At 45.0% G+C, this 115,343-nt stretch carries 112 protein-coding genes, 1 tRNA gene, 1 other RNA gene and 1 riboswitch (1 of these 115 running past the window's edge); of the genes, 81 read left to right on the plus strand and 33 right to left on the minus strand.

The features are described from left to right. Positions 1-53: 53 nt before the first annotated feature. Positions 54-473 (plus strand): hypothetical protein, encoded by a 420-nt coding sequence (locus tag MHH60_RS21300; protein ID WP_076133676.1) that lies wholly within the window; start codon positions 54-56, stop codon positions 471-473. Between the two features lie 293 nt (positions 474-766). Continuing rightward, on the plus strand, positions 767-3,082 hold the full coding sequence (locus tag MHH60_RS21305) for an endo-1,4-beta-xylanase (protein ID WP_076133675.1): 2,316 nt from the start codon (positions 767-769) through the stop codon (positions 3,080-3,082). Between the two features lie 338 nt (positions 3,083-3,420). Here the strand turns inward: MHH60_RS21305 and MHH60_RS21310 are convergent, their stop codons facing one another. Beyond that, positions 3,421-5,136, minus strand: a complete 1,716-nt coding sequence (locus tag MHH60_RS21310) for an ABC transporter ATP-binding protein (RefSeq protein ID WP_076133674.1) — start codon at positions 5,134-5,136, stop codon at positions 3,421-3,423. Positions 5,137-5,422: 286 nt separating this feature from the next. Between MHH60_RS21310 and MHH60_RS21315 the strand changes: the two genes are divergently transcribed. Continuing rightward, positions 5,423-6,601: a CynX/NimT family MFS transporter gene (locus tag MHH60_RS21315; protein ID WP_232061515.1), complete on the plus strand. Its 1,179-nt coding sequence runs from the start codon at positions 5,423-5,425 to the stop codon at positions 6,599-6,601. A gap of 91 nt (positions 6,602-6,692) precedes the next feature. Here the strand turns inward: MHH60_RS21315 and MHH60_RS21320 are convergent, their stop codons facing one another. Both MHH60_RS21320 and MHH60_RS21325 read right to left on the minus strand, forming a co-directional pair. Next, positions 6,693-7,454 (minus strand): methyltransferase domain-containing protein, encoded by a 762-nt coding sequence (locus tag MHH60_RS21320; protein ID WP_076133672.1) that lies wholly within the window; start codon positions 7,452-7,454, stop codon positions 6,693-6,695. A gap of 171 nt (positions 7,455-7,625) precedes the next feature. After that, entirely contained in the window at positions 7,626-8,840 is a 1,215-nt protein-coding gene (locus tag MHH60_RS21325) for an MFS transporter (RefSeq protein ID WP_076133671.1), read from the minus strand. Positions 8,841-8,961: 121 nt separating this feature from the next. Here MHH60_RS21325 and MHH60_RS21330 point away from each other — a divergent pair, with 121 nt between their 5' ends. From MHH60_RS21330 to MHH60_RS21370, 9 genes are all read left to right on the plus strand, one after another. After that, on the plus strand, positions 8,962-9,777 hold the full coding sequence (locus tag MHH60_RS21330; protein ID WP_076133670.1) for an AraC family transcriptional regulator: 816 nt from the start codon (positions 8,962-8,964) through the stop codon (positions 9,775-9,777). A 123-nt stretch (positions 9,778-9,900) separates the two neighbouring features. Beyond that, positions 9,901-9,984, plus strand: a tRNA-Leu gene (locus MHH60_RS21335). Positions 9,985-10,155: 171 nt separating this feature from the next. After that, complete coding sequence (locus tag MHH60_RS21340; protein WP_076133669.1) at positions 10,156-10,596, plus strand: OsmC family protein; 441 nt, start codon at positions 10,156-10,158, stop codon at positions 10,594-10,596. A 57-nt stretch (positions 10,597-10,653) separates the two neighbouring features. Beyond that, a complete protein-coding gene (lpdA, locus tag MHH60_RS21345) occupies positions 10,654-12,342 on the plus strand; it encodes a dihydrolipoyl dehydrogenase (protein WP_076133668.1) in 1,689 nt (562 codons plus the stop codon). Between the two features lie 188 nt (positions 12,343-12,530). Continuing rightward, a complete protein-coding gene (locus MHH60_RS21350; RefSeq protein ID WP_248549275.1) occupies positions 12,531-12,944 on the plus strand; it encodes a MarR family winged helix-turn-helix transcriptional regulator in 414 nt (137 codons plus the stop codon). An 816-nt stretch (positions 12,945-13,760) separates the two neighbouring features. Beyond that, complete coding sequence (locus MHH60_RS21355; protein ID WP_076133666.1) at positions 13,761-14,090, plus strand: PadR family transcriptional regulator; 330 nt, start codon at positions 13,761-13,763, stop codon at positions 14,088-14,090. Further along, positions 14,087-14,644 (plus strand): DUF2812 domain-containing protein, encoded by a 558-nt coding sequence (locus MHH60_RS21360; protein WP_076133665.1) that lies wholly within the window; start codon positions 14,087-14,089, stop codon positions 14,642-14,644. The genes MHH60_RS21355 and MHH60_RS21360 overlap by 4 nt, the downstream gene beginning before the upstream one ends. Positions 14,645-14,849: 205 nt before the next feature. Beyond that, positions 14,850-17,954, plus strand: a complete 3,105-nt coding sequence (locus MHH60_RS21365; RefSeq protein WP_076133664.1) for a PAS domain S-box protein — start codon at positions 14,850-14,852, stop codon at positions 17,952-17,954. 86 nt (positions 17,955-18,040) lie between these two features. Continuing rightward, complete coding sequence (locus tag MHH60_RS21370) at positions 18,041-18,436, plus strand: NusG domain II-containing protein (RefSeq protein ID WP_076133690.1); 396 nt, start codon at positions 18,041-18,043, stop codon at positions 18,434-18,436. On the opposite strand, the gene MHH60_RS21375 is transcribed toward MHH60_RS21370, so the two are convergent. Genes MHH60_RS21375 through MHH60_RS21385 form a run of 3 tightly spaced genes read right to left on the minus strand, consistent with a single transcriptional unit; the run spans position 18,429 to position 21,369 of the window. Continuing rightward, on the minus strand, positions 18,429-19,304 hold the full coding sequence (locus MHH60_RS21375; protein WP_076133663.1) for a TIGR03943 family putative permease subunit: 876 nt from the start codon (positions 19,302-19,304) through the stop codon (positions 18,429-18,431). The two genes, MHH60_RS21370 and MHH60_RS21375, sit on opposite strands and share 8 nt — an antisense overlap. 50 nt (positions 19,305-19,354) lie before the next feature. Further along, a complete protein-coding gene (locus tag MHH60_RS21380) occupies positions 19,355-20,344 on the minus strand; it encodes a permease (RefSeq protein ID WP_076133662.1) in 990 nt (329 codons plus the stop codon). Next, positions 20,341-21,369, minus strand: a complete 1,029-nt coding sequence (locus tag MHH60_RS21385) for a CobW family GTP-binding protein (RefSeq protein ID WP_036679372.1) — start codon at positions 21,367-21,369, stop codon at positions 20,341-20,343. Before MHH60_RS21385 ends, MHH60_RS21380 begins: the two co-directional genes overlap by 4 nt. 203 nt (positions 21,370-21,572) lie before the next feature. On the opposite strand from MHH60_RS21385, the gene rpmG reads away from it, so the two are divergent. From rpmG to MHH60_RS21435, 10 genes are all read left to right on the plus strand, one after another. Then, positions 21,573-21,722: a 50S ribosomal protein L33 gene (rpmG, locus tag MHH60_RS21390; protein ID WP_076098468.1), complete on the plus strand. Its 150-nt coding sequence runs from the start codon at positions 21,573-21,575 to the stop codon at positions 21,720-21,722. A gap of 48 nt (positions 21,723-21,770) precedes the next feature. Further along, positions 21,771-22,979 carry a GTP-binding protein gene (locus MHH60_RS21395; protein WP_076133661.1) on the plus strand — a complete coding sequence of 403 codons (1,209 nt, stop codon included), beginning with the start codon at positions 21,771-21,773 and terminating at the stop codon, positions 22,977-22,979. 218 nt (positions 22,980-23,197) lie between these two features. Then, positions 23,198-23,905 carry a metal ABC transporter ATP-binding protein gene (locus MHH60_RS21400; RefSeq protein ID WP_076133689.1) on the plus strand — a complete coding sequence of 236 codons (708 nt, stop codon included), beginning with the start codon at positions 23,198-23,200 and terminating at the stop codon, positions 23,903-23,905. Continuing rightward, the gene (locus MHH60_RS21405) at positions 23,851-24,717 is read left to right on the plus strand and encodes a metal ABC transporter permease (RefSeq protein ID WP_076133660.1); all 867 of its coding nucleotides are present in this window, start codon (positions 23,851-23,853) and stop codon (positions 24,715-24,717) included. The genes MHH60_RS21400 and MHH60_RS21405 overlap by 55 nt, the downstream gene beginning before the upstream one ends. Beyond that, positions 24,707-25,828: a metal ABC transporter substrate-binding protein gene (locus tag MHH60_RS21410; RefSeq protein WP_076133659.1), complete on the plus strand. Its 1,122-nt coding sequence runs from the start codon at positions 24,707-24,709 to the stop codon at positions 25,826-25,828. The genes MHH60_RS21405 and MHH60_RS21410 overlap by 11 nt, the downstream gene beginning before the upstream one ends. Positions 25,829-25,855: 27 nt before the next feature. Next, on the plus strand, positions 25,856-26,125 hold the full coding sequence (gene rpsN, locus MHH60_RS21415; protein ID WP_076133658.1) for a 30S ribosomal protein S14: 270 nt from the start codon (positions 25,856-25,858) through the stop codon (positions 26,123-26,125). A gap of 149 nt (positions 26,126-26,274) precedes the next feature. Further along, on the plus strand, positions 26,275-26,709 hold the full coding sequence (locus tag MHH60_RS21420) for a DUF6157 family protein (RefSeq protein ID WP_081383129.1): 435 nt from the start codon (positions 26,275-26,277) through the stop codon (positions 26,707-26,709). After that, the gene (locus MHH60_RS21425) at positions 26,687-27,457 is read left to right on the plus strand and encodes a GNAT family N-acetyltransferase (RefSeq protein WP_081388855.1); all 771 of its coding nucleotides are present in this window, start codon (positions 26,687-26,689) and stop codon (positions 27,455-27,457) included. Before MHH60_RS21420 ends, MHH60_RS21425 begins: the two co-directional genes overlap by 23 nt. A 16-nt stretch (positions 27,458-27,473) precedes the next feature. Beyond that, a complete protein-coding gene (locus MHH60_RS21430; RefSeq protein WP_076133657.1) occupies positions 27,474-27,839 on the plus strand; it encodes a hypothetical protein in 366 nt (121 codons plus the stop codon). 3 nt (positions 27,840-27,842) lie between these two features. Beyond that, positions 27,843-28,478 carry a class I SAM-dependent methyltransferase gene (locus tag MHH60_RS21435; protein WP_076133656.1) on the plus strand — a complete coding sequence of 212 codons (636 nt, stop codon included), beginning with the start codon at positions 27,843-27,845 and terminating at the stop codon, positions 28,476-28,478. A 112-nt stretch (positions 28,479-28,590) separates the two neighbouring features. Here MHH60_RS21435 and MHH60_RS21440 read toward each other — a convergent pair whose 3' ends face one another. Both MHH60_RS21440 and MHH60_RS21445 read right to left on the minus strand, forming a co-directional pair. Further along, on the minus strand, positions 28,591-29,394 hold the full coding sequence (locus MHH60_RS21440) for an MBL fold metallo-hydrolase (RefSeq protein WP_076133655.1): 804 nt from the start codon (positions 29,392-29,394) through the stop codon (positions 28,591-28,593). Between the two features lie 151 nt (positions 29,395-29,545). Then, positions 29,546-30,130 (minus strand): helix-turn-helix domain-containing protein, encoded by a 585-nt coding sequence (locus MHH60_RS21445; RefSeq protein WP_076133654.1) that lies wholly within the window; start codon positions 30,128-30,130, stop codon positions 29,546-29,548. A gap of 164 nt (positions 30,131-30,294) precedes the next feature. Here MHH60_RS21445 and MHH60_RS21450 point away from each other — a divergent pair, with 164 nt between their 5' ends. The 9 genes from MHH60_RS21450 to MHH60_RS21490 all read left to right on the plus strand — a co-directional run bounded on the left by MHH60_RS21450 (position 30,295) and on the right by MHH60_RS21490 (position 36,191). Continuing rightward, a complete protein-coding gene (locus MHH60_RS21450; protein WP_036689213.1) occupies positions 30,295-30,582 on the plus strand; it encodes a Dabb family protein in 288 nt (95 codons plus the stop codon). Between the two features lie 207 nt (positions 30,583-30,789). Continuing rightward, entirely contained in the window at positions 30,790-31,230 is a 441-nt protein-coding gene (locus MHH60_RS21455) for a DUF86 domain-containing protein (protein ID WP_076133653.1), read from the plus strand. A 58-nt stretch (positions 31,231-31,288) separates the two neighbouring features. Beyond that, positions 31,289-31,954, plus strand: a complete 666-nt coding sequence (locus MHH60_RS21460; protein ID WP_038569796.1) for a helix-turn-helix transcriptional regulator — start codon at positions 31,289-31,291, stop codon at positions 31,952-31,954. 100 nt (positions 31,955-32,054) lie between these two features. Beyond that, on the plus strand, positions 32,055-32,543 hold the full coding sequence (locus tag MHH60_RS21465; RefSeq protein ID WP_076133652.1) for a YtxH domain-containing protein: 489 nt from the start codon (positions 32,055-32,057) through the stop codon (positions 32,541-32,543). A 255-nt stretch (positions 32,544-32,798) separates the two neighbouring features. Then, the gene (gene racE, locus MHH60_RS21470) at positions 32,799-33,605 is read left to right on the plus strand and encodes a glutamate racemase (RefSeq protein WP_036689641.1); all 807 of its coding nucleotides are present in this window, start codon (positions 32,799-32,801) and stop codon (positions 33,603-33,605) included. Positions 33,606-33,910: 305 nt separating this feature from the next. Next, on the plus strand, positions 33,911-35,119 hold the full coding sequence (locus MHH60_RS21475) for a M14 family metallopeptidase (RefSeq protein WP_076133651.1): 1,209 nt from the start codon (positions 33,911-33,913) through the stop codon (positions 35,117-35,119). 110 nt (positions 35,120-35,229) lie between these two features. Continuing rightward, on the plus strand, positions 35,230-35,481 hold the full coding sequence (locus MHH60_RS21480; protein ID WP_036689222.1) for a hypothetical protein: 252 nt from the start codon (positions 35,230-35,232) through the stop codon (positions 35,479-35,481). Positions 35,482-35,607: 126 nt separating this feature from the next. Then, complete coding sequence (locus tag MHH60_RS21485; protein ID WP_036689223.1) at positions 35,608-35,910, plus strand: HesB/IscA family protein; 303 nt, start codon at positions 35,608-35,610, stop codon at positions 35,908-35,910. Between the two features lie 41 nt (positions 35,911-35,951). After that, positions 35,952-36,191, plus strand: coding sequence for a DUF1450 domain-containing protein (locus MHH60_RS21490; protein WP_076133650.1), 240 nt, complete (start codon positions 35,952-35,954; stop codon positions 36,189-36,191). A gap of 552 nt (positions 36,192-36,743) precedes the next feature. Here the strand turns inward: MHH60_RS21490 and MHH60_RS21495 are convergent. Both MHH60_RS21495 and MHH60_RS21500 read right to left on the minus strand, forming a co-directional pair. Continuing rightward, on the minus strand, positions 36,744-38,783 hold the full coding sequence (locus tag MHH60_RS21495) for an LTA synthase family protein (RefSeq protein WP_076133649.1): 2,040 nt from the start codon (positions 38,781-38,783) through the stop codon (positions 36,744-36,746). Positions 38,784-38,988: 205 nt separating this feature from the next. After that, a complete protein-coding gene (locus tag MHH60_RS21500) occupies positions 38,989-40,128 on the minus strand; it encodes a THUMP domain-containing class I SAM-dependent RNA methyltransferase (RefSeq protein WP_036689227.1) in 1,140 nt (379 codons plus the stop codon). A 202-nt stretch (positions 40,129-40,330) separates the two neighbouring features. On the opposite strand from MHH60_RS21500, the gene MHH60_RS21505 reads away from it, so the two are divergent. Then, on the plus strand, positions 40,331-40,960 hold the full coding sequence (locus MHH60_RS21505; protein WP_076133648.1) for an O-methyltransferase: 630 nt from the start codon (positions 40,331-40,333) through the stop codon (positions 40,958-40,960). A gap of 4 nt (positions 40,961-40,964) precedes the next feature. Here the strand turns inward: MHH60_RS21505 and MHH60_RS21510 are convergent, their stop codons facing one another. Next, positions 40,965-42,185: an MFS transporter gene (locus MHH60_RS21510; RefSeq protein WP_038569803.1), complete on the minus strand. Its 1,221-nt coding sequence runs from the start codon at positions 42,183-42,185 to the stop codon at positions 40,965-40,967. 229 nt (positions 42,186-42,414) lie between these two features. Here MHH60_RS21510 and hemE point away from each other — a divergent pair, with 229 nt between their 5' ends. The 10 genes from hemE to MHH60_RS21560 all read left to right on the plus strand — a co-directional run bounded on the left by hemE (position 42,415) and on the right by MHH60_RS21560 (position 52,870). Further along, positions 42,415-43,476: a uroporphyrinogen decarboxylase gene (gene hemE, locus MHH60_RS21515; RefSeq protein ID WP_076125097.1), complete on the plus strand. Its 1,062-nt coding sequence runs from the start codon at positions 42,415-42,417 to the stop codon at positions 43,474-43,476. A gap of 52 nt (positions 43,477-43,528) precedes the next feature. After that, positions 43,529-44,485 carry a ferrochelatase gene (gene hemH, locus MHH60_RS21520; protein ID WP_076133647.1) on the plus strand — a complete coding sequence of 319 codons (957 nt, stop codon included), beginning with the start codon at positions 43,529-43,531 and terminating at the stop codon, positions 44,483-44,485. Further along, on the plus strand, positions 44,482-45,906 hold the full coding sequence (gene hemG, locus MHH60_RS21525) for a protoporphyrinogen oxidase (RefSeq protein ID WP_076133646.1): 1,425 nt from the start codon (positions 44,482-44,484) through the stop codon (positions 45,904-45,906). The genes hemH and hemG overlap by 4 nt, the downstream gene beginning before the upstream one ends. 161 nt (positions 45,907-46,067) lie before the next feature. Then, entirely contained in the window at positions 46,068-47,465 is a 1,398-nt protein-coding gene (locus tag MHH60_RS21530) for a CapA family protein (RefSeq protein WP_076133645.1), read from the plus strand. A 21-nt stretch (positions 47,466-47,486) separates the two neighbouring features. Further along, entirely contained in the window at positions 47,487-48,218 is a 732-nt protein-coding gene (locus MHH60_RS21535) for a glycerophosphodiester phosphodiesterase (RefSeq protein ID WP_076133644.1), read from the plus strand. A 36-nt stretch (positions 48,219-48,254) separates the two neighbouring features. Then, positions 48,255-48,878: a fumarylacetoacetate hydrolase family protein gene (locus MHH60_RS21540; protein WP_076133643.1), complete on the plus strand. Its 624-nt coding sequence runs from the start codon at positions 48,255-48,257 to the stop codon at positions 48,876-48,878. Positions 48,879-48,900: 22 nt separating this feature from the next. Continuing rightward, a complete protein-coding gene (locus MHH60_RS21545) occupies positions 48,901-49,704 on the plus strand; it encodes a DUF92 domain-containing protein (RefSeq protein ID WP_076133642.1) in 804 nt (267 codons plus the stop codon). Between the two features lie 44 nt (positions 49,705-49,748). Beyond that, on the plus strand, positions 49,749-50,318 hold the full coding sequence (locus tag MHH60_RS21550; protein WP_076098408.1) for a TetR/AcrR family transcriptional regulator: 570 nt from the start codon (positions 49,749-49,751) through the stop codon (positions 50,316-50,318). Positions 50,319-50,404: 86 nt separating this feature from the next. After that, the gene (locus tag MHH60_RS21555; RefSeq protein WP_076133641.1) at positions 50,405-52,342 is read left to right on the plus strand and encodes an ABC-F family ATP-binding cassette domain-containing protein; all 1,938 of its coding nucleotides are present in this window, start codon (positions 50,405-50,407) and stop codon (positions 52,340-52,342) included. A 42-nt stretch (positions 52,343-52,384) separates the two neighbouring features. Continuing rightward, positions 52,385-52,870, plus strand: coding sequence for a tetratricopeptide repeat protein (locus MHH60_RS21560; RefSeq protein WP_256715060.1), 486 nt, complete (start codon positions 52,385-52,387; stop codon positions 52,868-52,870). A 36-nt stretch (positions 52,871-52,906) separates the two neighbouring features. On the opposite strand, the gene MHH60_RS21565 is transcribed toward MHH60_RS21560, so the two are convergent. From MHH60_RS21565 to MHH60_RS21595, 7 genes are all read right to left on the minus strand, one after another. Further along, on the minus strand, positions 52,907-53,188 hold the full coding sequence (locus MHH60_RS21565) for a hypothetical protein (protein ID WP_076133639.1): 282 nt from the start codon (positions 53,186-53,188) through the stop codon (positions 52,907-52,909). A 21-nt stretch (positions 53,189-53,209) separates the two neighbouring features. Then, complete coding sequence (locus tag MHH60_RS21570; RefSeq protein WP_076133638.1) at positions 53,210-54,040, minus strand: hypothetical protein; 831 nt, start codon at positions 54,038-54,040, stop codon at positions 53,210-53,212. Then, a complete protein-coding gene (locus MHH60_RS21575; RefSeq protein ID WP_036689645.1) occupies positions 54,024-55,064 on the minus strand; it encodes a M42 family metallopeptidase in 1,041 nt (346 codons plus the stop codon). The genes MHH60_RS21570 and MHH60_RS21575 overlap by 17 nt, the downstream gene beginning before the upstream one ends. A 2-nt stretch (positions 55,065-55,066) precedes the next feature. After that, positions 55,067-55,378, minus strand: a complete 312-nt coding sequence (locus tag MHH60_RS21580; RefSeq protein WP_042126298.1) for a LapA family protein — start codon at positions 55,376-55,378, stop codon at positions 55,067-55,069. Between the two features lie 88 nt (positions 55,379-55,466). Then, a complete protein-coding gene (pepF, locus tag MHH60_RS21585; RefSeq protein WP_076133637.1) occupies positions 55,467-57,257 on the minus strand; it encodes an oligoendopeptidase F in 1,791 nt (596 codons plus the stop codon). A 212-nt stretch (positions 57,258-57,469) separates the two neighbouring features. Beyond that, positions 57,470-57,640 (minus strand): hypothetical protein, encoded by a 171-nt coding sequence (locus MHH60_RS21590; RefSeq protein WP_036689267.1) that lies wholly within the window; start codon positions 57,638-57,640, stop codon positions 57,470-57,472. Positions 57,641-57,646: 6 nt separating this feature from the next. Next, positions 57,647-57,880: a hypothetical protein gene (locus tag MHH60_RS21595; RefSeq protein ID WP_036689271.1), complete on the minus strand. Its 234-nt coding sequence runs from the start codon at positions 57,878-57,880 to the stop codon at positions 57,647-57,649. Between the two features lie 173 nt (positions 57,881-58,053). Between MHH60_RS21595 and MHH60_RS21600 the strand changes: the two genes are divergently transcribed. Continuing rightward, the gene (locus tag MHH60_RS21600) at positions 58,054-58,251 is read left to right on the plus strand and encodes a cold shock domain-containing protein (protein ID WP_036689272.1); all 198 of its coding nucleotides are present in this window, start codon (positions 58,054-58,056) and stop codon (positions 58,249-58,251) included. Positions 58,252-58,464: 213 nt separating this feature from the next. On the opposite strand, the gene MHH60_RS21605 is transcribed toward MHH60_RS21600, so the two are convergent. Beyond that, complete coding sequence (locus MHH60_RS21605) at positions 58,465-59,715, minus strand: MFS transporter (protein WP_076133636.1); 1,251 nt, start codon at positions 59,713-59,715, stop codon at positions 58,465-58,467. Between the two features lie 193 nt (positions 59,716-59,908). Between MHH60_RS21605 and MHH60_RS21610 the strand changes: the two genes are divergently transcribed. After that, the gene (locus MHH60_RS21610) at positions 59,909-60,991 is read left to right on the plus strand and encodes a tetraprenyl-beta-curcumene synthase family protein (RefSeq protein ID WP_036689648.1); all 1,083 of its coding nucleotides are present in this window, start codon (positions 59,909-59,911) and stop codon (positions 60,989-60,991) included. A 66-nt stretch (positions 60,992-61,057) separates the two neighbouring features. Beyond that, the gene (pfkA, locus tag MHH60_RS21615; protein WP_036689277.1) at positions 61,058-62,029 is read left to right on the plus strand and encodes a 6-phosphofructokinase; all 972 of its coding nucleotides are present in this window, start codon (positions 61,058-61,060) and stop codon (positions 62,027-62,029) included. A gap of 71 nt (positions 62,030-62,100) precedes the next feature. On the opposite strand, the gene MHH60_RS21620 is transcribed toward pfkA, so the two are convergent. From MHH60_RS21620 to MHH60_RS21635, 4 genes are all read right to left on the minus strand, one after another. Further along, positions 62,101-63,474 carry an MATE family efflux transporter gene (locus MHH60_RS21620; protein WP_076133635.1) on the minus strand — a complete coding sequence of 458 codons (1,374 nt, stop codon included), beginning with the start codon at positions 63,472-63,474 and terminating at the stop codon, positions 62,101-62,103. A 135-nt stretch (positions 63,475-63,609) separates the two neighbouring features. Then, on the minus strand, positions 63,610-64,821 hold the full coding sequence (locus tag MHH60_RS21625; protein WP_076133634.1) for a putative glycoside hydrolase: 1,212 nt from the start codon (positions 64,819-64,821) through the stop codon (positions 63,610-63,612). A 231-nt stretch (positions 64,822-65,052) separates the two neighbouring features. Continuing rightward, positions 65,053-65,241, minus strand: a complete 189-nt coding sequence (locus MHH60_RS21630; protein ID WP_036689649.1) for a hypothetical protein — start codon at positions 65,239-65,241, stop codon at positions 65,053-65,055. A gap of 180 nt (positions 65,242-65,421) precedes the next feature. Beyond that, positions 65,422-66,255: a YitT family protein gene (locus MHH60_RS21635; RefSeq protein WP_036689285.1), complete on the minus strand. Its 834-nt coding sequence runs from the start codon at positions 66,253-66,255 to the stop codon at positions 65,422-65,424. A gap of 335 nt (positions 66,256-66,590) precedes the next feature. Between MHH60_RS21635 and MHH60_RS21640 the strand changes: the two genes are divergently transcribed. Next, a complete protein-coding gene (locus tag MHH60_RS21640) occupies positions 66,591-68,243 on the plus strand; it encodes a DEAD/DEAH box helicase (protein WP_036689288.1) in 1,653 nt (550 codons plus the stop codon). A gap of 127 nt (positions 68,244-68,370) precedes the next feature. Here MHH60_RS21640 and MHH60_RS21645 read toward each other — a convergent pair whose 3' ends face one another. Next, a complete protein-coding gene (locus tag MHH60_RS21645) occupies positions 68,371-68,469 on the minus strand; it encodes a hypothetical protein (protein WP_036689290.1) in 99 nt (32 codons plus the stop codon). 186 nt (positions 68,470-68,655) lie between these two features. Here MHH60_RS21645 and MHH60_RS21650 point away from each other — a divergent pair, with 186 nt between their 5' ends. The 3 genes from MHH60_RS21650 (at position 68,656) to MHH60_RS21660 (ending at position 70,334) form a co-directional block, all read left to right on the plus strand. After that, on the plus strand, positions 68,656-69,489 hold the full coding sequence (locus tag MHH60_RS21650; protein WP_076133633.1) for a YesL family protein: 834 nt from the start codon (positions 68,656-68,658) through the stop codon (positions 69,487-69,489). Positions 69,490-69,593: 104 nt separating this feature from the next. Continuing rightward, positions 69,594-69,785, plus strand: a non-coding RNA gene (gene ssrS / locus MHH60_RS21655) — 6S RNA. Between the two features lie 159 nt (positions 69,786-69,944). Beyond that, positions 69,945-70,334, plus strand: coding sequence for a DUF1499 domain-containing protein (locus MHH60_RS21660; RefSeq protein ID WP_036689295.1), 390 nt, complete (start codon positions 69,945-69,947; stop codon positions 70,332-70,334). A 189-nt stretch (positions 70,335-70,523) separates the two neighbouring features. Here MHH60_RS21660 and tpx read toward each other — a convergent pair whose 3' ends face one another. Beyond that, positions 70,524-71,042: a thiol peroxidase gene (gene tpx, locus MHH60_RS21665; RefSeq protein WP_076133632.1), complete on the minus strand. Its 519-nt coding sequence runs from the start codon at positions 71,040-71,042 to the stop codon at positions 70,524-70,526. Positions 71,043-71,159: 117 nt separating this feature from the next. Between tpx and MHH60_RS21670 the strand changes: the two genes are divergently transcribed. Both MHH60_RS21670 and MHH60_RS21675 read left to right on the plus strand, forming a co-directional pair. Next, complete coding sequence (locus MHH60_RS21670; RefSeq protein ID WP_076125160.1) at positions 71,160-71,795, plus strand: rhomboid family intramembrane serine protease; 636 nt, start codon at positions 71,160-71,162, stop codon at positions 71,793-71,795. Between the two features lie 4 nt (positions 71,796-71,799). After that, on the plus strand, positions 71,800-72,714 hold the full coding sequence (locus tag MHH60_RS21675) for a LysR family transcriptional regulator (protein WP_076125124.1): 915 nt from the start codon (positions 71,800-71,802) through the stop codon (positions 72,712-72,714). Between the two features lie 36 nt (positions 72,715-72,750). Here MHH60_RS21675 and MHH60_RS21680 read toward each other — a convergent pair whose 3' ends face one another. After that, entirely contained in the window at positions 72,751-73,422 is a 672-nt protein-coding gene (locus tag MHH60_RS21680) for a zinc metallopeptidase (protein ID WP_076125126.1), read from the minus strand. A 35-nt stretch (positions 73,423-73,457) separates the two neighbouring features. Then, complete coding sequence (locus tag MHH60_RS21685; protein WP_036689305.1) at positions 73,458-73,889, minus strand: MerR family transcriptional regulator; 432 nt, start codon at positions 73,887-73,889, stop codon at positions 73,458-73,460. Between the two features lie 548 nt (positions 73,890-74,437). On the opposite strand from MHH60_RS21685, the gene MHH60_RS21690 reads away from it, so the two are divergent. Genes MHH60_RS21690 through MHH60_RS21700 form a run of 3 tightly spaced genes read left to right on the plus strand, consistent with a single transcriptional unit; the run spans position 74,438 to position 77,691 of the window. Further along, positions 74,438-75,832, plus strand: coding sequence for an ammonium transporter (locus MHH60_RS21690; RefSeq protein ID WP_036689307.1), 1,395 nt, complete (start codon positions 74,438-74,440; stop codon positions 75,830-75,832). A gap of 39 nt (positions 75,833-75,871) precedes the next feature. Next, a complete protein-coding gene (locus MHH60_RS21695; protein WP_076133687.1) occupies positions 75,872-76,945 on the plus strand; it encodes a DUF294 nucleotidyltransferase-like domain-containing protein in 1,074 nt (357 codons plus the stop codon). After that, complete coding sequence (locus MHH60_RS21700) at positions 76,942-77,691, plus strand: exonuclease domain-containing protein (RefSeq protein ID WP_076133631.1); 750 nt, start codon at positions 76,942-76,944, stop codon at positions 77,689-77,691. The genes MHH60_RS21695 and MHH60_RS21700 overlap by 4 nt, the downstream gene beginning before the upstream one ends. Here the strand turns inward: MHH60_RS21700 and MHH60_RS21705 are convergent. Continuing rightward, entirely contained in the window at positions 77,673-78,149 is a 477-nt protein-coding gene (locus MHH60_RS21705) for a Mov34/MPN/PAD-1 family protein (protein WP_076133630.1), read from the minus strand. The two genes, MHH60_RS21700 and MHH60_RS21705, sit on opposite strands and share 19 nt — an antisense overlap. 161 nt (positions 78,150-78,310) lie before the next feature. Between MHH60_RS21705 and MHH60_RS21710 the strand changes: the two genes are divergently transcribed. Beyond that, entirely contained in the window at positions 78,311-78,874 is a 564-nt protein-coding gene (locus MHH60_RS21710) for a TlpA family protein disulfide reductase (RefSeq protein WP_076133629.1), read from the plus strand. A gap of 630 nt (positions 78,875-79,504) precedes the next feature. Here the strand turns inward: MHH60_RS21710 and cimA are convergent. Next, on the minus strand, positions 79,505-81,124 hold the full coding sequence (gene cimA, locus MHH60_RS21715) for a citramalate synthase (protein ID WP_076133628.1): 1,620 nt from the start codon (positions 81,122-81,124) through the stop codon (positions 79,505-79,507). Positions 81,125-81,241: 117 nt separating this feature from the next. Between cimA and MHH60_RS21720 the strand changes: the two genes are divergently transcribed. From MHH60_RS21720 to MHH60_RS21730, 3 genes are all read left to right on the plus strand, one after another. Further along, a complete protein-coding gene (locus tag MHH60_RS21720; RefSeq protein ID WP_282579938.1) occupies positions 81,242-82,573 on the plus strand; it encodes a DNA polymerase IV in 1,332 nt (443 codons plus the stop codon). Positions 82,574-82,734: 161 nt separating this feature from the next. Continuing rightward, positions 82,735-82,977: a ferredoxin gene (locus tag MHH60_RS21725; protein WP_076133627.1), complete on the plus strand. Its 243-nt coding sequence runs from the start codon at positions 82,735-82,737 to the stop codon at positions 82,975-82,977. 134 nt (positions 82,978-83,111) lie between these two features. After that, on the plus strand, positions 83,112-84,545 hold the full coding sequence (locus MHH60_RS21730) for a L,D-transpeptidase (RefSeq protein ID WP_076133626.1): 1,434 nt from the start codon (positions 83,112-83,114) through the stop codon (positions 84,543-84,545). On the opposite strand, the gene MHH60_RS21735 is transcribed toward MHH60_RS21730, so the two are convergent. Next, positions 84,542-84,679: a hypothetical protein gene (locus tag MHH60_RS21735; protein ID WP_167348489.1), complete on the minus strand. Its 138-nt coding sequence runs from the start codon at positions 84,677-84,679 to the stop codon at positions 84,542-84,544. The two genes, MHH60_RS21730 and MHH60_RS21735, sit on opposite strands and share 4 nt — an antisense overlap. A gap of 209 nt (positions 84,680-84,888) precedes the next feature. Here MHH60_RS21735 and MHH60_RS21740 point away from each other — a divergent pair, with 209 nt between their 5' ends. The 6 genes from MHH60_RS21740 (at position 84,889) to MHH60_RS21765 (ending at position 90,720) form a co-directional block, all read left to right on the plus strand. Further along, positions 84,889-85,983, plus strand: a complete 1,095-nt coding sequence (locus MHH60_RS21740) for a quinone-dependent dihydroorotate dehydrogenase (protein WP_076133625.1) — start codon at positions 84,889-84,891, stop codon at positions 85,981-85,983. Positions 85,984-86,017: 34 nt separating this feature from the next. Then, positions 86,018-86,830: a GTP pyrophosphokinase gene (locus MHH60_RS21745; RefSeq protein ID WP_036689325.1), complete on the plus strand. Its 813-nt coding sequence runs from the start codon at positions 86,018-86,020 to the stop codon at positions 86,828-86,830. Then, a complete protein-coding gene (locus MHH60_RS21750; RefSeq protein WP_076133624.1) occupies positions 86,820-87,269 on the plus strand; it encodes a DUF309 domain-containing protein in 450 nt (149 codons plus the stop codon). The genes MHH60_RS21745 and MHH60_RS21750 overlap by 11 nt, the downstream gene beginning before the upstream one ends. 101 nt (positions 87,270-87,370) lie before the next feature. Continuing rightward, positions 87,371-88,891 (plus strand): RsmB/NOP family class I SAM-dependent RNA methyltransferase, encoded by a 1,521-nt coding sequence (locus MHH60_RS21755; protein ID WP_076133623.1) that lies wholly within the window; start codon positions 87,371-87,373, stop codon positions 88,889-88,891. A gap of 2 nt (positions 88,892-88,893) precedes the next feature. Then, the gene (locus tag MHH60_RS21760) at positions 88,894-89,655 is read left to right on the plus strand and encodes a pseudouridine synthase (RefSeq protein WP_076133622.1); all 762 of its coding nucleotides are present in this window, start codon (positions 88,894-88,896) and stop codon (positions 89,653-89,655) included. Positions 89,656-89,919: 264 nt separating this feature from the next. Then, positions 89,920-90,720 (plus strand): Cof-type HAD-IIB family hydrolase, encoded by an 801-nt coding sequence (locus MHH60_RS21765; protein WP_076133621.1) that lies wholly within the window; start codon positions 89,920-89,922, stop codon positions 90,718-90,720. Positions 90,721-90,845: 125 nt separating this feature from the next. Here MHH60_RS21765 and MHH60_RS21770 read toward each other — a convergent pair whose 3' ends face one another. Both MHH60_RS21770 and MHH60_RS21775 read right to left on the minus strand, forming a co-directional pair. Continuing rightward, a complete protein-coding gene (locus tag MHH60_RS21770; RefSeq protein WP_076133620.1) occupies positions 90,846-92,459 on the minus strand; it encodes a DUF4179 domain-containing protein in 1,614 nt (537 codons plus the stop codon). After that, complete coding sequence (locus MHH60_RS21775; RefSeq protein ID WP_076133619.1) at positions 92,443-92,961, minus strand: RNA polymerase sigma factor; 519 nt, start codon at positions 92,959-92,961, stop codon at positions 92,443-92,445. Before MHH60_RS21775 ends, MHH60_RS21770 begins: the two co-directional genes overlap by 17 nt. Positions 92,962-93,165: 204 nt before the next feature. Continuing rightward, a riboswitch (cyclic di-GMP riboswitch) is annotated at positions 93,166-93,257 on the plus strand. A gap of 117 nt (positions 93,258-93,374) precedes the next feature. On the opposite strand from MHH60_RS21775, the gene MHH60_RS21780 reads away from it, so the two are divergent. Continuing rightward, positions 93,375-94,229 (plus strand): DUF6612 family protein, encoded by an 855-nt coding sequence (locus MHH60_RS21780; protein ID WP_076133618.1) that lies wholly within the window; start codon positions 93,375-93,377, stop codon positions 94,227-94,229. Positions 94,230-94,341: 112 nt separating this feature from the next. Next, a complete protein-coding gene (locus tag MHH60_RS21785) occupies positions 94,342-95,505 on the plus strand; it encodes an NADH-dependent flavin oxidoreductase (RefSeq protein ID WP_306081760.1) in 1,164 nt (387 codons plus the stop codon). Between the two features lie 79 nt (positions 95,506-95,584). Here MHH60_RS21785 and MHH60_RS21790 read toward each other — a convergent pair whose 3' ends face one another. Continuing rightward, positions 95,585-96,601 (minus strand): CapA family protein, encoded by a 1,017-nt coding sequence (locus MHH60_RS21790; protein WP_076133617.1) that lies wholly within the window; start codon positions 96,599-96,601, stop codon positions 95,585-95,587. A gap of 269 nt (positions 96,602-96,870) precedes the next feature. On the opposite strand from MHH60_RS21790, the gene MHH60_RS21795 reads away from it, so the two are divergent. From MHH60_RS21795 to MHH60_RS21865, 15 genes are all read left to right on the plus strand, one after another. After that, entirely contained in the window at positions 96,871-98,109 is a 1,239-nt protein-coding gene (locus MHH60_RS21795; protein WP_036689344.1) for an FprA family A-type flavoprotein, read from the plus strand. A 16-nt stretch (positions 98,110-98,125) separates the two neighbouring features. Next, complete coding sequence (locus MHH60_RS21800; protein WP_076133616.1) at positions 98,126-99,340, plus strand: NAD(P)/FAD-dependent oxidoreductase; 1,215 nt, start codon at positions 98,126-98,128, stop codon at positions 99,338-99,340. Between the two features lie 28 nt (positions 99,341-99,368). Then, complete coding sequence (rd, locus tag MHH60_RS21805) at positions 99,369-99,551, plus strand: rubredoxin (RefSeq protein WP_076130123.1); 183 nt, start codon at positions 99,369-99,371, stop codon at positions 99,549-99,551. Between the two features lie 47 nt (positions 99,552-99,598). Continuing rightward, complete coding sequence (locus MHH60_RS21810; protein ID WP_076133615.1) at positions 99,599-100,309, plus strand: Crp/Fnr family transcriptional regulator; 711 nt, start codon at positions 99,599-99,601, stop codon at positions 100,307-100,309. A gap of 215 nt (positions 100,310-100,524) precedes the next feature. After that, positions 100,525-101,886 (plus strand): extracellular solute-binding protein, encoded by a 1,362-nt coding sequence (locus MHH60_RS21815; RefSeq protein ID WP_175620024.1) that lies wholly within the window; start codon positions 100,525-100,527, stop codon positions 101,884-101,886. A gap of 222 nt (positions 101,887-102,108) precedes the next feature. Continuing rightward, a complete protein-coding gene (locus MHH60_RS21820; RefSeq protein ID WP_076133613.1) occupies positions 102,109-103,164 on the plus strand; it encodes an SGNH/GDSL hydrolase family protein in 1,056 nt (351 codons plus the stop codon). Positions 103,165-103,189: 25 nt separating this feature from the next. Further along, positions 103,190-104,743 (plus strand): extracellular solute-binding protein, encoded by a 1,554-nt coding sequence (locus tag MHH60_RS21825; protein WP_076133612.1) that lies wholly within the window; start codon positions 103,190-103,192, stop codon positions 104,741-104,743. Positions 104,744-104,817: 74 nt separating this feature from the next. Next, on the plus strand, positions 104,818-109,089 hold the full coding sequence (locus MHH60_RS21830; protein WP_076133611.1) for an alpha/beta hydrolase fold domain-containing protein: 4,272 nt from the start codon (positions 104,818-104,820) through the stop codon (positions 109,087-109,089). A gap of 103 nt (positions 109,090-109,192) precedes the next feature. Further along, a complete protein-coding gene (locus tag MHH60_RS21835) occupies positions 109,193-109,399 on the plus strand; it encodes a tautomerase family protein (protein ID WP_076133610.1) in 207 nt (68 codons plus the stop codon). Continuing rightward, the gene (locus tag MHH60_RS21840) at positions 109,389-110,345 is read left to right on the plus strand and encodes an ABC transporter permease (RefSeq protein WP_036689353.1); all 957 of its coding nucleotides are present in this window, start codon (positions 109,389-109,391) and stop codon (positions 110,343-110,345) included. Before MHH60_RS21835 ends, MHH60_RS21840 begins: the two co-directional genes overlap by 11 nt. Positions 110,346-110,369: 24 nt before the next feature. Continuing rightward, positions 110,370-111,251, plus strand: coding sequence for a carbohydrate ABC transporter permease (locus MHH60_RS21845; protein ID WP_076133609.1), 882 nt, complete (start codon positions 110,370-110,372; stop codon positions 111,249-111,251). Between the two features lie 64 nt (positions 111,252-111,315). After that, the gene (locus tag MHH60_RS21850; RefSeq protein ID WP_076133608.1) at positions 111,316-112,347 is read left to right on the plus strand and encodes a response regulator transcription factor; all 1,032 of its coding nucleotides are present in this window, start codon (positions 111,316-111,318) and stop codon (positions 112,345-112,347) included. Next, positions 112,347-114,143: a sensor histidine kinase gene (locus MHH60_RS21855; RefSeq protein ID WP_076133607.1), complete on the plus strand. Its 1,797-nt coding sequence runs from the start codon at positions 112,347-112,349 to the stop codon at positions 114,141-114,143. Before MHH60_RS21850 ends, MHH60_RS21855 begins: the two co-directional genes overlap by 1 nt. Positions 114,144-114,189: 46 nt before the next feature. Continuing rightward, complete coding sequence (locus tag MHH60_RS21860) at positions 114,190-114,951, plus strand: SDR family NAD(P)-dependent oxidoreductase (protein ID WP_076133606.1); 762 nt, start codon at positions 114,190-114,192, stop codon at positions 114,949-114,951. After that, positions 114,948-115,343: the start of a heparinase II/III domain-containing protein gene (locus MHH60_RS21865; RefSeq protein WP_076133605.1), read on the plus strand. It continues 1,683 nt past the right edge of the window; the window shows 396 of its 2,079 coding nt (coding positions 1-396); it begins with the start codon at positions 114,948-114,950; the stop codon falls past the right edge of the window. Before MHH60_RS21860 ends, MHH60_RS21865 begins: the two co-directional genes overlap by 4 nt.

Here is a 115,343-nt window from a genome sequence, read left to right on the forward strand (position 1 = left end):
AAATGAACGGTATAACTCCCGTATAATTGGTCGATTCAGCTGGAAATGGCGAAATGAACGGTAGAACTCCCGTACATTATGCTGATCCAGCTGGAAGTGCCGAATTGTACGGTAAAATTCCCGTACAATTGGTCGATCCAGCTGAAAGTGGCGAAATGAACGGTATAACTCCCGTACAATGCGCGGATCCAGCTGGAAACGCCGAAATGAACGGTAGAATTCCCGTACAATGCGCGGATCCAGCTGGAAGTGGCGAAATGAACGGTAGAATTCCCGTACAATGCGCGGATCCAGCTGGAAGTGCCGAATTGTACGGTAAAAATCCCGTACAATGCGTTGATCCAGCTGGAAACGCCGAAATGAACGGTAGAATTCCCGTACATTATGCTGATCCAGCTGAAAGTGGCGAAATGAACGGTAAAAATCCCGTACATTCAGCCACATGTTATGTAACCCAAGAGACAACACCATAATGGTGTCGTCTCTTGGGTTTTTTCGGCGCTAAACGGATCTGATAACGCAGATCCGTTCAGCTTAAGTAAGATAAGATCGAAAATAATTAATTTTAGTTCCATAAATGGAAACAAATGTGATATTATGGCGATATAGAGCCCATACTTCATGGATGACCTGCCTAGCTTGGTTCCTCCTGAGGATCGGCTCTGATTTTTTTATGAGGAAGGTGGTGTGGCCCGAGCGGTATCGGGGAACAGGAAGAAACGAAGCCATAAGGTTCGAACCTAATTCAGAAGGGAGAATCGTAGCGATGAAAAAAGGAACTCTTTTGAAAGCGCTTAATTTTGTTTTGGTTTTATGTTTGCTTGTACCTGCGTATTGGGCTGCACCCGCACATGCGGAGAACACGCTTATTCAGCAAAGCGATTTTGAAGATGGCACTGTTCAGGGTTGGAGTGGACGTGGGGAAGTTGAGGTGCTTACAGCCAAAACAGATGCGGCACGCAGCGGCACATATGGCCTGGAGGTAAGCGGCCGAACAAAAACGTGGCATGGACCTTCACTGGATGTGACTAGCCAGCTGGAAGTGGGACAAACTTATGTGTTTATTGGATGGGTGAAGCTGCCTGCCGGATCATCTAACGCGAATATCTATATGTCATTGCAGCGGACATTACCTTCTACCATTCATTATGATAATTTGACCTTTGGTGCAGTGACAGCGAACGGTTGGGTGAAGCTTCAGGCGCAGTACAAGCTATTGGAGCCGGCAGATCAACTTTCTATCTATTTTGAAGTGCCGGGTAGCGCGACAACTTCTTTTTATTTGGATGATTTTCGATTGGAAAAGCTACCGGATCTCGGTCCAATTGTCATCGAGGATGCGATTCCTTCGCTGAAGGATGTGTTTGCAAACAAATTTCTGATCGGCTCGGCGTTTACGAATAGTGAGCTGCTGACAGCTCCGGATCGGCAATTGTTGGCCAAGCATTTTGATAGTGTGACGCCAGGAAATGTTCTGAAATGGGACAGCACGGAGCCGCAGGAAGGTGTGTTTAATTTCGCTGAAGCTGACACGGCAGTAGCTTTTGCTACCGCAAATGGACAGCAGGTACGTGGACATACCCTGGTCTGGCATTCGCAGACACCGGATTGGGTATTCCGTGACGCCAATGGTAATTTGGTCTCCAAAACAGTGTTATATGAGCGGATGAAGAGTCATATTAAGACCGTTATGGAACGTTATAAAGGTGAAATCTATGCTTGGGATGTCGTCAACGAAGTGATTGACACTTCGCAATCTGATGGCATGCGCCGCAGCCTGTGGTACCAGATCGCGGGTGAAGAGTATATTGAGAAGGCGTTCCAGTTCGCTCATGAAGCTGATCCTAACGCAAAACTATTCATCAATGACTACAATACGCATGAGCCAGCCAAAAGCCAAGCACTATACAATCTGATTGTACGACTTCAGGCTAAAGGGGTTCCTATTGACGGAGTAGGGCATCAAACGCATATCAGCTTGTATTATCCTTCGCTCTCTGAAATCGAGAATTCGATTATCAAATTCAAGGCTTTAGGGCTGGAAACTCATATTACTGAGCTGGATATTAGTGTGTATTCAGATAATTCTCAAGCCTATGAGACCTTCCCAGATCATTTGAAGCAGCGCCAAGCGGCTTTATACAAATCATTATTTGAGATCTTCCTGCGGCACACGGATACGGTCACGAATGTCACTCTCTGGGGGAAGGATGACAGTAATACTTGGCTGCGCACCTATCCGGTAGCCCGTAACAATTGGCCTTTATTGTTCGATGAGCGCCTACAGTCCAAGCCAGCTTATTGGTCTGTATTGGAGACAGTGGCAGCTCCCGTAGTTCCAGCAGCTCCTGCTAACTTGAATGCAGCTGCAGGCAATGGGCTCGTGAATCTTAGCTGGAGCACCTCGGCGGGCGCAACTTCCTATACGGTGAAACGGTCACTTACGAGTGGTGGCCCCTATACCACTCTGACTACGGCTGCCGGGACGAGCTATAGCGATGCGGCGGTTAGCAACGGAACGACTTATTATTATGTTGTGAATGCTGTCAATAGTGCGGGTACGAGCAGCAATTCTGTACAAGCGATGGCTACACCGCAAGGCTCGGGGCCTGTCGAACCGGTCACCGGGCTTGCAGTGGCGTATCGGGCAGCGGATACTAACCCAAATGACAACCAGATGAAGCCCTATTTTAATATTAAAAATAACGGCACAACTGCAGTCGATCTTAGCGAGCTGAGCATCCGTTACTGGTATACGATCGACGGAGACAAGCCGCAATCCTTTTTCTGCGATTATGCCCAGATCGGCAACAGCAAAGTAGCAGGTAGCTTTGTAAAGCTGGACACGTCTCGAACGGGAGCAGATTACTATTTGGAAGTGAAATTCAACGCAGGTGCGGGCATGCTTGCCGCTGGAGGAACTTCCGGGGATATTCAGACCCGGATACACAAGACAGATTGGAGCAATTTTAACGAGGCCAATGATTATTCGTTTAATTCACTTCAGACCGCTTATGCGGATTGGAACAAGGTGACCCTTTATCGGAACGGAGTGCTGGTATGGGGAACAGAGCCGCAATAGCGCAACTAGGGGAACTGGGCTTTAATTGTGCCGTTTTTAATTTTTAGGGAAACCCTCCCTGAAAATAGCTGTTTTATGCTGGTTACTTAGCTTTTCAGGGAAATTCTCCCTAAATATCGCCTGAATACCACTATTATGAGCAAATTGGGGTGAATTTGCGGGAGGTTTTCCCTGATTGCATGTGTGAGGGCAATAAACCAAAGAAAATCAGGGAGGAATTCCTTAATCAAGCATCACGTTTGCTGCAAATAGAGGAGTTATGCGAAAAAGTAAGCCTAGTCGCCAAAAACATGGTGACTAGGCTGGCTTCATTTTTGCCCAGCTGTGGCAAATACTTTTTAAAAGTTATATTGCGCCTGATGCAGACGGCTGTAAATTCCACCAGCATGGACTAATTCCTCATGTCTGCCTTGCTCAGCGATTCCTTCTTCATTCACGACCATAATCCGGTCGGCATTTTTGATCGTCGTCAAACGGTGAGCGATAACGAGTGTGGTTCTGCCTACGGACAGATCAGCCAGGGATTGCTGAATCGCGGCTTCGGTCTCTGTGTCCAGCGCGGAAGTAGCTTCATCCAGAATCAGAATCGGCGGATTCTTGAGGAACATGCGAGCGATAGCCAGGCGCTGCTTTTGTCCACCGGACAGCTTCACACCGCGCTCCCCGATGACTGTCTCCATTCCATCTGGCAGATTCTGAATGAGCTCCTCCAGATGAGCACGTCGCGCAGCTTCCCAGATTTCAGGCAGCTTTGCATCCAGTTTCCCATAGGCGATATTCTCGCGAATCGTCCCGGAGAACAGGAAAACATCCTGCTGCACGATCCCGATTTGTTTGCGCAGCGATTCCAGCTTCATGTCACGGATATCGATGCCATCAATCGTGATGGCCCCGGCTGTGACATCATAGAAGCGCGGAAGCAGGCTGCAGATTGTTGTTTTGCCTGCGCCGGACGGCCCAACAAAGGCAATGGTTTCGCCAGCCTTTACGTTAAGGCTTATATTTTGCAGAACCGGACGATTCTCTTCGTATCCAAAAGATACATCCTGGAATGTAATATCACCGCGCAAAGCGTTGATCTCCACGGCATCCGGTTTGTCACTGATGTCAGGTTCCGTGTCAATGATCTCCAGATAACGTCTGAAGCCGGCAATTCCTTTAGGATAACTTTCGATCACTGCATTGATTTTCTCGATAGGGCGGAAGAAGATATTCGACAACAAGATAAACGCCACAAATTCACCGATTTGCAGCTCGCCATTGATGAAGAACCATGCGCCGCAGATCATCACCAGGATAGTAATGAGGCGGGTCATCATATAGCTGACGGACAAGCTTCTAGCCATGATTTTATAAGCCATAAGTTTTGTTTTGCGGAACATTTGATTATCTACTGCGAATAAGTCTTGTTCATGCTGCTCATTGGCAAAAGATTGCACGACCCGAATTCCACCGACATTGTCTTCGATACGGGCATTGAAACTGCCTACATTTCCAAATAGCTGGCGATAAGTTGAAGTCATATTGCGGCCGAAGTAGATGATTACCCAAGCCATAATTGGAACGATAATAAAAGTAATGATCGCCAGCTTCAGATTAATATCAGCCATTAGGAGAAAGGCTCCGACAAGGGTCATAATTGCAATAAATACATCCTCAGGACCGTGATGCGCCACTTCGCCGATATCATTTAAGTCATTGGTGATCCTTCCGATTAGATGGCCTGTTTTATTATTATCAAAGAATCGGAACGAGAGTTTCTGAATATGGTCAAACATTTTTTTGCGCATATCAGTTTCGATATTTATGCCCAGCATGTGACCCCAGTAAGTGACAATATACTGCATCACTGTATTTAAGGCGTAAATCGCCAGCAGCGCAACACAAGCGATAAGAATAAGCGGCCAATCTTGACCAGGAAGTAAATCATCAATAAATTTATTGACGGCTACCGGAAAAGCCAGTTCTAGCAGTCCCGCAAAAACAGCGCAGGAGAAATCCAATATAAATAGTTTTCTATACGGACGATAGTAGGAAAAAAACCTTCGAAGCATTCTGTTCACTCTTTTCTGTGGTTTAAATATGAGTCCAATTGAAATTAATTCTCAACTACCCGATGATATGGATACTAAAGATGGTCAGCGGTTTTGTCAATAATTCGGGTATAAAATTACTTAAGGGTTGTAACTTCTAATAGAATAGTAGATGATGGTTCATAGTGTTTAAAATATTTCAAATCCTTGACAAGCTCTGTGCTTGGCGGGGTTATTTGTTTGTAATTTAGGAGGATACACGATGAAAGCTTCACAAAGCGAAGGACACATTCAGAAAAATAGCTTAATGGACAGCAAATATGATCGCTGGCTGCTTGTGCTGGGAATTATTTTTATCGCTGCAGCGCTGCGGGCTCCATTTACTTCTGTGGGTCCATTAATACAATTGATTCAGGATGACCTCGGCTTATCCAATACTCTAGCAGGAGCTATTACTACTTTACCATTATTGGCTTTTGCCATCTTGTCCCCGTTTGCTCCAAAGCTGGCCCGCCGTTTTGGTTTAGCTAATGTGTTATTAGTTGCCATGGTCATGCTGGCTATGGGAATTCTAATTCGCTCGGGATCTGGAGCAGGTCTGTTATTCACAGGTACTGCTATACTTGGATTATCCATTGCCGTGTGTAATGTACTGCTTCCAGGTCTTATTAAAGGGAAGTTTCCTCACAAAATCGGGCTAATGACAGGTATCTACACGGTTTCTATGAATTTATGCGCAGCTATTGCCTCAGGAATTAGTGTACCGCTGGCAACGAATGCTGGATTCGGTTGGAGAGGGACCTTGGCCATCTGGTTTATGATCGCAGCTCTAGCAACAGTGTTCTGGATTCCGCAAATGCGTAAGCTTAATCAAGGAACCGGCTCTAAGCGTGCAGCCTCAAGCAAAAATATGTGGCGTTCATCTCTTGCTTGGAAAGTCACGATCTTTATGGGCTTACAGTCACTCCTTTATTACGTCTTTATTGCCTGGTTTTCGGTTCTCCTCGGTGAACGGGGAATGTCGTCGAGTAATGCGGGTTGGTTTCTCTCGCTCATGCAATTGGCACAGCTACCCTTTACTTTCTTCGTACCGCTGTGGGCAGGCCGGATGAAGAACCAACGTATTCTAGTTATAATCACTGCTGTTCTTTATTTCATCGCATTAGGTGGCATCTGGCAAGGCAGCGGCGCTTTAATGGCTGTCTGGGCGGTATGCTTTGGTATTGCCGGAGGATTTGCCTTCGGTCTTGCGATGATGTTCTTCAGTCTAAGAACAAGAAGCACGCAAGAAGCGGCGGAGCTGTCAGGAATGGCCCAATCTGTGGGTTATGTACTGGCAGCAATGGGACCGGCATTATTCGGCTGGCTGCATGATGTAACGAACAGCTGGACAGTGCCATTGATTTTACTGCTGGGTGCAAGTGTGCTGTTGATGGTTGTCGGACTTGGCGCTGGCAGTGATCGATATGTTGGAGATAGAAAATAGAATCTCGTGTAAAAAGAGTGTACTAACGCGTACTAAGCGCCAGTGCACTCTTTTTTTGGTTATTGAACAAGGGCAGTAATTCTCATCTATATTAGCTTCGTTTGTAAGCAACAACCCGGATTCTGCGATAGTCCATTACCCAGCGGCCGTCCTGATATAGCGTGGGTTTCAGTTTCTGTTCCATAGAAGAGAGAACTTCTGCGCGTTCAGTGGGTGTGAGCACACTTAAGATTCCATCGGCAAAAGTATTCAACCACCGCTGAAATCCTTGCTCCAAGCCTTCCAGTGGTGTTGGCCGGTCAAAACAAAGAGCGAGGTCCACGGTCAGTCCGTGCTTCTCTAGTAGAGTTGCGTACTCGCCAATGCTTGGGAAGTACCAGGGCAAATGCAGCTTATGACTACAGCCAATGGCTGCAAAAGCTTGTGGAAGGCCAGCGACGATGGAAGCAATATTGCCCAGTCCACCGAACTCGGCCACGAAACGGCCGCCTACCCGCAAGCTGGCAACGATGGACGTCGCCGCTCCGTTTGCGTCTGTTAGCCAGTGAAGGGCAGCGTTGCTGAACACAGCATCGACTGGCTGTTCCGCGACATAAGTTTGCCCATCAGCTAAGACAAAGCTTAGATGGGAATGTTTGTCACGGGCTGTCTGAATCATTTCGGCAGAGGCATCAATACCTGTCACAGTGGCGCCACTAGCAGCTATGGCTGCCGCCAAATCCCCGGTTCCACAGCCCCAATCGATAATCTGTTCGCCAGGCTGTGGGTGAAGCAGCTCAATCAAAGATTCTCCAAACTGAGATACAAAGGCCATATCAGTATCATAGGTTTGGGTATTCCACTGCTGGTTCATAAGTATTCATCCTTTCTATTGATAGATTATTCAGACATCTCCGTCATAACGCCATACTTTATCTATGTTGTACCATATGAGATCTTATAATAGAAATATATAAACTGAATAATATTGATTGGTTGTGCCTATGAGTATGAGGCTAGGCGAGTAAAATTGTACCTCTGACTGTTATCCGAGGGTATGTCCCCTAAGCTTGGCATCTGCTGGCAAAAATATAGCTAGGAGCCCAAGCAGTGGCAGGTAAGCACATAGATGGATGACGAAGGAAACATCCGTTTGATCGATTAGCCAGCCCATGATAACAGAACCGAGTCCAGCCAAGCCAAATGCCAGACCGAAAAACAAGCCGGATACGGTCCCAATTTTGCCAGGTAATAATTCCTGGGCGTATACAATAATTACCGAGAAGCCGGACATGAGGATGCCGCCAATCAGGCCACAAAGAATAAAAGACCAGAAAGGTGTAGCATAAGGTAACAGTAATGAAAAAGGTGCTGTACCCGCTATGGAAAACCAGATAATTTTTTTGCGCCCAAAGCGGTCGGCAAGCGGTCCGCCGAGTAAAGTGCCGAGTATACCTGCAAATTGCAAGACAAACAATGGGATCTGTGCATCTTCGAACGGTCGCTGGAAACGTTCTATGTAATAGAAGGAATAGTATCCGGTCATGCTGGCGATATATACGAATTTGGAGAACAGCAATACGATCAATAAGCCAATCGCCAGTGCGACGAAGCCACGTGAATGCTTTACAGCCACTTTTGTGGTCTTGACTGTCTTCGGTGTCTCTAGCTGCTGCTTATACCAACGGCTGACTGCGTACTGTAAAGCGATGCCAAGTACAGCAGCAAAGGCAAACATAATTAGCCCTTTTGTGCCAAAAGGGATGACGAGAAAACCAACAGCGAGCGGAGCCAGAGCTTGACCGGTATTGCCTCCGACCTGAAACACAGATTGGGCCAGACCACTGCCTTTGCTGGCAGTCAGATGAGCTACGCGGGATGATTCCGGGTGCAGCACGGAGGAACCGATACCAAGCAGCATGGCTGATATGAGTAGTCCGGCAAAATGTGAAGAATAAGCCATACCAATTATGCCAATTAGAGAGAACAACATACCACCCGGCAGCAGCAGTGGCATGGGACGTTTGTCTGTTATACTGCCGATGAACGGCTGCAATATGCAGGCGGTAACGTTGAGCATAAAGGCAATCCAGCCAACCTGAACAAAGCTGAGGCCAAGCGTCTGCCGCAGTAATGGGAAAACTGCTGGAACAGCAGACTGCATCGCGTCATTTAACAGATGTGCGAGGGTCACGCCAATCAAGGCATAGACAGAGTACGAGCGGGCCGCTGCCAAGGCAGGGCTTGATGCGATTTTCATAGGAACCATCCTTTACCGATTGTCTTATTTGGTAGCTTAGCGTACGTCTGATTGATCTGTCGTCGCGATTGGTGCTGTTCTTCTGAGCATTTTTTGCTATACTGAACTCGGGTGAGTGACCATGCAAATACACATGACGACTCCACGGATTGAATTGTGGAGAATTGAGAATAGCTTCGCCAACGAAAAACATTGCCACGACAATATGTATCAGATTACCGTACCTGTTTACGGTTCTTGTGCTTTTGATTTGGAGAATCGTTCTTATCAATTGAGAAGGGGAGAAGCCCTGATCCAGTACCCGCATGACAGACATTCGTTTCAGATCGGAAACGGAGATGGTGTGGTGATCATCCAACTGAAGAATCTTCCTGAGATTTGGGAACTTGACCGCCCCTGGGAGCCTGTGATGAAGCAATATTTGAATGTCGACGAACTGCTTCAGCATCACCGTAAATGGAATCTGACCCTTTGCTCAGCGGATCGGTTAGAGACGGGCTTGATCGAAGAGACGGAAGCTGAGGTTTTGGGTTATCTATCCCAAGTCTTACAGGGCAATCACCAGACCGACTTGAATACCCCATTAAAGAAGGCCCCTTTGGACTGTGACGATCCTCATCTTGTCAGGGTGCTTGAGTATATGCGGGATTGTTATATGAAGCCCGTTTCAATCGATAAGCTTGCGGGAATTGCGGGTATGAGCCGGTACCATTTCATCCGTACTTTCAAAGCCCAAATAGGGTATTCTCCGTATCAATACATGTTGGTAATCCGAGTTGATGAGGCGAAACGGCGCCTTCGCTCTACGAGGCAGACTGTGACGGATATCAGCTTAGATGTAGGATTTGCGAGTCCAAGCCAGCTTTACCGTACCTTCCAGAAATTCATGGGCGTTTCGCCTGAACAATATCGCCAGCAACAAGCCTATTTGATTTAAATAGGTGAGAAGCCCTTAGTTTGTTTATGTGTTATATGAAACTAATATAAAAACCTTGCGTTTTAAGTGCAGAGGGAGTATAGTATTATGTACAGGCGGTTTTGGACGCCAGTTACATAATATGCGGTCATGGCGGAATTGGCAGACGCGCTGGCTTCAGGTGCCAGTGGTAGCAATATCGTGGAGGTTCGAGTCCTCTTGACCGCATCCTATCAACAAAAACAGGTTTCTGATTTACCTATTCAGGTAGATTGGAAACCTGTTTTTTTATTGAATCATGGTCGAGTTCATCTTCAAAAAATACTTACTTAGCTAAGTATTGATATTCGCCGATTACTATGTTATTATTTTCACAATCTTAAGGAGGAGGTAATACATATGTTGACTACTTTTAAAGCGACAGCTAAAAAACTGCCTAATGGAATGCAAGTTGAAACGAATTCTAGAGGTTTTAAGATTATTATGGACGAACCAGAGGATTTGGGGGGGACCGATGTTGGTTTGAATCCCGTCGAGGCATTATTGTGTGCTTTTGGTGCATGTCAGTCCATTGTCGCTAGTGCCTTTGCAGACGCTAACGGTTTTAGCTTCGAAGAATTTTATGTTGAACTTGAAGGAGACTTAGATCCGGATGGTTTCATGGGTCTTGCAGATGTGAGAAATGGTTTCCAAGAAATTCGTTTTGTTATGCATTTTAAAACCAACGAAAGCCAAGAAAAAGCAGATGCTTTTGCGGACTTTATCGAGAAGACATGTCCTGTTGGAGATTGTCTTGCTAACGGTGTGAAGCTGGTAAAAGCAGGCGTAGTCATTCACTAATACATTCGCTTGAGGGGGCTCTTTATGAGACCCCTCAAGGATATGAGGAGCTTAACGATGGAAATAAAAATGTCTATGATTCCAGGTGGGAAAAAGGGGAAAGCAGGCAAGATAAATGTAAATATCGGTGACAAGATATCTGCAGGAGATACCTTGGTACAGATTGAAACTGGAAAAGGCAACAGATCAATTGAAGCGGCAGAAGAGGGCATTATTATCAATATATTATTTGAAGAGGGTAGCGAGATTGCCTCAAATCAAGTCTTATTTGAAGTAAATCCGATCCAGGATGAGGCTCCGGTTCAATCATCTATCCCACAACCTGCAGTCGCCGTGCAACAAACACATGCTATAAACCCTGACTTGCTTATCATTGGAGCAGGGCCAGGAGGTTACGTTGCCGCTATTTATGCAGCAAAAAAAGGACTTCAGGTAGCGATGATTGAGAAAGAAGAATTAGGAGGTACCTGCTTAAATGTTGGCTGTATCCCTACAAAATCTTTAGTCAAATCATCTGAAATCTGTCATAACATAAAAAATTCCTCTTTGTTTGGTATAACAACAGGCTCTGATCTTCAAGTGGATATGAAGCAGGTTATTCGTCGTAAAAATGAAGTCAAAGAGAAATTGGTCTCCGGCGTTGGTTATTTAATGGAAAAAAACGGTGTTCAGGTGGTTCGCGGCCACGCTTCGTTCCTATCGGCGCATGAAGTGAAGGTAACCGGCGAAAATAGTTACCATATTTCAGCAAAAAATATCATTGTGGCAACAGGCTCGAAGATTTCCAAGGTGAATATCCCAGGAATTGATCTGCCATTTGTAATGAACAGTACTGAAGCGCTCACCTGCGATGAGTTACCAAAGGTGATAACTATCATCGGTGGCGGGGTTATCGGCATGGAATTCGCCTTTATTTACCGTAACTTAGGAGTTGAAGTTCATGTTGTAGAATTTATGGACCGTCTGCTTACAATGCTGGACAGTGATATTTCGGTAGAAATTATGTGTTTAGCACAGCAGGCTGGGATTCATATTCACACCAACTCCAAGGTTTCTAAAATCCAACGTGCGGATGATGGTCAGGCGATTGTAACCTATGAGAATAGTGAGGGTGAGCATCTGCTTGTTAGTGATAAAGTATTGGTCGCTATTGGACGCGAGCCTAACCTAGAGGGTCTGGATATCGAAAAAGCAGGTATTCAACTAAATGAACGTGGTAAAGGTATTGCCGTTGATAAACAAATGCGTACGAATGTAGAGAATGTGTTTGCGATTGGCGATGTAACCAACATTGTACAGCTTGCTCATGTTGCTTCACATCAGGGCATTACAGCTGTAAACACCTTACTCGGCGAATCCCAAGATATGCATTATTCCGCAGTACCGAATGTAATTTTCACCTCTCCTGAGATTGCCAGCGTCGGGCTGTTGGAAGATGAATGTAAGGAGAATGGGCTGGACTATCGTGTGAGTAAGGCATCTTTTGCAAGTAATGGAAAAGCATTGACTATGAATGAACCGGAAGGTTTTATCAAATTAATCAAAGATAATGGCTCCGGAAAGATTGTGGGAGGGTCTATCATTGGTCCCGATGCGTCTTCTCTGATTAGTAGTCTCACACTTGCGATTGCCAATGGGCTTACGGAACAACAGATTACACAGACAATCTTTGCCCATCCAACTACTGGGGAAGTAATTCATGAAGCTGCATTCGGTTTAGGAATTGGGGCGTTGCATCAAGGATAAGTTGTTCTATGTATCTCGGGAGACGGATCCCCTACTGCAGCCTAAATAAATAAACTATTTGATCGCTTGAAAAGTATGTTCAGCTTCCTTAATATATTTTGCTATAATAAATTAGAAAAGAGTTGATTATTTTAAGATAAAACAGTTGGGATTGGTTGGTGTAAACATTGTTTAATTTAGATGACTGTATGGCCTTTATTGCAAACCGTAGTGCAAAAATATTCGCGGAAGCCTTGGAAAAGGAATTTCGGCCGTATAATATGACCCGGAGCCAATGGATTGCGATGTATTACATCTATACCAGTGAATCCATTACCCAGAGAGAACTAGCAGATAAAATGTCTATAAAAGAGCCCAGCGTAGTCAGGCTGCTTCAAAAACTAGAATCTGAGGGTTTCTTGCATCGCTCTGGCACCCATGCGGATAAGCGAGTCAAGCAGTTGGAATTGTCAGATAAGGGAGTACAGATCTATCTCGATTTACTGCCAGTTGCCGAAAAGTTTAAAGATGATACGATCACCAATATTTCCGAACAGGATCTTCAAACGTTTAAAAATGTACTAGGTGTCATGGTTGAAAATGCCTCAAAAGAGAGACCATAAAAAACTATGCAGAACAAAATAAAGAATAGGTCAGGTTGGGTATGTTCTTTTTTTACATATCTTATCTGGCCTATTTTTTTGTATACACTTGTGTAGTTTTAGTATATGTACGAACATTGTCCGCCATAATCAGATGGTTGAAACGGTAAATTTGTTTAGAACATCAAAGTATCAAAGGCGAATCTTGTGGGGGAGTACCTATATATTCAGAGCGTTGATTGGACTATTACCCCGTCACGAAAGCTTATTGAATAGTGTCTGCTAACGGACTGTAGTGTCTGCTAAGTGTAGTGTCTGCTAACGGACCGTATGGCCGTTATTATTGATATTTGGCACATTTTACAGGGGTTTCGGACTGCATAGTGCTTATTGCTAAGGAATCGTGTGAAAAGCGAGTGTTTGGTGACGAATAGCTGCATCTGAGTCCGAACGTAAGCTAAAACACGCTATTTTTCGGAAATAGCTGCATTTGAGTCCGATACATCATAATGAGGAAGGAATAGTTGCCACGGTGGGAGTAACTAGCTGCTGAGTGGTGGACATCCAGATGAGCAGCATACATGCAAATAAATTAGTTTTCGTGCAAATAAACAGCGTCCATCTAATCAGCAGCATTCATGCGGAGACCATCTATCCGTCAAATAGCAACGCTCCAAAATCCGTCCTAAGTTAATTGCTAGGCGTTTTCTTGTTGCGCTCATGATCGCTGCGATGAAAAAAATGGGTGTTTTTGTATTGACAATTATATCGGCTTCCGTAATAATGGTATTACGGAAGCCGATATATCGACAACAGTAATAGAATGGGGATGAAAGGATGCCTGAAAGCACAGAAAGAGGCGCATTAACTGAAGCTGTATTTTATATCTTATTGTCTCTATATACAGCAATGCACGGATACGCAATTATGCAGAATGTGAAGGACTTAAGTAACGGTCGGGTTGATCTCGGCGCGGGCACTTTATACGGAGCACTTAACACTTTACTGGAAAAAGGCTGGATAAAAGCAGTGGAAGGAGAGCAAGGTTCCCGCAGAAAAGAATATGAAATTACCGGCTTAGGAAAGTCAGTGATTCAGGGAGAGATTATCCGTCTGGAAGAATTGATAGCCAATGGTAAGAGAATAGCTGGAGGTGAGTCCAAATGAAACATGTGGTTCGCAAGCTGATTTGGGATTATGAGAAGGAAGAAAAGTGGCTTAATGAAATGTCTGCGAAGGGGATGGCTCTATCAGAATTATCCTGGTGCAAATATGTGTTTACAGAGACTCCCAATAATGAGTACACGTATAGAATTGAGCTTTTAGATAACTTGCCGGATCATACGGATAGCATCAAATATCTCAAGTTTTTAGAGGAAAACGGTATAGATTGTGTTAGTACTTACATGCGCTGGGTTTACCTTAGAAAGAAGTCAGTGGAAGGTCCGTTTGATATTTACACAGATCTGGAATCCAGAATAAAACACTATAAGCGAATCAACAGGTTATGGAAATCTGTAATGTGGCTAGAGTTGATTTTAGGTCTATTTAATGTGATGATTGGTGTAATAAATTATTCTTTCTCATCACAGAATCTCAGTATGGTAAACGTAATAATGGGCGGAATGTTGATTTTGTTAGGTCTCGCTTTTTTAATTCTTGGTGCACCTATCCGTAAGAAAATTAAGAAGCTTCAACTGGAAAATTTGATAATAGAATAGGACTTTAGAGTTGTAACATGCACACACGGCAAGTTTCCTTTTCAGAGGGAGACTTGCTGTTTATTTTTGCGGAGTTTTACTGCGAAATTTACCAGTCTATCATTTAGGACTCAACTATCAAGCTTATTTACCGAAAAAAAGGTATACTGAAATTATTACAAGTTTGTTAATATAGTCCCCCATTTTCAAAAGAGGAGGCTTACAGGTGTCTGATTTTCTTTTTAAACAGCTATACTTACGGTCTTCTATCGGGATTGCGGTAGTCTCTCCGAAGGACGGGACGTTATTACAATCGAATCCTGCGCTATGCCAAATGTTTGGTTATGCAGAAGAAGATCTTTTGAATATAAATTATCTGGATCTTGTGTATCCGGAAGACAAAACTAATAACGATCATTCCGTTATCCTGAACGATTTGCTAGCTGAGCCTGGGACTGCATTGGAGAAAGAACGGCGGTTCTTGCGTAAGGATGGCGATATCATCTGGGTAGCCCAACATATATTTTTAATCTATCAGGAGAATTCTAGTGAACCCTATGTCCTGATTTCTGAGTTAACGGATATCACTGACCGAAAACTTGCTGAACAAAAGATTCAGGAAGATGAGCAGTTATATAATTTGATTACGAAAAATACACCGGATATGATTTCTTTTGGTGATCCTGACGGGACACTGCATTACGTATCTCCCTCAGTGGAGCTGCTGTTAGGTTATTCTGCACAAGAAATGATAGGTACCAAAAGACCCGAGTATTATCACGTAGATGATGCTCTAGAGATGATTGAACAAGGTAAGATATATTCCGATACGGACGTATTTACTCGTAGAGCCCGTCATAAAGATGGACATTATTTGTGGATCGAGAGTTCTTCCCAAGTGGTACGTGATGAGCAGGGGACCGTTAAACAGATATTAACCATTGGTCGCGATATTACTCAGCGCAAGAAATACGAGGATATGCTGGCTAAAGCTCAACACCTTGCGAAGATGGGATCCTGGGAATGGGACATGACAAAATCACGCCTGACGGTTTCCAGAGAGATGCGTAATATTTTTGGCTTTTTGGAAGATGAGAGCAATCATTCTTATTTTGATTACAGACGTGTTTTTGCTTGCATTGATCCTGACGATTTCATCAGACTTGAACGGTTAGTACATCAATCCATGGAGAATGGGACTAATGGCGAAGCAACGGTCCGTATTCATAGTGCGGATGGAGAGCTGAAGTTTCTGGATGCGCACTGGGAAGTGATTACGGATGAAGAAGGAAGACTGCTGCAAATCAGCGGGATAGCCCAGGATGTCACCGAACGTCAACGAATGGAAGAACAACTGCGGGAAAGTGAGCAGAACTATCGTCTGATCTCAGAAAATTCTATGGACTTCATTTCACGTAATGCAGCGGACGGGAGCTTTACCTATCTGTATGCCTCACCCATCTGCCAGACTATGTTTGGCTATGCACCAGAAGAAATGTACGGAACTAGAGGGATTGATTACATACATCCGGAGGACAGAATCAAATTAACTTCATATCTCAGCAATTGTATGGAAGGGAAGAAGCTTGAGCCTGTTATTCTCCGGTTTATTTGCAAAGACGGAACCTGTATTTGGACAGAAACGACACTGCGGTATATTTACTCTGAGACCTGCGGGAATCAGGAGCTTGTCTGTGTAACCCGCGACATTGGGGAACGTACGCGTCATTTTGAAGAAATACAGAAATTAAGTAACGAGTATGCCTTGATCTTGAATTCGGTCTCTGAGGGCATATTTGGGATGAACCTTGAAGGCAACACGATGTTCATTAATCCAGCAGCCATTACTATGTTGGGTTTCGATCCTACTGAGTGGGGAAACAGCAAATTTCATGCGATTCACCAGACCTGGCTGGATAACGAGTCTTTTACAGGAATTCAGAAGACGCTGCTTCCTTCGCGCTCCAATAATCTCACTATTGAAGATAGGGAGGGTGTGTTTTGGAGGCAGGATGGTTCAAGCTTTTTAGTCAGATATCGAATGACCCCACTGTTTGATGGTGATGAACGGATTGGGGCGGTTGTCGTCTTTCGTGATATCACGGAGGAGAAGGAGATTGTGCGGGCGAAGGAGTCTGCCGAGGAAGCGGACCGGGCAAAATCGGAGTTCCTAGCGATCATGAGCCATGAGCTGCGTACGCCTATGAACGGTATTATTGGGATGGCTGATCTTTTATCTGGGACGGAGCTGGATGAAGAGCAAAGCTACTACACACAGATCATTAACAAAAGCGGAGAGGCATTGCTTCATATTCTGAATGAAGTGCTGGATTTCAGCAAAATTGAAGCAGGCATGATGACGCTTGAACTGCAAATGGTGGATTTGCATGAAGTGATACAGAACGTTTGTGAACTGTTTTATCCGAAGGTTAAGGAGAAAGGGCTTTTACTTACTAGCGAGTTATCTCCTGAGCTTCCAGCCGTCATCATGACTGATGGGGCGAGATTGCGTCAAATTCTCGTAAATCTGGTTGGGAACGCAGTGAAATTTACGGAGACAGGTGAAATCAGTATCTCTGTTATGTTAGAAGCCTCAGAGGCATCCGGAAATCTTATCGTGAAATTTATCGTAAAAGATACAGGGTTGGGGATTCCAGTTTCCAGCCAAGGTCTATTATTTCAATCCTTCTCGCAATTGCATCCGTCGATCAATCGTAAATATGGCGGAACAGGGCTTGGACTTGCCATAAGTAAAAAGCTGGCCGAGCTTCTTGGCGGATCTATCGGTGTCAATAGCTGTGAGGATGAAGGCTCGGAGTTTTATTTTACAGTGGAGGTCTCTCTACCCAAAGAGGAATGGGATCAGAAAGTGACCGTCAACGCCTCAACAGATGTGGTCAGAAATGATAAATCTGCTGTTAAAGAGTTAACTGCCGGTGAGTATGGACCGATGTCCATTCTTATTGCGGAAGATCATCCTGTGAATCAGCAGCTTATGCAGGCTTATCTGAAAAAGAGGGGATATGTTCCTGACCTCGCTTTAAATGGTGAGGAAGCGGTTCGGGCCGTGCTTTCCAATCATTATGATTTGGTATTTATGGATATTCAGATGCCTATTATGGATGGAATAGAAGCAACGGGAATCATACGTGAGAAGCTTGGACTGACTCCAATCATCATTGCGGCTACAGCCTTTGCAAGAGATGAAGATAAGATGATGTGTCTTAGTGCTGGAATGCAGGATTTCATTTCTAAACCCATCTCGATAAAAGAGCTCGACCGGGTATTAAGAGAATGGTCTGCCCAAATTCGTTTAGGTGAGCATCATTGACAAATAGGGTTATGATTAATATATTGATATTAATCGTAATCATTACGTATATTATTTGTCATGAAAGGATTCTTACCTTGTTAACAATGAAGCGCGGGGATATTTTAATTATTGTGATAGCCTTGTTAGCTGCGGGCTTGATTTATGGCATGAAGTGGTGGGACAGCAGCAATGAGCAATATCAGCAAGGGGATTTGAAAGCTATAATTACGGTGGACGGTAAAGAGTACAAAACCGTTTCTTTGACTAAAGAAGAACAAATTATAGATATTCAAACGAAATTCGGCCACAATACGCTAAAGGTGTTTGATTATGGAATCCAAATGACCTATTCTGATGCTCCCTTAAGAATTGCTTTGGAAATGGGGTTCATCTCAAGACCCAAACAGCAAATTATCTGTATTCCAGCTCGTATTATGGTAGAAGTATTTAATCCTAATATGTCTGAGCATGATGAGGATGAGCTAGATGCGATTATTTAGTAATCTTAGTTGAGCCTTCTAGCTCCTTCCATGCGGTGATAGAGTCAGGACTGGTGTAGATGTAAGGTGTTGCGGGTTGTTTGACAGGTGTAATAGACTCTGCACTAATTTGCATAATTTCTTGACCTTTATAGGGAACAACTTGAAGCTTGCCCCGGACCTCTATCCAGGTATCGGTAGGCGGGCTTTTTAGTGTGCCCGAATCCACTAATATCCCAAAAGGTGTAGCATCGGCAGTACAGCATTGGACCAGAAATCTACCTATGGCAAAAGAATTCTCTGAATGTTCACCTTGATCACGATATAAAAAGCCGGAAATAGTAATTTCTTTGCCTGCAAATTGTTGTTTGTACAGGTCAAGCGCACCTAAAGTTTCGGAGAAAATCGCTGAATAAACTGGGACCACAGGTTGTGCATAAAGGATCTTGGCCAGCTCAGTAAGCTCCTCATGGTAAGGATCAATGGACTCGAATCTCGCGGAATTTTTAGCTTCAGTGGGCAAGGAGGATAGGGAGATTCCTTTTTTAGCGGCAGCCATACTTCCTAAAGCGCGATCCGGAAGAAGAAATCCAAGCAGCAGTGGAAAAAGGAATAATCCATATAGCGCTGTACTTTTGAAAAAAGAATGTGGGAGCCGATGCTCGCAGTCACAGAGAACACTGCCTTTGCCAAATAAAGCCTGTACGGCCAGACTGAGCGCCATAAGTGTTAGCGGGATTGGGCATAATTGAACCCAGCGTGCCAGTTTAGGAGCTACATAATAATGCAAAGCGTCCTGCTGTACCAGATGCCCGATATAGAGGGCGAAAGCGAGCAGAATGACCGCCCTTAACAAATAGTGAAACCGGATGCTACGAGAGTCATTCATGCTCTATCCTCCTACCCATGTTGTAAGCAACAGCTTACCATTTCTATGAATTACATCCACAAGGACATGAATACCGCCCCAATAAACACGCTTGCGAAGATCAGAAAGAACAAATAAAGAGCGAATTTGGTCTTAAACAGTGAGAGCAACATCAATGAATTTTTGAAATCCAGCATGGGTCCGAATACCATAAAAGCGAGCAGAGCCCCCGATGGAAAAGAATGTACGAAGGTGGAAGCTACAAAGGCATCTGAGGTGGAGCAGAGCGAAAGTACAAATGCTAGTCCCATCATGAAAAAATATGAACCCAGCGGTTTAGCTCCGATCGCAGCCAGACTGTCTTGAACCATAAATGTCTGAATGCCAGCGGTTAATAAGCAGCCGATCATTAAATATTTTCCCATCTCAAAAAACTCATCTGAGGTATGGACGAAAACAGCGGCTATTTTTCCCCCACGAGAATTATTCTGATGAGCTTCCCCCGTTTCACGCTGAACATTTAGGCGGATGGGAGATTTTTTGACCGTTGCGTAGATTATCAAGCCTATGAGACAGGCTACAGCAAAAGCCAGACCCATACGGGCATAGGCCAGCTCCGAGTGGCTGCGAAATGCTGTCATGGTTGCCCCATAGACAACAGGATTTAGGATCGGTCCGGACAAAATAAACACGATAGCCACGTAAACAGGCATACCTTTATGGATAAGCCGGCGGACGAGCGGGATCATTCCACATTCGCAGACCGGAAAAATAATTCCGAGCAGACATGCGAACAGAATGGCCGGAAGAGGTCGCCGCGGAATCCACCGGGAAATCATTTCATCCGGGATAAAGACGCGAAGCAGTGAAGATAACAATGCTCCTGCTAATACAAACGGCAAGGCTTCCAGTAATATGCCGATAAAAGCGGTTTTGAAGGTGTCGATGTACGCATTATCCAGCAGCTCCAGATGATTCGGCAGCCATACAAAACCAATGATAATCAGGAACGAGATCGGGAGGAGCAACGGCAGTATTTTTAATGGTGAAAAGGTAGTCAAAACTCGAATAAGGCGGACCACCGATCTGCCAGCTGTTCTTCATCTATATTCATCCCGATGAACACCACATAAGGCATACCAGGATAACGAGAGGCTTCCCAGGTAGTACGCATCCCCGCATATTGAACAAGCTGAACCGGCTCCTGTTCGGACAAAAGAATATGCCCCTTGGCACGTAATAGGTTGTCACCCCATTCTTGGAAGAAGGCCTCTAGGCGTTCTTTAGAAGGCATGGTTGTCCTTACCTGCGGAATGGTTAACGTGATGGCTGTTACCTGCGAGAAAGAAGCATGCTGCTCCTCATGCAGCTCTTTTACAGCGGTTCCCCCATGCTCTGAATGCATTTGTTTCAGTGATGCTCCTTTGAAGGTTTGAGGCGCTCGTTGTGGAGCCGGAGCTATGATTTTACGTGGGATAATTCCTGACAATATCGGAGAGAGGTTGATTTCACTGTAATGGGTGTACACAATTTCAGCCTCCGTATTTTGTTTACGAACTCCTTTTTCAATTCGCCATAAGGTTTCCGGTTCTACGAGATCACTTTTATTAACGACAATAAGATCAGCTGTGGAGAGCTGCTTACGCAGGGTTCGAACGAGCTGTTTGTCAGAGGAGAGTCTGCTGTTATATTCCAGAGCATTTTCCGCATCTAACAGAGTGATAGTATAGTGCAGCTCCACCAGATCCTGTAGAGGGGTTTCCTGCAGCGTTTTGGCGATTTCTTCAGGATCGGCGACGCCGGTCAACTCCATATAAATGGCATCTGGACGTCCTCTCAGCAGCACCATCAGGCTATCTGCCAAATCCTCTTTGCGACTACAACATACGCATCCGTCCAGCAGTTTAGTTACAGCTGTACCGGTATGCTCTTGCAAAATATACCCGTCCACATCTCGTTTGCCCAGTTCATTCATTACTACTCCTGGATTCAGCCCTCTTACCTTGCTCTCTTTCAGCAGGGACAACAGCAGAGTTGTCTTCCCGCTCCCCAGAAACCCACTCAAAATAATTACTGGTATCTTCATGATCTCCACTCCTGCCTGATTCTCTAGGAATTACAAGAATCATATTTTTTATAATTCCATCTATACGTAATTTGTCCACCAGAAAGACCACAAAATTAAGAGAGTTGAAATTTTTACAAGATCATAGTTGACAGATTGTGAATAAACCGTGTACGATGTGTTAATCGTAATTATTACGATTTAATCAAAAGGAGATGGAAACGATGAGAGTAATCATTACTTTGGCATGTACGGAGACAGGAGATCGCAACTATACCACTACCAAGAATAAACGAAATCATCCAGGGCGTATGGAAATGAAAAAATATTGTCCACGCCTAAAAAGAGTAACCTTACATCGCGAAACCCGTTAAGGGCGGAGGCTTTTAATCTTGATTTTATAAACGATAGGAGTGGTATAGATGAAAAAGCTCCCTGTTACCGTGCTCAGTGGATATTTGGGCTCTGGGAAAACAACGCTGCTGAATCATATTTTGCACAACCGTGACGGGCTTAAAGTAGCTGTTATTGTAAATGACATGAGTGAAGTGAATGTGGATGCGAATCTGGTGAAGTCCGGAAATACGCTTTCTAGAACTGAAGAGAAATTGGTTGAGATGTCCAATGGTTGCATCTGTTGTACACTTCGTGATGATTTGATTGTCGAAGTACAAAAACTGGCTGCGGAAGGGCGATTTGATTACATCCTGATTGAATCCTCAGGCATTAGCGAACCTGTACCAGTGGCACAGACCTTTACCTATGCCAATCCCGAGTTGGATATTGATCTGACTTCGCTGGCTCAATTAGACACGATGGTGACTGTTGTGGATGCTGGGCGTTTCTGGCATGACTTCTCCTCAGGTGATAGTCTGATGGACCGCAACCAAACGGCTGGCGAAGGGGATTTCCGCGATATTGTGGATCTGCTTATTGATCAGATCGAAACTTGTGATGTCTTGCTGCTTAATAAGTGCGATCTGTTGAAAGAAGATGAACTCAACAAGCTTGAAGCTGTGCTGCGTAAACTCCAGCCGTCTGCTAAGCTGATCCGTACAATTAACGGCGTAGTAGATCCGAAGGAGATTCTTAATACCGGATTGTTTGATTTTGAGAAAACAAGCTTATCCTCTGGTTGGATCGCGGAGCTGAATAAAGAAACCCATACCCCTGAGACGGAGGAATACGGGATTTCTTCTTTCGTCTATCGCCGGAGAACACCGTTCCACCCGCAAAGATTAAGTTTTTTCTTTAGCAACTGGCCGGAAGAGGTCGTTCGGGCAAAAGGGGTGGTATGGGTAGCGGCAAAAGGCGATCTTGCAGCTACTATAAGTCAGGCAGGACCTTCCATTCAGTTCGGTCCTGCTGGTTACTGGTTGGCTACAATGCCTAAGGATCAGCAGCTGGAGGTGCTGGAAAACGAACCTGAGCTGCGGGCGAAATGGGACGAGCAGTGGGGCGATAGAATAAATGAAGTCGTATTTATCGGTGTAAATATAGATCAGGCACAACTCGAAGCCAGATTGGACAGATGTCTGCTGACAGCGGAGGAGCTGAAGCAGGATTGGACAAAGTTTAACAATCCACTTCCGTGGCCTGTTGAAGAACTCCTTGCGGCTGCTGAGGAATAGATACTTAGTAAATTAACGGTGGAAATCCGGAATCCAGAAGGTGGGATTCCGGATTTTTGTTGTATGCAAAAGAGGCCTAATAGTTATTATTACGATTAATTTTTAGTTTTGGGTTTACAAATCGTAATGATTACGATATCATCAGATTTGTTAAATCGTAAAACTTACGATTTAATCTGAGGTGGACATAACAACAGTCAGAAGGGAGGCGAGGCATGATGATCCTATCATCCATGCGGAATGTAGTGTTCGGGTATGGGGATGAACCTGTTCTTGATGATATTTCATTAGATATTCATACCGGACAGTTTATTGGTATAACGGGACCCAATGGTGCTGCTAAAACCACCCTGCTGAAGCTAATGCTCGGCCTGCTTCGTCCATGGAGTGGAACGGTTCAGTTGAATAAAGAGTTATCAGATAACGGAAAGATGGTTATCGGCTATGTTCCACAGCAGGTAGCTTCTTTTAACGCAGGGTTCCCAAGTAAAGTGATCGAACTGGTTCGCTCGGGTTGTTATCCAAGGCTGGGATTATTTAGACGCTTTACACCTGAGCATGATGAGATCGTCGAGCGAAGTTTAAAGCAGGTGGATATGTGGCATTTGCGAGACCGGAAGATAGGAGAACTGTCAGGCGGCCAGAAGCAGCGGATTTGCATCGCTCGAGCATTGGCACAACAGCCGCAGATATTGGTTCTCGATGAACCTACTACGGGGATGGATCTGGACAGTCGCATTGGGTTCTATAAGCTGATGCGCCATGATGTCAGTGAACACGGCCGGACCGTAATCATGGTGACGCATGGCCTGGAAGAGACCAGCTCCTATCTGGATACGTTGATCAGCCTGGAACGAAAGGAGAATGAGGGTTGGCAATGTTTAGTTACGAATTCATGCAACGTGCATTTTGGGCCGGTGGTTTAATTGGCATTATCGGTCCGCTGCTCGGAGTATATCTCATGCTTCGCCGTCAGGTCCTAATGGCGGATACCCTCTCTCATGTTTCGCTTGCAGGAGTGGCACTAGGCTCAATACTACAGCTTAATCCGGCACTAAGTGGTTTCATGGTGGCGATTCTCGGTGGTATTGTCATCGAACAGCTTCGACGTTCTTATCGTACATATAGTGAGCTTCCGGTAGCTATTATTATGACCTCTGGATTAGCATTGGCGGTTGTACTTATGAGCTTAAAGCAGAATTTAAGTAAAAGCTTCAGTTCCTATCTGTTTGGTTCCATCGTTGCGGTCAGCGACACTCAATTAAAGATTATCGCTGTGGTTGCTGTAATCGGTCTGATCTATTTTATTGTGTTACGCAGATCCTTATATAATCTGACCTTTGATGAAGAGACCGCTAGTATCAGTGGAGTTCATGTGGGCTGGTTATCATTTTCGTTTGCTGTACTAACTGGAATGACAGTAGCTGCTGCGATGCCAGTTGTTGGAGTGCTGTTAGTCTCAGCGCTTATTGTTTTGCCAGCTTCGATTGCTTTGCGTATAGCGTCTGGTTTTACGACAGCTATATTGATCTCAATCGGCGTAGGGTTACTCGGCGTTTTTAGTGGCCTAAGTGCCTCGTATTACATCAATACACCGCCTGGTGGGACGATTGCTCTTATACTGCTATCGTTTTTATTAATCGCAATTTTGGTACAGAAGCTGATCCGACTAAGAAATCGTCGGCGAATTCATAAAACTATTTCCAGAAAAGGAGTTACACCTCTCAATGAAATTTAGAATCCATCATTTAGCCATTTTGTCCCTGTCCGCGTTACTTATTGCCGCCGGATGCGGTAATAATGCTGTTAATTCTTCTACTACTACGAATGCTTCTGGAGCCGCAGAAGCTACAGCCCTTCCGGAGTCATCTAAATTAAATATTAAAGTAAGTTTCTATCCAATTTACGAGTTTACCAAAAATGTGGCAGGAGATCTGGCGGACGTGGAAGCACTCATACCGGCAGGAATCGAACCCCATGATTGGGAACCGACTGCACAAGATATGGCAGAAATCTCAGATGCGGATATGCTGATCTATAATGGCGCAGGAATGGAAGGCTGGGTAGATCAGGTGCTGGAAAGTGTATCTGGTACTCCGTTAATTACTGTAGAAGCGAGCAAGGGTCTGGACATCATGGAAGGCACGGAAGAGGAAGAAGCTGACCACCACCATGAAGAAGGAGAGCATGTGCATGAAGAAGGAGAACATGCTCATGAAGAAGGAGAACATGCTCATGAAGAAGGAGAGCATGTGCATGAAGAAGGAGAACATGCTCATGAAGAAGGGGAACATGCTCATGAAGAGCATTCGCATGATCACGGTGGATTAGATCCGCATGTGTGGCTCAATCCTGCACTAGCCATTCAAGAAGTGCGTAACATTGAAGCAGCTTTAGCTGCTGCCTCGCCTGAACATGCCGAGGATTTTAAGACAAATGCAGATGCTTATGTAGCTAAGCTGGAGCAACTGGATCAAGAATTTAAGGACGGTCTTAAGGATACTAAACGCAAGGATTTTATCACTCAGCATGCGGCTTTTGGATACCTTGCCAAGCAGTATGGATTAACTCAGGTCCCGATTGCCGGACTATCTCCGGAGCAGGAGCCTTCTGCCGCAAATATGAGTAAGATTGTGGAGTTTGCGAAAGAGCATAAAGTGAAGACGATTTTCTTCGAGACACTTGTATCCTCCAGTGTGGCAGACACAATAGCAAAAGAGATTGGTGCCAAAGCAGCCGTTCTAAACCCAATTGAAGGATTAACAGAGGAAGATCGCAGTCAAAACCTGGACTATTTAGGAATCATGCGTCAGAACCTGGAAGCCTTGAAGAGTGCATTGAACGAGTAGATTTAAAGGATGGAAGGAGAACGAACTATGGCCAAGAAATCTAAAGTTGTGAAAGAATTGATGAGACAAGCACTAGTCGCCAAATACGCTGTTAAAAGAAAAGAACTAAAGGAACAAGGGGACTATATGGCTTTGCAAAAGCTGCCACGTGATTCCTCCGCAACTCGTCAAAAAAATAGATGCAAAGTGTCTGGCAGACCTCGAGGCTATTTGCGGAAATTTAATGTTTCCCGAATTGTTTTCCGCGAATTGGCGCATAAAGGTCAGATTCCGGGTATTACCAAGTCGAGTTGGTAAATGAGAACGGCCAATCCTCCGTAGTTTAGAGGATTGGCCGTTTTTGCTGTTCATCCATCATGGGCTTTAGAAAATTCGGCTATGCTTAGAATAGGAAAATGATTTATCATAGAAGGAATATATTTCTATTTAAGATGGAGGTGATGCAAATGAGCTATACCGATACTTTTATTCGTGTAGCAGAGGACTGCCCTGAGGAAATAGGAGTTCCTCCGATGTCTTGCCGAACGCTCCCGCCTGCACATGTGATTCAATATGAACTGTTAATTAATGAGCCCTACAAATACAATCATGAAGAACTTCTGTACGAGGTTCATGTGCGCCATAAACAAATTCCACAGGAAGAACGTTTGGCCCGTAAGGAAGAAATATGGAACGAACTATTTTCCAAAAATCATCCTTGTCTAAGGGCTTCACTGCTGCCAAAGCGTTTTGGTTGGGGTGTTCATTATAACGGTGAGGGGAAGATAGCTCTCTATGGCAAAGAGTCTCCCGAATATGACTATTTTACCTCCCAAGGGGAGGGAGCTGTGAAATTACTGCCTGCGATGCGTAATAAACGTGCTTCAAAAGGAGCGGATTAAGCTGTATAAATTCATAGAAGAAATCACACTTAATACTTGGCCGGCGGAGCAAAGTGTTCTCCTGCAGGGCTGGATTCTACGTTCGGCAGCTGGTTATACAAAAAGGGCCAATTCGGTCAATCCATTATACGGGGCTGACAGCTCTCAGGTTGAACTCGCAGAACAAATCAAGCTTGCGGAGCGGTATTATGAGCATGCTGGACTACAGTCCGTGTTCAAAATAACCCCCTACATCCAGCCGGCAAAGCTTGATGAGATTCTTGCAGAGCGTGGCTATACAATTGCCGAGCCTTCATCTGTAAGGCTTCTTGATCTGGGGGGCTTAGCGAGCCCCGATCTGCGTTATACGGTTCAGATACAGGAGAGTTTAACTGAAGAGTGGCTGCACGCCTTCAGTGAGCTTACCGGGTTGTCTGATAAGAACCGTGAAACCTTAACTAGAATGTTGTCTGCATCACATTTGCAGCAGGGTTATGTCCTGTTGTTTAATCAGGGTGTTCCTGCCGCCTGTGGTCTTGGTGTGATTCAGAACGGGTACTTGGGTCTGTATGATATTGTCACTTCCCCTGCTCATCGTAGAAAGGGAATGGCGGAACAGCTGCTGCTAGCGTTGCTTAATTGGGGTAGAGCAAAGGGAGCAACAACTTCCTTTCTGCAAGTTGTGCAAGCGAATGCGGGGGCTTCAGCTTTGTATGACAAGCTGGGTTTTAAGGAGATTTATCAGTATTGGTATAGAGTGAAATACTAGCTGAGGAGGGGATGCAGTGAGAAAATTAGGATTGAATCTCCTGATCATTATTGTGTACTGTTTTCCATTTGTATATTTCGCGATGGATAAAGATTTCAATCATGGTTCAATGGTTGGTTATTTAATGATGATCGTCATAACATCGCTAATAGCTTTTTTGGGAAAATGGTCTAATAATATAATTGCTATAGTCATTGGGAATATCGCTTCTGCATTTGTCTCTTATTATTTTATTAGCAACTTGTCAGGGGAAGGCGGTTGGGACGGGGCTTTTTTCAAACCACTTGGACCTACAGGGTCGTTTATATTTTTTAGTATGCTGAACCTGATCCCTCAGTTCCTTGCGATGAAATTAGCGAATAAATTTAAAAAGAAGGTCTAATCTATGTCCGAATACTGGAATCGAAGATTTGCTCAGGAAGGTATGATCTGGGGGAGTGAACCTAGTCCTACAGCTCAGGCAGCAAGGGATATATTCCGGCAACATAACGTGAAATCAGTTTTAGTCCCGGGTGCGGGATACGGAAGAAATACGAAGGTGTTCTCAGATGAGTTTAAGACCTTAGGCATTGAGTTGAGCGAGGACGCGTTAAAGATGGCGGCAGAATGGGACCCCAAGAGCCATTTTATCTCAGGTTCCGTATTAGATCCTATTTCTGAAGTACAGGTTGATGCTGTCTACTGCTATGACGTATTGCATTTATTTCTCGAAGAGGATCGCCGCAGGCTCGTAGCTAATTGTCTGGAACAGCTGCGGCCGGATGGCTTGCTCTATTTTACCAGCTTTTCCGATGAGGATGCGAACAACGGCTGTGGAACACTTTTGGAACCGGGAACCTACGAATACAAAGAGGGAAAATACGCCCATTTTTTTAGTGATGAAGATTTAAGACAACATTTTGCAGGTTCGAAAATAATTTCGACTGGCTCATGTGTGGAGACTTTATGTGGGCCGCTTGGAAAAAACCATCAATACATACTGAGATATATAGTCGCACGTAAATCTGCACTTAGCAAATAATATAGGGAGGAACTCCCTATAAATTCGTTGAATATCCGTAGAAGCGGCTATATCAAGTGAATTATAGGGACTTTTTCCCTAGACCTCTGCTCGATGATCAGGAATACCTTATTTACACAAATTTACCTTGACCCGGGAGCGCCATTTCTTTGAAATTTTTGCATAAATGAGCAAGCTGGGTGGACAGCTCCTCACCTTCCATAGGTACTCCATGTCCCGAAAGAACATGATGTGGATTCAGCAAGGCGAGGGTACGGACCGATTTCTCAGCAGCTTCCCAGTCTGTCGTGAAATAAGAGGGTGGGCCATGCACCACCTGATGCTGCGTAGCCACTGCAAATACGGATTCCTGTTTGACCGTAAGGAACGTATCACCTGCGATCAGCACTCTATCCTCAGGCCTGAACAGGGAGATATGTCCAGGACTATGTCCAGGGGTATGGATCCATTCCCAGCCCTTCGCACCAGGGACAGTCCTGTCTTCCGGCAAGGGATGAACGGCTGAACCAAGGTCAATGCCATGATGTGAAAATAAAGGGGAAATCATGCTCATAAGCCCGCCGCCTACGGCCGGATCGGCTGGAGGGTAGTCTTCTTTACCTGTCAGAAAAGGTAGTTCTAACGGATGAGCATATACAGGCACATTCCATTCCTCAACAAGCCTTTTTACACCTCCAATATGGTCAAAATGCCCATGCGTCAGGATAATTGCCACCGGAGGTTTATCATAATGCTCCGTAGCAAAATCAATAATATTGCCTGTATATGAGCTAAGACCAGTATCTACAAGAACCCAATCCGAAGAGGGCTGGCCAATTAATGCGACATTTACAAACATAGTGCGAAGTCCAATGACACCAGGGGCCACTTTCCAAGTATCGGTATAGCCTTTTGACAGTATTCCGTTAAGTTTCATCTTGCGCCTCCTGACCCGTTCTTTAGTACTACACAATATATTTACACACAGTAGTATGACCTCTTTTTAAGAAAAAAAGGTATGGCAAATAACCCTTCTCATGATTTCTTGAAGAAGGGCTGTGTTAGACGTGTTTTGTGAGAGGATTGTATTAGAGCGTTCCGCAGTCTGCAAATAGAATATGGCGTGGAATCCGAAAGAAAGCTTCGGCTTTTTCCTGCAGAGCAGGGGTCGGCAGATGGCTGTTGTGGAGCCATTTTCTAAATGTTCCAGGATGGACGCCTATCCAGATACTTACATCCGTTACTGAGAAATCGTAAACCATACAAAGTCCGGTCAGGATAACATTGCTGCGCGGTGAACTGGTAATACTTCTTCTCATAAAACGTGAGGGTGTAGGCTGACATACAATAGGGCTTTGACGAATTAATGCTTCATTGAACAGAATGTGGGGTGGGTACCCCAATAGGCGGCAGGTCTTGTCAATGTTATTGTTGGAAGGGATACGACCTTCGTATACCCAAGCGCTTACACTGCGTGAGGATATACCAAGCTCTTCTGCGAGTCGTGACAGCTTGATATCCTTAGCCATCAATACAGCAAGCAGCACACGGTTTCTAATCTGGCTGCGCTTTGGACGGCGAAATCTTTTGACTCGAACGCCTTGTCCAAGGTATTTGCGATTGATCAGAGACCACGCCTGGATATTATGAGTTTCTTGTTGGTTATTAGGCATAATTCCTCCGATTTTTTAAAAATATACTACAACACTTTCTGGTATATCGGCAATGGTTAATGCTGCTATTTCTGACAACACCGTTTAAGTTTCTTTCAGAACAGCTACGCTTATGATATATTTTTAATATCTAATTACAATATTACATTAGGGAGCGATATAGAATGATCAAACATATTGTGTTTTTCAAATTAAAAGATCGGTCCGAAGAAAGCGTAGCAGCAACGGTAGCGGTACTGCGTAATATGGAAGGCAAGATCCCGCAGCTTCTCTCCATCGAAGTGGGTGCTGACATCATTCATTCCGATCGTTCCTTTGATATTGCTCTAGTCACAGAAGTGGCTTCTCTAGAGGATTTACAGGCGTATCAGGTTCACCCGGCTCATAAAGAGGTTATTGCTCACATTAATGAAGTCAAAGAGCTCTCAATTGCTGTAGATTACGAAATTTAAGCTGCTGCTTGAATATAGTATCATCATTTTATACCGGAAGCGGTGACAGGAATGCGTGAGCTTGAGTATCCAATGGAAGCGTTAACTTATTTAGTCGTTTTTCTCGGAGCATGTTTCGTAATGTTCTTCTGGCTGAAACGCCGTGGCAAACGCGGTAAGTAGAGATTAGGACGATTCTCTAACTATTATCGACATGGGGGTATTGTTGTGTATTATGTCAACCGCAATCAAATCGAAACCATTCTTGCTCAAATCCCTGATATTACCGCTGGTCTTCGGACTGTAGCAGCTTCCTGGGAGGGTACAACACTAACCGGACTAATACAAGAACGCTGCCTCCATCTGGCAATAGAGGTTGTAACAGACGTTGGTAGCTGTCTCATTGACGGGTTTATTATGCGTGATGCTGGAAGTTATGAGGATATAATTTCTATTATTCATGAAGAGAAAGTGCTAGGTCAAAGTGAGATTTATGAGAGATTGATAGAATTAGTTGCTCTGCGTAAGCCACTTGTTCAGGATTATTATGCCTGGGAGAGAGGTGATCTGCATCCACTTACCCCCATTCTTTCGGAAGTACTTGAGCAGTTTGCCGTTGAGGTACGGAAATATTTGGACCAGGAGCTTGGAGCCAGTGTACCGCTATAATAGCATAGGATAGAATCACATAGAATAGGCGATAGCCGTGAAAGAGAGGGGTTCCTTTATGATGAAGATGGGGCAGGAAAACGGATCGACAAGACAAATGATTATGACGCTCCTGAAGACGAAAGGAACACTGACCATCGGCGCGCTGGCAGAAGAATTGGGAATTACAGAGATGGGTGTCCGTCGTCATGTGCTTCAGCTGGAGCAAGAAGGGCTTGCAAAGACAAAAGTGGTCCGGCAAGCGATGGGGCGGCCTTTACATATGTACTCATTAACGGAGAGAGCCGAAGAATATTTTCCAAAAAGTTATCACAACTTGGCTTTGGAGCTTCTGCGTGAATTGGATTACGGCAGTGGACTGGATGCTGTTAATACATTATTTGAAGGACGCCGCCGCCGGATGCTCGCTCAGTATGCTCCGATGATGGAACGGCGGAATTTGGAAGAACGCGTCGCCGAATTATCTTCCATCCAAAATGCCGGTGGATATATGGCAGAATGGAACCGCGAAGAGGATGGCTCATATGTCATAAGGGAGTACAATTGCCCGATTCGCCAAGTGGCTACCCAGTATCGTAAGGCTTGCCAATGTGAGCATAGTCTTTTCGAAGAACTGCTGGATGCTAAGGTAACACGTAATGAATGTATGGCAGAGGGCGGCCATTGCTGCCGCTACGCTATCGTACCCAAAAATGTTACAGACAAAACTTCTGAAAAGTTATAATAATTAGTCACAAGACAATCCCCTGCTGCTTATGATATAGCAGATATAGGCATTAGCCCGGTAGAGCGGGGAGCAATGAATTTAAAGGAGAGATGAAACGATGAAGAAGGACACCAAAGGCTTATTATGGGGCGCTTTAGTCGGCAGTGTGGTTGGATCGGTAACAGCACTGCTGTTCGCACCTAAACCAGGTAAAGAGCTGCGCAAGGATATTGCGGAAGGAACTGCCGCTGGTATTGAGAAGGTTCAAGAAATTGCCGTTCAAGCCGGAGACAAGAGCATTGAGATTTATGACAAAGCAAAAGATTCGATTGGGCATGTAGTGCATGAAGTTCGGGAATGGAGCAAATCATGTGCGAATGCTGTTGATGAAGAAGAAAAAATCACAGTAACTGTAAGCGGTATTGCTACAGAAGATGCTGTAGAAGCAGTTGACGCTGTAGAAGCTGTTGAAGCTGTTGAAGAGGCTGCTGCCACTTTGGAAGTGGAAACTGAGTTGGTTGAGGCCACTATTAGTGAAGATGTAAGCGAAGAAGTTAGCCTTGAAGAAGTCGTTCAAGATGACAAGGTTGATAAAGAAATTCTATAATGGGACCGTGGTTTAAATCCTCTGTTTCAGTGGTAAAAGAGTACTCATTCTCTTATAATAGAGCCGCTTTTTCGCATTGGGCGGAGGGTGGCTTTTTTAATTAGTTTGCAACCGCTTGTTAAATGATGGAAGAAGACTAGTCTTGAACTAAGAGGGCAAAAGGAGTAATATCTGCAATTGGGGCTGAAAGCCAGGTACATTTTGTTTTCACCTTACATAAGCTACACAAAACAAGTAGAAGGAAGCGGTGTGTTCGTGCAGCAAGCTATAGCAATATTAGACTCAGGTGTGGGAGGGTTAACAGTTGTCAAAGAAGTGATGAGGCAACTCCCGCGGGAGAAGATCATTTATTTCGGAGATACTGCCCGAGCTCCGTACGGACCCCGTTCGACCGAGGAAGTACAACTGTTTACTGAACAAATTGTAGATTATTTGATCCAGTTTAATCCTAAAATGATCGTTATCGCTTGTAATACCGCAACAGCTGCGGCACTCGATTATATCTCAGCGAAGGTCTCCATCCCTGTAATTGGGGTGATTCATCCCGGAGCCCGCGCAGCAATTAGCGCAACCAAAAGCGGACATGTCGGCGTGATCGGTACGGTAGGAACCATCAACAGCGGAGCTTATACTAACGCATTAAAGCAATTGTCCCCTTTTGTTGAGGTTGTAAGTCAAGCCTGTCCAGCGCTTGTCCCACTTGTCGAGCAAGGCAAGTTCCGCTCAGAGAAAAGTTACGATATCGTAGAAGAGGCACTAGAAGGCATTAAAGACACTAACATCGATACTTTAATTTTAGGATGCACTCATTATCCATTTCTTGTAGAACCCATTGGTGAGACTATGGGATCGGGAGTCAAGTTGATCAGTTCTGCAGATGAGACCGCTCGTGAGATCAGCACAATTTTATATGACAAAGGCAAGCTGTCCATTGGCGATGAAAGTCCAATTCATCAGTTCTTCTGCAGCGGTGATGCTGAGATGTTTCAAAGCATCGCGCGAGACTGGCTTGGAGAACAAATTAGACGTACTCCAGTAGTGTGGCAAGTATCCACGTTATAAGCAGGAGCAATGTTGAATTGAATAGGGACAAACTCTATGGGAGTGTAAAAGAAAAACAGACTGGGAAAGCACATTTCCCGGTCTGTTTTTTTGAAATATAAGCATTTATATGCTGTGGAACTGTAATATCCTTATTTTCATGAGAAATGGTAGCCATCTATAAAGGGCGATGACGTTGTTTTTTCTTGTGATTCATTTCTCCTTCATGCCGGGTAGTGGCGCTTGCATACAATAGAGTTAAGTGCTGTATGCCGCTGTTTTTGTATTGCTGTATCAGCAATTTAAGGCCGAGAGGATGAGACCTAATGCGACAATATATTGCAAACAGGGGAGATACCGTAAGCCGAATTGCCGCTCTACATGGATTAACTCCTGAGCATGTTATTCAAGGTAATCCATGGGTTGGGAGACAATCTTATTTATACCCAGGCCAGGTTTTATTTCTGCCATCTTCGCCGCGTAAAAGGTATGCTGTGCAGGAAGGGGACACTCCAGAACGGATAATCTCATTATTTAATGTGAATTTAGAGGATTTGGAGAAGCTTAACCCTGGTGTGACCTCAGGGCGCTGCTGTACACCTGGAAAAATACTTGTCATTCCACCCCCGATTCCAGACCGCGTGGTGTTTCTGCGCGGGGAGTATGGTCCGTCTGATGTTGAGAGCGACATTGCCAGCTTGCTTGTCCAATACCCGTTTATACAAGCAGCCACAATAGGCACGAGCGTACTCGGCAAGCCACTCCATGTACTCAAGATCGGGAACGGCACTCGTCATCTGCATGTTAACGCCGCTTTACATGCCAATGAATGGCTGACTTCGCCATGCTTGATGTCCTTCATAGAGGAGTATGCAGCAGCTTATGCTGAAGGCTTGGAATGGAATGGACACAACCCTGAGGTTTGGTTCCAAAACTGGACATTATGGGTTGTGCCTATGGCTAATCCAGATGGCGTGGAGCTGGTTCAGGAAGGGGTTTTGCCTGACCATCCGTTTTATGATGACCTCATGAAATGGAATGGTGGACGAAGCAGCTTCCGGAATTGGAAAGCTAACATCCGCGGTGTGGATCTTGGGGATCAATTTCCCGCTCATTGGGAAGAGGAGCGGGAACGTCGGGGAGTAAAGCAGCCCTCACCGCGGGATTACAGCGGCCCTGAGCCGCTGAGTGAGCCTGAAGCAGCTGCTCTGGCAGCCCTGGCTGAGAAAGCGCCTGGCGAAGCTGCAGTGTCTCTGCATAGCCAAGGAGGAGAGATTTATTGGAACTACCGCGGGTATGAGCCTCCCGAGAGTCGCGAATTAGCCGCGCAGCTGGCAGTTGCGAGCAGTTACCGGGCAGTGGAGCTGACTGGAAGTGATGCCGGATATAAGGATTGGTTTATTCAGACCTTCCGCAAACCTGGATTTACTGTGGAGCTTGGGATTGGCAAAAATCCGCTGCCACTAGCAGATTTTGAAGATATGGCCCTGGAAACAGGACTTATATTGGCAACGCTCCTTTCCAATGTGAAATAATTATGAAACATTTGCAGTAAACTTGCGTAAAATAAACCATAGGGTATGGCCGCTGTCGTCACTACACGTTATCCGCGGCTGTATCCTTTTTATTTGGGAGGAGGGTCACCATGAAACTGAAAAAAATACTGTCACTAAAACAATGGTCCCATATCTTCAGTAGCTCCTGGCAATACATCCGCTCCCCTAAAGTAGCAATGGGGGACAAGCTGTTATTTACAATTCCAGTACTGCTCTATTGGGTCTTGCCGGACTTCATGCCATTTATTCCGATCGATGATATTGGAGTGACCATGCTGCTGATGGGCTGGTTCGTGTCACGAATGGGACGGAAATATCCCACCCTTCAGCAGGGTGAATAGGGTAACACCGCACATTTTCGACAAGAACTTCAGAGCTAATTAGCCAATATAGTTGCTTTTAGATATCATTTACCTTTAAAATAAGTAATTGAGTATTTAATTTTCGGACTAGGAGATGGAATATAGATGAAGGTCAAAATTACCCGTAATGCGGCTAAAGTGATAAAGAAACAAATGGAGCTTGAAGGAAACAGCGAGTTGAAGCTGCGCGTAGCAATTACACATGCACACGGTGATCATGCTCACTACGGACTGGATTTGGACACGCCTAAAGAGAACGATGTTGTAGTATCGACAGATAAGGAAATCGATGTTATTCTTGATCCGAGCCAACCACTCCTTGATGGCGTGGTCGTTGATTATTTGTATCTTCCACAAGAAGGTTTTGTCATTACGAATCCCTCTAAAGGTAATCACGGCGATCACTAAACACTCGCCTGTAAATTTCGAACACAAAGAAGGGTTGCTCCATGGCTAACGAAATACAAGTGTGCGATGAATGTAATTTCATGAAGTTGAAAAGTATTATCCCTAAGCTGCAAAAAATGGCACCTGATGCTGAGATCAAGATCGGCTGCAAGTCGTACTGCGGTCCATGTGGCAAACGGGCTTTTGTTTATGTGAATGGTCGTTATGTGAGTGCTCCAACGGAGGATGAAGTGTTGAAGAAAGCAGAAGCTTTTATCAAACAGCCCTCCGTTCAGAAATAATACTGAGTTCTTATCAACTAAGATAATAGGGTCGATCCCTCTTCATTCTCAGAATAAGTAAAAGTAAACAGAGCAGCGATTCTCCTGTTATTTGGAGGATCGCTGCTCTGCGTTTTCTTGCCATTGGCGGCTTACTTCAATCATGTCCATCGTCCCGTCATTTCTCCGTCTCCTCATCTCATCGACCTATCATCCCACCGTCTCTCATCTCCTCATCTCACAGGGGTTACGGACTCAGATGACGTTATTTGCCTGTTTTTAACCTTTAAAGCAAGATTTCGGACCCCAGTGACGCTATTCCTCAGAAAGAGGCTCATATCGGCGTTTTTCAGGCTAATAGCTGCTCTGGAGTCCGTTAGCATTCCAAATCTCGGATAATGCTGCGTTTAGGGTCAGCTGTGTCCGTTAGTGAGATACTTCACGTATCTAAGTCGGAAAACCAAACGTGCTTCCAACAACGATCAAGTGGTAAATGTCCAACATAGAGAGGATATCGCAGCAGCTATCTTCGGTAGTTTTTGGGACAGTCTCTTCGTTTACCCGGATGTAAGCTTAAGGTGCAGATTGTGTGTTCTTGAGCTTCTTGATTCCATCATATTTCATGATATCGTCGGAGATCTGTAGCCGGAGCTTGCTGGTCTCATACCCGATACTGCACTCCCCTACGTCAACGGCTTCCCGGCTTTCGAGACTATAACAGGTTCCGCTGGCAAATTGCCCATTTTCGCTGGGGAGATAAGTCAGCTTTGCATCGGCATAGGCGCCGGATCGCAGCGTTACAAGACGCTCATGCCCGCTAAACAGATTATTGCCCATGAGATAATAAGGATCACGTGAGATCCCGAGCAAATGGAGCAAGGAAGGTGTAAGATCCAACTGACCCGCTGGAGCTGAATCTAGGACAGAGGCGTTAGAGCCTGGCAGATGAATGAGCAAGGGAACCTGATGCATTATTTGCTGCATATCGAGTGCGCTAAGGCTTTTGCCAAGAAATTGTTCGTAATAAGAGGTCTCCTGGATCGAATTATCATGATCTCCATAGAAAGCAACAATGGTATTATCCCACAGCCCACGCTGCTTCATCTCTTTGACCATTTCCCCTAAAGCTTCATCCGTATAGTGAACAGCCTGCAAATAATCTCCGAAGATCGTGCCCTTGAACTCTCCAGTATCAAGCCCTTGTTTATCTGCAGGGAGAGAATAAGGATGATGGCTGGATAGTGTAGTCAAAAATGAATAAAAAGGCTGCTGTATCGTTTCTGAAGTGTTCATAATTTCGAGGGATTGCCGCAAAAAGGATTTGTCACCCAGAGACCAGCCTAGAGGTTCGTCTATTGTATAGTCTTTTTTGTTATAAAAATGGTCATAACCCATCGCGTTATACATAATCTGCCGATTCCAGAAGCTGCCTTCATACGCATGAAAAGCATTGGTACTGTAGCCCTTTGATTTCAAAATAGCAGGCAGCGTGTCAAACTGATGATCCGGGTAACGGACAAATACCGAGCCGGAGACCAGCGGGTACAGGGAAGCGTTGGACGTGAAATCCGCATCGGAAGTTCGGCCTTGTGAGGTCTGATGGTAGTAGTTGCTGAAATAGGTGTTTTCTTTGATTAGAGCGTTCAGATTAGGCGTGATCTCCTGGCCGGATATTGAGCGTCCAACTATAAAGTTCATAAAAGCTTCAGCTTGAATAACAACGATGTTGCTTCCGCTGTATTTTCCAAAGCTGTCATTATTGGCACTTTGCTCAGTGTTTTGTTCATTGAACCAGAGCTGCATTGAGGTGGCTTCTTCTTGCGAAAGCTCGGGCTGCGGACCTAGATGATCTTTAGCATATAAGTAAATATCATAACCGTGAAAACCGATTAGTCCGGTTACGTTATACATCGCCAGACTCCACCAGTTGCCAGTGAATAGATCTTTAGCCCAGGTAGTAGCGTAGGTGTGTATAGGTCCAAAGGTTAGCACGCAACCTAGCGCCAGAGCAACGATGCCATTCACGCTTCTTTTTAGCGTCCTGCTCAGGCGTGAAGAGCAGCGGGAATAACCGGTTTGAGAATAAGAGTGAGATTGCCCAGAACGGCGAGGGGCGGCATTAGACAAGTATGTATGGGTTTTCCGGTGGTATAACCCTAATCCGATTCCATAGGCAATAAGCAGAAGCCAGTCAGCGAACAAATAAAGATCGGAAGGACGCAGTAGGGCGAAGATACTTCCACCAAGTGCATCCATCTGTCCAGCCTGAAACAATACGGGTACCGTGATAAAATCCTGAAAATAACGATAATAGACGATATCCGAATAAATAAGCAGCGTCAGAAGCAAGTTTATACTTAACAACGCTATCGTCTGTCCCCGGCGGGGAAGCCACAGGGTCCAAAAAGACAATAACATGACTGAACCTACAGCAATCCACTTGTCCTGCCGGTTCATATCTATATTGGGAGCATGCAGCCCACTATGCAGAAATAATAACTTGGCCAGCATGATGCCAAGAAAAAGGAGATAACCGATATATCGCGAGCGAATCACAGCAGCTATTGTACTTGTTACGGTTGTGCTGCTCCGACTTGATGGAAAGCCAGACATTATAAAACCTCCTAACACAGAAAATAAATAAAACCAGAATAAACAACGTTGTTGTCTTTTTTAGATGATAAACGTTTCTCGTAGAAATATATGAGCGTAAAGTTATAGGCGCTAAACTAAAACAGTCTTATACTCGGAGAAAAACGGACACCCTCCTCATACGAGGTAGATGTCCGTTCTGCATTCAAAACAAGGGTGATCCTAATTATTTCGGATTTCTAGGTGGAAGTGGACCCAAGTATTGATAATATTGACACTCGATACGTCCGTTATACAGTTTGCGGCGTTTGTCTGCCTTACGACCGTAAAATTGTTCGAATTCCTTGTAAGGGCTGATCGCAAAAAATGACCATGTTGGCAGATATATCATCATTTCACCAAACTGGCGGGTCAGCTTCTCCACTTCTTTGTCATTACTGATCCGTTCCCCATAGGGAGGGTTGGTAATGATACAACCATATTCTCCTTCAGGTCTTGCTTTGGCGGCAGCCATCACTTTGAAGGTGATTTCACCGGACAGTCCAGCACTCTTAGCAGCGGCTTCAGCAATTTCAATTGCTTCAGGATCGATGTCCGTACCCGTTAATTGCAAAGGATAATCGTCGCGCACAGCATCGAAAGCTTCTTCGCGAGCCTCTTCCCAAAGATGTTTTGGGATGACTGGCCAATGTTCAGATGGAAATGAGCGGCGTAGTCCTGGTGCAATATTCCATGCGATCATGGCAGCTTCAATTAACAGTGTTCCCGAACCACAACATGGATCGAACAGCGGCCGATGGCCATTCCAGCGGCTAAGCTGGATAAGTGCAGCAGCCATCGTTTCCTTCAGCGGAGCCTCTGTTGCATGTCTGCGGTAACCCCGTTTGTGAAGCGCGGGTCCTGTGGTATCTAATGTGATCAAAGCGATGTCATTTAATAAAATCACTTCGATCACATATCGAGGACCGTTCTCCGGGAACCAGTCTGTATGATACGAAAGCTTCAGCTTCTCGACGATGGCTTTTTTGACAATCCCTTGGCAAGCGGGTACACTCGTTAGTTGTGATTTATGGGACCGTCCTTCAACCGGGAATTCTCCATTCTCTGGAATCCAGTCTTCCCAAGGCAAAGCTTTAACCCCTTCGAACAACTCGTCAAAGGTTTTAGCAGGGAATTGGCCCATTTTAACCAATACGCGGTCAGATGTACGCAGCCACAAGTTACAGCGACAGATATCGATGTAATCACCGCTGAATAATACTCGTCCGTTCTCGACCTTGGTCTCATAACCCAGTTCGTTTAATTCGCGCGCTACCACAGCTTCTAAGCCCATAGGGGCAGTAGCGATTAATTGTAATTTGCTCAAATACTCTCAACTCCGTTTAACTTGTAGATAAATACAAAAAGCCAGTACAATAAGAAGAGGCGACATTGTCGTCCTTTAAAGCATCCATACAAGTATAGGGGAATGTGGGACACTTCACAATGCCCGGCATTCCATAAATCATAAAATGTTCCCCGTCATCCCTTACTATGAGCAAACGGGGGATCCTTAAAGGAGAATCTTTATGCTTACCCAAGAAGAATACAGTGAACAACTTTATACCGAGGACGAAATTCTGCTTCAAGTAAAAGAAGCAATCGTTCAAGCAGGCATGCCGCCAGTGTCTGTCGAGCCGGGGTATGGAAGATTGCTCACGATGCTAGTTAGACTGTCTCGCTCTAAGCGTATTTTGGAAATTGGCGCACTTGGCGGTTACAGCGGAATTTGCTTGTCCCGCGGTTTCTCTGAAAGTGGCACACTGACTTCGCTAGAGCTGAGAGCCGACTATGCCGAGCTTGCCCGCCGTAATTTAGAGCTGGCAGGCTTTGGCGATACTACGGAGTATAGAATAGGACCCGCAATGGAAAGCCTGAAGGCATTGGAAGCAGAGGGCGCTAGGTTCGATTTCTTTTTCATTGACGCAGATAAGTTGAACTACACTAACTACTTGGAATATGCCATCAAGCTGGCCAATCCAGGAGCGATCATCGCGGGTGATAATATTTTTCTCCGTGGACGGACCTTAAATACAGATAGAAATGGTCCTGCCATCCTGGCTGTGCGCCACTTCAATGAGATGATCGCCACGGATGAACGCCTTATCAGCACATGTCTGCCTGCCTATGATGGACTGGCACTAGCGATGGTCAAATAGCTGATTAGCGAAATAACCGCGGTGTTGTTACTTTGTACAGCTTCAATCGAACCCAAATCGTATTAACCAGCAGCAAGCAGCCGGATATAATGAAGAGCCCCTCAATTCCGATGTAACCTGATAGAAAGCCGCCCAAGATAGCTCCCAGCATATTGCCTAGCGCCAATGTACTGCTGTTGAAGCCGAATGCGCGGCTTTCTTTTCCGTCAGGGGTATAGGAGCGGATAAGCGCATTAACGCTGGGCAAAAGTCCGCCCATAAAGACTCCCATTAGGAAACGGACAATAATCAGCTGCCAGACACTAGTTACGAATGCCTGCGGAATTAGGAATAGTGAAGCGCCAATTAACGCATAGGTCAGAATACGATGTGCGCCGACCTTGTCACTTAGCTTCCCAAGCAAGGGCGAAGCCAGCATATTGGAGATCCCTGTAACTGCACTGACCATCCCGGCCAAGAAGGCTATATTCTCAGCGGGTCCATTTAATTTTTCTACATAGAGTGGCAACAAGGCCATAGGACTAATCATTGCAAATTGCAGCAGAAAGGTTACACCGAATAGAGCTGGAAGCTGAGGGATTTTGATTAATTCCTTCAAGCCTGCGAGTACAGAAACCTGTGGCTCCTGTGCGGCTTCGGCGCGGTCGAATTTTTCTTTAACAAGAAATAATGCCAGCAGAGAAGCGATGAAGAGCAAGGCTCCAACGACATAAAAAATTGGCCGGAATCCGATTAAATCGGCAAGTAAGCCACCAATCAGTGGCCCTAGAATTGTTCCTGCTACAGATCCTGATTGCATTAATCCCATGGAGAAGCCCATACGTTCTTTGGGGGTAGTACCTGACACCAGTGCGATGGAGGCGGGATTGAAGCCAGAGATTGTACCGTTTAAGAGACGGAGCAGGAGCAGCTGTAAAGGGGATTGTGCGAAGCCCATTAATACCATGACAATAGCCATCCCAAAGCTGGAACGCAGCAACATGATTTTACGTCCATACTTGTCTGCAAGCTTGCCCCATAATGGCTGGAATATGAAAGAGGTTAAGAAGTTTGCGGCAAAAATAAGTCCCGCCCAGATTCCAATTTCATGTTCACCCTGGACACCAAGATCCTTTGCAAGGTACAAGGTCAGGAAGGGTGTAATCATTGTCATTCCAGCATTCACCAAAAATTGCCCGAACCAAAGCACTAAGAGGTTGACCTTCCAGGTCTCCCATTTCTTCATAGTGCTTTCACATCCTTTCAAAGAATTTCAGAGAATATATGATTCACGGAAAAAATGCCATTTTATCAGTATATCATTTTTTGCAGCTTAATGTGTGCAACACATGTCATAGTAATGTCATAGGATTGTCATTCCAAACTCTTCGTATTAGTTGTTACAAGCTTTTAAAAAGGGCATAATAGTAGATATGCCGATAAAAAATCTAATAAAATATAATGGAGATCTTATCATGACCTACAATGACACTTTTATCCGCGCCTGCAGAAAGCAGGACACGGAGCACGTTCCCGTATGGTACATGCGGCAGGCCGGCCGTTATGATCCCGAGTACCGTAAAATTAAGGAAAAGTACTCGTTGCTTGAAATCTGCAAGCAGCCTGAGCTGGCGGCAGAAGTAACCATGATGCCCGTTCGCAAGCTGGGTGTGGATGCGGCCATTTTGTATTCCGACATTATGAATCCAGTTGCTTCAATCGGAGTGAAATTCGATATCGTTAAGGATATCGGTCCAGTGATTGAGAATCCGATCCGTAGTGCAGCTGATGTGGAGAGACTAAAACCCATTGATGTGGAGGGTGATCTGAGCCACATTTTGGAAACGATTGCTATTCTCGATAAGGAACTGGACGTTCCTTTGATCACTTTTGCAGGCGCGCCGTTTACAATTGCCAGCTATTTGATCGAAGGTAGACCGTCCAAAGGATATATTCGTACTAAAGAGCTAATGTACAGTGAACCCCGTGTCTGGGAAATGCTGATGGACAAGCTGGGCGATATGATTATCACTTACCTCCGAAGTCATGTACGGAGTGGAGGAAAGGCCTTCCAATTGTTCGACAGTTGGGTTGGTGCGCTTGCTCCACGCGATTTTGAAACGTATGTGCTGCCAACGGTTTCTCGTATTTTTTCTGAATTATCTGATCTTGATGTACCTAAAATATACTTTCCTGGCGTAAGCTCTGGAGAATTACTGCCAAGTCTTACGAAGCTTCAAGCAGACGTAATCGGGCTGGATTGGCGAGTTAGCTTGACTGAAGGCCGACGCAGAATAGGCAATAAATTTGCGATTCAAGGAAATCTTGATCCTTATTTGCTTACAGCTCCGATGGACCTCTTGAAAGAACGCGCGAAAGCACTGATCGATGAAGGGGTGCTCGAGCCAGGTTATATCTTCAATCTGGGCCATGGATTATTCCCGGAGGCCTCATTAGACAAACTTAGAGAATTGACGGAGTATATTCACGCTTATTCTCAGGAAGTATTACAAGAAACGGCTAAGCAACGTTCGTAAAAATATAAGAATTTATTTGTTCGGCTATTAAATTGTAAAGGGGACGGAATCCGTGACAGTAAAAATAGGTGTTCTCGTCATGTCGTATGGCACTCCTAAGAGCCTAGAAGATGTTAAAGCTTATTACACGCATATTAGACGGGGGAATCCGCCAACAGCGGAGCAGCTTAAAGAGTTAACCGACCGTTATGAAGCAATCGTCGGGGGGGTATTCCCACTGCGGGAGAATACAGACCGGCAAGTAGAAGCTTTACAAGCAGCATTAAATGCGGATAAAGCGGGAGCAGATGTTGAATTTGTCTGCTATCAAGGCTTGAAGCATGCCAGCCCCTTTATTGAGGACGGCGTTGAGGCTATGGCGAAGGATGGCATTACTCAAGCAGTGGGTATTGTTTTGGCGCCACACTATTCCAGTATGAGTGTGGGGAGCTACATCAAGCGTGCACAGGAAAAGGCTGATGCATGCAAGATTGACATGGGTTTTGTAGAGAGTTACCATATGCATCCTGAATTGATCGATGTGTTAAGCCAAAGAGTGTCGGCGAAGCTGGATCAATATATTGAAGCAGGCGCGACCCGTGATGAGATTCGCGTATTATTCAGCGCTCATAGTCTTCCAGAACGTATTCTGGCTATGGGTGATCCATATCGGGATCAGCTGCTGGAAACTTCGCAGGCAATTGCAGCTCAAACAGGCGTAACCAATTGGCAGTTTACTTGGCAAAGTGCTGGCCGCACAGCTGAACCGTGGCTTGGTCCGGATATTCTGGACACGCTGCAACAGCTTAGTAAAGAACAGGTGGAATACGTATTGGTGGCCCCTATCGGATTCGTATCCGATCATTTAGAGGTACTTTACGATCTTGATATTGAGGCAACAGCCGTAGCTTCGGAGCTTGATATGCGTCTTATGCGGATTGACTCACTGAATAGTGATCCCGCATATATGTCTGTATTGAGCGATGTAATTCGTAAACGACTGGAGCAGATGAAGGCCGCTCAATCATGATTGGCCCCACAAGAAAAATTGTTATCATAGGCGGAGGGCTGAGCGGACTCAGCGCCGCCTTTTATATTCGTAAATTTTATAAAGAAGCGGGTATTAAGCCTGATATTGTCTTGCTTGAGAAAGAGAAAAACCTCGGTGGAAAGATTGAAACCTTACATCGCGATGGATTTGTGATTGAAAAGGGACCGGATTCATTTCTGGCGGAAAGGGCGGAAATGTGCGAGCTGGCTAAGGAATTGGAACTGGATCACGAGCTGGTATCCACTAACCCTCTTGCTAAGAAGCGATATATCTTGCAGCGGGACAAGCTTAATCCATTGCCAACCGGTCTTGTACTCGGTATCCCTACCGAACTGAAACCTTTTTTATCAAGTGGGTTAGTTTCGTTTGGGGGGAAAATACGTGCGATGATGGATTTTATTCTTCCTCCGCAGCGTAATGATGAAGACGAATCGCTTGGTGAGCTTATTGAGCGCCGTCTAGGGTCTGAAGTGCTGGAGAACTTAACCGAGCCACTCCTCTCTGGCATGTACGCCGGAGATATACAGAAAATTAGCCTGCATGCTACTTTTCCGCAATTTGGACAATTAGAACAGCAGTATGGCAGCCTTATTCGTGGAATGCGCACAGGGCGAAAGAATAAAAAGACACAGGAAGGGACTACACAGAGTACCTTCTTGACGTTCCGCAAAGGGCTGCAAAGTCTCGTGCATAGTCTGATTTATGAGCTGCATGATGTCGAACAACGGACGGAGTCTAACGTAGTTTCTATTCAGGCTGCTGAGAGTCCTTCTATTTATGAGGTAGAGCTGGAGAATGGCGAACGGTTGCTTGCGGATGATGTATATATCACTACGCCTAATTTTTCGGCTGCTGACTTACTTCGTCCACATATGGAGGTTACGGCGCTGGAAGCGGTGGATTATGTTTCAGTGGCGAATCTAGTCATGGCTTTTAACAAAAAGGATATTGTTAACGAATATGATGGATCGGGTTTTTTTGTGCCTCGTAAAGAAGGGCGAAATATTACTGCCTGCACATGGACATCTACGAAATGGCCGCATACGGCTCCTGATGATAAGGTGCTTTTACGCTGTTATGTGGGTCGTTCTGGTGATGAACAGAATGTTCAACTGCCTGATGAGGCTTTGACGGAGCTTGTACTTAAAGATTTGCGAGAGATCATGGGCATTACTGCGAATCCAATATTTACGGAAATCACCCGCTTAGAGCATTCCATGCCGCAGTATCCTATAGGACATCTTGATAATATCACCGGATTCCGCAAAGAATTAGCGGCTTCGCTTCCTGGTGTGTATGTCATTGGCGCCGGATTTAATGGCATAGCCATGCCGGATTGCATCAAGCAGTCCAAGCTTATTGCGGAAAGCGTTGCTAAACAGCTAATGAATGAAATGTGAGTATGATGACTAAATAAAACAGTGAGGCGAAGCATGAGGCGCCTCACTGTTTTATTTAGTTAGTAAAATTTTCTATTTCTATCGACTCTCTTATTTGTAGGGTGCTGTGATAGATATGCTATAATAAAAACAATTTGAGAGTAGAGGAGATCACAGAAACCATGTATCCGCCGCGATCGCGTTCTAGACAAAAGAACAAACATAAGAGCAGACGCAAGCGCAGAACGGCCTGGGCTTGGATCAATGCAGGTCTTCTTTTGATGATTACCGTGTTATTGACTTATAGCTTTACGAATGACCCTGACAAGAAAAGCGCCTCACCACCTCCGGTAGCAGAAGCGACAGCTACGCCTATACCAGAGAGTAGTGATCAGCCTCAGACAGCACCTCCGGTGGTTGCAGTTGCAACGCCTGAAGCTACAGAGACGCCAAGCCCTTCTCCTACGGCAACTCCAGAGCCAACGCCTACACCGCAGGAGGAGCCCGAAGAGATCATTGAAACACAAGCTCCTGAAGCGACAGCGACCCCTGCGAAGGATGAGGACAGCTCGGAAGCTGCAAATAATGATCCAGTGTCTGGTCTGCCGTCAGATGATAACGCGTCTGGTAAGACGGTGACTTTGAATTTTGGTGGAGATGTTATATTTTCCGGGAAAGCTGGAGAACTGCTGGAGAAGAAAGGTTACGATTATTCGTATGCCGCATTGGATGGTCTGTTCAAGAAAGATGATCTTACGATCTTGAATCTGGAAACTCCAGTGACCACAGGTGGCGTAAGTGCCACTAATAAGCAATTTGTATTCAAAGGATCACCACTCGCTCTGGATGCGCTTAAGTCAGCTGGTGTGGACGCAGTAAATATGGCAAATAATCACACGCTTGATCAAGGAGAGCAAGGCTTGCGGGATACCCTTAACCACCTTGCTGAAAGAGGAATTCCTTATGTGGGTGCGGGGCTTAACAGTAAAGAAGCATATTCGGCGCAATATTTTGAACGTAAGGGCATTAAGATCGCTTTGCTGGGATTCACCCGGGTGATTCCTGCGTCGGATTGGATGGCAGGAACAAATAAGCCGGGCCTTGCCTCCGTATACGATAGTGCAGAGGGATTGAAGGCAATTGCTGCAGCTAAAAAGAAAGCAGATTTGGTGGTCGTAGTTGTCCATTGGGGTAAAGAACGGGTAGAACAATATGATAAAACGCAACAGTCGCTGGGCCATAGCTTTATCGATGCAGGGGCCGATCTTGTCATTGGTGGCCATCCACATGTTCTGCAAGGCGTGGAGCCATACAAGGGCAAATGGATTGCCTACAGCACCGGGAATTTTATTTTCACGAGATCTACAGTGCCTGCCACTTGGGAAACTGCGGTTTTTCAGGCGGAATGTAGTGTAAAAGGTCAATGCTCCTTAAAGCTAAAGCCTATGAAAGCCGAGCTAGCACAGCCTGTGCCGATGAACGAAGTGGATGGAAAGCTTTTGTTAAAAAGAGTAGAAGCTCTATCCGCAGGACGGGTAAAGATCAGCAGCGACGGTAAAGTCACTCAAGTTACCAAATAGGGTTCCTGGGAGGTCCTTATGATGAACAATTTGTGTGTAGCCCATCGAGGGTTTTCCGGTAAAGCTCCAGAGAATACATTGGCAGCCATTCGGATGGCGATTGCCATGCCCTATGTGCACTGGATGGAAATTGATGTCCAGCTCTCCAAAGACGGCGTTCCTGTTGTTATTCATGATTATACGTTGGACCGGACAACCAATGGTCATGGCAAGGTGAAGAACATGGACTGGGAATATATCCGGCGTCTGGATGCGGGGAGCTGGAAAGGGCGTTCTTTTCAGGGCGAGCGGGTGCCTTCTTTGGAAGAGGTGCTGTCACTAGCCTCCGGAAGATTGCGTCTAAATATTGAACTGAAAACAGTGGGAGATATGTATCCTGGCATTGAGAAGACGGTGACGGATCTTATTTCTGCAAAAGGTATGCGGGACGACGTGATCTTGACCTCTTTTGATACTGGAGCATTAAAAAAAGTCAAGGAAATTGATCCCCGTTTTCGCACCGGATTGATCTTTGATTCCAGATTTGGCAATCCTGCACGCAGGCTGCATGAACTGGATTGCTCTTTACTTTCGATTAGCTTCTCGCGTCTGAATCCTAGACTGGCTAAGCTTTTGTCCGAGCGTGGGGTGGAAATTATGGCTTGGACTGTGAACAAAGCGAAAGAGATGCGTCGCTTAGCCGACATGCATTCTGATATAATGATCTGTACAAACCGCCCGGATATATGGGGCGACACCTTTCTGAAGGTATAAATAATCCAAATCGATGGGAAAGAGAGCTGACTGTTTATGTGCGCTGCTGTTAATAATCTATATTGTGTTGGACGCAACTACAAGCTACACGCGGAGGAATTGGGTAACAATGTGCCAGTGGAGCCGCTCATCTTCATGAAGCCCTCACATGCGGCTGTTTCCCTCGATAAAGCAGTAATTAAGCTGCCAAAGGATGCGGGCCAGATTCATTATGAAGGTGAACTTGTACTGCGTATTGCACGTGATTATACACCAGGCATGAGCGTGGAGGATCTGGTAGATGTAATGGCACTGGGACTGGATTTCACGCTGCGTGATGTGCATAATGATCTGCAGAAGAAAGGTTTGCCGTGGACGCCAGCTAAAGGCTTTAAAAATGCCGCACCACTCACCCCTTACATAGCGTTTCCAGATAAGGAAGAGCTGGAGGAAACTGATTTTACAGTGGTGAAAAATGGGGTGGAAGTACAACGCGGCAATGTTAAAAACATGATTTTTTCACTTCAAAAAATTGTTGATTTTATCGCCGAGCGCTACGGGTTAGGGAAAGACGATGTGATATTTACAGGTACTCCGGCAGGCGTGGGTCCTACTGTAGCTGGCGACGCTTTCGAGCTGTACTGGGGCGACAAGCTGATGGGGACTTGCCTGATCGGTTAATAGATCTGTTGGAGATGAAGCTATGCAGTGGGTTATTGGCGCTTTAGGCGCTTTGATTGTTGCGGGAGCGGCATATTGGAAGCAGTCTTTAAGTCTCTCTGGCATGATTGCCGCGGTAGTGATGGGCACTATTTATTTTGGTGCCGGAAATGCTTTTTGGTTTGGGATATTGCTGATCTTCTTCATTACTTCAAGCCTGCTGTCCAAACTTCATCATGATAATAAAGCAGAATTAGAGCTGACGTATGCTAAGACGGGCCGCCGAGATGCCGGGCAGGTCTTTGCTAACGGTGGACTTGGCATGGTTCTGGTTCTCCTGAATGCGATCTTCCCGCATGAGCTGTGGGGGTTCCTATTTATTGGTGTAATGGCTACAGTAACCTCGGATACATGGGCTACGGAGATCGGAACACTGAGCAAGAAACCGCCTCGTTCTGTCCTTACAGGTAAAGTTCTTGCTGCCGGAGCTTCGGGAGGCGTATCCAGCTTGGGTACGGTGGCAGCAGCAGCAGGAGGCGCACTCATCGGTGCGTCAGCTTGGCTGCTGCGAATGATATCCGGCATGCCGGATCACTCTTTCGTGCTGCTTACCCTAGCAGGACTTGCCGGAGGATTAGTCGGCGCCTTTGCCGACTCTATCCTTGGTGCAACCGTGCAGCAGATGAACCGCTGTACGGTATGCGGCCGAGAAGTGGAAGGCTCACAGCATTGTGGGGCTCCAGCTGTACACGCCAGAGGCTGGAAGTGGATGAGCAATGATGCAGTCAATGCCATCAGCTCTATCCTCGGCGGTGCAGCTGCCTTACTGCTGAGCATGATCATTTAGCATTTGAATTTAAGCTTTGAACGGCACAGTTTAGGGAGGGACCGATGAGTAGCGCATCCAATCAAAAACATACTGCTATTCTGGATGCCGCATACGAGCTCTTCGGTTCAGGTGGATTTTACGAAACGAAGATGTCGGAAGTGGCGGAGCAAGCCGGGATAGCAAAGGGCACCGTTTATTTATACTTCAAGAGCAAGGAAGAATTATTCATGGCAGTGACGCGCCGCGATTGTGAGGGATTTCTCCTGCAATTACAGGAAAGGCTGAAGGCTAGTGATACTTTGGCCGGTAAACTGTCGATCATTGCTAAACATCACCTGAATTATTATTATGAACGCAAGCGGCATACGAAGCTTTTTTTCCGTGCCCCTAACAATAATCCTGAATTAGTGGCGTATATGACACAATTTATGGAGCAATACATGCAAGATGTGGTCAAGGTATTATTAGAAGGTGGAGCATCCGAGCCTGAGCTTATGGCACAGTCCTACATAGGGATGCTGGATCGTTTGAAGATGGATATCTTATTTGACCCGTCTTTTACGGAGGAGGACGCGTATAAACGCGCTGATTTCGCTGCTGGTCTTTTTATTAGAGGGGCCATGATCACCTGAATTTTGGATAGGATGATAAACCGGGTAAATAGCATTGGTTAGATGCGGCCGGTTTTATGAAAATATAAGGCAAGCGAGGAAATAGCATGAATATTATGACCGTGGAACATCTTTCCAAGAGTTATGGCGAGAAAGTACTCTTTAGCGACGCTTCATTTGGTATGGACGATCGGGATAAAATTGGCTTGATCGGTGTGAATGGAACGGGTAAATCAACCTTTTTACGGATTATTGCCGGTCTGGATACTCCGGATGGTGGACAAATTGCCATCGGGAATAATGTAAGAGTACAATATTTGGCGCAGAATCCTCCTTATGATCCTATGAATACAGTTTTACAGCAAGTGTTCGCCGGGGATGATCCAGACCTTGCTACCATGCGTGAGTACATGGAGACTATGTCTCTGCTTGAACAGCAACCTGGTAATGCTGAACTGGAAGGAAAACTAGTAAAGATTGGGCAGGCGATCGACGCTGCGGGAACATGGCATTTGGAGAGTGAAGCCAAAAGCGTGCTTACCAAGTTAGGCATCTTAAAGTTTGATGCGTTAATGGACACACTTTCTGGTGGACAACGTAAGCGTGTGGCTCTGGCAGCTGCACTGATTACCCCCTCTGAACTGCTGATTCTTGATGAGCCTACCAACCATATTGATACGGATTCCGTGGCTTGGCTGGAGCAATATTTGCAGAAACGGCGCGGCGCTCTTTTGATGGTGACGCATGATCGTTACTTCCTAGAGCGTGTGGCTAGTGTCATGCTAGAGCTAGATGGTGGCCAGCTTTATCGTTATGAAGCTAACTATTCACGGTTTCTAGAGCTTAAAGCCGATCGCGAAGAACGAGAGGCTTCTGCTGAACAGAAGCGTAAGAACCTGCTGCGCACAGAGCTGGCTTGGATTCGTCGCGGTGCCAAAGCCCGTTCAACGAAACAGAAGGCAAGAATCGACCGCTTCGAAAAGCTGAAAGAGAGTACAGGAAGCAGCTCGAACGGTTCATTGGATATTTCTGTGGCTTCTACACGTTTAGGTCGCAAGATCATTGAAATTAATGACCTGTCGAAAGCGTTGGATGGTCGTCAGCTAATCAAAGATCTCAGCTATATCGCTGTACCCCAGGATAGAGTGGGCATCGTCGGCCCGAACGGCAGCGGCAAATCAACACTCTTAAATATGATTGCAGGTCAGCTGCAACCCGATAAAGGTGAAGTTCAGCTTGGCGCTACGGTTAAGCTTGGTTACTTTACACAAGAGCATCAGGATATGGATGACAGTATGCGTGCCATTGAATACGTAAAGGAAGAAGCAGAAGTGATACGGACAGCAGACGGCAGTGTGATTACGGCTGGTCAAATGCTGGAACGCTTCTTGTTCCCTCCAGCGATGCAGTGGACACCGATCTCGAAGCTGTCCGGTGGCGAAAAAAGACGCTTGTATCTGCTTCGTGTATTGATGGGAGCACCTAACGTATTGCTTTTGGATGAACCTACGAACGATCTGGATATCGGCACATTGGCTGTTTTGGAAGATTATTTGGATGAATTTCCGGGTGTCGTCTTTACTGTATCCCATGACCGTTATTTCTTGGACCGTACGATAGATAAGCTGATTGCTTTTGAAAATGGCGATATCCGGATTCATGTTGGCGATTATACGGAATATGAAGAATGGCTGGCCAAAAATGTACCGTCACGCATTGGAGAATCGAACAAAGAAGATGGAAGCTCAAAGCGAAAAGAGGCCGCGGACACTGGCAGCAACCCTGCACCTTCAACGGCTCCCAAAACAAAACTCAAATTCAGCTTCAAGGAACAGCGTGAATATGAGGGCATTGATGAGCAAATTGAGCTTGCAGAGCAACGTTTGACGGATATTAGTGTACAGATGGAGGCGGCTTTTGCTGACTCAGGAAGGCTGCAGGAGCTAGTAGAGGAGCAACGCCTAGCCGAAGCAGAGCTGGAGCGTCTTATGGAACGCTGGACCTATCTGAACGAGCTTGCGGAGAAAATCGCTGGTAAGGCTTAAACCCGTTGGATGGCTTTGAATGAAAATAGGGGAGGGCTCTGTGTGGAAGATAAACTTAAAGCTGCCGTAGCCCTACGCAACGCTGGTAAAGCGGAAGAAGCCAAAATGATGCTGTTTGAGCTATATGAGCAGAATGCTGGGGACGCTGAACTTCTATATCAATTGGCCTGGACGCATGATGTGCTGGGTTTGGAACGGGCGGCAGTACCCTTTTATGAGAAAAGCTTGGCGTCAGGATTACCCTCTGAGCAGAGAGTTGGCGCTCTATTGGGACTGGGCAGCACCTACCGGACACTCGGAGAATACGAGAAGTCAAAAGGTCTTCTGATGCAGGCTGTTCAGGAGTACCCGGAGAATAAGGAATTTCCGGCGTTCCTAGCCATGACCCTGCACAATCTTGGAGAGCATAGTCAAGCGATGGAGCTGCTGCTTAAGCTGTTGGCAGAAACCTCTGCGGATGAAGGGATAAGAAGTTACAGTAAGGCCATTTCTTATTATTCAGATAAGCTGGAGCAAGTCTGGGATTGATGCTGGCTTTTAGTTCACAGTGATTCTTACGAATCACTACCCGGACACAGCGGACCTTAAACGCAGCATTATAACACATTTGGAATGTTTACGGACTCCGCAGTCACTATTAGCATAAAAGGCACCAAATACGTAGCTTTTCAAGCTGAATAACGTCACTGGGGTCCGAAGCAGTGCCCCATTGGCTGAAAATTGGCGAATAACATCATCTGGGTCCGTAAGCACCAGCCGTAAGAGATGACCACCGGAAAGTCCGGCAGTGTCTGTTGAAGAACGAGCGAACCACCAATAAACAAAAAAAAGAGTAGGGTCCTCCATTAATTGGAGAATTCTACTCTTTTATTTCGTTCCGTCCACAGCAATCATTTGCACTACAGACCGAGAATCGCCGGGTACAATGATTTCCTTCGCATTCATCTGGGAAGAACCATCTCCGTCCAAGAAGATGCCCTCCAGACCCTTAGCAGGCACTGTCTGGAGGATCGCTGAGCGGAACTCCGCCGCTGTTGAGAGTGTTGGGGTAACAATCAGCCAGAGCTTTCCTGTGTTGTCATACACCATGCCTGAGCGCAGGCGTTTCTCATCAGCGTAAGGAAGATGCTCTGCAGTTACTGCCGCTTCCCATAAGTCTTCGTGTCCCAGATTCATACTGATGCCACCTTGCGCAAAATAATGCTGGCGATCAGTAATCTTCAATTCTTCTCCAGAAGAGACAACTTGTACGGAGAAGTTGCGGCTGGCACCATCCCAGACAAGGGTTCCACGTGCGTATTTAGCATTGAACCAGCCAGACCCATAACCCTTCGGGGCTCCGTTGACTGGAGTATCATTCATGATAGCCATGGATAAAAGCGCATCTTGATAGAAAAAACCTCCGTTAATCCCATATGCATTAACTTGCCGTAAAGGGACACCCGCGGCCCTGAGCTTAATATCTTCAGGTGAAGTTGACATCATATAGAGCTGCACATTATCTGTACTCACTGTTTCCAAAAAGCTATAGGCGTGAGGAAGACCTTTAAAGGGATCTTCCTTGTGATTTCTAAATACCAGAAACAACGATAGCGCTAACCCCACTATTAATAACACCAGAAGGGAGAGGATAAGTCCCTGTCTGCGCCTCCAGAGCTGTTTCAGCTTGCCAGAGCTAACCTCAGTTTGTCCCCACATAAGCAGCGAGAAGCTTAGCAGTGTTCACTACAGCTTGCTTATGCGTACGTTCCATGGAGTGGGAGGCATGTACACCTGGGCCAATCAATGCTGCACGGATATTGTTTCCGCCTCTGAGCGCTGCGGAAGCATCGGAGCCGTACATAGGATAAATATCAACGGCATAAGGAATTGCGAGTGCTTCTGCCAGTTCAATCAAACGGCCTGTCATAACATAATCGTAAGGACCGGAAGAGTCTTTTGCACAGATAGATACATCGGTTTCTTTACAGCTGAGATCATCACCCATGGCGCCCATATCAACAGCAATCATTTCATTGATTTCACCAGGAATCCAAGCTGTACCGTGTCCCACTTCCTCGTAGTTAGAGATGAGGAAAGAGAGGTTGTGGAGAGGTTTCCAGCCTTCACGTTTAATACTTTCCAGCAATCCGAGAAGGGCAGCCACGCTTGCCTTGTCATCTAAATGACGGGATTTAATGTAGCCGCTAGGCGTAATCACTGCACGTGCATCGAAAGAAATGAAATCTCCGACGGAAATGCCAAGCTTGAGTACGTCTTCTTTAGAAGATACCAGCTCATCAATACGTACTTCCATGTTCTCCTCTGATCGTTTGAAGTCACGAGCGTCTGGATATACGTGAACAGATGGATGGCTGGTTAAGATGGTTCCTGTATAAGTTTTGCCGCTACGGGTATGGATCGTGCAGTATTCATTCTCAATGCTGTGCATGGCGAAGCCACCCACAGAGGTCAGACGCAGTGTACCATTAGCTTTAATCGAGCGGACCATGGCACCAAGTGTATCCACGTGAGCGCTGATGCCAATAGTACGAGAGGGATCTAGGCCCGGGACGTTAAGAATTACACCGCCTTTTTCATTCCAGCTTAAAGGTATGTTCAGCGCAGCTGCTTCTTCAGCAACTAGTGTCATTACCTGTGCGGTGAAACCGCTTGGGCTGGGGGTGTCGAGTAATTTTTTTAGGATGGAAAGTATGTAGTCTTCATTAGGTTGAATGGTAATCATTAGTTAAGCCCTCCTGTTAAGCCATCATTGTCTGTGTTAAAAGAATCCAGTGAAGTGTCGGCATCACGAAGCTTGGTAAGCTCAGCAGTTAAGCTTTTAATTTGCTTTTGTAGTTTGTATTGACGAAAAATGCCGTATGAGCCCACGATGATTCCGCCAATTAACGCGCAGCCAAGAATAACGAGTATAAGTGGTATATTAACCACATCAAAACCGAAATTGACTTGAACGGGATCAACGTTGATGACTGCGAATATGGCGGTTAGCAGCGCGAAGATTAGACCCGCAATTAGTGACCATTGAATTCTCATTGAATTCTTCCTCCTCAGGGGGATATAACAATATAAAATCCCCTGCCCAGTTAGGGCAAGGGATTAATGTAATACTAAGCTCTCTGCCTTATTTGGTCAACTGTTCCATTTGCTCGATAACACTTTCGAACACACTCATCGCTTCGCGAATCGGCTCAGGAGACGACATGTCAACGCCTGCTTTTGACAAAATATTGATGGAGTAATCACTGCCACCGCTCTTCAGGAAGCCGAGGTAACGATCTACCGCCGGAGTACCTTCTTCAAGGATTTGTTTGGCAAAGCTAGTCGCTGCCGAGAAGCCTGTTGCATATTTGTAAACATAGAAGCTGTTATAGAAATGCGGAATTCGTGCCCATTCCATCTCGATATCCTGATCCACAACCATTTCCTTGCCGTAGTATTTGACATTCAGGTCGTAGTAGATACTCGAAAGATCTTGTGGGGTAAGCGAATCGCCCTCTTCAACACGCTGATGAATGATCTTTTCGAATTCTGCGAACATCGTTTGCCGGAAAATCGTTGTCCGGAACTGATCGGCATAGTAGGTGAGCAAATACATTTTTTCCTTAGGATCTGTAGACTTTTTGAGTAGATAATCCATAAGCAAAGCTTCATTGGTAGTCGAAGCAACCTCTGCAAGGAAAATAGTATACTGTGCATCCCGATAGTTCAGAGCGTTATCTGAAAAATAAGAGTGTAGAGCATGACCCATCTCATGTGCCAGAGTAAACATACTATTCAGATTATCGTTATGATTCAGCAGGACGTATGGGTGTGTGCCATAAGGGCCCCAGCTGTAAGCTCCAGAGCGTTTATTCTCGTTCTCATAGACATCAATCCAGCCATTGTCGTAGCCTTTTTGCAGCACATTCAGATAATCTTCACCCAGCGGTTTGAGGCCTTCTTTGGTAATTTTCTTCGCTTCTTCGTACGTGATATCCAGCTTATATTCATCCACTAGTGGTGCAAATAGGTCATACATATGTAACTCATCCACACCAAGCAGCTTTTGACGCAACTTCATGTAACGGTGCATTAAAGGAAGACTCTCATGAATCGTATCGATCAGGTTGGTGTATACCTCTTTTGGAATGTTATCACCGTAAAGAGACATTTCCATTACAGATGGATACTTGCGGACGTGCGAGAAAAAGACGTTTTTGTTCACATTGGCGCTAAGCGTTGCTGCGATGGTGTTTTTTTGCTTACGATAGGTGTCATAGACTGCTTTAAAAGCATTTCTGCGAACCTCGCGATCGGAGCTTTCCAAGAACTTGATATAGTTGCCGTGAGTCAGCTCGACCTCTTTGCCATCTTCATCTTTAATCTTAGGGAATTTCAGATCTGCATTGTTCAGCATACTAAAAATGTTCTGAGGCGCTTGTGCTAGGTTTCCAACTTGGGCAAGCAGAGCTTCCTCGGCCTTGGACAATACATGAGCTTTCTCACGTTTCATCTCTTTTAAAGTGAAGGTGTAAGCGGACAGTTCAGGATCAGCAATAAATTGATCCAGCTTCTCAATAGGCAGTGCCAAGATTTCTGGGGTTACAAAAGAAAAGGCTTCGCCTGCTTCGATCCCAAGCTTCTTCGCTTTGGAGGACAAAGCTTGATATTCAGGATTAGCAGTGTCTTCATCCTGACGCATATGAGCATAGACAAAGAGTCGCTCAGTGGATACGGACAGCTTGTCATCCAGCTCAAAACATTGTTTCACAGCTTCTGCGGAATCAAGTTTACCTTGGAAATCAGCAGCTTTTTTGATCAGTGATTTAGCTGCAGCATATTCTGCATCCCAATCCTTCTGAGAGGCAAATATATCTTCAAGCTTCCAACGATTCTCAGCAGGTACTTCACTTCTCTTCAATAATTGTTCCATAGAAACCCTCCTAGAATGATGAGATGTAGTAGGCATAATCTCCCTCGGCAATACTGTGGATGATATTTCACCCGGTAGCAAGCTGAGCACAAGTAGAAGAGGGATGGACTTGAGTGTAATAGGCATGACGTCCTCCTCTTTGAAAAGTAGAGTCAGCTTATTATGCCCTGCTAAGTCCTGATTATTAATATTTAGTCTTCTTTATATGGTAGTTATGCCAACAAGCTATAAATAACAAAGATGAAAGCAAACAGAATCATTACGACCGCAGCCATGGCCATGCCCCGCTTTAATTTTGGCGGGACACGATCCTTGGTCATAATTAATACTGCGCCTAGACAGAGGACTAGGACAACATAAATCGTGAGATTTTCGTTATTCATTTCCTGTTATACCTGTTTGAAAGCTGCAATGATGTTTTTGTACTCTTCTTCATTGTCTTTATAAGATTCTTTGTTGAAGCGGTTATTCACCCATTGCATCATCGCTGGACGACTCAGGAAGGTATGTGTTTCTTCTCCCCATTGATCGGAAATTTCGCGGAGTACAATGTAGCGGCCTTGAACTTCTACCGTCATCATATTCCATTTGTCTGTTTTGTATATTTCATGTTTTTTGATCATTATCATTACCACCCTGGCGATTTTTGGCTTTTGGCTCAATGATAACGCACTGGAGAAGTGAAAAGCAAATTAAATCATATATTAAGGGTTGGGTTTGATTGATTTGATCAGAAGATTGCAGTATACTATAGTTATACGCCATATATGGCGGTTATTTTTAGGAGGTTGTTCAATTGAAAGGTACAGTAAAATGGTTTAACGCAGAAAAAGGTTATGGTTTTCTTCAAGTAGAAGGCGGCGAAGATGTATTCGTACACTTCTCAGCAATTCAAGGTGAAGGATTCAAGACTTTGGACGAAGGTCAAGAAGTAGAATTCGACATCACTGATGGTAGTCGCGGACCGCAAGCTGAAAACGTAGTAAAATTATAAGAAACAGCAGGACAGTTAAGCTGTCTGCTACAAATATATAATTTACTTGGCAAGCCCTTGCAAGAGTGGTTACCAACTTACAGAACACAGTTCTTTCGGGAACTGTGTTTTTTTACGCCCACAATAGATGTTATCCTAAATGAAAAAGGTCGTTGCACTCCCGTGAAGGGGAGTACAACGACCTTTTTGTATTATGGAATAATACCAACCTAATTATAGGGAGGCTTTTTTGTTCTTTTTTCTGAAATAATTGATCGGCTCCAGGTTGGATTTCAATAAATGCTGTCCCAGAAACCCTGCAAAAGCAAGTAAGCTGAAACCCGTAGCCACTATATAAAAAATATAACGCCCCGCCTCTTGATAAATAATGCCGCCAAAGGTACCGCTGAGCAGCCCAGAGGCACTTGACCAAACGACGGTGAAAATGGCAAGACCTGTGGCCCGCAGGCGATCCGGGATAATCCGGGTGATATAACGGACAGATGTTACATAAAAAACACCAAATGATATACTGTGCATGGCTTGAATGGCAATCATTGAGCCTGGATGATCCGCCAGGGACATCAAAAGAAAACGCAGAGCATACATCAGACTCCCCAAGGCCAGCAAGGGCAATTCTTTGAATTTGTCGCCGTATCTGCTGAGGATAAATAATACAGGGATTTCACTAAGAGCTGACGCGAGCAATGCCCAGCCAATGATTTCCTCGCCAGCGCCTAGTTGTTTTAGACTGATCGTCAGAAAGGCTTCGTTCATTCTATGGCCTAACGCGAGTACAAACACACAGCCGAAGAACCACAGCACCTCTTTTTGCAACAATATATCTTTAAGTCCATTTTTGCTATTATCAGCTTCAGCTGTGTCCTTATCTTGATTCGTTGTTTCTATAACAGCAGGTCTTTTAACATCCTTAAGACCTAGGGTAATTAAAAGTGCAGCAATAATGATAATGATACATAGAGTCAAGCTCCAAGTAGAACCCAATGCTCTTAATGCATAGCCAACGGTTAGAGCAAAGAAAGAATAGCCTAAGGAGCCAAAAACGCGAATGGTAATGAAGTTACGTCCGTGTCTTTCGGCAACTTTGATAGCCATTGTATCGGCAAGCGGAAAAACTGGGTAATAGAAGAAGTAGAAGAAGGACAAAATAAGCATGACAGATGAAAATTCGGTCGCTCTCGCTAATAGAAGACCAGTTACTAATTGACCCGCAAGTAGTATGAACATGATCTTTCGAACGGTGCCTAACTTATCGCTTATCATACTCCAGAATAGATTGGATAGGATGGAGATAAGGGGACCGAGGGAATACAAGTAGCCTATCTGAGAACTGCTAAACCCTAAATGTGTGTAGAATAAAGGAAAGTAGGAAACTACAAGGACGCTGGTACCATATATGGTAAAGAGAAAGGAACGCAGCCAGTTTTGATCACTGTAAAGGCTGCCGGTCCGTTTTGAAAACATGGATTGCACTCCTCCGAAATTGAAATATGCCTAGTATAGCATAAAGCAATGGGGAGATGTTTTTAAAAACTGCTGTATTTCTGAATCTTTCATGATTTTACGAAAGTGATTTTGTTGTTTGTACAAATACGCCTGATCATATTATAATAAGTGGTGATTTGGATAAGGAGACAACAATGTGGAGGCACTGTCATTGAGTGAATTAGAGCAAGGCCGTTACCTTAGCCCGCGTGGTCCACTGGGACTTATGAACAGGGTCTATAAGTACGTGCTGCCGGAAGTGAGAGAATGTCTCCATTTCTGGCGCCAAGATGCGAACGGGATTCCCGATCCCGAGCTCCGGAAGCAAGCACTTGCCAGCATTGAAACTAAAGAGTTTCATTGCATAGGCGGTGGTATTTATGCCGCCGGCAATTTATCGATGAAACATATACTGATTCCGCTAATTGTTGCTTATCAAACTATCAGTGATTATCTGGACAACTTATGTGATCGCAGTACTTCGCTTGATCCTGCAGATTTCAGGCTGCTGCATCAATCTATGCTGGATGCTATTGATCCAAATGCTGAGCCAGGTAATTATTATGCGCTTCGAAGTGAACAGAATGACGGCGGATATTTGTACAGGCTGGTTCGTAAATGCCAAGAAATGATTTCTTTGTTGCCAGGTTATTCCGCTGCTGCAGCGGAGATTCGAGAATTGGCTGTGCTCTATACAGATTTACAAGTGTATAAGCACATCCGCCCGGAACTCAGGGAAACAGCCCTGAAGGAGTGGTGGGAGGAACAGGGCAGTCGAGCGCCACATCTGCAATGGAATGAGTTTTCGGCTGCAACGGGATCAACGCTAGGTGTATTTATGTTATTTCTATCCGCATGTGATCCGAAGCTGAACCAAGCTTCTGCGGCTTCGATTCGAGCCGCGTATTTTCCGCATGTATGTGGTCTGCATATTATGCTGGATTATCTGATTGATCAGGAAGAGGACCGAGCAGGCGGTGATCTTAATTTCTGCAATTATTATGATGACACGGATACCATGCTGAGTCGGATCGCTGCAATGGTTGAGTGGGCCCGTAAGGATGTTCGTAATCTTCCAGAGTCTTCGATGCATCGTATGGTGATTGAGGGATTGCTGGCACTTTATTTATCTGATCCGAAAGTTAGCGAACAGCGGGAAGTTCGCTCTGTATCTAAAAGCCTGATGAAAGGCAGTCCGCTTACAAGACTGTTCTTCTTCGCTAACAGCCGTTGGATACGCAAACGCTTTTTGTAACCATGTCGCGAAGTTATTTTTATAAGAAGTATCAGGCTTCGCACAATTTTAAGGAGGAACAACAGAATGTCTAAAATTCAAAAAATCGCAGTATTGACTAGTGGTGGAGATTCACAGGGAATGAACGCCGCTGTTCGTGCGGTTGTAAGAAGCGCACTTTATTTCGGTATTGAGGTATTTGGGGTGCAACGTGGTTATCAAGGTCTGCTGAATCGCGATATCTTCCCAATGGATCTTCGCAGTGTAGGAGATATTATTCAACGTGGCGGTACTGTTCTGCAGTCTGCAAGATGTCTGGAGTTCACGAAACCGGAAGGACAACAAAAAGGCGCGGATATCCTTAATGAACTGGGTATCGATGGTCTAGTAGTTATCGGTGGAGATGGTTCTTATAAAGGAGCTAACAAATTAAGTAAACTCGGTATCAAGACTATGGCTTTGCCAGGTACGATTGATAACGATATCTCCTTCACAGACTACACTATCGGGTTTGATACAGCGGTTGGCGTTGTTGTAGACGCTATTAACAAGTTACGTGACACTATGTCCTCCCATGAACGTTCTTCGATTGTAGAGGTTATGGGACGCCACTGTGGCGATATCGCGCTACATGCTGGACTGGCTTCCGGAGCAGAAACAATTCTTGTGCCGGAAATGCCTTATGATTTGAATGAAGTTGCTGACCGGATGCGCGATAACTTTATCAGAGGTAAACGTCACAGTATCGTAATTGTTGCCGAGGGCGTTGGCAAAGGTGAAGATGTGGCTCAAGCTCTGAAAGACCGTCATGCTTCTCTGGATGCACGGGTTACTGTACTCGGACATATCCAACGGGGTGGAACACCAACTCCTGGAGACCGGAATCTGGCTAGCCGTCTTGGCGATTTTGCCGTACGTAAGCTAATCGAGGGTGAATCCGACAAGGCTTGTGGTATCATCAAAGGTGAATTAACCCTTACGGATATTGATCTCGTTGTAAATACGAAAAAGGGCTTTGACCTGGAGCTGTACGAGCTGGCTTCCCGTCTTTCCCAATAATTAGCGACCCTATATATAAAAAGGAACAGCTGCGAGATTCGCACTGTTCCTTTTTTGTGTAATATGGATCGTTAACTCTGTGGCTGTTCCTGTGTGTATTGTGCGGCATAACGACGTTGAACTTTGATAAGCCGAGACAATAGCAGGGTCGCACCGATGGCAAGACCGGTGATAAGACCAATCCAGTAGCCGAATGCTCCCAGATCTGTATAAGTTGCAAGTACATAACCTGTAGGTAAGCCAATTACCCAATAGGCAATAAAACAAATGATAAAGGCTGGGTTAACATCCTTATATCCGCGAAGCGCCCCTTGAGTAGGTGTAGCAATCGCATCTGAGATTTGGAAAAAGATTGCATAGATCAGGAAATGCTGAATTAACGAGATGACATCGGGTTCATCTGAATATAGACCAGCTACATGATTTCCGGCAAACAAGAGTAATAAAGCTGTGGCCAGCGAAAGGATTGCCGCCAGTCCGATACCCATTATGGCATATTGGCGTGCATCCTTTTGTCTGCCAGATCCGGTCTCGAAGCCAACGAGAATGGTAAGACTGATGCAAATACTGAGCGGAATCATATAGAGTGTTGTTGCAAAATTGATTGCTGCCTGATGAGCGGCAATTGTTACAGTGTCAAACCTGCTCATTAACAAGGTTACAGCGGAAAAGACAGCTGTTTCAAAAAAAATCGAGAAACCGATGGGTACTCCGATTTTAAGCAAATCTTTAATGCTGTTTAACGATATGAAGTAGAAATTACGGAATAATCTGAGATTTACAAAGGCCTGAGAACGATATATGAACAGTAGAGCAACGGCAAATATAACCCAATAGGTAATGGCTGAAGCTACCCCTGCACCAACACCCCCGAGACGAGGGAATCCGAAGTTCCCGAAGATGAGCAAATAGTTCAAACCTACATTTACAGGCAAAGCTATCAGTGTAATACACATGGATACGCGTGTTTGCCCTAATGCGTCTATACAGCTACGAAGAACCGTATATCCAAATAGGGGGATAATCCCAAACGAAATAGCACTGAGGAAGCGGAAAGCGACATCTCTTACACCAGACTCCAAGTTCATAAAATTAAGAATAGGTGACAAGGCGAAGCTGCCGATAAGCAAGACAATGATAGAAACAATCAGTGATAGCCAAATACCTTGTGTGACTTGAAAGGCAACATCCTTATCTTTTTTACTCCCGATGAGCTGTGAAACAATAGGTGTGATCCCCATAAGAATACCGCTGAGACCGGTTTGGATTGGAATCCAAAGACTAGTTCCTATCGCAACTCCTGCCAGATCGACGGTTCCGAATTTACCGGACATATTAGTATCAAAGAAGGTGATCGCGGATAAAGCAATTTGTGTAACAAGGATTGGGAATAAAATATGAAAAAATTGTCCTGCCTTTTGTTTTAAAGAGGTGGTCTGTATCATAATTATGTGCCTCATTCTTTATGGTTTTTCAAGGAATAGGTTAAATAGTTCAATAAGTTTCCGTTAAAAGACCCGGCAGACGCCGGGTCTTTAGCATACGTATATCAGATCAGCTATAAATAATAAGGGCTGTATTCATTGTTTTTCGTAATCAACATCGGCTGTATAGCGATTGTTGGCGTTCCAGAGAAGGAACTCATCCACGTTCTCATCTTTTAAAGCGCGGATTTGATCTTCCACCTGTTTTTTACCATATTTCACATAATGACCACTTCCGAGCCAACTTGCTGTAAAGTCTTGAATCCAAGGCCGAATAACGGGTTTGTAGCTGCCCAGTGGATCAAGCTTCTTATGTGTATCAACCATGGAGCCTTTGATTGTAGCATAAGGATCTAAGTCGGGCTCCTTCACACCAAACCATCCCGTTGAATAGTGGCTTGGATAAACCATTGGACTGATAACATCCACATTCTTGGATATTTTAACAAAGTCCTGGCCAATACCCTCAGCAGGGGCAGATGCGGCATATCCAAAAATATCTACGGACACACGGACACCAAGTGGAGCTAGCTCTGCTTTGGCATATTTAACAAAATTAGATACGATTTCTACGCGTGAATCACTGGTTTTAGTGTATTTAAGGGTTTCAGCACGTTTTTCAAATCCTTCCGGAAAACGAACATAGTCGAACTGAATTTCTTTGAAGCCGAGCTTAACAGCTTCTTTGGCAATATCCACATTGTATTTCCACACATCTTCATTATAAGGATTAACAAAGCTGTCGCCGCCCTTATTCTTCCATACAGTGCCGTCAGTATTAACAAAAGACATCTGCGGGTTCTTCTTGGCAAGAATAGAATCTTTAAAAACAACAATCCGGGCGATAGGATAAACATCATGTTTCTTCAAACGTTCCATTAACTTGCTGATATCTCCAATAAAAGGCTGAGGGTTACCGAGTTTCTGAAGGTCGGCATTATCGGTCTTATACGTGATATAACCCGCATCGTCCTTAATATCTATAACCATTGAGTTAAGTTCGGTTTGGTCAAGCAATGTGAGCAGCTTTTCCATTCGTTCCCCACCAGCACTGTAGGCGGTAACATAGATGCCTTTTACTTTGGGTGCATCTGGCTGTGGATCGGTGTGTAACATACTTTCTGAGTTTGTTGCTTCAGGTGAAGCGCTTGGAGCTGGAGTTGCTACATTCGAATTGTTGTTTTGTTGTGCAATGATGGGGGGATTCATGGCGGACTTCAAAGCGATCGCCACTTCAGCGTCATGTTGGTTCTGTTGTACGCCTACGCTTCCCAAGGCCATCATCAGTAGAGCCCAGGTGATGTTCATTCGTTTTTCTCTCCCTTTATGTACTTTCCCCTAAATTATATAGGAACGGTTGCTCCCAAAAAGAACAGTGTTGTAACAATATTAGCTCAGATTGGGAATAAAAAACCGCCTTTGTTGTTTATAAACGAGATGTATGGATTCGAAACGGTATGAAAAAAGTAAATGCCGCCTTAAATCGGCAACAGGGCCGAACCCAAGGCGGCAACTATCAAGACTTCTCTTGCGGCTTGCTCATTGAAGATACGCAGAATTCTGATGTTCACAGATGCTGTAATGGATAATATCCATGGCATCTGCAGGTTCCAGAATACTTAGCCCGTCTCGCAGAACGATTACTGAATTTAATTCGTCCTGTTTGAGAAACGGCATCATATCAGGATACCACCTCATGACGATTGCTGACAGTTTTACCGTTTCCATTTCCACAAAAATCACCCTTTCCTTTTTCGATAGTTCTGAATAGATTCAGTGTTCATCGGAAAACGAAGTGCTTTGGAAAAAAGAGGGGTAAATCTCAATCTTTATGAAATTGTTAGGGTTCTGCGTGTGTATAATATATCATAATTCTGAGTTTGGTGCATTTTCCAATACTAGGAATTTTTATTTCCTCATTTTGTCTTTCCGGAAGGAACCCATAACACCCACTGTTTCAACAATATTTACAAAAGCTTGAGGATCTGTCGTGCGGATGATACGTTGCAGCTCTGCAAGTTCGTAGCGGGTTGTTACCGTCATTAGCATGTCCTTTTCAACGTGAGAATAAGCGCCTTCTGTTTTAATCTTTGTGACACCTCGTTGAAGGCCTATTAGATGTTGCAGTAATTCATCTGTACGGTTTGTTACAATATATACGGTTACCTTTAAGTGGCTGATATGAATCATATCCAACACTTTACCTGTTACATATATAGATACCATTGATGAAAGTGCTAAATTCCAGTTCTGGTCAAGATAAGCGGCCGCCAGGATAACTAGTCCATTTAAACTTACGACTACATTTCCGACCGGGAAATCTCGGTATTTAGTGATAATTGAACCCAGGATGTCAAAACCTCCGGAAGAACCTCCTGCACGGAAGGAGATACCGCAGCCAATCCCAACGAGAACTCCGCCAAATACAGAGGACAGTAGCATATCTGTAGCCACCAGATGCTCAGGAATCACCGTTAAGAACCAGGTTGTAAACACAACGGATAACATGCTCATAATAATAAATCTCCGGCCTAACTGGAACCAGCCTGCAGCCAGTAGAGGAATATTAAAAAGCAAGTATAGGAGGCTTATGTTTAATGGAGTGAAATAACCCACTAACATGGAAAGTCCAGATACGCCACCACTTAGTAAACGGTGTGGAATTAAAAATAGATTAAATCCACTGGCGATCAGTGCTGCCCCTAAAAAAACAACCAAACAATTCAAAATCTGTCTTAACAAGTAAATCCACCCTTATCTATATATTTAAAAAAATAAAACATGAAAGCAATGAAAAGAAAGGAACCCACTGGTATTCTCACATGTGTTTGTGATATAATGTATAGGATATTCTTGAGTAGAACGTTACAATGGTATTTTTGCATTGCATCGGATGTAAAGCTACAGTTGCTCAGGTACAACAAGGTACCTGATGATTAGGGAGGCTTTTCGTCCCAAAAGCGCTATATCATGCAGAAAATAGAGCATGATTGGACAGCCTATAAATGTGTTTACCGCTACTTAAGAATACAGACAAGCATGTGGAATGTCCACTGTATAGAAGGAGCATGAATAATTTGAAAACATTCGCAGAATTTGGCTTGGAGCCAAAAGTGCTACAAGCAATCACAGAGTTAGGATTTGAGGAGGCAACACCGATACAGGAACAGTCGATCCCATTAGCATTGACTGGGTCGGATCTGATCGGTCAAGCTCAGACTGGTACAGGTAAGACTGCTGCTTTTGGTATCCCCCTCATTTCGAAGATTAACCGTGAAGACGAAAAAATCTTGGCCCTTATTATGGCACCAACTCGTGAGTTGGCCATCCAAGTGTCAGAAGAAATTGGCAAACTAAGCCGTTTCAAAGGTCTTCGCTCGTTGGCGATTTATGGCGGACAGGATATTGGACGTCAAATCCGTGGATTGAAAAAGAAACCACAAATCATTATTGGTACACCTGGTCGTTTGCTCGATCACATCAACCGTAAAACGATCCGTTTGGATGATGTTCAAACTGTTGTATTGGATGAAGCAGATGAAATGCTGGATATGGGCTTTATGGAAGATATTCAGACTATCTTGAAGCTCGTTCCTGTAGAACGTCAAACCATGTTGTTCTCTGCTACAATGCCACCAAACATTCAACGCCTAGCTCAACAATTTCTTAACAACCCGCAACATGTCTCCGTTATTCCGAAACAAATCAGTGCCCCACTGATTGATCAAGCTTATGTGGAAGTGCCTGAGCGTCAAAAGTTTGAAGCTCTTAGTCGTTTGATTGATATGGAATCACCTGAATTAGCTATCGTATTCGGACGTACTAAGCGCCGGGTTGATGAGCTTGCTGAAGCTTTGCAAAAACGCGGATATTCTGCTGATGGATTGCATGGTGACTTGTCACAGAACCAACGTGATGCTGTAATGCGTAAATTCCGTGATGGCAGCATTGACGTGCTGGTAGCTACTGACGTAGCGGCACGTGGTCTGGACGTATCCGGCGTAACTCACGTAATTAACTTTGACTTGCCACAAGATCCTGAAAGCTATGTACACCGTATTGGTCGTACAGGACGCGCAGGTAAAGAGGGTACGGCTTGGTCATTCGTTACTCCACGCGAAATCGATCACCTGCATTTGATCGAACGTGTTACTCGTCACCGGATTACTCGTAAACCTTTGCCAACAATGGCTGAAGCTATTGAAGGTAAACAACGCGTTACTGCTGAGCGTTTGCTTGAAGTGGTAGAAAGCGGAGAGTTGAACGAGTACAAAGGAATTTCTATTCAATTGCTTGAGCAATATGATTCCGTACAATTGTTGTCCGCAGCTATGAAGCTTCTCACTGGCGACAAGAAGGATTCCGCAATTGAATTGACGCCTGAAGATCCGATTCGCGCTAAACGTCGTGGTGGCAAAAACGATATCCGCAGTGGCCGTAAACCTAATGGTGGTTATGGCGGAAACCGTGGTACTTCCGGTGGCAGCGGTAGCGGTGGCGGATACCGTGGTAACCGTGATAATAACGGTGGCGGTAGTCGTGGTGGCTATAGCAGCGGTGGCAGCAACTACGGTAGCGGCAGTGGCGGCTATGGCGGTGGCTATAAAGGCAACCGTGATGGCGCACCAGCTCGTGACGGTGGTGCAAACCGCAGCGCAGAGCGTAAACCATACACTCGTCCAAGCAGCACGAGCACTCGTCCTGCAAAACGTGAAGATTTCGATAATTAATACTTCGTCAAGATAGCAAAGAAGACGAGATGCCGCATTGCGGTTCTCGTCTTCTTTTTGCTGAAATATAAGGATGTTTGGTGAATTGTTGTGTCCTTAGTAGGGCGCGAATTTGTTTTGTGTGATATTAGTATCCGAATGTACGAGTGATGATAACGAGCAAGATAAATAATACGAGGATCGTGCCTGTAGAGGTCCAACCGCCGAAGCCAACAGGTGTAGACATGAGATAACCTCCTTTAAAATGTGGGGATTTTGGTATTTCTTATGGTTACAATCCTAATATATGGACTATAAAGGCTTTACGTATAGACGATAGTCTATAATTCAGAAAGTTGGGCTATGGAAATGAGGAGGTCAAATGAGGTATAGTTAAGATATGTAGTATGTAAGAGACAGAGGAGGAAGGGAATTGGAGTTTAAAGGAGCAATGGGCGGCTTATACCGCGTCACAGAATGGATTTCACGTATCGCAGGAAGTAATATCTTATGGGCACTATGTTCCGCCCCGTTTTTGTTTTTTGGTGTTTTAAAGATGATTATGTTAGGGACAGGCGCAGGTGGAGCGAACGAGCAAATTACATTGAACTGGGCAATGGGAATTCTAGCGCCCTTTACGGTGTTTCCGGCTTCAGCCGCTTTATTTACTGTAGTACGTAAGTGGGTAATGGGGAATACGGATGTAGGAACTTTTCGTACATTTTTTCAGGGGTATAAAGAGAACTATGTAAAAAGTATGCTCGGAGGAGTTATCTATACATTGATGTTCGTTGTTATGTACGTTGATGTAACAGTTTACATGACACAAATGCCTAACTTTAGAATTGTTGGTATTTTGATGTTGGTGCTGATGATACTTTTGTCGGTATCCATGTTTAACTTCTTTTCCATTGTGGTTCATTACCAAATGGGCTTTAAGCAAGTGATGACCAATTCTATATTGCTGACTATAGCGCGCCCAATTCGTGTGTTCTCTACATTGATTGCAGCCGCGGTTCTTGTTTATATCGGTCTTAGATATCCGGCTCTGTATTTCATTTGTATTCCAACGTTGATTGCAATGGCGGCCTTCTTTAACTTCTACGCTACTTATAATAAGCTACAGCTGCAAGTAGAAAAGAAGAAACTGAAAGAGCAGGAAGAAGCAGAAGCAGCATTGAACAATCGGGCGGATGAATATGACGACGATGACGATGATGATGACTACGAGGATGAAATTGATGAAAAGGACACCAAACGCATTTAACAAAATGCTGGATTAAGCGTTGAATATTTCCAGGTAATTAATTCCTGTGTAAAAATAAAGCGCATACAGGTTTACTTTTTCGTTAAAACGCAATATAATAATAACAAATCCTGCGATGTACGTTACGGTTACTCGTTGTTTTGAACCAATGATAATGTCTTGGGAGATCTACACGAAGCGCAGCTGAACCGCCCTGTCTATATGACTTGGGGAATTCAAAAACGTTTTCTGCGATCACCCACCTGCTCTAGCAGGTTCAGAAGACACTGTAGCCGGACGGCATAAGCGGGTTTTCTCTTGTTTAAGCCAAGGCGCCCTGTTTCCCGTGAATAATGGGAGCGGGCGCTTTTTTGTATGTCTGGAATAAAGGGAAAGTGAGTTATACCCTTTTGTTCCTGAGACAAGAGTGTTACACTTAGAATAATGAACTTGGGATTTGTAGAGGGGGAAGAATTTTGTCGTTAAAAAGAACCTTGGTTGGCTTATTCCGCAGTCATGATGGAACAAGCGACCGCGCCAAAGATCCGACATTAAAAACGCGTTATTACAATTTAACTAAAGACAAAGCATGGGAAGAAGTTTCATCAACTTTAAAGAAAGTTCCTGGATTTAAGGTGCTTCACGAAGTGGAGTCTGTAGGTGAGATTACTCTTGAGAAGAGAACGGCATTTGGCCGTACGCTGGACATTACGGTATCGGTGCTTAATACGACGCCTGTTCGTTGTGGTGTAGATATGTATTCTGCATCTAGAGGTTCACTTGGTGATCTCGGGGCGAATTACCGTGTGATTCAACGCTTGTATGCATCTTTGGACAAAAAATTAGGAAAATACAAAGCAGACTGATTTTTAGAGGCCCGTCAAACCCTTCTTGCTTAGGGGTAGTATGAATGCGTTTACGTAAACGGTGAGCTGCTCAGTGTGTTATCGATAAATCTTTCTATTACAAAAAAAGCGGGAGAAGGATGGACCTTCTGCCGCTTTTTTAACAGAGATAATTAAGTATTGATGGAATAACCGCTACTGATTAAAGAATTAGAGCAGCTTCTTCACAGCAGCAATAGCATCTTCATAGTTAGGGTGCTCGGTCATTTCACTCAAATATTCAACATATACGATCTTGTCGTTCTTATCCAGAACAAAGATGGAGCGCATATCTAAGCGAAATTCTTTAATCAGCACACCATAGGCTTGTCCGAATGAAGTTGCTTTGTGATCGGATAGAGTAATAACTCGATCGATGCCGGCAGCACCGCACCAGCGAGCTTGGGCAAACGGCAGGTCCGTGCTTACAGTGAGAATTACCACATCCTCACCAAGCTCTGCGGCTTCACTGTTGAACCGGCGGGTCTGTGCGTCACATACCCCGGTATCAAGAGAAGGGACAACACTGATCAGCTTGATTTTACCGGCATAATCACTTAGAGACACGTCTTCCAGAAGATTCTTGCTCAGAACAAAATCGGGTGCAGGATCACCAGCTGTTAGCTTAGGTCCTACGAGAGTGATGGGGTCGCCTTTAAAAGTAGCTACGCCTGTTTTTTCTTGCGTCATATCCTTGTTTTCCTCCTCGAATTATAATATTGGATTCTTACTGCCACAATAAATTATAATCTTAATAGCAGGAAGATGTCCAACCGGACAAGATATATATGTAAAGGGATGGGTGTTATGATATTTATTCGGTACGAAAATTGGAAAAGTTATGTCCGGTATTATCCGGTAACCTGTCTGCTCATATTGGCCAATGTGATCATGTTTATCCTGACGGTAATTAACGGAGGATCAACAAATATTCAAACGCTTATTGATTTTGGTGCTATAGTTGATGTAAGTCCGTACAAAGAGGAACTGTGGCGCTATCTGGCCGCTATTTTTTTACATAATGGGTTTTCCCATCTGTTCTTTAATTGCTTCGCTCTCCTGGTGTTTGCACCGCCTCTGGAGCGATTGCTGGGCTGGTGGCGTTATGCGCTGCTCTATGTGGCGGGTGGATTTCTGGCAAATCTGCTTACAATTGCGATTAGCGCTCGTTCAGTAGTAGAGGTTGGTACGGTTTCGGTTGGCGCTTCTGGAGCAATCTACGCCATTTATGGTGCATTTTTATACATTGCCGTTATTCAACGGGCGATGATGGATGAGGGCTCGCGTAAGACTTTATACGGATTGCTAATGATCGGGATCATTATGTCGTTTGCTACACCGAATGTGAATTGGGTTGCACATCTCGGAGGTTTGGTTTCTGGCTTTTTCGTATATGGGCTAATTATTCGTATATTCAAAAAAAGCCTAAGACAGGGGCGATGATGGAGTGGAGCTAAGACAGCTGCAATATTTTTTAAAGGTAGCTCAAAAAGAACACGTAACAAGAGCGGCAGAAGAGCTTCATGTAGCGCAGTCTGCGGTAAGCCGTCAGATTCATCAGCTGGAGCAAGAGCTTGGGGTTGATCTATTCATGCAAAAAGGGCGCAATCTGCAGCTTACCCCGGTTGGGCAGCTCTTTTGCAAGAAGGTTGAGAGTATCCTTAAGGAGTTGGAGCATTCGGTAAATGAGGTGCATGAATTTCTGGATCCCGAGCGTGGTGAGATTCGGATTGGATTCCCTCATAGCCTTGGCACACATCTAATCCCGACTATCGTTGCAGATTTTCGTAAGTATTATCCTCATGTCAAATTTCGTTTTAAACAAGGGTCTTACCCTTCTTTGATAAAAGACGTATTGTCTGGGGAAGTGGATTTAACTTTCATTTCGCCTTTTCCGGAGAATGATGAGCATGTCTCGGGGGATATTGTAATGACTGAAGAGTTGTTTGCGATTCTTCCTCAGAATCACCGGCTGGCAGGAGAATCTGAAATCCGGTTGGAACAGCTGCAAAAAGAGAAGTTTGTTCTATTCAGCCAAGGCTATTCGTTGAGACCTATCGTTTGGCAAGCTTGCTTGCAGGCGGGATTCCAACCGCAGATTGCTTTTGAAGGCGGAGAGACCGATACCATTCGTGGTTTGGTGGCCGCAGGGATGGGTGTAAGCCTGCTTCCGGAGATGGCGTTCTATCAGACGAATCCTCTTCAACCAGCCCAGGTGAAGGTTGTGGAGCCTGCGGTGACAAGAACGGTTGGCTTGATCTACCGTACAGATAGTAAATTACCGCTGGTGGCACGTTCCTTTCGGACTTTTTTAATCTCCTACTTTAAAGCTAGGCAAAATAATACCCCGGTCGGCTCTTAGCCTTCCGGGGTTTTTGTTGTTTAGAGGTATGCGATATTAGTCGCGGTTGCCTAAAAAGACGGTGATCAAGCGAAGCAATTCAAGCAAGGATACTAGAGCAGCGGCAACATAAGTTAATGCAGCGGCGTTGAGAACCTTTGCTACTCCGCGTTCTTCTTCGTTGCGGATGAAACCTTGTTCTACCATGACCTGACGAGCCCGGTTACTGGCGTTGAATTCTACAGGCAGCGTTACGAGCTGGAATGCAACAGCGGCTGAGAAGAAAATGATACCCAAGCCTATAAGATTAAAGTAACCGAAGATGAAACCTGCCATCAGCATGAAAGGTGCGATGCCTGATGCGAAATTAACTACCGGGAACATCCGGTGACGAAGTGTCAACATAGGATAACTTACTTTATGCTGAATCGCGTGGCCTACTTCGTGACAAGCGACAGAAATTGCAGAGATGGAACTTTCATAATAGACAGGCTCTGATAAGCGTACAACTCTGTGGATGGGGTCATAATGGTCTGAGAGTGTGCCTCTTACAGGTTCAATCGGAACATCGTGTAAGCCATTAGCATCGAGCATACGTCTCGCGGCTTCATATCCAGTCAGGCCGTTCGAATTGGCTACCTTTGACCACTTGCTGAAGGTTCCTTTAACTCTAAACTGTGCCCACAATGAGAAAAGAAAAGCAATAATTACTAATAGGTACATAAACATAGATGCATTCCTCCACTGTATTGTAAATATGGTATTTACATTGGCGGTCCTTGCGTAAGCAATAGCCGGATCGCTTCCATGCAGGCTAATCCCTGAGGGAGCAGATTTGAAAGTACGCGACTGGCCTGTCCTGGCTTCAAACCACTAATAAGAGGTTCAAGGGCTTTTACTTCCCGTTCTAGCCGCTGCATTTGCTGCTCTAACTCAACTAATTTATCAGAGACGTCAGTTTCTGGTGTTGCCTCGTTCCATTTGCCTAGCATAGATTTGATTTCTTCCAATGAATACTTGTCATGCTTTAATTGAGTAATACGTTCTAAAGCGGCCAAGGTTTCATGGCTGTATAGCCGATAATTTTTGGTGCTTCTAGATTCCGGGGAGATTAATCCCAGTTTCGTGTAATAATCAATAGTTCGTTCACTAATGTGAGCAGCCTTAGCTAATTCTCCAATTCGATACAAAATCATATCCCCATTTAATCTCGCCTCACTAATTGAATACGACTGCCGATAAGTGGCGGTCATCTCCTAAATTGATGGTTTCTTATGCTATCTGTAATGATAACAAACTGGAAACCATACAGTCAAACGTCATACTTTCATAAAGTATATGCAGTAAAGAAGGGTTAATTCATGAACGGTGATCTGTAGTTTCTATACAATACACTCAAACTCAAAGGAATATCAAATTTGAAGAATGATTGGGGTTGAAAACTATAAGTCGCCCCAATACATAACATTTAATGTTATGTATTTTGTGGTTTTGGTAAAAGATGCGTTCAATTATCAGGTAATATAAATGAGATTGTACGCGTAGTTATTTTAATGAAAATGCAGCTGTAATCAGGCCTTTAGGACCTCTAGTCCATTAGTACTGTGAAAATTTCGTGTGCTCAAATAAAATAAAATAAAAACATTCCTAAAATAGTCTTGTCAATTTACCTGACTTCTGATTATAATGACATTAAGAGTTTCACGCTTTGTTAGAAAATATAACATTGGGGAGTGGGGTAAAAATGAAAAAGAAATGGTTGATGATGTTACTGGCCATGATTACACTGATGATTTATCCGGTAAGTGCTTTTGCAGCGGACGGTCCGACGAACGTTGACTTACAAGTCGGATTGGACACAGCGTTTACCTTCCTGGCATTCATTTTAGTATTCTTTATGCAAGCAGGGTTTGCAATGCTCGAAGCGGGTTCGGTTCGGATGAAGAATGCAGGGCACGTAGCAGGTAAGACAGTACTTACCCTGGCTATCGCAAGTCTTTGCTTCTGGGCTATCGGCTTTGGACTTGGTTTCGGTAACGGCAATGGCTTCTTCGGTACTACAGGCTTCTTGTACGGAGGAGATTCAACCGCAGCTTCTTTTGAATCACTTGCATTTTCTGATGTTACTTTAAATGTTAAATTCTTATTCCAAATGGCCTTTGCAGCAGTTTCCTTGGCTATCGTATCTGGTGGTATGGCAGAACGTGCGAAGCTAAGTGTGTATATCATTTTCGGAATTTTGTTCTCCGTCGTAATTTATCCAGTTGTAGCTCACTGGGTATGGGGCGGTGGCTGGTTGGCTGAGCTGGGTATGCAAGATTATGCAGGTTCCACGGTTGTCCATCTTACAGGTGCAACGGCAGCAGTGGTAGCAACCATATTGCTTAAGCCTCGGCTTGGTAAGTTTAATAAAGAAGGTAAACCCGTGATCATTCCAGGTCATAACCAAGTATTTACTGTACTCGGTGTTATTATCCTCTGGTTTGGTTGGTTCGGATTCAATCCAGGTAGTGCTTTGTCCCCAATGGGCGGTTTCTTCGGTCACGTAGCCCTAACAACGAACATCGCAGCAGCAGCAGGTGGTTTGGCAGCATTGATTGCTTCTTGGTTGTACTTTGGTAAGTCTGATATTCCAGCAATGCTGAATGGTGTTCTGGCTGCATTGGTTGCAATCACAGGAGCGTGTGCTTTCGTTGATCCATGGGCAGCAATCATTATTGGTTTTGTAGCCGGTGCTTTTACATTCATGACTTCCCAATGGCTGGAACGTGCAGGGCTTGATGATCCAATCTATGCTTTCTCGGTGCATGGTATTGCGGGGATGTGGGGTGCAGTTTCAACGGGTCTGTTCGCTGTACCTGAGCTTATTACTAAAGGCGGCTTGGTAGGTGAAGCTGGATTGTTCTACGGTGGCGGTTTCCATCAACTAGGGGTTCAAGTGCTTGGTGTGGTTGGAACATTTGTTTTTGTAGCCGTTCTTTCTTTCATCATCTTGTATGTAATGAAGGTAACTATCGGACTTCGTGTTACAGAAGAAGAAGAATTGATGGGTTTGGATATCAGTGAGCATGGTACCTACGGATACCCTGAGCAAATGAAATTGATCGCAGATTCGGAATCCAAAACCCTTAAACAATAACATTTCACCTCGGACAGGGAGGCGGACCGTGTGGCAGCGATGGAGTTAACAGATGAGTATAATGAAGAAAGCTTTAGGACCATCGTATTGGCCGGTTCGTCAGAGGAGCTTAAGGAGAGGCGTGTTGCCTGTCAAAAAGTACTTCTCGAAGAGTTGAATGTTATTCCTATAGAGGAATGGATGTTCCGTGTGAATACTATGCATGATCTTATTGCCCAAACCGCAGTACTCATATGTGAGGCACAGATGAAAGAGGCGGGCTATGGCCCGCCTCCCTGTGCTTATTCCTTTATTGTGTTTGGCAGCAGTGGGAGGCAGGAGGCAACGCTTTGGAGCGATCAGGATAATGGCCTGATAGTCGAAGGAGAGCCTGATGGGGAAAAAAATCGCTATTTCGAATTTTTCGGAACTTTATTATCCGATATGCTTGAAGAAGTAGGATATGAGAAATGTGCGGGGAAGGTAATGTGCTCCCAAGTCATGTGGCGTAAGACATTATCTGAATGGATAGAGCAGCTTGATAGCTGGAGAAATCAGTTGGAATGGGAGCCGATCCGGTATCTTATTATCTCTTCTGATATGCGTCATGTGGCAGGAAGCGTGGAGTTATCAGCGAAGTGGCAAGAAGCTTTCTATGAAGGCTTTGCGGAAAATGAGCAGCTGTCTAATGCTGTTCTTCGCAATACAGTGCGCCACAAAGCGACTTTGAATTTACTGGGACAGGTGTTAACAGAACGGTTTGGTGATTATGCAGGCGGATTTGATGTGAAGTATGGGGTCTATATTCCGTTAGTGAACATTGTTAGACGGTTGTCATTACTAGATGGCATTAGAGCTGGCTCGACATTAGAGCGGATTGAAGCGCTTGATAGGCTTGGGAAATATCAACATTTAGAGGATATTCGCAGAGCTTTCTTGTTAGCAATGCGGTTGCGAGTGAACACGCCATATAGTGTTCAGGATGGATTGTTAATCAGCAGTGATTATGTAGCTGAGAGTGAATTGAAGAATAAGCAGCTGCTGTCTGAGCTGCGTGAAAGCCTGCTGCTTGTCAGACGCCTTCATCGGGCGCTGCAGCGTCAGCTCCGCTCAGCGGAAAGGTGGCGGTCATGAGGGAGCCGAACAAAAGCGGAGGATTCTGGAGTAATCTAAGACAAGGTGGAATGCCCTCGGCAATTGCTTCGATGAGAGGTGGGGAAACTGCGCAACAGACTGCGCAGCAAATGGCCTTTATTCGATCTTTGATGCGAGAGAAGCGGCGGCCTGAGGTGCTGCATACCCCATTGTCTGAATTAGAGACAGTGATCTTTGATCTAGAGACTACAGGCTTTTCCCATCAGCATGGGGATGAGATTATGTCTTTCGGAGCCGTCAAGGTTGTTGGAGAGCAGATTAAAGAAGAGGAATGCTTTTATACACTGGTGAACTGTCAGACGGCTATTCCGGAGGATATTACAAGGCTGACTGGGATTACGGAAGAAATGACACAATCCGCTCCCTCCTTAATCGATGGCCTTCATAATTTTATGTCCTTTGTAGGTCAGAATGTGCTGGTGGCACATGCAAGCTCACATGACAAGGCTTTTCTTAATGCTGCTTTATGGAAAACCTCTAAAGTTCAGCTAACCCACCGTGTGCTGGACACGATGATGTTAGCGCGATGGCTTGAGCCACAGCGAAGTAATTATTCGCTGGATGAGCTGCTATATGTGCATGAAATTCCGATTCATGGCCGTCATCATGCCTTGGAAGACGCAAAGATGACAGCTCAGCTGTGGGTGATCTACCTGCGGGAAATTTCGGAGCGCGGCCAAGTGGATACCTTGGGAGATCTCTATGCTTATTTAAGTAGAACATGAAGCGGGGCTTGGGATAAACCGCGGGACAAATTACCGCACTCATCAGGCAAACGCTCAATATAAAATCCGTTCAGAATGGGATTGGCGCTGTCTTTGGTGTTGGGAGAACCTATAAGATAGAGCGCAAACTCAGGTCCTAGTGCTGTCAATCCTTTATAATCGGCAACTGAAGGGATAGGTGCTGAATGTGGGTGGGAATGAAATAGGCCGATAATTGTCGGTTCGTTGTACAGTATATTAATCCACTCTTCAGGGTGGGGAGTGAAGGTGTGCAGCGGGTCTGGCGCTACGTTGCGCAAGGGTACGTAAGTATCAATGAGCATGCCACCCGCTGCGGCAGCACCCAGCAGGACTCCACATGCTTCATACGGATAACAGGACAGCAGGTGCTTCCCCAGTGCTTGCTGTGCGGAATTTTTCAGTCTTATAGGCTGGACATTTCCCTGGAATGCTGCCATTTGTTCACCCCTCTCTCTTCATTAGGGTTTCGTCGCAGACGAAACCCTCTTTTTTTATTATAAAAGTATATATTATTGTGTAAAAAATGGATGGTTTGAAATTTAACCTATTGAGGGTACAATAGTAGAAAACTATTCCAATTGTAAAGGAACAGATGACTATGAAAGCAAGTAACAAATTAAATATAACAGTATTGCTCATAGTTGTATGTGTTGCTGTGTTTACGGTGTGGCATAATCGTGAGCCAAAAGCAGAAGCTGTACTTGCGCAGCAAAATGAGCTGCCGATGAAGAGCGGACCTAAGGCTGGACTGCGTGCACCTTCGTTTTCACTTCAGGGAACAGATGGGACTACCTATGTTGTTGATGGCCCCAGAGATAAAGCGGTAATCCTTAATTTCTGGGCTTCATGGTGTGATCCCTGCCAGCAGGAAGCTCCTGAACTTAATACTATGGCCACTAAGTATAAGGATGTACTAGATATTTACGGTATTAATGTGAGCAGTCAGGATTATAAACCCAATGCTGAACGTTTTATCAAGAAATACGGTCTTGTGTTTCCGGTTATGTTTGATGTAAAAGATGAGGTGTACAGCAAATATAATGGAGCTGTTTTTCCCACCAATGTGCTCATTGATAAGAATGGAGTGATCTCTGAGATTATTCTAGGTATTCTTAGTCCTGAAGAGTTGGAGGAGAAAATAATCAAGCTTACCGAATCATGAAGCAGGCTGTCCCATATGGAGACAGATCTGTTTTTTTCTCCAAACAGCAAAAGTCTACAGATCAGCGATTCTTCTTATTGGAGGATCGCTGATCTGCGTTTTTGGTCAGCCGCGATTTGCTATAGTAGACCCACAAGCAGTAATTTCACTATACCGTGGAGCAGAAATGGCTGGAGCCCCGAAGGAAGCCGAGTTAGAACAATTGGGGAATTTCTCTTTATTATTTCGAGATCTCGGGTCATTCAACGAATAATTAGGGAAAATATCCCTCTAATCTAGCTGTTTTGGTGGAAAATAATGAAGTCACCTTGATTTTGAGGGAGGAATTCCCTGTTTTTGTTCATTTAAAGCAAATATCGGCTATTTTCAGGGAGTTTCTCCCCAATTACTCTACCTCGCCACGAACCCGCACTCGTATCCCCCACATCCCGCACCCGAACTCTCACCCCATGCATCCCGTACATCCCTCAACGCCCACTGCCCACCGCACACCACCCACCGTCCATAGTCTATGGGCTAAAGTAATAGTCCTTTATATAGCCTATTGAATAAAAAGAAGCCGCCCTATAAGTAGAATTCTACTTTTGGGAAGCTTCTTTTTTGACTTACAAAAAGTTTATAAGTGATCAATTAATGATTGACCAGGCCTCTAGGTTCATTGCTGGTCGTCTTCTCATTGTCCAATGAGAGCTCATTGAGAAGCGCGTAGCGCATACTGTCAACAAGTGCCTCCCAGCTGGCTTCAATTACGTTACTGGAGACACCAACCGTACTCCAGGTGTCTGTGAAGTTCTTGGATTCAATCAATACCCTTACCTTCGCTGCAGTCTGATCCTGTTCATCTATTACACGGACTTTATAGTCGGATAGATGCATTTCCTTTAATTGTGGGAAATAGGTCTGTAATGCTTTACGAAGCGCGTTATCGAGTGCGTTGACTGGACCGTTACCTTCAGCAGCAGTATAAAGATTCTCACTGCCAACTTTCAGCTTAACGAACGCTTCAGATACTACTGGATGTTCTGCGGTTTTCTCAACTAACATCTTGAAGGATTCAAAGGTAAAGGTTTCATTCATCTCGCCGGTAGCTTCCCGAAGGAGTAGCTCCAGTGAGGCATCGGCACCTTCAAATTGATAACCTTGATGTTCCATCGTTTTGATCTTCTCGATTACCCGGCGAGCCTGCTCGCTGCTTGGATCCAGATTTAAACCCATGTCCTGCGCTTTGGAGAGTACATTGCTCTGTCCGGCAAGTTCGGAAACCAGCACACGCTGCTTGTTCCCGACAAGCTCGGGAGCGATATGCTCATAGGTCCGTGAATCACGCATGATGGCGGAGACATGGATTCCACCTTTGTGTGCGAAAGCTGCATTTCCGACATAAGGCTGATTTACCGGCAGATTAACATTAGCCACTTCACTAATATATCGGGCAGTGTTGGTAAGCTGCGATAATGAATCGCCTGGAATACAGTGATAACCCATTTTGATCTGTAGTGTAGGAATAATAGAACATAGGTTGGCGTTACCACACCGTTCACCGTAACCATTAATGGTACCTTGTACTTGCCGTGCTCCAGCTCCGATGGCGCTAAGTGCATTGGCAACCGCTAGCTCACAGTCATTGTGAGTATGAATTCCAAGATTGGCTCCGGGCAATTGTTGATTTAGAGCGGTAACAATCTCATGAATTTCGTAAGGTAAGGTCCCACCATTGGTATCGCACATTACAAGCCAATCTGCTCCGGCTTCCCGGGCTTTGGACAGAACAGCTGCTGCATATTCAGGGTTATTCTTGTATCCGTCGAAGAAATGCTCGGCATCAAAAATCACTTCAAGGCCTTGGCGTTTCAAGTAGGATATGGAGTCGCCGATCATGGCGAGATTCTCCTCAAGCGTAGTCTGTAATGCAGTGTGTACATGAAAATCCCAAGATTTTCCCACGAGTGTAGCAGCAGGAACCCCTGCGTCAATCATACGTTTTAAATTGTCATCGTTTTCGGCCAAGGAATTCTTCCGCCGAGTGCTGCCGAACGCTGTAATTTTGGCGTTCAGATGAAGCTCCTTGACTCTTTTGAAAAATTCAATGTCTTTATTGTTGCTTCCCGGGATGCCACCTTCAATATAGTGCACACCCAGATCATCGAGTTTCTTGGCAATCTTCAGCTTGTCGTCAGCCGACAGACTGATGCCTTCACCTTGGGTGCCGTCGCGTAATGTAGTATCGAAGATGGAGATGGACTTAGACATGAGAGTCCTCCTTATAGGGAAATGAATTTATATATTATAGCATTTTTACGCGGGAATGTAACAAAGAACTTTACAGCCTCTTAAGTTGACCTAACCGCAGCGGAGAGTTATTCTAAATTGGACAATAGAAAACCTGAGGATAAGAAGGTAGATATTGTGCAGAATGTTGATCAGTATTATCCAACGAGTGGCAGGGTTATCCTGCATGTCGATATGAATGCTTTTTACTGCTCTGTGCATGAGGCAGAGGACCCTGACCAATATAGAGGCAAAGCAACTGCGGTTGCGGGTAGTGTTGAATTGCGGAAAGGGATCATAGTGACTTGCTCCTACGTCGCCCGCAGAATGGGGATTTCGACGGGAATGCAGGTTCAGAAGGCGCTTCGTATTTGTCCATCGCTTATCGTTATTAAACCGGACTTCCATTTATACCGCAAATATTCTAATGCTTTTATGCAGATTGCATATAGCTATACTCCGTTACTGGAAGCAGTGTCCATCGATGAATGTTACCTTGATATAACTGGCTCCAGACAATTCGGTACACCCATGGAAATAGCGGAGACGATTCAGCGCCGTATAATGGAAGAATTGGGCTTGCCATGCTCAGTGGGGATCGCTCCCAATAAGCTGCTTGCGAAAATGGCTTCCGATTTAAAAAAGCCAAACGGCATTTCGGTGCTGCGGCTGCGGGATGTGCCTAAGATTTTATGGGACAAGCCCTGTAATGAAATGTTCGGCATTGGTGGAAAAACAGCAGAAAAGCTCCGCAAACTGGGCATTTACAGTATTGGTCAATTAGCAGCGGCTGATGAAAATATGCTGGTTGAGAATTTCGGAGTTATGGGCTCATGGCTAAAGCGTGCAGGCAACGGTATTGATCATGGGATCGTTAACCCTGAGCGGGAGCAGAGTAAGTCGATTGGCCACACCACAACATTGCCGCGGGATGTCATAGGTCTTGCTGAGGTACGACCGATTTTGTTGAATTTAAGTGATCAGGTAGCCCGGCGCTTGCGTAAGCAAGGTCTTGTTGCCTCAGGGGTGCAGCTGACGATTCGGACACCCGATATGAAGACCATAACCCGTTCGCGTCAGCTAGAGGCTCCTTCGGAGAGTGGGGAGGATATTTACAAGTCCGTCTGCGATCTATATGTTCGTCATTGGAATGGGGAGAAGCCTGTGCGGCTGCTGGGTGTGACCCTGCAGGGCTTGATTGCTAAAGAGGATTCCGCCATTCAGCTTGATTTGTTCGATTACGAACGTCAGCCTAAGAAAGAATCTCTTAACAAGACTATGGACATGCTACGTAATAAATTCGGTGAAAATGCAGTGTTGACCGCCGGGATGTTAAGCGATTCTCACTCTGCAAGGCTTCGCAATCATAAAGAACGTGGCACTTCGTTGCAAAAGGATAATCTTCTATCTGTCGAGTCTGATAAAGAGTAACAAGAACATTCTATAACATGTCAAAATAGATGCCGTAGAATGCGTCAGAAATGCAAACGTATTGAAAATCAATTGAAATTGTATTCTTTTTATATTAATATGAGAAAATATAAGACGCTGGTACAACAGCGCTGTATTGTTCAACGGGAGGCAGAGATAAAATGGCTAAGTACACTTGGGTCGAAAAAGACACTTGTATCGCTTGCGGTGCATGTGGCGCAACGGCTCCTGATATTTTTGATTACGATGATGAAGGTTTGGCTGAAGTTATTTATGAAAATGACGGAAACCACGGCATCACAGTGATTCCGGATGATTTGTTTGATGATCTCCAGGATTCTTGTGATGGATGCCCAACCGACTCTATTAAAATTGCGGATGAGCCTTTTAACAAAGAGGGCTAATTAGCCGGGATTTTGTAACTTCTAGCACAACATAAAGACATCTCCTGCGAACTTTTGTTCAGCTAGGGATGTCTTTTTTGCGATGTCTGACCGATATTAATGTAGGAAGGAATTATAAAATTTCGGAGGTTCCGATGAAAAATTCTCAGCACCTCAAAGCATATGTACAGATGCATCCAGACAATAAGATGGCATGGTACTTGCTGGGTAAGGAATACTATAAGAACGGTCAACAGGGGAAAGCTAACTATTGCTTCAATCAGGCTGGAGAAGTATATGAAGCTTTCGAGCATAGTAAGGTGCCTGCGGAAACGCTACGGGAATATGAGGAAGGGCTGCTTCAGGCAAGCCGCCAGCGGGACCGAAGGCAGCAAAGATTCCGCTACATTATGCTTGGGCTAATGCTTCTATTACTGGTTATGGTGCCATCGGCTGTGGCTCCGGGTCTAGATATTGCGGGAGATCAGGATACGGTTCAAGACACGATTACTTCTGAAGTTAAAGATCCGCTTGATCAAAAAGACGTTGAGAAGGAACCCGTTCTAGAGGCACGAAAAATGATGTATACAGCGCAAGAGAGTGGAGCTTCGGCTTCGTCAGGGAAGCTGATGGCAACTATGCTAATGCGCGAGGAACCGTTTCAAGCTGCTATTTTGGGCATGGAGCGGGAAGGGAAGTGGCTGCTGTGGAAAGAGAAGCTTCCGCTTAATTCCACACTGCAGAAGAATGGGAACGGACGGTTGGTTTACCAATCCTATGATTCAGCGGCATGTGCATGCGAACCGCCAGAGCAAGGGGAACTTGCGGTGGATGCAGCTAAGTGGCAGGGGGATCAAGAGGAGCTAGCTACATTATGGAGTGCAATGAGGTCTTATCAGAATCATAAAGGCAAGCTTCCGGCTTCTTTGGCGGAATTGACCAGACCTTTTCCGGAAAACTGGATTGGCGGGACGACACCAGTTATGAAGCGTGAGTTCAAATCTCTTAAGGAAATAGCAACTGCTAAGGCACTGGGTACACCGGAAGTTGCGGGTGAGCCTCCAAGCTCAACTGCTGAGGCGGGAATGGTCATACCGACAGCGTTAAGTGAGAGTGGAAGTAGTGGAAAGGGCGTTCCCTTTTTTGACCAGCCGCTTAGAGTGATTGTGGATAAACAAAAACACCGCTTGGCAGTAGTCAGCGGCTCTGTCATTCTACGAAATTATGAAGTAGGGCTTGGGGGAGACAAGACTCCGGAAGGCAACTTCATCATTACAGATAAAGTGGTCAATCCAAATGGTCATGATAATGGGGAGTTCGGAAGCCGCGGACTACAACTTTCAGATAGTAATTACGCTATTCATGGCACCAATGACCCAGAAAGTGTCGGCAAGGATGAATCCCTTGGCTGTATTCGGATGAGTCGAGAAGATGTGGAAGAACTATTCGCTATGATTCCAAAAGGAACAAAAGTGGTGATAAGTAAAGGGGTTCTGCCTGAAAAGCAGCTGCTGCCGGCGAAACGCTTCAACCCTGCTGCTCCGTATGATCAGACCAACCCCCACAAAGTGTACCACTGGCTGAATTAGTTCCCGGCAACTATAAACAGAACGATGATGAGAAGAATTAGTAAAGTTAAGCTTACGCCGATCCACATTAGCGCTTTACGATTAACTTCTTCTTTCTTTTGCTGCAAAGTTGGTGGTTTACGTTTAGTTGACATCCAGCATACCTTCTTTCTCTCTTAATCGCTGACTACCCCTATATTGTAATGCGTTTACAAGAAAATTACTATACTTTGGGTTAAGCTCTCTGCACACTTACAGGGTAAAATGCTTTTCTTTTGTTCAAGAAAAGGCTAAAATTAAGAAGAAACCTACAGAATCGGGTAGACACGTGGATTAGTGAAGTACCCCTTAAGGAGCGAGAACGGTGTTGTATCGTAATTTTGGTAAACCAATTTTCTTTAAGCTGGACCCTGAGAAGGCTCACCATCTCGTCATAGGTGGATTGGATAAATCATCATCAGTTCCAGGGGGAAGCGCGGCATTGCGTTTAATGTATGGCGTTCCTGAAACGGCAGATTTAGCAGTTGATCTGTTTGGCATACATTTTCCGACTCCAGTTGGACTGGCAGCAGGCTTGGATAAGAATGCCGAGGCCGTTTCTGGATTCTCTTCGATCGGATTCGGATTTATGGAAGTGGGGACGGTTACCCCTAAGGGTCAACCGGGTAATGATAGCCCGCGTTTGTTCCGTCTTCCCTCTGATGAAGCTCTGATCAATCGTATGGGCTTCAATAACGAAGGGGCTGACGCTATGGCAGAGCGTCTAAAAAAATTAAAAAATCGCAGAATTCCAATAGCAGTAAATATTGGACGGAATAAAATAACTAGTAATGAAGCGGCTCATGAAGATTATCGTCAGTGTATCCGTACGCTTTATCCGTACGGTGATTTTTTTGTGGTCAATATCAGCTCACCAAATACACCGGGGCTGCGCAGTCTCCAGCATGGCAGCGAATTAGCGTTCCTGCTAGCACAAGTAAAGGAAGAAATGGAGATTCAGCGTAAAGCCACAGGCATGAATAAGAGCTTGTTGGTTAAGATTGCTCCAGATGTAAGTGACTCTGAATTGGAGTATATGGTTCAATCACTGACAGAAGCTGGTATGGATGGTATTATTGCTACGAATACTACGTTGAACCGGGATGGACTTAGTCATGAAAAGGCTAATGAGACAGGTGGATTAAGCGGTAAGCCACTTCGTGACCGGTCAACGGAAATCATTCGTAGGATTTATCGCCAGACTGAAGGGAAGATGCCGATCATAGGTTCAGGGGGCATATTCACCAGTCAGGATGCGTATGACAAGATAAGAGCAGGCGCAAGTCTGGTCGAAATTTATACAGCACTCATCTACGAAGGACCGGAGGTTAACCGCAGGCTGCATGCCGGATTACGGCAGCTCTTACGGCGGGACGGATTCAGTCATATCTCTGAAGCAGTGGGTGCTGATCATCACTGATTGAAGGAGTCGAAAGGACAGGAGGACGAAGGCGATGGACGGCAGGGACTGGGGAACTTTTTTGCTTCCATATGAACAGACTGTGGAAGAATTGAAAGTTAAATTCAAAACAATGCGTTCGGAGTTGAAGAAAAGAGAGGAATACACGCCGATTGAATTCGTAACTGGCCGTGTAAAGCGGCTGTCAAGCATTTTGGAAAAGGCTAAGCGCCTGAATGTGAAGATGGAGGATCTGGAGACAGGCATTGAAGATATAGCCGGGATCCGGATTATGTGCCAGTTCGTGGAGGATATCCGCAGAGTGGCTGAATATATCCGGGCTCGTAAGGATCTTGAAGTCCTGTATGAGAAGGATTATATCACCAATTATAAAGAGAGCGGCTATCGCAGCTTTCATATGATTATTAAATATCCTGTGCAGACAGCTCTGGGACAAAAAATAGTGCTCGCAGAGATCCAAATTCGTACACTAGCTATGAATTTCTGGGCAACCATAGAGCACTCTCTGAATTATAAATATCGGGAAAGCTTGCCGGATGAAATGCGAGTGCGCCTGAAAACCGCAGCTGAAGCAGCCTCCATCTTGGACAGCGAAATGTCCAGTATTCGTGATGAAATCCTGGAAGCGCAAAAGACCTTCGAGGAAAACTCGAATATGACGACTCAAATTCTCAAATCTATTCATCAATTGTATTTCTATCACTTGGTGAATGAGGCTATAGATACTCAGGCTCGATTTAACGAAATATGGCAGGCTCAGGATATGGAAGCGATGAAGGAGCTTCTGGATCATGTACGGGGACTTCTCTCCGCAGCTAAAAAGGATAGTTTGCCGGATGGCTTATGATCCGTTGTACTTGGCTTATCTAGTGTACTTTAATCGTGACCGGGATTATTTCGAATGTCACGAGGTGCTCGAAGAGCTATGGCTTGCCAAGCAACGCGACCCATTGTACAAAGCACTTCTCCAAGTAGCTGTTGGGTTGTACCATTGCCGTAATAATAATATGCGTGGTGCAACGATTATGTTAAGCGGGGCTGCTGCCAAGCTGGAAGAATATTCAGCAGTGACACTCGGCATTAATTTGGCTAAGCTAGTGGTGGAAGTGAAGGATTATGTTCGCCGCATGGAGTCTGAGCAGCAGCCATTTTCGTATTATGATCTGACTATAGAAATCATTGATCAAGGTCTAGCGGATGAAGTGAACTCTGCGGCTAAGGTGATCACACCGAATAATCCTCAACGACGAGGTCCTCAAAGACCGACCTCATCTCATCGTAAATAATGATCCTCTATAAATGAGTATTGCCAAAGGGGCACCCGTAAGGGTGTTCCTTGAATCTTTAAACACCTAAATTTTAGCAGTACTATCAGGAGGACGGCATCATGGCGGCACAACTGCCCAGTTCTTTCAGCGAGCGTATGATGGACTTGCTGGGAACGGATTATAATCAATTTGCGGATTCGTACAAGGAGACCCCTAACGTAGGCGTTCGTGTTAATACCTTGAAAATTTCAGTGGAGAAATTGCAAGCTCTTTCCACTTTAGAGCTGGAACCCATTCCGTGGTGTCCAACCGGATTTTATACAGAGGATGGGGCCAGACCAGGTAAACATCCACATTATCACGCGGGATTGTATTACATTCAAGAGCCAAGCGCTATGGCACCTGTGGAACTACTTGATGTACAGCCAGGAGATCGTGTCCTTGATTTATGCGCTGCACCTGGGGGCAAATCCACACAGATTTCTGCCAAGCTCTCAGGAGAAGGCTTGTTGGTTACCAATGATCTTCATCCAGAACGCACGAAAGCCTTAGCCAAAAATCTAGAGCTGTATGGGGTGCGCAACGGTATCGTACTAAACGAAAGTCCAGATCATATTGCAGCGGCATTCCCGCTTTATTTTGACAAAATCTTGATTGATGCTCCATGCTCAGGTGAAGGGATGTTCCGTAAAGACGAAGACATGGTGAAGCAGTGGGATTCAGGTACACCTGCCAAATATGCTGCCATGCAGCGGGATATTTTACGTTCTGCTGCAACAGCGTTGGCATCGGGAGGTACACTTGTCTATTCGACCTGTACATTTGCTACAGAAGAAAATGAGGAAATTATAGCGGAGTTTATTTCTGAACATCCACAGTTTTCGGTGATTACAGTTGGAGGCACTGGCTCATTTGCTCCTGGTTTCGGAGAACTATCAGGGACGGCAAGACTATGGCCGCATAAAGTAAAAGGTGAAGGACATTTCATGGCTGTGCTGCAGCATGTGGGGCCAAAGGTATCTGCGGAGGAACGTGATCAAGCCGAAGTTAAGTTGAGCGCAGTTACACGGAATACGAATAAAAAAGGCACTGCTCATATTAAATCCGCAAACAAACCAGAAGCCAGACGAGGGAAAGAAGGTAAGTTCTCTAATAAATCTGCTGCTGGGGCTGAACGTGGCCGTCAAGGATCTGGAGAAGAGCAAGCCTTGGCTGCATATGGAGATTTTATAAAAGATCAGCTTGGCTGGGAGCCAAAAGGGTATCCGATTTTCTTCGGTGATCATCTGTACATCTCCCCACTACCTAAGGAAAGATTAAATGGATTAAAGGCGATTCGTCCAGGATGGTACGTAGGACATGTCCGTAACGGCAGATTTATCCCAGGACATCCAATGGCTACCGCGTTACACCCTGAAGAGAGCTGCCGAAGTGTCTCACTTTCCAGTACGAGTAATGAAGCTATTTCCTATCTTAAAGGAGAGACATTGTTGATTGGTCAAGAACGTCTCTCTATTAAAATAGGAACTACCCAAAAAGGATATGTTCTGGTCTGCATAGATGGTTATAGTGCAGGCTGGGGGAAGTGGCAGGACGGTGTGCTCAAGAATGAATATCCCGCAGGCTGGAGGTGGATGTAAGAATGAGCCTATCAGGGAAAACTGCAAAAAAGCAGCGTTTAGATAAAGTATTGTCCCATATGGGGGTAGGATCCCGCAGCGATATTCGTAAACAAGCCAAGCAAGGTTTAATTACCGTGAATGGTGCAGTTGTCAAGGATAGTGGATTTCATGTAGACCCTTATCACGATAAAATTGTGGTTGGCGGCGAGCTTGTTACCTATCGCGAATTTATTTATCTTATGATGAATAAGCCACCGGGAGTCCTCTCGGCAACAGAGGACAAGCGGGATCGGACCGTTCTGGATCTTTTAAAACAGGAATATGTACAGTTTGAACCTTTTCCTGTAGGAAGGTTAGATAAGGACACAGTAGGGCTGCTTCTGCTCACCAATGATGGAAAGCTTGCTCACGAGCTACTATCGCCACGCAAGCATGTCCCTAAGACGTATGAAGCTACAGTTGAGGGAGACGTAGATGCAGACGATGTAGCGGCTTTTGCGGCAGGTGTCGAGCTGGAAGATGGATATGTTACTTTACCTGCACAGCTAACTATATTGGGAAGAGAACGCGGCAGTAAAGTAATCTCACATATTTCGCTGATCATCACAGAAGGAAAGTTTCACCAGGTGAAGCGAATGTTCCAAGCTGTCGGCAAAAAAGTCACTTTTCTGAAACGAGTATCTATGGGAGAATTGAAGCTGGATGAAAGCCTGCCACTGGGAGCTAGTCGTGAACTTACGCTAGAGGAACTGGCACTCTTAAGTACAGAAGCATCAGAATAATAATATATAGAAAAAATGGTATATAAATTGAATTTGGAAACTTGGGATAAGGGAATGGAGTGACGGAGGGGAAATTTGGAACTGTAAGAGCGATAGCGACCGCCTTTGTTTCCGGATTTCAACCACTATTAAACGGTATAAATCAAGAAATCTGGAACCAACAGCGGCTGGAAGTCCAAATATTCACCGCAGTTGCGACTGAAACTTAACTCAAATAGCCAGGTTCAATATATATAGAAAAAGAAAGACAAGGATGGTGGGAGTATGAGATACAAACTGATTGCACTAGATGTAGATGGTACACTGTTGAATGATGATCACCACTTGAGCGCTGAGAATAAAGAAGCCATTGCTGAGGTTACGCGTCTTGGCGGGCAAATCGTGTTATGTACCGGCCGCAGTCCGCAGAACTCGATTCCTTTCATGGAGGAAATGGGATTATCTGGTTATGTTTTGGGTCATAACGGAGCTGCTACGGTTCGTGTGAAAGATCGGGAAGTGCTGCACCAATACGGTATGGATGCTCGTGGTCTTGACCCTTATATTGATTATTGTAGAAAGCATGATATTCATTATGATGTGAATACGGCTTTTGATATGTATGTAGATAATGTAGAAAACCTGACCAAAGAAGCCAATTATATGTATGAACACTTCCGTATCGTACCGGCTACACTGCCTGCATGGGAAGATTTCCGAGAACCGGTTGTTAAGTTTACTGTATTTACACAATCAGAAATCCTTGACGAAGCTGAACGTGAATGGCGTACTTGGACCCATGAGTACAATATTTTGCGCAGTGGGGAATTTTTCGTTGATTTGATGCATCCGGAAGCCTCCAAGGGCAATGCCTTGAAGAATCTGGCTGTGAAGCTGGGAATTCCGCAAGAGGAAGTTCTTTCGATCGGTAATTATTTTAATGATATTTCTATGCTTACATACGCGGGTATGGGTGTTGCGATGGATAATTCTCCGGTTGAGGTCAAAGCGGCAGCGAATGCTGTAACGGGGTCTAACAACGAGCATGGTGTGCGAGATGCGCTGGTTAAATATTGTTTATCTTAATAATGGAAAGCATAAAGCGGACTTGAGTCCGTTCTATGCTTTTTTTGTTGTGAAGGAAATAAAAGAGATACATAAACAGAATTGATTCTATTAAAAATAATCCGCCCTTAGATTAACTTCCTGTATTAAAGTTTAATTTCCTCGTTCCGGCTAGGATCGCTATATTTATAGATACCAGGGTTCAGTTCGATTTTTTCGTCGAAAGGGATATCTTTGTAGCTATCAATATTAGTTCCTGTAGATATCATGCCCTTAGGTGTAATTTCTGGCACAACTTCTTTGCCATTAATCCGTAACGTAGTTTGGTTAACGCTTTTGAAGCCAGAAGATTTGGATGTTGATTCGACAATCAAATTTTCCCCCTCAGTATAGTAAGTGAATTCAATTTTTAACCCATCGACATCAAGTGAAGTGAACTGCTTTTCTTCTTTAGGTTTGTTTATAGTGATCCAATTCTTAGTAGTATCACGTTTCTCAATGACAGCATCCTTTAATATAAGTTTCATTGGAACATCGGACCAGTCGTTATACCATTCCGGAGATTCGAATTGAAATAAATGCTGGTAGCTTTCGGAATGATCTCCCTTCAAATTCCAACCCCCAGTGATTGTTTGATCACCTATAACCAACTGAGCGGTATTATAGTGGACAATTCCTTTTTTAAGAGAATCATTTTCATCTATTAGAATTTGGATATCCAAAGGGGTAACGACTAGCTGATCTAAGGTTATACCGGTCTTTTCTTGAAATTCAGGATTGTTATACAGTTTCTTAGTGTAAATCGCCTCACTTGCTTTTTGTCCATCTGCTTTAAAATCGAACTTCCACGTACCTGAAAATCGTTTCGCTTCTTCAATGTAACTAAAATGAAGACTAGCTTCCTTCCAATCTGATTCAGTTATATTGAAAACCTGTTCAATAAATAAATCCGATCCTTCGTTAGGCATGATGGTTGGAATTGCTTCATTCTCTTGACCACCAGTACTAACTACCAAATGGGGGTTACCCCGTCCTAAGTCAGATGGTGATGCAGCGACTTTGTAACGGATAATGGTTTGATTGGAAACATGTCGAACGGATTCGATTTGAATGCTTGGATATTGCTTAACTCCAGTATCGATAGTTTCCCCTGCTTTATGATTAGATTGTAAGGGAATATTCCGATCACGGTAAAAAATGAGATTCCGAGCTTCAAACCTGTAGTCCTTTTTATCATCCTTTAATGTATCAGGTGTCTCATATACTCCAATGAGTTTCTGGCTTTCAGGATCGTATTCTAAATAACCGTATACCTTTGCCTTGGCACCGGATTCACTAGTCATGAGGTTTTCCTCTGTAGCAAATCCAGTATATTGGGATAGATCAGAGTTAGTATCAAGTGATAACAGCATTTTCATTTTTTCTCCATCAGTTACAACACCGTTCAAATTCATTGTTACTCCTGAACTGGAAGTTTGAAGATTATACTGTTGACCGATGCCGTTATTTAATGCATTGCTCACACTTCGACCACCAATTTTATCCCAATTAATCGTCATACTAGCGAATACAGGAATGGCTACAAGTAAGAGGCAAGAGAAGACAATACTGATAGGAACAACCTTTTTATTAGACCTAGGAGTATTCTGGGAGGCATACAGATTTCTTTGACGTTTATATGCTTCTTGTTCTATGGCAGTCCACATCAAATCATAATCCGGTCGGGGAATATGTTTATCTTTTTCAAGATAGAGACTCATTACTATTCAGCTCCTTTAGTTGGGTTCCACCCATTCTATTTAGTATTTTAAGTCCCTTGTTCAGTCTGGATTTTACAGTTCCTTCGGGTATGCTCATAACTTTAGAGATCTCGGGTACAGTCAATTCGTTGATAAAACGAAGGACTACTACCATTCTGATTTTGTCGGGAAGCTGACTGTATAACCCTTGTAATTCTTTTTTAGTTTCTTGTCGATCCAAACGTTTTTCTACAGGGTTTGATTCCTCAGACCTGGATAGTAAATAATTACGTACTTCTTTCATCCACCCCTTCTTACGCCTTTTGATCACACTGTTGCACTCATTTGAAGCAATTCGTAAAATCCAAGATTTCAAGTTTCTTACCTTCGACTTATCCGCTAAGATAACTTTTACAAATACCTCTTGGGAAATATCCTCCGCATCTGCCTGATTTTTCATTAAGTAGTAACAAAAATAATATACTTGTTCTTTATAGAGCTCGAAAATTTCCCGGTCACTCATTTTGCTGCACCCCCTGTCTTTGCTGTTCTCATTAATAAGACTTATAAGCGTATGTAATCGTTCATTTTTCATTTTGATTGTAGTATTTCTTCTGAGTATCATAGCGAATTCGAATGGAAGATAAGTCGTTTACAGGTAATTATAACCATGATAAAATTAGCGGTGGGACATGCGTCCGTAATCTAATTAAAACTAATTGAATGTCCGCGTTAAAGGTAAAATCATCGAAAGATGATGACACAAAGCCATGGGTCTAAAGCCTTTCGACAGAAGGAAATGATCGCCAGGCCGCCATAGGGATGTCTTATGAAGCATAAAGGATTGCTCTAAGAATATGTAGTCTATTTTGAGCTCTTTTATTATTTCGACCTATACGGCGTTACATTATCGCAAGGGGCCGAAAGGGGAAGTACATGAACAGTTTTTTCAAAACAATAGGTACTAGTTTGGCAGTAGGTGCTTTATTGCTGTCCGGAACGATCGGATGGATGTCTAATCCTGGAGTCGTGTCTGCAGCTACAACATCAGCAGTAACTGCGGATCAAATGATCAGCAAAGTAACAGCAGCCTCCAAAGCAATAAAGAATTTCCATCTGGATGTGACCAAAAAACAGGATATTCAAAGCGGCGGGGTGCGTGTCAGCAACACCAACACTCTGAAGCTGGATATCAGCCGTCTGCCGAATTTTGCCGCAGCAGGCACTGTCGCTAGCAGTCTTTTAGAAACATCTTACAGCTTGTATGCTAACGATAAGGAGTTTTACTATCTTGTAGATGGAAGTGAGCTTATCGATGAATCTGAAGACGATTCTTCAGGTTACGACGATGACGGGGAGCCGATCGATCCTGATGCACAGTATTGGCTTGGACTGGAGAAAACGGAATGGGAGTCCTTTTACTCTAAAGGCCAATACGATCCTGTTTCAATGCTTGATTCGGTAAAAAGTTATAAAAAATCCATGAAAGTCAGCACTGCTGGCGCACAAACGGTCTTACAATTCACGGTAACCGATCCGACAGCAGCTAAGGGGATAATCAAACTCTATGACCAGGAGAACCTCTGGGATGGTGAGACAGTTCAACCCAAAAGTGTAACGTGGAAATTATTCGTCAATACTAAGACCTGGCAAACAGAAAAGCTGACAGTCGATCTGAGTTATGTGTTGGTAAGTGATGGAGCAAAAGATACATACACCACGAAAATCGAAGCTAAATATTCCAAGAATAATAAAGGTACAGCCATTGTAAAACCGGCTGAACTAGAATAATAAAGACGATTCATATCGAGCAAAAAGCGCTGTTCCGCTGAACAGCGCTTTTTGCTGTATTCAACAGCAGTTCTTTATTAGTTGACAAGAATAAATCATTGCTGTAATTTATATGTATGCGCATGTATATAATATTCTGTTTAAATATAATTTAATGAAAGTTGGGAAAAAGATGATAGCACTAGACACAGCATTAACTTTTCGCAGAGGACTGACACTAAAAAACCGAGTGGTTATGGCTCCAATGACCACACGAATGAGCTTTTATGACGGTGTAGTAACACAAGATGAATTGAAATACTATTCGCTAAGAACGGGCGAAGTAGGTGCGGTCATCACTGCGGCAGCAAATGTACAAGAGGGTGGAAAAGGATGGGAAGGTGAACTTAGTGTTTCCTCCGATGAATTTATTCCTAGCCTTAGCCGATTAGCATCTACTATTAAACGAAATGGAACAAAAGCTATTTTACAATTATTCCATGCAGGAAGAATGACAGATTCAAAAATATTGCGTGGCGTACAACCCGTTTCCTCCAGCGCCATTGCTGCCGAACGTCCGAATGCAGAAATTCCAAGAGCATTAACAGAAGATGAAATTTTCGGTGTAATTGAGGATTTTAAAAAAGCGACTCAACGTGCTATTCAAGCTGGATTCGATGGGGTAGAAATTCATGGAGCAAACACATATTTAATCCAACAATTCTTCTCTCCACACTCCAACCGTCGTGAAGATCAATGGGGCGGAAGCTTAGAGAAAAGATTTAATTTCATTAACCAATTAGTGGATGCAGTTATTGCTGTCGTTGACAATTCAAAGGTTAAGGATTTTATTGTCGGTTATCGTTTTTCTCCAGAAGAATATGAAGAGCCTGGCATTAAAATCACAGACACCCTTTATCTTATTGATAAATTAGCTGATAAAAAGCTGGATTATCTGCATATTTCATTAGGGGATTTTAAGAAAGTTTCTGCATCAGAAGATTTTAAAGAAAAATCAATCCTGCAATATGTACATGAGAAAATCAATGGACGTGTACCTTTAATTGGGGTAGGAGATATCCGTACCAAACAGGACGCAGAGGAAACGTTGACAAATGCTGAATTAGTAGCAGTAGGACGATCTCTTATCATTGATCCTCATTGGACAAGTAAAGTGCTGGAGGGTAAAGAAGATATCATCAGAAGAGTACTTGCTGATCAAGATAGAGAAGAACTCGTAGTAGAGAATGGTATTCTAGAATTCCTTAAATTAATGATGCCTGATCGTTTACGCTAAACCCAAACACAGTTTTGAGCGCTAAATCTATAACGTTCCGCGGTAAATTTCGCGGAACGTTATTTTTGTGTAATGACTTCTATTCCCTCTTTAAAATTGTTGTCGTATGTTTCAACATTCGATTCATGAGATTTCGCCGCTCTGTTTTTATGTCGGTGTCGCTTCTCTTTAATGCGTCGCGGATGGGGATGACCTCTGTAATTTTTCTGCCGCTTTTTATTCTTCGATCTACACAAGTCGGGATGTAACCTACGTTGGTTATACTCGTGTGTCCTTTTTCATCCTTCTTTATTTTAAGCGTAAGAATGACACCGCTTTGTGTATAAGGAATATTCATTAGTTTAGTCGAAACAAAATTCCCCAATGAGTAAATAACGAATTGTTTTTTTCCACGAAGCTCTAACGGTTGAAGAACATGTGGGTGAGACCCCAGTATGATGTCGGCGCCATTTTTAAAGAAGAGATTGACCAGTTCTTTTTGTCTCTTGTTTGGAGTGTAACGATATTCGCTTCCGAAATGCAGATAAAGCAAGACTAGATCGACTTTCTTTTTTAAATCTCGAATCTCCCGAATGATCTTGGGCGTAGAAATCCGGTTAACGAGCCATGGCTTACTCACTGGTACAGGAATTCGGTTGGTTCCTGCTGTGTAGGAGAGGATGCCAATCGTAATTCCTTTGACGTTTTTAATAAGCGTTCTCTTGGATTCTTCTAATGATTTAGCTGTTCCCGTGTGGTCGATTCCATTACGGTCCAGAACTCGTAACGTCCGTACCAGACCCGGGGCACCATAATCCATGCAATGATTGTTGGCCGTTACTAATACGTCAAATCCGGCTTCCTTAAGTGCAGGGGCCAGTTCGTCTGGACATTTGAATATCGGACCGCCTGATCGTGGGCTTTTCCGGCATTCGGGGCCACTTCCAGCAAAGGTGGTTTCGAGATTGCCAATCGTCAAATCAGCCTGTTTCAGATAAGGAGCTACTTTTGCAAACAGGGGGCTGAACGAATAGGTTCCGTCAGGCTGTTTAGCATCCGAAATAATATAACGTTTGACCATTAGATCTCCCACAGCAGCTATTTGTATTTCAGTCATGGATATCCACCTTTTTATTATTTTGATTAGGATATGGCATAAAGTTGTTAGGGGTTATTCTTTCTTTAAGGCGAAGTGCAAACATTTGTATGGCTTTTTATTTAAAATGTGACTCAACGCATAATCACTTTATTTAGATCGTCTAAATTTAAGGTATTCATTTTTTTCAAACTTTTATAATTTGATTCAAATCCTCTTTTTTGTTTGGCAGCCATAATAAAATAAGGTTGTTGATAAACATTATCAATCAAACATTGGAGGTTAAAGAAATGAGTACACAATTCAAAAAAATCGCCGAGGATACTTACTGGATAGGCAAAATCGATAACCGCCAGGTTCCATTTCACCGCCTGATTCTGGCAAAAGGAACTACCTATAATTCTTATTTATTAAAAACAGGTAAACCAACTGTCATTGATACCGTAGATATGGAATTCGGACGTGAATATGCCGAGTGTCTGGGTGAAATGATTGATCTTCTAGATATCCATTACATTGTAATTAATCATACAGAGCCTGATCACTCTGGTGGACTGGCAGCTCTCGCTGCCAAGGCTGCAAATGCCACGATCGTATGCACCGAGATTGCTGTTCCCGAATTGCAGGAAATGTACAAGCTTCATAGCCGGAACTTCCTGGTGGTTAAAGACGGAGATAAGCTGGATATTGGCGGGAAAACGCTGCTGTTTAAAGAAACACCGTATCTCCATACCGCCGAAACGATGATCACCTATTGTATCGAAGATCAAATCTTATTTCCTTGTGATATTTTCAGCACGCATGTTGCGGTGGAGAATCTATTCAGCGATGAAGCCGGGTTTGATATTACGGAAGATTTCGAGGGCTATTACGCAGCAATTATTCATCCTCACAGAAGATATGTAAGAACCCTGTTAGAGGCTGTTAAGGATCTTGAGATCCGGATGATCGCTCCTTCCCATGGGTTTGTGATCCGGAAGGACATACGTAAATATATCGGGATGTACGCCACATTGAGCCGTGAAACGACGCAAGGAAAAAAGGCAACCATCGTATATACCACCATCAAAAACAGTACCAAGAAGATGGCCAAAATCATACAGGATTGCTTGCAGGAAAATAATATAGAGACAGAGGTCTGGGATGCAGATAAAAGTAGTGCCACTGATATTCTGAACAGCATAACGTCAGCGGACGCGGTCTTTATTGGCAGCTCCACTAAATACGCGGACATGATTGGGAACCTGGAGAACATTCTGAAAGAATTGCACAATATGAATCTGGAAGGTAAACTTGCTGCAGCCTTTGGCTCCTACGGCTGGAGTGGTGAAGCCATTGAAGTCATTCAGGATTATCTGAATGGAACAAACATGACGGTGCAAAGCACATCTGAGGTTATTAAAACCACGGGGATGACACATGTAGAGTTCCCTGTACGAATCAGATTTTCCCCGAAAGAGCCTGAGAAAGTTCAAAAAATTAAAAATGCGGCTGAATTTGTTTCGGATTTGCTGCTGAGTTCATTTTAGGGAGGAGGAACATAGGATGACAAAACATTACGTTATTGTTGGCGGAGGAGTAGCCGCCGTCCATGCCGCCAAAGCCATCCGTGATCAAGACGCAGAATCGGAAATTTCGATCCTAGGGGAGGAAAGTCAACTGCCCTATAACCGGATTAAGCTGACCAAAGGGCTGTTTACCGACCTGCACAGTGAGAAGGTGCTGATTAAAAAGGAAAAATGGTACCGCGATAACCGTATCTCCGTAAAAACCTCGACCCGAATCCGTTCTGTCCACCCGGACCGGCAAATAGTTGTGACAGAAGATGGGCAGAGTGTTTCTTATCATAAGCTTTTATTGTGTATGGGAGCGAAGAATCGTGCACTCTCCCTTGAGGGCTTCGCCCTGAACAATGTTCATACCCTCCGGGATATGAACGACGCGGACAGATTGAAAGAAAACCTGCAGGATGGCAGCCATGTAGCCGTAATCGGTGGGGGAGTGCAGGGAATCGAAACCGCTTGGGCGCTGCATGTAGCTGGATATCAGGTAACGGTGATCGAAGCTTTTCACCGGTTGATGGGCAGACAGCTTGATGAGAAATCCTCAAAGCTACTTAAGGAGAACCTTGAACAAGCAGGTGTGAAGGTTATTCTTCAAGCAGATGTGGCGTCTATTACAGGAACAGAGTTTGTTACCGGAATTACGCTGGACGACCAATCTCATTTTTCCTGTGACCATGTGGTCTACTCCATTGGTATTGTACCGAATACGGAACTGGTAAGTGGCTCGAGTATTCAAGTCCGGCAGGGCATTATCGTAAATGAACAAATGCAAACAAATGATCCACATGTGTACGCAGCCGGAGATGTGGCTGAAGTTAACGGGCATGTGGAAGGACTGTGGGGCGGAGCGATTGAGCAGGGCCGGATTGCCGGCAGTAATATGGTTGCCAATCTGACTGCGTATCGTAGAGCTGTTCCGGTTACCTTATTTAACGCCTTTGGCATCTCTTTATTTTCGATAGGCAACGTGGATGAACGGTATTGCGATACGGTGGTAAGCGGAGAAGAAAATGGGGCGTATACGCGAATCTATGTGAAAGATAACACAATGATTGGTGCGATATCCTGGCAAGGAGCAGCTGCTTCACTGGGGTATAAAACCGCTGTAGAGCAAGGCATCCCCCTTGAGGGGATCGTTGTTAACGGGAGCAGCATCGAGGAGATTATGGCTGAAGTACAAACCAGGTTGAACTAAACTATTAACTTTTTAGGAGATGATAAAGATGAAAAAATACATTTGTCTACCCTGTGGTTATATCTATGATCCGGCATTAGGCGATCCCGATGAGGATGTTGTTGCAGGCACTGCATTTGAAGACTTGCCTGAAGATTGGGTCTGTCCGGTATGCGGTGAAGATACCAGTCATTTTGCGCCGGTTGAAGACAAAAAAACTTCTGTATCCTAAAGGAAAGTAGGAGTTGTACAAAAAAATGAACAACAGGGGGGACAGTTATGAAGGAGTATTCTTGCCGATACGCTGCTGAACCTTGTACCCGCAAGGTGCCTATTTTTGCTGCGTTAAGCGATGACGATCTCTCCCGGATCAGCGCTATGATCAAGCATCGTAAGTTTACTAAAGGTCAACCTTTAATTCTGGAAGGGGCGCCGTCAGATACGCTGTACATTATTCAGCGAGGGCATGTTAAATTATCCAAAACAACTCCTGAGGGCAAGGAACAAATTTTGCACATCTTGACGAATGGAGACTTTTTCGGGGAACTGAGCATTTTTAACAGCGATGAGCTGAGTAACTTCAGTGCTTATGCTCTGAAAGACACTAACATTTGCATGCTGACCCGAACGGATATGGAGCAGCTGATGAGGGATAATCCGGATATTTCGCTCAGGCTACTGAAGAGTGTGACTAAAAGACTAGCCCATACGGAAAATCTGGCGCAAAGCCTGGCGACCAAAGATCCCGAAATACGAATTGCTTATATGATCATGGAACTCAGCGACAAATATGGTAAGCAGCGTGGAGCTCATATTCATATTGACCTTCCGTTGTCTCGTGAAGAGCTGGCCAGCTATGTTGGGGTCACCCGCGAAACTATTAGCAGAAAATTCTCAAGGTTTGAGGATTCAGGTCTTATTGAGCTAATCGGAAATAAGCAAATGCTCATTATAGATCTAGCCGGTTTGGAGAGTTATATGGGGTATTAAGAGGATTACGGTGTATTGACCGCTCTTTATGACACCGTGGGTGCAGAACATACGCTATATGGCGCCAGACTCCGATACTTGTCGTTCCCAAAGGATTTAAGTATGATGAATACTATATAAACTTGTCCCTATGGGCTCGATTAATCGGAAGATGGCGAGGAAACCCAATGCAGAAAAGGAATAGCAGAAAATTTTTCCGTATCAGGCTAGAGGAAATGATTCAAACCTTGCGACATGAAATTCATTCGGGAAGTATAGCGATCGGCAGTTATCTTCCTTCAGAAAGCGACTTAGAGGTGCGCTTCGGACTTAGTAACGCATCTGTGCGCAACGGGCTCAAGGTGCTGGTGGATGAAGGCTTAATTGAGAAAATTCCGCGTGTTGGCAATCGGGTAATTCCCCCCGTAGAGGAAGGCAGAACGACGATCAAGTTCGGATATGTGAACACCATCCCCAAGCTTGTAGAGATGCAAGAGCTACTGAATGAGTTCGGTAAACGCTATCCGCATATCGACGTTCAGCCGCTCGAGTTGTCTTCAGGAAACTACTCGACATCTTTGAAGGAATATTTGCAGTCGGAAATCATGGATGTCGTACTGATGAATAATAACAATTATCAGGATTTTTTGGAGCAAGGCTGTACGGAGCTGCTGGAGCCGATGGAGGAACAGCCGGACACGTATCGTTTTCTTTCCGACCCGTTCCGGTATGGTGACCGTAATCGCGTTCGCCCCTTCATTTATTCTCCAGTCGTGCTTTGTTATAATAAACAGCACTTTAAGGAAGCCGGCGTATCACCACCAGACAGTAGCTGGACCTGGGACGATTTATTCGCTAATGGTCGAAAGGTAGCTGAAGGTCATGACTGGTATGGTTTTTATTTTTATTTGCCTTCTCGTAACCGGTGGCCGTTGTTCCTGCTTCAGAGCGGTACGACGTTTGCGGCAGAACAGGATGATGAAGGCAAATTTCGGTTCAGTGGCTCAAAGCTACTCGACAGTTTAGGAACCATTCGAAAGCTGATAGGCATGAAGGATGTATTTCCAGCTGTATTGTCTGAGAGCGATGCGGATGCGGAAGCCTTGTTCTTGCAAGGCAAAGTGTCCATGATAATGACGACCTATTACTTCTTGAATCAATTGCGTCAATCCGATTTGGCATTCGATATTGCTCCATTGCCTCGGCTGCAAAATGCTGATACGCTGCTGATTATAAATGGACTGGCGGTTAACAGCAAATCACAGAACAAGGATGCATCCATGCTGCTCGTTGATTTTCTCACCTCACACGAGGCGCAACTGATCATTAGGCGTAAGACACTGAATATTGCAGCCAACCGTTTGGTGATGGATTGGGAAGGTGAGGAAGTGGGTTATCGTCCGGCCCGTTTTCAGCTTTACCGTGAGATCTTCCCTACCTATCGTCTGGTTACAGAGCTGGGTTTAAGCAACCTCCAGTTGAAAGAGATTCAACGTGATATCATGATGTTTGTTTCAGGTCTACTGGACAACGACGAGTTATGCCGCAGACTTGAGGAAATATTGAATGCGGTAAATCAGGAGACTCAGCACTCTTGAAGACTGAAAGTTTATGTGAAAATCCCGGCACAGGTTCAATTCTGAATCTGTGCTTTTTGTTATGTTAAAGTATTTGTTTGATGTACAAGAATTGACTCATATATGACTCATGATATCAATAAAAACATATTGACTATGCTTTTATTGCTATTATATGATGCAATAGAAGTCAGATATGAGTTAATGCGATTTCGAATTTATTAAGGTGGTGTAGCTGCAACGATGGAAAAGGAGGGTGTTTATTTTCACAATGTTTCGGAGCTGGTTCATAAACCCTATCAATCTGGATTGCATCTCCAGCGTTTTCCGCAACATGTGCGCAATGGCTTGTCAGAGAAAGGAAGAACCAAAGCTATACAATCGAACGGCTGCGAATTGCGGTTTGTCACCGAATCCAAGCATGTTAGGGTCACTGTCGGATCGAATGATAGTAACGGCCGCGTTGTGGTATGCAGAGGGGATTTTTTTCATTCTCAGCATTTTCTGCAGGCGGGTACGGTAACCACTCTGCACTTGGAGGAGCCGGAACGTTTTACAGAGGTATCAAGTGAGCGGCTGAATCAGTCTGGATTTTCCTCTAACGTATGGCGTTTGCATTTTGATCGTTTCGGAGCTGTTTTCTACGATGTGGATACTTTTGGTTGTGAAGTACGTGCGCCTAGACCGGATGAGCTACCTAAGCTTACGATGCTCGCCTATGGATCTTCCATCAGCCAGAGTGCGGGATCCACGCATCATTTCAATGGTTACTTACAGCAGACAGCGCGCAGACTTGGTGTGGATGTGCTAAATCTTGCGCTTAGCGGATCTTGTTATTGCGAAGACGTAGTTGCCGATCATCTGGCTGAACGTGAGGATTGGGATTTTCTGTTTCTGGAGCTTGGTGTCAATATGCGTGCTGTAGTATCTCCCGAGGAATTCAAGCGTAGAGTGTCTTACATGCTGGACCGGGTTATCAAAAGTCATCCTGACAAACCTGTGTTCGTTACTACGATTTATCCGAATCGTGCAACGTATTTTCTTGATGCAGGCCATCTTCTTCATGTCCAAGAGGGGATTTTTAACGAAGTGCTGCTTCGTTACTGTGAGAGCAATAAACATCCACAACTACATCTGCTGGATGGCGCATCAGTCATGCGCGATCTTACCTCGCTGACCTCCGATCTGATTCATCCTTCCGATTATGGACACATGCTAATGAGCGAGCATTTAGCAAAGCTGTTGCGGCCCATGATCGAGCCCCTCCGAACTTCTAGTCATTCTAGTGCCGTGTCCTAAATTTGGTAATAGGGAGTTGATGAAAATGAAGCGTTGGATGCTTACCATGGTGGGAGTTTCATTATTAGCCGTCTCTATAAATGGATGTTCCTCTTCTAATAAGGGGGGAGAAGAGCAAGCGGGGGAGAGTCCAGAAAAAACCACTGCTTTCTCCATATCGTTCCGGAGCGGAAACATTTCGTATGCAGACAATCATCCGAATATCAATGATGACAAGTGGGTCAAAAAGCTGGAGGAACTTACGAATACTGATCTTAACATCCGTTTGATGCAGCAGAAAAATTTTGATTCGCAAATGATTCAAATGTTCGCGATCAACGACATTCCGGATGTCGTGCAAGCAAGCTCTGGGCTGACGAACCCTCAGTTGGCAGGTTCTGTGGAGGCCGGAGTATTCATGCCCCTAAATGAATTGCTTGAGCAGTATGGGCAAGATCTTCTCAAGAGAGTCCCGAAGGAGGCATGGGAAAAGGAGACCGATGCGAAAGGTAATATCTACGCGATTCCGGAATGGCTGTCCAATCCGTCACGCCGGGCAACTTGGATACGTGCGGATCTTTTGGAACAAACAGGACTGCCAGAGCCTAAAACAGTAGATGACTTCCTGAATGTCATGCGTGCTTTTAAGAAGCTGGGTGTGGAGAATCCTTATATGGGCCGGGAGGACTTTGTATATTCGGATATGTTCTTCGGATCTTACGATACCTTTGCTAATTTCTTTATGAAACAAGGGGATCAAATTGTCCCGAAATTTATGAATATCGAGAATATGCAAAAGACGATCCAAACGTACAAGACAATGTTCGACGAAGGACTGATCAACAAGGAATTCGTCACAATTAATCCCACGAAATTTAAGAATGATATTCTTGCAGGCAAGGCGGGCATCTGGAACATGAATGCCAACCTGTTGATCCAATGGGATCAGCAGCTAAGAGAACAGGTGCCTACTGGTAAAATGAAGCTGATCGCCTCGCCCACAGGACCTGACGGTAAGGGGGGACTTCGTCTTGTCGGTACGGTGCCGCGAGCGTATTTAATTAACAAAGATGCGAAAGATCCTGCCGGGATCGTCAAGTTTTTCAACTGGATGGTTAGTGACGAAGCGGAAAAGTTTTTTACCTTCGGAATTGAAGGAGAAAACTACACTGTAGAGAACGGAAATATTAACTATAACAGACCGAAAACAGCCGATGAAGTTGATGAGGAAACGTTCCGTCAAATCCTGCTGTGGTTCGTACAGGATACTACCTACAATAAAGGTGCGCTTAGTCTCACACCCGAAGGAAAAGATTTGATGAAGCTCTACGATACAGTACTTGCGAATGAGGGACGCGACGGGATTCAATTTGAACCGCAAGTAAAGGGCTATCAGAAAAACCCGGACATCACCCCAGGTGGAGATAAATTGCCGCCAGTTATATTGACGCATGTAATCAATATGGTATACGGCAAAAAGCCGATCTCCGACTATCCGAAGGTGGTGGAGGAATGGCTGCAGAAAGGGGGAAGTGACGTCGTCAAGGAAGCAACAGAACGTTATAACAATAACGATGGTGTGATTTTGTCCCGACATTAATAAGCTGCATCTCAAAAGAGGTTTGAACTCCATAATGCTTGTGATTACCTATACCATGTCAGGGAGGAATTCATTTGAGAAACGGACTATATAGGAATGCTTTTCGAGTGGGCATTAGAGTACTGTTGTCTTTGGTACTGTTGTCTTTGGTTTTGTTATATTCGCCCTTGGAAATGAAAGCGCTTACCGAAGTTTATGCAGACGGAATGACTGATGACTATGTTACGCTCTACGAGGAAAACTTCGATGACCCTGACAATTTTGGATCTACCGGTGGTATGGCCATTCCGGGGCCTTGGCTGCAGGAAGGCGAAGGAAACAGCATGGCGAAAACTTCGGTTTCGTCCACGGCCCCGTCCGTACCGAATCTGGTGAAAATCGATGGCAAGGATGCATTGGCGCTGCCAGTGAATTCGACGGGGTACCGCAATCTTCAATTGAGTTATTATACACGGGCATCCTCCTACATCGGAGGAAGCGTCATCGTAGAATGGTCAAGTGATAGAGGGATAAATTGGACAACGTTGGAGGAATTTAAGCTGTCCCCAGGGACGCAGGAACAAAAGAACAGTGAGCCGAACCAACTCAAAGTCCACAACTTGGGCAGCGGAGCTGACAACAATCCGAACGTCAAAATCCGGGTCCGTGTGGGTGAATTGATGAGCGCGAATATGTACATCGATAGTGTCGCCCTCAAAGCTCAAGCGATTCCCGGAATACCACCCGCAGAGACACCGGTGCCAATCCCTACACCGGCTGAACCTAAGCCGTTTGTGGTTCCTGAAGGCGTTAAGCTGTATGAAGATGTGCTGATTGGGAATGCTGGAACGCGGCCGATTTATACTTCGATTGCCGTACCTAAGATCCCGCCTCAAGCACCCATGCCAGTGATGGTATACATTCATGGTGGAGGCTGGAATCACGGAGACCGTAAGCAAGCCCTTGCCAGTATCTGCAACTATGTAACCAAGCGAGGGTATATCGGAGTATCGCTGGATTACCGTTTAACCCCGGAAGCGCCATTCCCGGCGCAAATTCAGGATGTGAAGCTTGCTATTCGTTACTTGCGCGCGCATGCGGCAGAATTCCATCTAGATCCGAGCCGGATCGGTGTATGGGGTTCGTCGTCAGGAGGGCATCTGGCCTCACTGCTCGGTACGACTGGGAACATCAAGTCAGGCGAGACAATCACATTGGATACAGGACATACCGTAAACGTTCCGGATTTGGAAGGGAATGGCGGTTGGCAGCAATATTCTGATCAAGTGCAAGCCGTTGTCGATCTCTACGGTCCAGCGGATTTTACAACAAACTTCGCTAATAGCTATAAATCTGTGAAAGCGCTTTTGGGCGGGAACGACGCGTTCTCTGTGCCAGATCAGGCAAGGTTGGCCATGCCTGGCACTTATGCGTCACCGGACGATCCGCCTTTTTTCATCCGCCATGGGGATGTGGATGCAACGATCCCATATACGGACAGCATTACGTTCTCCAATCAATTGAAGGATGCGGGCGTGAAAGTGGTCGATGTCAAAATTGTACCTAAACAAGGTCACGGCTTTATCGGCGAAGCGGCTGAGCAAGCAAGCGCCGAGGCTTGGGCTTTTATGGATCAATATGTAAAGAATCGAATGGCAACAACACCTGATGATGATGAGGTTGTATACCGCGATCTAGCCAGTCTGACACCGAGCGGCGATGCAGTCATCGACAGCAGCAAGCCCACTGTAAACTTCAATAGCGCGACGGGCAGCAGCAATGGATTGTTCAGTATTTCTTCTGGCGCCGAGAACAAGAAATATGTGTATTTTAAATTTGATGTCTCTTCATATAGCAATCCTGCAAACAGGTACATTTTTAATGTTGCTGCCAAAAAGGGTTCATCCAATGCGGACCTCGAACTTTCGTTATTCGGCCTAAAGGATACAAATTGGACTGAATCGGAGCTGACTTGGAGCAATGCGCCTGTCACGGATCTGACCATTGCTTCGTTAAGTGGGAAATTTACCGTAACGGCAGACAAATCAGGAGCTCCACAGGTTTACAGCATCGATGTGTCCGAGTTTGTCAGAGAAAGATTGTCCGCATGGGGCGGTAATATCGCTTTTCTGCTTGGTGATGCGTCAAGCACTGGAATTTCTCTCAATGTCTATTCGAAAGAAGCTAATGGCAACAGCAACCCCCGTCCACAGCTTGTTGTTCAAGAAGCGGTTGCACCTTCAAGCGACCATGAGAAACCTTCCTGGCCGGATGGAAGTTCTCTGAAAGCTGTCAATATAGGTACAGAGTTCATTCAACTTTCATGGCCGGGCGCCAGCGATAATCAAGGTATCGGCTCCTATCGCGTATACCGGGATAACACCCTGTTATCTAATGTTACCGATGCAACGTATACAGCCGTTGGGCTTAGCCCTAGCACGGCTTACAGTTTTAAGGTTGAAGCGGTGGATCAGTCGGGCAATACATCCGTACCGCTTTCTTTTACCCGGTCAACGCTTACAGAACCCATCACTCCTTACCCGATTGCAAACGTGACAGCCAGCGACAGCGATGGCAATATCGCAACGAATACCATCGATAATAACTTGTTCACCCGCTGGTCCGCCGCAGGTAACAGCCCGTGGATCCAATACGATTTAGGCGAACGGAAGCAGATCAGTTATTTAGGTATTGCCGTTTATAAAGGTGACACGCGCACGGCTCAATTGAGTATCGAAACCTCAAATGACGGTTTGGCTTGGACTACGATATGGACTGGTGCAAGTATGTTCAGAACCATAGAGATGCAACCTTTTGATCTTCCTGACACAGAAGCCAGATATGTGCGGATCGTGGGTCTTGGGAATTCTGATGGCAGCGCGTTTACAAGTTTATCGGAGGTAAACCTCTATGCGCCGTTCGCAAATGGCGATACACCTGTAGCCAACATCCCGAACTACACGCCTAATCCCCCCCGGGAACCGATTCCATTCACAGCTCCCGGATTAACCGAACCTGATGGTACGGTGCATCCGGTTCATTCCTCACCTACAACCACTGGGCGCATCTTGAACGTGCTGGACTATAATGCTGATCTCGCCGATAACGACACAGATGACGGTATTGCTATTCAAGCTGCCATAAACAGCGCTGAGTCCGGCGATGAGGTCTATTTGCCGTCTGGGGTTTATAATCTGAACTCAACATTGGATACCCTTGTCAATTTGAAGCTCAAGTCAGGAGTAAACCTTCGCGGTGAGGATCAATCAACAACCATCCTTAAGACATCTCTCCATAAGGTAAAAAACAGCGCCCTGATGAAAGTATCCGGACAGCATGATCTGTCCATATCCAACCTCACATTGACTTCTACCTGGAACGGTGTCTACACGACGGATCATAAAGTGAACAACCCGGACGCAGGTGGTCCCGACAGCATGATTACCATCGCAAATTTTGGTGAGGTTCCGTCATACAACATCACGGTTGATGGGGTTACTGTAGAGAAGTATTCACGTATGGGTGTGCGTATCGACAACAGCCGTGATATTGTCGTACGCCGCAGCATGTTCCGAAATGCGACAGATGTAGGGCCGGGTGGTGCTGGCTATGGTGTGTCGATTCAGGGCATGGCCAAACAGGACCGCAACGGGTATGAAAACGACACGGTTTGGAATGTTGTGGAGGACTCCCATTTCGAGGGCCCTTATTTGCGGCATGGGGTGCTGATCCAATTTGTTGCCCATAACAATGTCCTACGAAACAATCAGTTTATGAATACAAAGCTGGATGCCATCGATCTGCACGGAGAACTCGAATATTTGAACGAGATATACGGTAATGTGATTAGCGACATTCCCTACGGCGCGGCGATCGGACTGGGAAACACCGGGGGTACAGCACCTAGCAATCACAGTAAGTCAGGACCGCGCAACTATATCCATGACAATATGATTCGTAATACAAGAGAAGGAATCAATGTAACTATGGGCACCCCGGATACAGTCATTGAGCGAAATGTGATTGAGAATACAACTCATATAGAGGACGCCAAGGGCATTCAGATTTTGAACGGGCCAGGTACTATCATTAAGGAAAATATCATTCGCAACAATACCGCGTCGAATTATTGGGCTGTATCCCTTGAGCATGATCCCGGCGACAGCAAAGCAAATGATATCGGAGCGGGCGACCCGCAGGACGTTCAATTGATCGCAAATTCGCTGATTGGCAATACGAACGGTATTCGACTTCTTGCTGGAAAAGGGATCATCCTACAGGGGAATCTTATTGACAGTATAAGTAGCAATTATTTCAAAAATGATCATGTGGGAGTAGAGGGTTGGCCGTTACCGATTATACCCTAAAGAAAACACAAGCTCACTCATAGAAACTCCATATTGCAAGCGCTTTATTGTAGGTAGAATGAGGTTAGATTCATTCACTATTCAAGGAAATGGAGGAAGGCCGATGCCACATATTGAGATTAGGATGTACGAAGGCCGAACGAGTGAGCAGAAGGAGGAGATAGTCACCGTATTCACGCGGGAGTTATCCCGAATAATTGATCGGGAGGAACGATATATTACCATCGAATTTCAAGAAATTCCCCTAGACGAGAATGCTCCGGCGAACCTGCTGAAAACAGGACCTATAGGAAACGGTTATGAAAGCTAAGTTAACTGGGGTTGACCTTATTAACTACAAAGCTGACACGAAAAGATCCTTGCTTTTAAACATGTGGAAATTCAGAGCACTCTATGTGATTGCGATTCCCGGGATCTTGTATTTTATCATTTTCAAGTACTTGCCGTTGGCTGGTTCAGTTATTGCGTTTCAGAACTATAACATTTTTAAAGGCTTTACAGGCAGTGAATGGGTGGGACTTGAGCACTTTAGGACGATGTTTCAATACCAGGATTTCGGAAGAATCTTAAGCAATACGATTCTGTTAGGCTTGTATGATCTTATATTTGCCTTCCCGGCTCCAATATTGCTTGCGCTTCTGCTGAATGAAATTCGGCTTGTGTTTTACAAACGGTTTTTGCAAACGGTGGTTTATATGCCCCATTTCCTGTCTTGGGTAATTGTCAGCGGTATCGCCTTGGGTATCCTCTCTCCAGGAACAGGGATTGTGAATCAGGTTTTACAAGCTTTCGGCTTTGAACCAATTTATTTTCTTGGTGAAAATTCATACATTCGCACGATTTTGATCAGTTCCGGTATCTGGAGGGATTCCGGGTACGGTACGATCATTTATCTGGCCGCGTTGGCAGGAATAAACCCAGATCTTTATGAGGCTGCTGAAGTAGACGGAGCCGGGCGCTGGAAACAAACCTTAGCCATTACACTGCCGTCTCTGATACCGACGATTATGATTTTGTTCCTTCTCCATATCGGGAGATTTCTTGATCTTGGCTTCGAGCGGGTATGGGTATTCCTGAACGCGCTTAATACCGGGAACGGGGAGATTCTGGACACTTATATCTATAAGGCGGGGCTGCTGTCTCAGCAATACAGCTATACAACAGCAGTGGGGCTATTCAAGTCGGTAGTTGGACTCATTCTGGTGCTCATCGGCAACATTTTGAGCAAAAAAACAACCGGTGAATCGCTGTATTAATCGCTCTTTATGGAGGTAGGGATGATGAGAGTACGCTATACTCGCGGCCAGAATCTATTTAATGTGTTCAATCTTTTGTTTCTGACCGCTCTCGCTTTGGCTATGTTTCTGCCGTTTCTGAATGTGATTGCCCAGTCCTTTAGCAGCTCTGAAGCAATTATTAATGGCAAGGTAGGGTTGTTGCCAAAGGAATTTACCGCAATCAATTATCAGTACGTTTTCAGCGATCATTCCATTTGGCGGGCGTTCGGTGTCTCCGTCTATATTACGGTACTGGGCACCGCCATCAATCTGATTGCGACAGCGTCTCTCGCTTATCCGGTGTCCCGGCCGGAATTCGTAGGACGTAAATACATCGTGATGATGGTATTGTTCACGATGGTATTCAGCGCCCCTCTTATTCCAAACTTTATCCTGATCAAAAATTTGGGGCTTATGAACTCCTTATGGGCACTTATGATTCCGGGCGCCATCAGTGCATTTAACTTTTTCGTGATGAGAAGCTTCTTCATGCAGCTGCCTCAGGAGCTGATAGATTCCTCCAGAATCGATGGGTGTGGCGAGCTGCGGATCATAGTCAATATGGTACTGCCGTTGTCTAAACCGGTAATGGCCTCATTGGGGATTTTCTACGCCGTCGGGCACTGGAATACGTACATGAGCGCTCTGTATTATATCAACAAGCCGTCATTATGGCCTCTGCAGGTGATGTTGAAGAAGCTCTTCGAGACGGACGATATCAGCATTGATCCGGCTTCCTCAGTGTATAGCTCTTTGGCCCACACCTCACCTGAGGGCATCAAAATGGCTGTTATCATTGTCGCTACTATTCCGATTATCATGATTTATCCGTTTCTTCAACGCCATTTCGTTAAAGGAATGATGGTCGGATCCGTCAAATCCTGATCTATCATATTGTGGTAGAATAGGAACGCGTTAAGCGAGACGAATCGGAAGGTGGTATCCATGGATGAGATGTGTATTAATCGTAGACGACGAGCCCATGATTCGAAAGGGACTTTCTATCATGATCCAGCAATGCGGCGAGCATCCGTATAACATTAAGCTGGCCCAGAATGGCGAAGAGGCCATCCAGCTCATTATGGAGGAGCATCCGGATTTTCTTTTTACAGATATCCGTATGCCCAAGGTAGACGGACTGGAGCTGTGCCGGCGGCTGTCGGAGATGGAGACGGATATTCAGACTGTTGTCATCTCGGGTTATGGGGATTTTGAATACGCCCGCCAATGCGTGTCCTATGGAGTGAAAGAATATCTCCTGAAACCCGTGAGCAAAGGGAACCTTCAAAATGTGATCGCCAAACTGGAAGCGCATAGAGAGAAGTTAGAGAGTTTTGTCTCTGTCGCTAAGCTCGATGAATGGGTCGTGCGTATGGATGATGCCATCTGGACCTTGGATAAAGAAAGGCTGTACCTTGTACTGAAGGAATGGGAAACTGACTTCCTCCAGCGTAAGATGAGCCGAATTCAGCAAAAAGAGCTTCTGGAAGAGGGCTACGCTTTGCTCGTGAAGAAGCTGCTTGTCAATTCAGTTACACCCGGTAAAAGCGTGTTAGACTTGTCCCCAGCAGCTGGACCTGAGCAGTTATTTCACTGCTTCGCAGAAGCGTCAGCAGCTATATTGGAAGAGCTTCGTAGAAAGCGCAAGGGTAAAGCGAAGGATCCGATAGAGGAAGCTAAAGCATTTATTGAAAAGCATCTCGCCCAGGAAGTATCGCTGGAAGAAGTGGCGGAAGTGCTTGGGCTAAATGCCTCTTATTTCAGCCAGATGTTTAAGCACTCAACGGGAGAGACCTTTGTACATTACCGCATAAAACGCAGGATGGAGAAGGCCAAAAAATTACTTGCTGATGCAAGCTATCGGATCACCGATATCTCCTATGAAGTCGGGTATGCAGACCATCCTCATTTTACGAAGACGTTCAAAAAGTTCACCGGGCTGGCTCCTTCTGAGTATCGCAACCAGCTGGGGATCCATTGATGAGAAAGAGTCTGTCGAACAAGCTGTTTGCCTCCTTTCTGACCGTCATTCTTTTATCCTTGTCCATGGTTGGATTTATCTCTTATTTTCAGGCTTCGGCTGAGCTGGATAAGTCTTCAGAGAAGTCCATTGCCCAAGTCATCAGAAGTGCGTCTTATCAAACGGATCTGTATTTGCAAAATTATGAAAAGGCTAGCGATTCCATCCTATCCTACAATCAAGTCAAGGAGTTCTTGGATATGGACCCGGAGGATAGCTTCTCCTACTATCAATATACGAATGACATTCAGAAGTATTTGTTTCGTTCTTTGTTTATTCTGTATCCCCAGATTAATCTGATGTACGTCATCGGTGAACACGGTAAGGCCATTAGCGACGATAACTCCTATCAGGCGCATAGCCTGCAGTTTCATCCTCAGGAACGCTACCGTTTCTTAAGTGAACATACGCCAGAGAGCGGCCGCATCACCATTCTCAACACGAATGTGATGAATGAAGGGGATAAGAACATTATTACGATGGTCCGCCGAATCAGAGGCGTCTCTTCCTATCGTCCCAAAGGTATAGTCGCCATTGAATTCAAGGCAGAGGATCTGGCCCGCATATGGGAACCTCTTGATCTGGGACAGGGCGGGTCCTACTTTATCATGGATGAATTCGGCAAACTCCTATATCGGGCGGAAGGGAATAATAACCACCCTGGGTTATCTGCTGAGCATATTCAGAACGTATTTCAACACCCAAATGACTCTGTGGTGGAAAAAGTAGACGGGAAAGAGTATTTGTTCGTGTCGAGAAAATCTGAATATTCCAAATGGCAGCTTGTAGTATCCATACCCGTTGGTGAGCTGCGCAAGCCTATTTCTACCATTCGTACGACCACGCTGGTGGTGGGAGCTCTCACGCTTGTCGGCACACTGCTCCTTGCCACCTGGTTCGGACGATCCATCACGAAGCCCATCCTGATTCTTAAGGAGGGCATGAGGGAGACGGAAAAAGGCAAGTGGCGCAGGCTTGAGATGAACGGCCGTCAGGATGAGCTGGGGGGATTGATGCGCAGCTACAATCTCATGGTGACCCGGCTTTCCGAAATGATTGAGCGGGTATACGAAGCGGAGCTTACCACCCAGAAGGAGGCTCTGGAGCGTCATCAAGCTGAATTTCAGGCACTCCAGCTGCAGATTAATCCGCACTATCTATATAACACATTAGAGACTATCAAATGTTACGCGGTCGTTCAGGATTCGGACGAAATCACAGAAATAGTGGAGGCCATGGCCTTCATGCTTCGCTACTCCATCCAAACTAATCTGGAGGAGATTACGATTGCCAATGAGCTTAATCATGTACTGAGCTACATGACGATTCTCAAGCACAGGATCGGCAGGGAGTTCGAAATTGACGTAGTAATTCCGCCGACGCTGCTACTGGCTAAGATGGTCAGGCTTACACTTCAGCCCTTGATCGAAAATATTTTTCAGCATGCATTTCCCGAGGGAATTGAAGACAAGCACTATATTAGAATCGACGCCAGAAAAGAGGGAGATCGTTTTCTAGTTCTTGTAGAGGATAACGGCGCAGGGATGTCCCGCGAACGGCTTGATAAGCTACGTGAGAAGCTGAATCTGAATCAGCTGGCGGATACGGAAGGAGACTCCCTCTATCATAGAGGTGGAATCGGGCTCATGAACGTGCACCGGAGAATTCAAATGGTGTTCGGTGAACAATACGGGTTAAGTGTCGAAAGTGTGGAGAATGAGGGAACCCGGTTGATCTTATCCATGCCTGCGGAGTGAGAAAAAGATGTTTTCAGAAAAAACTATTACTAGGAGGAAATGGGAAATGAAAATTGATATGACTGGTAAAATAGCGCTTGTTACAGGGTCCAATGCAGGGATAGGCCGACAAATCTTGGAGACTTTGGCTGCTTCCGGCGCCAAAGTGGCGGTAAACTATTTGTTCGGTTCTGCGGAGGAGACGGTGGACGCGATCCGTCAGGCCGGAGGAGAAGCTTTTGCTTTTCAGGCAGATGCAACAAGTCCTGCCCAATTGGACAATATGGTGAAGGAAATTGAGGGGCATTTCGGCGGAACCATCGATATTCTCGTCAACAATGCAGGCGGTATGGTCAATCGGGTTCCCAATACTGAAATGAACGAAGAGCATTATAACAAGGTGATGGACGTCAATTTTAAATCTTGCGTGTTTGCCTGCAAAGCCGTATCAGCAGGAATGATTGCCAAGAAAAGCGGTAAAATCATCAATGTATCTTCTCTTGCGGCCCATGACGGTGGCGGACAGGGGGCTTCCATTTATGCAGCGGGCAAAGCTGCGGTATGGTCTTATACCAAGGGACTTGCCAAAGAGCTGAGTCCTCACGGGATTAATGTAAACGCTATCTCTCCCGGTTTTATCGGTCAGACCGCTTTCCATGCTACCTTTACTGCGGATGCGGCAAGACAGGCAACCATTGCGAAGATTCCGCTGGGCCGGGAAGGTGCTCCACAGGATGTAAGCAATGTGGCACTCTTCCTCGCTTCAGAGCTGTCGGATTATCTGACAGGCGAAATTATTGAAATTAACGGAGGCTTGTTCATGCGATGATGAACCTTAAGGAGAAAGCAGATACTTTTTCCTGGGTTGGTCTTGCGGTGGATAAATTGAAAATGGAGCTGGATGCCTTCCGGAGAGAAGAGATTCTGCTCCCGACAGAACCTGGTGGCTGGTGGCACCAATATGTATGTCCCCAGCATCATACTGAGCTAATCTTCGATGTTATGGAGCAAAATGCGGTTGTCTTTTCTTGTCCGAAGGGCTGCAAGCTGGAAGGTGAGCCCTACCGGGGAGCATGGCTGGTATACCGTCATCAGGCAATGGCGCGATACGCCCTGCAAGCTGCCGTGATATTCGCCACAGACGGAGAAGAATTCTATAGCAGCCTAGCCCGGAAGATTCTTGTCGGTTATGCGGAGCAGTTCCCCTTGTATCCGGTTCAT

Source organism: Paenibacillus sp. FSL H7-0716 (assembly GCF_038002705.1).
Lineage (GTDB): Bacteria > Bacillota > Bacilli > Paenibacillales > Paenibacillaceae > Paenibacillus_AQ > Paenibacillus_AQ odorifer.

What these genes read in the sequence shown, in the direction of transcription:
- MHH60_RS21475 (WP_076133651.1), top strand. Translation starts at nt 33,911, where the DNA reads ATGCGACAATATATTGCAAACAGGGGAGATACCGTAAGCCGAATTGCC.
- MHH60_RS21750 (WP_076133624.1), top strand. Translation starts at nt 86,820, where the DNA reads ATGGCTTATGATCCGTTGTACTTGGCTTATCTAGTGTACTTTAATCGT.
- MHH60_RS21445 (WP_076133654.1), bottom strand. Translation starts at nt 30,130, where the DNA reads ATGCCTAATAACCAACAAGAAACTCATAATATCCAGGCGTGGTCTCTG.
- MHH60_RS21730 (WP_076133626.1), top strand. Translation starts at nt 83,112, where the DNA reads ATGAAAAATTCTCAGCACCTCAAAGCATATGTACAGATGCATCCAGAC.
- MHH60_RS21695 (WP_076133687.1), top strand. Translation starts at nt 75,872, where the DNA reads ATGGAGTTAACAGATGAGTATAATGAAGAAAGCTTTAGGACCATCGTA.
- MHH60_RS21440 (WP_076133655.1), bottom strand. Translation starts at nt 29,394, where the DNA reads ATGAAACTTAACGGAATACTGTCAAAAGGCTATACCGATACTTGGAAA.
- MHH60_RS21850 (WP_076133608.1), top strand. Translation starts at nt 111,316, where the DNA reads ATGAGATGTGTATTAATCGTAGACGACGAGCCCATGATTCGAAAGGGA.
- MHH60_RS21410 (WP_076133659.1), top strand. Translation starts at nt 24,707, where the DNA reads ATGAAATTTAGAATCCATCATTTAGCCATTTTGTCCCTGTCCGCGTTA.
- pfkA (WP_036689277.1), top strand. Translation starts at nt 61,058, where the DNA reads ATGTCTAAAATTCAAAAAATCGCAGTATTGACTAGTGGTGGAGATTCA.
- MHH60_RS21510 (WP_038569803.1), bottom strand. Translation starts at nt 42,185, where the DNA reads ATGAAGAAATGGGAGACCTGGAAGGTCAACCTCTTAGTGCTTTGGTTC.
- MHH60_RS21320 (WP_076133672.1), bottom strand. Translation starts at nt 7,454, where the DNA reads ATGAACCAGCAGTGGAATACCCAAACCTATGATACTGATATGGCCTTT.
- MHH60_RS21825 (WP_076133612.1), top strand. Translation starts at nt 103,190, where the DNA reads ATGAAGCGTTGGATGCTTACCATGGTGGGAGTTTCATTATTAGCCGTC.
- MHH60_RS21535 (WP_076133644.1), top strand. Translation starts at nt 47,487, where the DNA reads ATGAACAATTTGTGTGTAGCCCATCGAGGGTTTTCCGGTAAAGCTCCA.
- MHH60_RS21315 (WP_232061515.1), top strand. Translation starts at nt 5,423, where the DNA reads ATGGACAGCAAATATGATCGCTGGCTGCTTGTGCTGGGAATTATTTTT.
- MHH60_RS21595 (WP_036689271.1), bottom strand. Translation starts at nt 57,880, where the DNA reads ATGATCAAAAAACATGAAATATACAAAACAGACAAATGGAATATGATG.
- MHH60_RS21355 (WP_076133666.1), top strand. Translation starts at nt 13,761, where the DNA reads ATGCCTGAAAGCACAGAAAGAGGCGCATTAACTGAAGCTGTATTTTAT.
- MHH60_RS21800 (WP_076133616.1), top strand. Translation starts at nt 98,126, where the DNA reads ATGACAAAACATTACGTTATTGTTGGCGGAGGAGTAGCCGCCGTCCAT.
- MHH60_RS21700 (WP_076133631.1), top strand. Translation starts at nt 76,942, where the DNA reads ATGAGGGAGCCGAACAAAAGCGGAGGATTCTGGAGTAATCTAAGACAA.
- cimA (WP_076133628.1), bottom strand. Translation starts at nt 81,124, where the DNA reads ATGTCTAAGTCCATCTCCATCTTCGATACTACATTACGCGACGGCACC.
- MHH60_RS21330 (WP_076133670.1), top strand. Translation starts at nt 8,962, where the DNA reads ATGCAAATACACATGACGACTCCACGGATTGAATTGTGGAGAATTGAG.
- MHH60_RS21385 (WP_036679372.1), bottom strand. Translation starts at nt 21,369, where the DNA reads ATGAAGATACCAGTAATTATTTTGAGTGGGTTTCTGGGGAGCGGGAAG.
- hemG (WP_076133646.1), top strand. Translation starts at nt 44,482, where the DNA reads ATGATTGGCCCCACAAGAAAAATTGTTATCATAGGCGGAGGGCTGAGC.
- MHH60_RS21725 (WP_076133627.1), top strand. Translation starts at nt 82,735, where the DNA reads ATGGCTAAGTACACTTGGGTCGAAAAAGACACTTGTATCGCTTGCGGT.
- MHH60_RS21395 (WP_076133661.1), top strand. Translation starts at nt 21,771, where the DNA reads ATGAAAAAGCTCCCTGTTACCGTGCTCAGTGGATATTTGGGCTCTGGG.
- MHH60_RS21745 (WP_036689325.1), top strand. Translation starts at nt 86,018, where the DNA reads ATGGACGGCAGGGACTGGGGAACTTTTTTGCTTCCATATGAACAGACT.
- MHH60_RS21375 (WP_076133663.1), bottom strand. Translation starts at nt 19,304, where the DNA reads ATGAATGACTCTCGTAGCATCCGGTTTCACTATTTGTTAAGGGCGGTC.
- MHH60_RS21565 (WP_076133639.1), bottom strand. Translation starts at nt 53,188, where the DNA reads ATGGAGGACCCTACTCTTTTTTTTGTTTATTGGTGGTTCGCTCGTTCT.
- MHH60_RS21710 (WP_076133629.1), top strand. Translation starts at nt 78,311, where the DNA reads ATGAAAGCAAGTAACAAATTAAATATAACAGTATTGCTCATAGTTGTA.
- MHH60_RS21540 (WP_076133643.1), top strand. Translation starts at nt 48,255, where the DNA reads ATGTGCGCTGCTGTTAATAATCTATATTGTGTTGGACGCAACTACAAG.
- tpx (WP_076133632.1), bottom strand. Translation starts at nt 71,042, where the DNA reads ATGACGCAAGAAAAAACAGGCGTAGCTACTTTTAAAGGCGACCCCATC.
- MHH60_RS21570 (WP_076133638.1), bottom strand. Translation starts at nt 54,040, where the DNA reads ATGTGGGGACAAACTGAGGTTAGCTCTGGCAAGCTGAAACAGCTCTGG.
- MHH60_RS21545 (WP_076133642.1), top strand. Translation starts at nt 48,901, where the DNA reads ATGCAGTGGGTTATTGGCGCTTTAGGCGCTTTGATTGTTGCGGGAGCG.
- MHH60_RS21625 (WP_076133634.1), bottom strand. Translation starts at nt 64,821, where the DNA reads ATGAACATCACCTGGGCTCTACTGATGATGGCCTTGGGAAGCGTAGGC.
- pepF (WP_076133637.1), bottom strand. Translation starts at nt 57,257, where the DNA reads ATGGAACAATTATTGAAGAGAAGTGAAGTACCTGCTGAGAATCGTTGG.
- MHH60_RS21465 (WP_076133652.1), top strand. Translation starts at nt 32,055, where the DNA reads ATGAAGAAGGACACCAAAGGCTTATTATGGGGCGCTTTAGTCGGCAGT.
- MHH60_RS21770 (WP_076133620.1), bottom strand. Translation starts at nt 92,459, where the DNA reads ATGAGTCTCTATCTTGAAAAAGATAAACATATTCCCCGACCGGATTAT.
- MHH60_RS21350 (WP_248549275.1), top strand. Translation starts at nt 12,531, where the DNA reads ATGGCCTTTATTGCAAACCGTAGTGCAAAAATATTCGCGGAAGCCTTG.
- MHH60_RS21795 (WP_036689344.1), top strand. Translation starts at nt 96,871, where the DNA reads ATGAGTACACAATTCAAAAAAATCGCCGAGGATACTTACTGGATAGGC.
- MHH60_RS21360 (WP_076133665.1), top strand. Translation starts at nt 14,087, where the DNA reads ATGAAACATGTGGTTCGCAAGCTGATTTGGGATTATGAGAAGGAAGAA.
- MHH60_RS21840 (WP_036689353.1), top strand. Translation starts at nt 109,389, where the DNA reads ATGAAAGCTAAGTTAACTGGGGTTGACCTTATTAACTACAAAGCTGAC.
- MHH60_RS21325 (WP_076133671.1), bottom strand. Translation starts at nt 8,840, where the DNA reads ATGAAAATCGCATCAAGCCCTGCCTTGGCAGCGGCCCGCTCGTACTCT.
- MHH60_RS21815 (WP_175620024.1), top strand. Translation starts at nt 100,525, where the DNA reads ATGATTCAAACCTTGCGACATGAAATTCATTCGGGAAGTATAGCGATC.
- MHH60_RS21480 (WP_036689222.1), top strand. Translation starts at nt 35,230, where the DNA reads ATGAAACTGAAAAAAATACTGTCACTAAAACAATGGTCCCATATCTTC.
- lpdA (WP_076133668.1), top strand. Translation starts at nt 10,654, where the DNA reads ATGGAAATAAAAATGTCTATGATTCCAGGTGGGAAAAAGGGGAAAGCA.
- MHH60_RS21555 (WP_076133641.1), top strand. Translation starts at nt 50,405, where the DNA reads ATGAATATTATGACCGTGGAACATCTTTCCAAGAGTTATGGCGAGAAA.
- MHH60_RS21855 (WP_076133607.1), top strand. Translation starts at nt 112,347, where the DNA reads ATGAGAAAGAGTCTGTCGAACAAGCTGTTTGCCTCCTTTCTGACCGTC.
- MHH60_RS21590 (WP_036689267.1), bottom strand. Translation starts at nt 57,640, where the DNA reads ATGAATAACGAAAATCTCACGATTTATGTTGTCCTAGTCCTCTGTCTA.
- MHH60_RS21530 (WP_076133645.1), top strand. Translation starts at nt 46,068, where the DNA reads ATGTATCCGCCGCGATCGCGTTCTAGACAAAAGAACAAACATAAGAGC.
- MHH60_RS21605 (WP_076133636.1), bottom strand. Translation starts at nt 59,715, where the DNA reads ATGTTTTCAAAACGGACCGGCAGCCTTTACAGTGATCAAAACTGGCTG.
- MHH60_RS21690 (WP_036689307.1), top strand. Translation starts at nt 74,438, where the DNA reads ATGAAAAAGAAATGGTTGATGATGTTACTGGCCATGATTACACTGATG.
- MHH60_RS21835 (WP_076133610.1), top strand. Translation starts at nt 109,193, where the DNA reads ATGCCACATATTGAGATTAGGATGTACGAAGGCCGAACGAGTGAGCAG.
- MHH60_RS21505 (WP_076133648.1), top strand. Translation starts at nt 40,331, where the DNA reads ATGCTTACCCAAGAAGAATACAGTGAACAACTTTATACCGAGGACGAA.
- MHH60_RS21435 (WP_076133656.1), top strand. Translation starts at nt 27,843, where the DNA reads ATGTCCGAATACTGGAATCGAAGATTTGCTCAGGAAGGTATGATCTGG.
- MHH60_RS21775 (WP_076133619.1), bottom strand. Translation starts at nt 92,961, where the DNA reads ATGAGTGACCGGGAAATTTTCGAGCTCTATAAAGAACAAGTATATTAT.
- MHH60_RS21645 (WP_036689290.1), bottom strand. Translation starts at nt 68,469, where the DNA reads ATGTCTACACCTGTTGGCTTCGGCGGTTGGACCTCTACAGGCACGATC.
- MHH60_RS21340 (WP_076133669.1), top strand. Translation starts at nt 10,156, where the DNA reads ATGTTGACTACTTTTAAAGCGACAGCTAAAAAACTGCCTAATGGAATG.
- rpmG (WP_076098468.1), top strand. Translation starts at nt 21,573, where the DNA reads ATGAGAGTAATCATTACTTTGGCATGTACGGAGACAGGAGATCGCAAC.
- MHH60_RS21860 (WP_076133606.1), top strand. Translation starts at nt 114,190, where the DNA reads ATGAAAATTGATATGACTGGTAAAATAGCGCTTGTTACAGGGTCCAAT.
- MHH60_RS21845 (WP_076133609.1), top strand. Translation starts at nt 110,370, where the DNA reads ATGAGAGTACGCTATACTCGCGGCCAGAATCTATTTAATGTGTTCAAT.
- MHH60_RS21760 (WP_076133622.1), top strand. Translation starts at nt 88,894, where the DNA reads ATGAGCCTATCAGGGAAAACTGCAAAAAAGCAGCGTTTAGATAAAGTA.
- MHH60_RS21810 (WP_076133615.1), top strand. Translation starts at nt 99,599, where the DNA reads ATGAAGGAGTATTCTTGCCGATACGCTGCTGAACCTTGTACCCGCAAG.
- MHH60_RS21370 (WP_076133690.1), top strand. Translation starts at nt 18,041, where the DNA reads ATGAAGCGCGGGGATATTTTAATTATTGTGATAGCCTTGTTAGCTGCG.
- MHH60_RS21300 (WP_076133676.1), top strand. Translation starts at nt 54, where the DNA reads ATGAACGGTAGAACTCCCGTACATTATGCTGATCCAGCTGGAAGTGCC.
- rd (WP_076130123.1), top strand. Translation starts at nt 99,369, where the DNA reads ATGAAAAAATACATTTGTCTACCCTGTGGTTATATCTATGATCCGGCA.
- MHH60_RS21420 (WP_081383129.1), top strand. Translation starts at nt 26,275, where the DNA reads ATGAGCTATACCGATACTTTTATTCGTGTAGCAGAGGACTGCCCTGAG.
- MHH60_RS21490 (WP_076133650.1), top strand. Translation starts at nt 35,952, where the DNA reads ATGGCTAACGAAATACAAGTGTGCGATGAATGTAATTTCATGAAGTTG.
- MHH60_RS21680 (WP_076125126.1), bottom strand. Translation starts at nt 73,422, where the DNA reads ATGTTTATGTACCTATTAGTAATTATTGCTTTTCTTTTCTCATTGTGG.
- MHH60_RS21485 (WP_036689223.1), top strand. Translation starts at nt 35,608, where the DNA reads ATGAAGGTCAAAATTACCCGTAATGCGGCTAAAGTGATAAAGAAACAA.
- MHH60_RS21735 (WP_167348489.1), bottom strand. Translation starts at nt 84,679, where the DNA reads ATGTCAACTAAACGTAAACCACCAACTTTGCAGCAAAAGAAAGAAGAA.
- MHH60_RS21685 (WP_036689305.1), bottom strand. Translation starts at nt 73,889, where the DNA reads ATGATTTTGTATCGAATTGGAGAATTAGCTAAGGCTGCTCACATTAGT.
- MHH60_RS21310 (WP_076133674.1), bottom strand. Translation starts at nt 5,136, where the DNA reads ATGCTTCGAAGGTTTTTTTCCTACTATCGTCCGTATAGAAAACTATTT.
- MHH60_RS21495 (WP_076133649.1), bottom strand. Translation starts at nt 38,783, where the DNA reads ATGTCTGGCTTTCCATCAAGTCGGAGCAGCACAACCGTAACAAGTACA.
- MHH60_RS21550 (WP_076098408.1), top strand. Translation starts at nt 49,749, where the DNA reads ATGAGTAGCGCATCCAATCAAAAACATACTGCTATTCTGGATGCCGCA.
- MHH60_RS21755 (WP_076133623.1), top strand. Translation starts at nt 87,371, where the DNA reads ATGGCGGCACAACTGCCCAGTTCTTTCAGCGAGCGTATGATGGACTTG.
- MHH60_RS21765 (WP_076133621.1), top strand. Translation starts at nt 89,920, where the DNA reads ATGAGATACAAACTGATTGCACTAGATGTAGATGGTACACTGTTGAAT.
- MHH60_RS21580 (WP_042126298.1), bottom strand. Translation starts at nt 55,378, where the DNA reads ATGAGAATTCAATGGTCACTAATTGCGGGTCTAATCTTCGCGCTGCTA.
- MHH60_RS21305 (WP_076133675.1), top strand. Translation starts at nt 767, where the DNA reads ATGAAAAAAGGAACTCTTTTGAAAGCGCTTAATTTTGTTTTGGTTTTA.
- MHH60_RS21460 (WP_038569796.1), top strand. Translation starts at nt 31,289, where the DNA reads ATGATGAAGATGGGGCAGGAAAACGGATCGACAAGACAAATGATTATG.
- MHH60_RS21400 (WP_076133689.1), top strand. Translation starts at nt 23,198, where the DNA reads ATGATCCTATCATCCATGCGGAATGTAGTGTTCGGGTATGGGGATGAA.
- MHH60_RS21670 (WP_076125160.1), top strand. Translation starts at nt 71,160, where the DNA reads ATGATATTTATTCGGTACGAAAATTGGAAAAGTTATGTCCGGTATTAT.
- MHH60_RS21790 (WP_076133617.1), bottom strand. Translation starts at nt 96,601, where the DNA reads ATGACTGAAATACAAATAGCTGCTGTGGGAGATCTAATGGTCAAACGT.
- rpsN (WP_076133658.1), top strand. Translation starts at nt 25,856, where the DNA reads ATGGCCAAGAAATCTAAAGTTGTGAAAGAATTGATGAGACAAGCACTA.
- MHH60_RS21820 (WP_076133613.1), top strand. Translation starts at nt 102,109, where the DNA reads ATGGAAAAGGAGGGTGTTTATTTTCACAATGTTTCGGAGCTGGTTCAT.
- hemE (WP_076125097.1), top strand. Translation starts at nt 42,415, where the DNA reads ATGACCTACAATGACACTTTTATCCGCGCCTGCAGAAAGCAGGACACG.
- MHH60_RS21450 (WP_036689213.1), top strand. Translation starts at nt 30,295, where the DNA reads ATGATCAAACATATTGTGTTTTTCAAATTAAAAGATCGGTCCGAAGAA.
- MHH60_RS21630 (WP_036689649.1), bottom strand. Translation starts at nt 65,241, where the DNA reads ATGGAAACGGTAAAACTGTCAGCAATCGTCATGAGGTGGTATCCTGAT.
- MHH60_RS21620 (WP_076133635.1), bottom strand. Translation starts at nt 63,474, where the DNA reads ATGATACAGACCACCTCTTTAAAACAAAAGGCAGGACAATTTTTTCAT.
- MHH60_RS21785 (WP_306081760.1), top strand. Translation starts at nt 94,342, where the DNA reads ATGTATGCGCATGTATATAATATTCTGTTTAAATATAATTTAATGAAA.
- MHH60_RS21705 (WP_076133630.1), bottom strand. Translation starts at nt 78,149, where the DNA reads ATGGCAGCATTCCAGGGAAATGTCCAGCCTATAAGACTGAAAAATTCC.
- MHH60_RS21780 (WP_076133618.1), top strand. Translation starts at nt 93,375, where the DNA reads ATGAACAGTTTTTTCAAAACAATAGGTACTAGTTTGGCAGTAGGTGCT.